72 protein-coding genes, 3 pseudogenes and 1 riboswitch are annotated in these 84,776 nt (G+C 70.8%); of the genes and pseudogenes, 46 read left to right on the top strand and 29 right to left on the bottom strand.

Annotated elements, in window-relative coordinates; genetic code table 11:
• Positions 1-292: 292 nt before the first annotated feature.
• The 4 genes from ACGFU7_RS32565 to ACGFU7_RS32550 form a co-directional block, all read right to left on the bottom strand.
• Positions 293-505 (bottom strand): hypothetical protein, encoded by a 213-nt coding sequence (locus ACGFU7_RS32565; RefSeq protein ID WP_393700616.1) that lies wholly within the window; start codon positions 503-505, stop codon positions 293-295.
• Entirely contained in the window at positions 505-1,146 is a 642-nt protein-coding gene (locus ACGFU7_RS32560; RefSeq protein WP_393700599.1) for a hypothetical protein, read from the bottom strand. Before ACGFU7_RS32560 ends, ACGFU7_RS32565 begins: the two co-directional genes overlap by 1 nt.
• Positions 1,147-1,269: 123 nt before the next feature.
• The gene (locus ACGFU7_RS32555; protein WP_393700597.1) at positions 1,270-2,973 is read right to left on the bottom strand and encodes an acyl-CoA dehydrogenase family protein; all 1,704 of its coding nucleotides are present in this window, start codon (positions 2,971-2,973) and stop codon (positions 1,270-1,272) included.
• Positions 2,974-3,042: 69 nt separating this feature from the next.
• On the bottom strand, positions 3,043-3,654 hold the full coding sequence (locus tag ACGFU7_RS32550; protein ID WP_393700596.1) for a TetR/AcrR family transcriptional regulator: 612 nt from the start codon (positions 3,652-3,654) through the stop codon (positions 3,043-3,045).
• 447 nt (positions 3,655-4,101) lie between these two features.
• Between ACGFU7_RS32550 and ACGFU7_RS32545 the strand changes: the two genes are divergently transcribed.
• Positions 4,102-4,647 carry a lamin tail domain-containing protein gene (locus ACGFU7_RS32545; protein WP_393700594.1) on the top strand — a complete coding sequence of 182 codons (546 nt, stop codon included), beginning with the start codon at positions 4,102-4,104 and terminating at the stop codon, positions 4,645-4,647.
• A 93-nt stretch (positions 4,648-4,740) separates the two neighbouring features.
• Here the strand turns inward: ACGFU7_RS32545 and ACGFU7_RS32540 are convergent, their stop codons facing one another.
• The 3 genes from ACGFU7_RS32540 to ACGFU7_RS32530 all read right to left on the bottom strand — a co-directional run bounded on the left by ACGFU7_RS32540 (position 4,741) and on the right by ACGFU7_RS32530 (position 10,515).
• Positions 4,741-6,927 (bottom strand): hypothetical protein, encoded by a 2,187-nt coding sequence (locus ACGFU7_RS32540; protein WP_393700593.1) that lies wholly within the window; start codon positions 6,925-6,927, stop codon positions 4,741-4,743.
• A complete protein-coding gene (locus ACGFU7_RS32535; protein ID WP_393700614.1) occupies positions 6,917-8,956 on the bottom strand; it encodes a SpoIIE family protein phosphatase in 2,040 nt (679 codons plus the stop codon). The genes ACGFU7_RS32540 and ACGFU7_RS32535 overlap by 11 nt, the downstream gene beginning before the upstream one ends.
• Positions 8,957-9,159: 203 nt before the next feature.
• On the bottom strand, positions 9,160-10,515 hold the full coding sequence (locus ACGFU7_RS32530; protein WP_393700591.1) for a DUF6777 domain-containing protein: 1,356 nt from the start codon (positions 10,513-10,515) through the stop codon (positions 9,160-9,162).
• A 145-nt stretch (positions 10,516-10,660) separates the two neighbouring features.
• On the opposite strand from ACGFU7_RS32530, the gene ACGFU7_RS32525 reads away from it, so the two are divergent.
• Entirely contained in the window at positions 10,661-11,938 is a 1,278-nt protein-coding gene (locus ACGFU7_RS32525; protein ID WP_393700590.1) for a streptophobe family protein, read from the top strand.
• 9 nt (positions 11,939-11,947) lie between these two features.
• Here ACGFU7_RS32525 and ACGFU7_RS32520 read toward each other — a convergent pair whose 3' ends face one another.
• Genes ACGFU7_RS32520 through ACGFU7_RS32510 form a run of 3 tightly spaced genes read right to left on the bottom strand, consistent with a single transcriptional unit; the run spans position 11,948 to position 16,167 of the window.
• Positions 11,948-12,985 (bottom strand): serine/threonine-protein kinase, encoded by a 1,038-nt coding sequence (locus tag ACGFU7_RS32520; protein WP_393700588.1) that lies wholly within the window; start codon positions 12,983-12,985, stop codon positions 11,948-11,950.
• Positions 12,985-13,797, bottom strand: a complete 813-nt coding sequence (locus ACGFU7_RS32515) for a hypothetical protein (protein ID WP_393700586.1) — start codon at positions 13,795-13,797, stop codon at positions 12,985-12,987. Before ACGFU7_RS32515 ends, ACGFU7_RS32520 begins: the two co-directional genes overlap by 1 nt.
• Positions 13,798-13,812: 15 nt before the next feature.
• Positions 13,813-16,167 (bottom strand): FHA domain-containing protein, encoded by a 2,355-nt coding sequence (locus tag ACGFU7_RS32510; RefSeq protein ID WP_393700585.1) that lies wholly within the window; start codon positions 16,165-16,167, stop codon positions 13,813-13,815.
• A 224-nt stretch (positions 16,168-16,391) separates the two neighbouring features.
• On the opposite strand from ACGFU7_RS32510, the gene ACGFU7_RS32505 reads away from it, so the two are divergent.
• A complete protein-coding gene (locus ACGFU7_RS32505; protein ID WP_393700583.1) occupies positions 16,392-18,071 on the top strand; it encodes a PHP domain-containing protein in 1,680 nt (559 codons plus the stop codon).
• Between the two features lie 44 nt (positions 18,072-18,115).
• On the opposite strand, the gene pgm is transcribed toward ACGFU7_RS32505, so the two are convergent.
• Entirely contained in the window at positions 18,116-19,756 is a 1,641-nt protein-coding gene (gene pgm, locus ACGFU7_RS32500) for a phosphoglucomutase (alpha-D-glucose-1,6-bisphosphate-dependent) (RefSeq protein WP_393700581.1), read from the bottom strand.
• Positions 19,757-19,996: 240 nt separating this feature from the next.
• Here pgm and ACGFU7_RS32495 point away from each other — a divergent pair, with 240 nt between their 5' ends.
• The 7 genes from ACGFU7_RS32495 (at position 19,997) to ACGFU7_RS32465 (ending at position 26,259) form a co-directional block, all read left to right on the top strand.
• A complete protein-coding gene (locus ACGFU7_RS32495) occupies positions 19,997-20,479 on the top strand; it encodes a GNAT family N-acetyltransferase (RefSeq protein WP_393700579.1) in 483 nt (160 codons plus the stop codon).
• Positions 20,479-20,619, top strand: a complete 141-nt coding sequence (locus ACGFU7_RS32490; protein ID WP_393700578.1) for a hypothetical protein — start codon at positions 20,479-20,481, stop codon at positions 20,617-20,619. The genes ACGFU7_RS32495 and ACGFU7_RS32490 overlap by 1 nt, the downstream gene beginning before the upstream one ends.
• 212 nt (positions 20,620-20,831) lie before the next feature.
• Positions 20,832-22,244, top strand: coding sequence for an extracellular solute-binding protein (locus ACGFU7_RS32485; RefSeq protein ID WP_393700576.1), 1,413 nt, complete (start codon positions 20,832-20,834; stop codon positions 22,242-22,244).
• The gene (locus ACGFU7_RS32480) at positions 22,241-23,170 is read left to right on the top strand and encodes a carbohydrate ABC transporter permease (protein WP_393700574.1); all 930 of its coding nucleotides are present in this window, start codon (positions 22,241-22,243) and stop codon (positions 23,168-23,170) included. The genes ACGFU7_RS32485 and ACGFU7_RS32480 overlap by 4 nt, the downstream gene beginning before the upstream one ends.
• Positions 23,171-23,181: 11 nt before the next feature.
• Positions 23,182-24,132, top strand: a complete 951-nt coding sequence (locus ACGFU7_RS32475; protein ID WP_393700572.1) for a carbohydrate ABC transporter permease — start codon at positions 23,182-23,184, stop codon at positions 24,130-24,132.
• 116 nt (positions 24,133-24,248) lie between these two features.
• Positions 24,249-25,874: a glycoside hydrolase family 13 protein gene (locus ACGFU7_RS32470; protein ID WP_393700571.1), complete on the top strand. Its 1,626-nt coding sequence runs from the start codon at positions 24,249-24,251 to the stop codon at positions 25,872-25,874.
• 67 nt (positions 25,875-25,941) lie between these two features.
• The gene (locus ACGFU7_RS32465) at positions 25,942-26,259 is read left to right on the top strand and encodes a cupin (RefSeq protein ID WP_393700569.1); all 318 of its coding nucleotides are present in this window, start codon (positions 25,942-25,944) and stop codon (positions 26,257-26,259) included.
• On the opposite strand, the gene ACGFU7_RS32460 is transcribed toward ACGFU7_RS32465, so the two are convergent.
• Positions 26,249-27,514 carry an MFS transporter gene (locus ACGFU7_RS32460; RefSeq protein ID WP_393700568.1) on the bottom strand — a complete coding sequence of 422 codons (1,266 nt, stop codon included), beginning with the start codon at positions 27,512-27,514 and terminating at the stop codon, positions 26,249-26,251. The two genes, ACGFU7_RS32465 and ACGFU7_RS32460, sit on opposite strands and share 11 nt — an antisense overlap.
• An 80-nt stretch (positions 27,515-27,594) precedes the next feature.
• Between ACGFU7_RS32460 and ACGFU7_RS32455 the strand changes: the two genes are divergently transcribed.
• Complete coding sequence (locus ACGFU7_RS32455) at positions 27,595-28,470, top strand: LysR family transcriptional regulator (protein WP_393700566.1); 876 nt, start codon at positions 27,595-27,597, stop codon at positions 28,468-28,470.
• 9 nt (positions 28,471-28,479) lie between these two features.
• Here ACGFU7_RS32455 and ACGFU7_RS32450 read toward each other — a convergent pair whose 3' ends face one another.
• Entirely contained in the window at positions 28,480-29,775 is a 1,296-nt protein-coding gene (locus ACGFU7_RS32450; RefSeq protein ID WP_393700564.1) for an RNA polymerase sigma factor, read from the bottom strand.
• Positions 29,775-30,131, bottom strand: coding sequence for a YciI family protein (locus ACGFU7_RS32445; RefSeq protein WP_393700563.1), 357 nt, complete (start codon positions 30,129-30,131; stop codon positions 29,775-29,777). Before ACGFU7_RS32445 ends, ACGFU7_RS32450 begins: the two co-directional genes overlap by 1 nt.
• Before the next feature lie 154 nt (positions 30,132-30,285).
• Here ACGFU7_RS32445 and ACGFU7_RS32440 point away from each other — a divergent pair, with 154 nt between their 5' ends.
• Positions 30,286-30,912, top strand: coding sequence for a GNAT family N-acetyltransferase (locus tag ACGFU7_RS32440; RefSeq protein WP_393700562.1), 627 nt, complete (start codon positions 30,286-30,288; stop codon positions 30,910-30,912).
• 39 nt (positions 30,913-30,951) lie between these two features.
• Here the strand turns inward: ACGFU7_RS32440 and ACGFU7_RS32435 are convergent, their stop codons facing one another.
• Complete coding sequence (locus ACGFU7_RS32435; protein ID WP_393700561.1) at positions 30,952-31,452, bottom strand: GNAT family N-acetyltransferase; 501 nt, start codon at positions 31,450-31,452, stop codon at positions 30,952-30,954.
• Positions 31,453-31,669: 217 nt separating this feature from the next.
• Here ACGFU7_RS32435 and ACGFU7_RS32430 point away from each other — a divergent pair, with 217 nt between their 5' ends.
• The 11 genes from ACGFU7_RS32430 to ACGFU7_RS32380 all read left to right on the top strand — a co-directional run bounded on the left by ACGFU7_RS32430 (position 31,670) and on the right by ACGFU7_RS32380 (position 46,081).
• Positions 31,670-32,557 carry an ABC transporter substrate-binding protein gene (locus ACGFU7_RS32430; protein WP_393700560.1) on the top strand — a complete coding sequence of 296 codons (888 nt, stop codon included), beginning with the start codon at positions 31,670-31,672 and terminating at the stop codon, positions 32,555-32,557.
• A gap of 154 nt (positions 32,558-32,711) precedes the next feature.
• The gene (locus ACGFU7_RS32425) at positions 32,712-32,975 is read left to right on the top strand and encodes a type B 50S ribosomal protein L31 (RefSeq protein WP_393700558.1); all 264 of its coding nucleotides are present in this window, start codon (positions 32,712-32,714) and stop codon (positions 32,973-32,975) included.
• Between the two features lie 204 nt (positions 32,976-33,179).
• Positions 33,180-34,202 carry a LacI family DNA-binding transcriptional regulator gene (locus ACGFU7_RS32420; RefSeq protein ID WP_393700556.1) on the top strand — a complete coding sequence of 341 codons (1,023 nt, stop codon included), beginning with the start codon at positions 33,180-33,182 and terminating at the stop codon, positions 34,200-34,202.
• 68 nt (positions 34,203-34,270) lie between these two features.
• Positions 34,271-35,947 (top strand): ABC transporter substrate-binding protein, encoded by a 1,677-nt coding sequence (locus ACGFU7_RS32415; RefSeq protein WP_393700554.1) that lies wholly within the window; start codon positions 34,271-34,273, stop codon positions 35,945-35,947.
• A gap of 87 nt (positions 35,948-36,034) precedes the next feature.
• Positions 36,035-37,012 carry an ABC transporter permease gene (locus ACGFU7_RS32410; RefSeq protein WP_393700553.1) on the top strand — a complete coding sequence of 326 codons (978 nt, stop codon included), beginning with the start codon at positions 36,035-36,037 and terminating at the stop codon, positions 37,010-37,012.
• Positions 37,013-37,035: 23 nt separating this feature from the next.
• Positions 37,036-37,983, top strand: a complete 948-nt coding sequence (locus ACGFU7_RS32405; RefSeq protein WP_393700552.1) for an ABC transporter permease — start codon at positions 37,036-37,038, stop codon at positions 37,981-37,983.
• Positions 37,984-38,007: 24 nt separating this feature from the next.
• Positions 38,008-38,967, top strand: a complete 960-nt coding sequence (locus ACGFU7_RS32400) for an ABC transporter ATP-binding protein (protein ID WP_393700551.1) — start codon at positions 38,008-38,010, stop codon at positions 38,965-38,967.
• A complete protein-coding gene (locus ACGFU7_RS32395; RefSeq protein WP_393700549.1) occupies positions 38,964-39,992 on the top strand; it encodes an ABC transporter ATP-binding protein in 1,029 nt (342 codons plus the stop codon). The genes ACGFU7_RS32400 and ACGFU7_RS32395 overlap by 4 nt, the downstream gene beginning before the upstream one ends.
• A 2-nt stretch (positions 39,993-39,994) precedes the next feature.
• Positions 39,995-41,512, top strand: a complete 1,518-nt coding sequence (locus ACGFU7_RS32390) for a glycoside hydrolase family 32 protein (protein ID WP_393700548.1) — start codon at positions 39,995-39,997, stop codon at positions 41,510-41,512.
• A 34-nt stretch (positions 41,513-41,546) separates the two neighbouring features.
• Complete coding sequence (locus tag ACGFU7_RS32385; protein WP_393700546.1) at positions 41,547-45,134, top strand: GH32 C-terminal domain-containing protein; 3,588 nt, start codon at positions 41,547-41,549, stop codon at positions 45,132-45,134.
• Positions 45,135-45,148: 14 nt separating this feature from the next.
• Complete coding sequence (locus ACGFU7_RS32380; RefSeq protein WP_393700545.1) at positions 45,149-46,081, top strand: carbohydrate kinase; 933 nt, start codon at positions 45,149-45,151, stop codon at positions 46,079-46,081.
• A 174-nt stretch (positions 46,082-46,255) separates the two neighbouring features.
• Here the strand turns inward: ACGFU7_RS32380 and ACGFU7_RS32375 are convergent, their stop codons facing one another.
• The gene (locus tag ACGFU7_RS32375) at positions 46,256-47,548 is read right to left on the bottom strand and encodes a hypothetical protein (protein ID WP_393700544.1); all 1,293 of its coding nucleotides are present in this window, start codon (positions 47,546-47,548) and stop codon (positions 46,256-46,258) included.
• A 198-nt stretch (positions 47,549-47,746) separates the two neighbouring features.
• Between ACGFU7_RS32375 and ACGFU7_RS32370 the strand changes: the two genes are divergently transcribed.
• The 7 genes from ACGFU7_RS32370 (at position 47,747) to ACGFU7_RS32340 (ending at position 55,911) form a co-directional block, all read left to right on the top strand.
• Positions 47,747-49,024 (top strand): beta-ketoacyl-[acyl-carrier-protein] synthase family protein, encoded by a 1,278-nt coding sequence (locus ACGFU7_RS32370; protein WP_393700542.1) that lies wholly within the window; start codon positions 47,747-47,749, stop codon positions 49,022-49,024.
• Between the two features lie 22 nt (positions 49,025-49,046).
• Positions 49,047-50,909: an acyl-CoA dehydrogenase gene (locus tag ACGFU7_RS32365; protein ID WP_393700540.1), complete on the top strand. Its 1,863-nt coding sequence runs from the start codon at positions 49,047-49,049 to the stop codon at positions 50,907-50,909.
• A gap of 260 nt (positions 50,910-51,169) precedes the next feature.
• Positions 51,170-51,448 (top strand): acyl carrier protein, encoded by a 279-nt coding sequence (locus tag ACGFU7_RS32360; protein ID WP_393700538.1) that lies wholly within the window; start codon positions 51,170-51,172, stop codon positions 51,446-51,448.
• Positions 51,445-52,668: a beta-ketoacyl-[acyl-carrier-protein] synthase family protein gene (locus ACGFU7_RS32355; RefSeq protein WP_393700537.1), complete on the top strand. Its 1,224-nt coding sequence runs from the start codon at positions 51,445-51,447 to the stop codon at positions 52,666-52,668. The genes ACGFU7_RS32360 and ACGFU7_RS32355 overlap by 4 nt, the downstream gene beginning before the upstream one ends.
• A gap of 78 nt (positions 52,669-52,746) precedes the next feature.
• A riboswitch (cobalamin riboswitch) is annotated at positions 52,747-52,936 on the top strand.
• A gap of 34 nt (positions 52,937-52,970) precedes the next feature.
• Complete coding sequence (locus ACGFU7_RS32350) at positions 52,971-54,038, top strand: ABC transporter substrate-binding protein (protein WP_393700535.1); 1,068 nt, start codon at positions 52,971-52,973, stop codon at positions 54,036-54,038.
• Between the two features lie 53 nt (positions 54,039-54,091).
• Positions 54,092-55,126 (top strand): FecCD family ABC transporter permease, encoded by a 1,035-nt coding sequence (locus ACGFU7_RS32345; RefSeq protein WP_393700612.1) that lies wholly within the window; start codon positions 54,092-54,094, stop codon positions 55,124-55,126.
• Positions 55,123-55,911: an ABC transporter ATP-binding protein gene (locus ACGFU7_RS32340; protein WP_393700534.1), complete on the top strand. Its 789-nt coding sequence runs from the start codon at positions 55,123-55,125 to the stop codon at positions 55,909-55,911. The genes ACGFU7_RS32345 and ACGFU7_RS32340 overlap by 4 nt, the downstream gene beginning before the upstream one ends.
• A 69-nt stretch (positions 55,912-55,980) precedes the next feature.
• Here the strand turns inward: ACGFU7_RS32340 and ACGFU7_RS32335 are convergent.
• Positions 55,981-56,534: pseudogene (locus ACGFU7_RS32335) on the bottom strand (PRC-barrel domain-containing protein); the annotation flags it as partial.
• A 496-nt stretch (positions 56,535-57,030) separates the two neighbouring features.
• Between ACGFU7_RS32335 and ACGFU7_RS32330 the strand changes: the two are divergent.
• The 4 genes from ACGFU7_RS32330 (at position 57,031) to ACGFU7_RS32315 (ending at position 60,870) form a co-directional block, all read left to right on the top strand.
• Positions 57,031-57,813 carry a class I SAM-dependent methyltransferase gene (locus ACGFU7_RS32330; protein WP_393700532.1) on the top strand — a complete coding sequence of 261 codons (783 nt, stop codon included), beginning with the start codon at positions 57,031-57,033 and terminating at the stop codon, positions 57,811-57,813.
• A gap of 110 nt (positions 57,814-57,923) precedes the next feature.
• The gene (locus ACGFU7_RS32325; RefSeq protein ID WP_393700610.1) at positions 57,924-59,159 is read left to right on the top strand and encodes a cytochrome P450; all 1,236 of its coding nucleotides are present in this window, start codon (positions 57,924-57,926) and stop codon (positions 59,157-59,159) included.
• A gap of 163 nt (positions 59,160-59,322) precedes the next feature.
• Positions 59,323-59,907 (top strand): adenosylcobinamide amidohydrolase, encoded by a 585-nt coding sequence (locus tag ACGFU7_RS32320; protein ID WP_393700609.1) that lies wholly within the window; start codon positions 59,323-59,325, stop codon positions 59,905-59,907.
• A 54-nt stretch (positions 59,908-59,961) separates the two neighbouring features.
• On the top strand, positions 59,962-60,870 hold the full coding sequence (locus ACGFU7_RS32315; RefSeq protein WP_393700530.1) for an NAD(P)-dependent oxidoreductase: 909 nt from the start codon (positions 59,962-59,964) through the stop codon (positions 60,868-60,870).
• Positions 60,871-60,939: 69 nt separating this feature from the next.
• Here the strand turns inward: ACGFU7_RS32315 and ACGFU7_RS32310 are convergent, their stop codons facing one another.
• Together ACGFU7_RS32310 and ACGFU7_RS32305 are read right to left on the bottom strand one after the other, a co-directional pair.
• Entirely contained in the window at positions 60,940-62,214 is a 1,275-nt protein-coding gene (locus ACGFU7_RS32310) for a sulfite oxidase (RefSeq protein ID WP_393700529.1), read from the bottom strand.
• A gap of 67 nt (positions 62,215-62,281) precedes the next feature.
• Positions 62,282-63,262, bottom strand: a pseudogene (locus ACGFU7_RS32305) (homoserine O-acetyltransferase); the annotation flags it as partial.
• 74 nt (positions 63,263-63,336) lie between these two features.
• On the opposite strand from ACGFU7_RS32305, the gene ACGFU7_RS32300 reads away from it, so the two are divergent.
• Positions 63,337-63,507, top strand: a complete 171-nt coding sequence (locus ACGFU7_RS32300; RefSeq protein WP_393700527.1) for a hypothetical protein — start codon at positions 63,337-63,339, stop codon at positions 63,505-63,507.
• Positions 63,508-63,594: 87 nt separating this feature from the next.
• On the opposite strand, the gene ACGFU7_RS32295 is transcribed toward ACGFU7_RS32300, so the two are convergent.
• On the bottom strand, positions 63,595-64,503 hold the full coding sequence (locus tag ACGFU7_RS32295; RefSeq protein WP_393700526.1) for an RNA polymerase sigma factor SigF: 909 nt from the start codon (positions 64,501-64,503) through the stop codon (positions 63,595-63,597).
• 419 nt (positions 64,504-64,922) lie between these two features.
• Between ACGFU7_RS32295 and ACGFU7_RS32290 the strand changes: the two genes are divergently transcribed.
• The 7 genes from ACGFU7_RS32290 to ACGFU7_RS32260 all read left to right on the top strand — a co-directional run bounded on the left by ACGFU7_RS32290 (position 64,923) and on the right by ACGFU7_RS32260 (position 71,208).
• Positions 64,923-65,363, top strand: coding sequence for a hypothetical protein (locus ACGFU7_RS32290; RefSeq protein ID WP_393700525.1), 441 nt, complete (start codon positions 64,923-64,925; stop codon positions 65,361-65,363).
• Positions 65,364-65,504: 141 nt separating this feature from the next.
• A complete protein-coding gene (locus tag ACGFU7_RS32285; RefSeq protein WP_393700524.1) occupies positions 65,505-66,425 on the top strand; it encodes an NADP-dependent oxidoreductase in 921 nt (306 codons plus the stop codon).
• Positions 66,422-67,180, top strand: coding sequence for a GNAT family N-acetyltransferase (locus ACGFU7_RS32280; RefSeq protein ID WP_393700523.1), 759 nt, complete (start codon positions 66,422-66,424; stop codon positions 67,178-67,180). The genes ACGFU7_RS32285 and ACGFU7_RS32280 overlap by 4 nt, the downstream gene beginning before the upstream one ends.
• 176 nt (positions 67,181-67,356) lie before the next feature.
• The gene (locus ACGFU7_RS32275; protein ID WP_393700521.1) at positions 67,357-68,559 is read left to right on the top strand and encodes a PP2C family protein-serine/threonine phosphatase; all 1,203 of its coding nucleotides are present in this window, start codon (positions 67,357-67,359) and stop codon (positions 68,557-68,559) included.
• An 85-nt stretch (positions 68,560-68,644) separates the two neighbouring features.
• Positions 68,645-69,316 carry a TetR family transcriptional regulator gene (locus tag ACGFU7_RS32270; RefSeq protein WP_393700519.1) on the top strand — a complete coding sequence of 224 codons (672 nt, stop codon included), beginning with the start codon at positions 68,645-68,647 and terminating at the stop codon, positions 69,314-69,316.
• Positions 69,313-70,086, top strand: coding sequence for an SDR family NAD(P)-dependent oxidoreductase (locus tag ACGFU7_RS32265; RefSeq protein ID WP_393700517.1), 774 nt, complete (start codon positions 69,313-69,315; stop codon positions 70,084-70,086). Before ACGFU7_RS32270 ends, ACGFU7_RS32265 begins: the two co-directional genes overlap by 4 nt.
• A gap of 81 nt (positions 70,087-70,167) precedes the next feature.
• Positions 70,168-71,208, top strand: coding sequence for an NAD(P)-dependent alcohol dehydrogenase (locus ACGFU7_RS32260; protein ID WP_393700516.1), 1,041 nt, complete (start codon positions 70,168-70,170; stop codon positions 71,206-71,208).
• A 185-nt stretch (positions 71,209-71,393) separates the two neighbouring features.
• On the opposite strand, the gene ACGFU7_RS32255 is transcribed toward ACGFU7_RS32260, so the two are convergent.
• The 4 genes from ACGFU7_RS32255 to ACGFU7_RS32240 all read right to left on the bottom strand — a co-directional run bounded on the left by ACGFU7_RS32255 (position 71,394) and on the right by ACGFU7_RS32240 (position 74,488).
• Positions 71,394-72,425 carry a bile acid:sodium symporter family protein gene (locus ACGFU7_RS32255; RefSeq protein ID WP_393700515.1) on the bottom strand — a complete coding sequence of 344 codons (1,032 nt, stop codon included), beginning with the start codon at positions 72,423-72,425 and terminating at the stop codon, positions 71,394-71,396.
• A 91-nt stretch (positions 72,426-72,516) separates the two neighbouring features.
• Complete coding sequence (locus tag ACGFU7_RS32250; RefSeq protein WP_393700514.1) at positions 72,517-73,221, bottom strand: phosphatase PAP2 family protein; 705 nt, start codon at positions 73,219-73,221, stop codon at positions 72,517-72,519.
• Positions 73,218-73,820, bottom strand: a complete 603-nt coding sequence (locus ACGFU7_RS32245; protein WP_393700512.1) for a phosphatase PAP2 family protein — start codon at positions 73,818-73,820, stop codon at positions 73,218-73,220. Before ACGFU7_RS32245 ends, ACGFU7_RS32250 begins: the two co-directional genes overlap by 4 nt.
• The gene (locus ACGFU7_RS32240; protein ID WP_393700510.1) at positions 73,820-74,488 is read right to left on the bottom strand and encodes a DedA family protein; all 669 of its coding nucleotides are present in this window, start codon (positions 74,486-74,488) and stop codon (positions 73,820-73,822) included. Before ACGFU7_RS32240 ends, ACGFU7_RS32245 begins: the two co-directional genes overlap by 1 nt.
• A 255-nt stretch (positions 74,489-74,743) precedes the next feature.
• Here ACGFU7_RS32240 and ACGFU7_RS32235 point away from each other — a divergent pair, with 255 nt between their 5' ends.
• The 3 genes and pseudogenes from ACGFU7_RS32235 to ACGFU7_RS32225 form a co-directional block, all read left to right on the top strand.
• Positions 74,744-75,076: a BlaI/MecI/CopY family transcriptional regulator gene (locus ACGFU7_RS32235; RefSeq protein ID WP_393700607.1), complete on the top strand. Its 333-nt coding sequence runs from the start codon at positions 74,744-74,746 to the stop codon at positions 75,074-75,076.
• Entirely contained in the window at positions 75,073-76,014 is a 942-nt protein-coding gene (locus tag ACGFU7_RS32230) for a M56 family metallopeptidase (protein ID WP_393700509.1), read from the top strand. Before ACGFU7_RS32235 ends, ACGFU7_RS32230 begins: the two co-directional genes overlap by 4 nt.
• A gap of 121 nt (positions 76,015-76,135) precedes the next feature.
• Positions 76,136-76,588, top strand: a pseudogene (locus ACGFU7_RS32225) (ATP-binding cassette domain-containing protein); the annotation flags it as partial.
• 68 nt (positions 76,589-76,656) lie between these two features.
• Here ACGFU7_RS32225 and ACGFU7_RS32220 read toward each other — a convergent pair.
• Entirely contained in the window at positions 76,657-77,184 is a 528-nt protein-coding gene (locus tag ACGFU7_RS32220) for an NUDIX domain-containing protein (protein WP_393700507.1), read from the bottom strand.
• 315 nt (positions 77,185-77,499) lie between these two features.
• On the opposite strand from ACGFU7_RS32220, the gene ACGFU7_RS32215 reads away from it, so the two are divergent.
• A complete protein-coding gene (locus ACGFU7_RS32215) occupies positions 77,500-80,928 on the top strand; it encodes a phosphodiester glycosidase family protein (protein ID WP_393700606.1) in 3,429 nt (1,142 codons plus the stop codon).
• A gap of 115 nt (positions 80,929-81,043) precedes the next feature.
• Here the strand turns inward: ACGFU7_RS32215 and ACGFU7_RS32210 are convergent, their stop codons facing one another.
• From ACGFU7_RS32210 to ACGFU7_RS32195, 4 genes are all read right to left on the bottom strand, one after another.
• Complete coding sequence (locus ACGFU7_RS32210) at positions 81,044-81,454, bottom strand: PTS-dependent dihydroxyacetone kinase phosphotransferase subunit DhaM (protein ID WP_393700505.1); 411 nt, start codon at positions 81,452-81,454, stop codon at positions 81,044-81,046.
• Positions 81,451-82,065 (bottom strand): dihydroxyacetone kinase subunit DhaL, encoded by a 615-nt coding sequence (dhaL, locus tag ACGFU7_RS32205; RefSeq protein WP_393700503.1) that lies wholly within the window; start codon positions 82,063-82,065, stop codon positions 81,451-81,453. The genes ACGFU7_RS32210 and dhaL overlap by 4 nt, the downstream gene beginning before the upstream one ends.
• A gap of 21 nt (positions 82,066-82,086) precedes the next feature.
• Positions 82,087-83,079: a dihydroxyacetone kinase subunit DhaK gene (gene dhaK, locus ACGFU7_RS32200; RefSeq protein WP_393700501.1), complete on the bottom strand. Its 993-nt coding sequence runs from the start codon at positions 83,077-83,079 to the stop codon at positions 82,087-82,089.
• A 1,341-nt stretch (positions 83,080-84,420) separates the two neighbouring features.
• Positions 84,421-84,696: a helix-turn-helix domain-containing protein gene (locus ACGFU7_RS32195; protein WP_393700499.1), complete on the bottom strand. Its 276-nt coding sequence runs from the start codon at positions 84,694-84,696 to the stop codon at positions 84,421-84,423.
• Positions 84,697-84,776 lie beyond the last annotated feature (80 nt).

The following is an 84,776-nucleotide window of genomic DNA, read 5'->3' as shown; positions in this document are numbered from 1 at the left end:
ACCGCAGCCAACTCCTCACCCAGCACACCCGATCAACGACACGACCGATCAAGAAGACACGCCATCTCGGACCGCACATGACCAAGCCCTACTAGTGCCTCTCGTTCGGATCATGCCGGGCCCGCGGGCCCTGGCACTGTGCCTCGCCGTGTTGTCGTCGGTCGGCATGGCTCCTTCCCCAAGCTCTCGGCTGCGCTCGGGCAGGGGAGACCCCCTCTGCCTCCCTCCTCCGCCTTGCGATCCACAGCACCGGACCCCGCTCCCTGATCCGGCCTGATCCAAACGAAAGACCCTAGACGGACCGGGGCAGCCCGATCGGGTTCGGGAACGGCAGCAGCTCCGCCTCCAGCACCTGCCGGGTCGGCAGCTCCAGAGCGGCGAGCAGCGCGTCCACCATGCTGTCGGTGAGGGGGCGCAGCAGCCGGGCGGCCAGCCGGTCGGTGGTGCCCTCGATCAGGTCCCGTTCCTCACGACCGCGCGGCGTGACAGCCGACTCCGTGTCGATCAGCCCGCGGGAGCGCAGCCGTTCCTCGGCGGCCGCCCACTCCGCGTTTCGCTCCAGCCCCGGTCGAGCCGGATGCCCTCGCGCGGAGCACGGTCGGTGGCGGCGGCGAGAACGAGCGCCTCGGGGGCGTCGAGACCGTGGTCGGCCAGAGCGGCGGCGTGCGCGTCGCCCCGGAACTCCCGCAGTGCGGTGGTGAGTTGCCACAGGCGTTCCACCGGGTCGGCGCGGTCGCACAGCGGCCGGTTCGCGGCGAACAGCGGTCGTGCGAGCGCCGATGCGTCCTCCACCATCGCCGCGAGCGGCGGGGCGAGCTGTCCGGCAAGAGTGTCGATGCCGGGAATCAGCCTGCGCAGCGCCCGCGCGGCGAGCTGCGCGCGGAGGTCCGTGAGTCTTTCGGGGGTGACGATCTGCCATGCGGCGGGCAGCGCCCGGGCCACCATGCCCGGGGCGAAGACGGCCAGGACAGCGGTCGCGGCCTCGGGGCGGACCGGCCCCATGGGGGCCGTACGGGTGGCGAAGTAGCCCATCCAGAAGCCCTTGAGGCCGACGGACCGGCCGATGCCCCGGCACTCCTCGTCGAAGTAGATCACTGCGTGGAGGGGTTCGGTGCGCAACCACAGTGCGCGGGGTCTCGACTCCATGGGAGCCAACCTAACGCCCATGGCAGCGGATGCGCCGTACGACGACGGGCGGGCGGAGGCTCCCTTCGGCCTCTGCCCGCCCGTCGCTGCCGCACCGGGGGAGTTCAGCCGGCCCTGACTGCCTCAGCCGGCCCCGCCGAAGTGCCGTTCCACGATCGCCGCGGCATCGGTGCCACGCGGCAGGATGCCGTACTGGTGGCCACGGGCCTCGCCGAGCCGGGCGGCGACGAACGCCTCGGCCGTCGCCGCGGGAGCGTGACGCAGCATCAGCGAGGACTGCAGTGCCAGCGCCATGCCTTCGACCGTCGCCCGGGCGCGGGTCTGCGCGGCGAGCGGCTCGCGCAGATCGTCGGCCAGCTCCTGACGTACGCGACGCACATGAGCGTCCAGTACGGGACTGGCACCGGCCGTGGTCCCCAGCTCGGCCCAGAAGGCGTCCAGCGACTGCGGGGTCCTGGCGATGCCCCGCAGCACATCGAGCGCGATGACGTTGCCCGAGCCCTCCCACACCGCCATCACCGGCTGCTCGCGGTAACGCCGGGCCAGCGGCCAGTCCTCGGTGTAGCCGTTGCCGCCCAGGCACTCCAGCGCCTCGTAGGCGTGGTGCGGGCCGCGCTTGCAGATCCAGTACTTGGACACCGCGGTGGCCAGCCGGCGGAACATCTCCTCGGACTCGCCGCTGCCGCTCTCGTACGCGTGGGCCAGGCGCAGCGAGGTCCAGGTCGCGGCCTCCGTCTCCAGCGCCAGGTCGGCGAGGACCGCCGTCATGGCCGGCTGGTCGGCCAGCCGGGCACCGAAGGCGCTGCGGTGCCGGGCATGCCAGATCGCCTCCGACACCGACTGGCGCATGCCCGCGGTGGTACCGAGCACACAGTCGAGCCGGGTGTGGTTGACCATCTCGATGATGGTCGGGACACCGCGGCCGGGCTCGCCGACCCGTACTGCCCAGGTGCCGTCGAACTCCACCTCGGAGGAGGCGTTCGACTTGTTGCCGAGCTTGTTCTTCAGCCGCTGGATACGGACGGTGTTGCGGGTGCCGTCGGCCAGTACCCGCGGCACGAGGAAGCAGGTGAGTCCGGCCTCGGCCTGGGCCAGCACCAGGAAGGCGTCCGACTGCGGGGCGGAGAAGAACCACTTGTGGCCGGTCAGCAGATGGGCCCGGCCGTCGGGGTCGGAGCCCAGCGGGACGGCCCGCGTGGTGTTGGCGCGGACGTCGGAGCCGCCCTGCTTCTCCGTCATCCCCATGCCGAAGGTCAGCCCGGACTTGCGGTCCGGGGCGATCAGGCGGGGGTCGTACGAACGGCTGAGCAGGCCCGGCAGCCAGTCCCGTCCCACGTCCGGATCGCGCTGCAGGACCGGGACCACGGCATGCGACATGGACATCGGGCAGGCGTGGCCGGGCTCGATCTGGGCGAACAGCATGAACGAAGCCGCCCGTGCCACCGCGGCTCCGGGCTTCGGATCGGCCCAGCCCGCCGTGTGCGTGCCATGACTCACCGCCGCGCCGATGACCTCGTGGTACGCGGGGTGGAAGTCGATCTCGTCGACGCGGTTGCCGTAACGGTCATGGGTGCGCAGGACGGGCGGGCAGGTGTGGGCGAGCTCCGCACTGATCTGGAACCGCTCGGAACCGACCAGGGTGCCGATGTCGTGCAGCTCCGGCTCGTGCCAGGCAGCGCCGAACGTTCGGACGGCCTGTGCGAGCGGCAGATTGGTGCCGTACTCGTCGAGGCCGGTCCGGGGCGGCGCCTGGTTGGTGACCTCATGGGGGGGGTGCGGCACGGGGGCCTCGGGCCGAAGGCCGGTCCGGTGCGGGGTGACGGTCATCGCGGGTTCCTGTCCTGGGTCGATGGGCGGGGCGGCGGGGGAGCGGGTGCGGCGGTGTGCGGCTCGCGTTCAGGTGCCGTCGGCTCCGACGGCTCTGAGGCACAGCGTGGTGATGCCCTCCACGACCGGTCCCGGGCCGGTCCGCTCGCCGACCGGCGACAGCGGGCCGAGAAGTGCCTCACTGACCGCCCCGATCACGGCGGCGGCCGACAGCTGTGCGTTCTGCGCGGGCAGCTCACCTGCGGCGATACCGGCGACGATGGCCGACTCGGCGAGGGCGTGATAGCCGCGCCGGTAGATCAGCCGCTCCTGCTCGACGAGCGGATCGACCGGTTCGGCCAGCAGCGCCCACGCCGTACGGGGGGAGCGCAGCGCACGGTAGGCGAAGACCTCGACCAGGGCGCGCAGCTGCTCGGCGGCCCCGCTCCGCGCCCGTACGGCCTCCTGCACCGCGCCGAGCTCATGACCTGCGACATGGCGGAAGACCGCGGCGAGCAGCTCCTGCTTGGAGGCGAAGTGGTTGTAGACGCTGCCGTTGGCGACACCCGCCCGGTCGGCGAGTGCGGAGATGCTGGCCGCCGCGTATCCGCCCTCGGCCAGCAGCTGCCGTGCGGCGTCCAGCAGCCGTTCACGGTGAGCGAGCCGAGTCGCCTCCGTACGGGCGGTGGGTCGGTAGGCCATGATGTTCTGAACCCCGATTCATATCTTCCTCTGTCACTCAACCACTGTTGTTCCCGGGGTGCAATGGCCCGCCGAAGAACTGCCGTTCTCTTTTCCGCGGGTAAGGGAACGGATGTTCAAGGCCGTGCGGGCGGTGGCTGTTACGGATTTTCCGGACCGGTCGCGCAGAGTGTGTGCGGGTGCGCGCCGGGTGCTGGATGCCGCCACGGGCCGGGTCGGTGCAGTGCCCCGCGGGTGGGTGCAGCAGGCAGGGGTTGGCAGGTACTTGGAGGGCCGGGATGGGTGCCGGTTACAGACGCGTGTGACGGAAATGTCCGTACTTCGTAACATGTATCGGTGCGTCTTTCGCGACTCGGGCATTCGGGCCACAGTGTGCGTTCTCGGCAACAGGCCGGGACCGAACAACGCTCGGACCGCACGGCCCGGGCCCGCATCTGAGGGGTCTTCATGTCCCGTTCCGCACGGCGGTTCACCGCTACCGTTCTCGCTTCCGGCGCACTGGTGGCCGCCGCCGCACTGCCGGCCATCGCAGACGATCACGACCACGGAAACGGTCGCGACCGCGGTCACGGCCACACCCGGACCGACCCGCGTTCGTCCGTGGTCCTGGGCGCGATCCAGTACAACAGCCCCGGGCGCGACAACGGCTCCAACCGCAGCCTCAACGGTGAATGGGTCACCGTCACCAACACCGGCCGTCACTCGGTCAACCTCCGCGGCTGGACCCTGAGCGACGAGAGCCACCGCACCTACCGGTTCGACCTGCGGCTGGCCGGCCGCTCCTCGGTGCGTGTGCACACCGGAGTCGGCCGCGACACCACCCGCGACGTCTATCAGGACCTCCGCAGGTACGTCTGGGACGCCAGCGACACGGCGACTCTGCGGGACGCGCGTGGTCACAGGGCCGACTCGAAGTCCTGGGGCCGCGACCATGACGGCCGTAACGGCCGCGACGACCGTGGCGGCCGTAACCACCACGACGGTCGCGGCTGACCCGACCGGCGACCGCTCCCCGTCCCCGGATCGGCCGTCAACACCCTGATCGCGGCGCCCCGCGGCCGACCCGGCCGCGGGGCGCCGCACTTGTCAGTGATCGTCGGACCGCCGCGCAGGGAGCTCCGCATTGAGCGCGTCGACCGCCCCGCGGACGTCCCCGATCGTCGTGTAGTCGACGGCCACGAAATTCACCGGGCCGCCCCGCTGCTGCTCGCACCGGTGCGCACGGTCCAGCACCCAGTCACGGGCGTTGACCTTGCCCGCGTCGATCCTGCTCCCGCCCGCGACGGTGATGAAGTGGTTGAGCAGGAAGAGCCGCTTGCCGGTGCCGCCGCGGTGCGGGACACAGCTCATCTCCTGCGGGCTCCGGAAGGCGAACGGCGTCTCCATCCCGTAACGGTAGAAATTGCGGTACCACGGTGCGGGACCGTCGGCCTTCTCGGCGAAGACCACGAGTCGCCGGCCGCTGTCGAGCATCTCGCCCAGCGTCGGCCACGCCTTCGCGGGGTCGGGGTCCGGGGTGTGGACCAGATCCAGCAACCCCGCCTGCCGGAAGGCCCGCTCGGTGTCCTCGCCGCTGATGGCGTCCTGAATGATCAGTGTGACGACCTCGGTCGGATGCGCCCGCATCCATGCGCCGATCGCTTTCAGGGCCGGCACCAGCTCGATCGCGCCCGCCCGGCACACGGCATGGCACAGCCACAGGCCCTTGCGCGGCGGATTGATCCGATTGATCGCGGAGGTGATCAGCCGGCGCTGCTCGGGCGAGAACTCGGGAGAGTTCAGCCGTTGCGCGATCTCCTCAGGTGTTTCCCAGTGGTACGTGTCGATCTGCAGGGCTCTGGCTCCACTGTTGAGCTGCGCGGTGATGTCGGGGTCCTGAAGCGGTCCGATGAACCGGTCGGCGGTGGTCGACATGGCGTTGTGCGAGGTCACGTACGCCACTTCGTCGTACCCGCGGTCGCACAGCTCCGGGCTGCCCTGGCAGATCCGTGGCACGGTCTGATTGATGCCCAGCGGTACGAGCAGGACGCCGGCCAGCGCGGCGCAGCTCGCTCCGGCAGCCAGCCCGCGGACGCGAGGGGCCGTGATCGCGGCCCGCGGCCGGACCCCGACGGCCCAGCCCGTTCCTACCAGGAGTGCACCGATGACCAGTGGGACCACAGCGGTCGTCAGCGCGGTGAGCGCGATCCGGTCGAGCGCGGTGTCCTGCACGTCGTCGACCAGCCGGGTCAGGCTCGGCGGCCAGGAACCCGGCGGAGTGATCACCCTTCCGCCGGTGGCCAGGCGCGCCACCAGCACAGCCAATGCGGTGAGGACCGCGCCCGATGCCAGTGCCCAGCCCGTCAGCATCAGCCGGCGGCCGGAGCCCGCCGGGCCGGCGAACCACAGGACGGCCAGGGCCGCGACACCCAGCACGGTGGCGATGGCCTCCACCAGGGCGAGTCCCTCGTGCGTGAAGGTGCGGGCCCGGTGGATGGCGTCCAGCTGGTTCCCCGACGCGGCGAGCGCCTGGGTGATGTCCCAGGTGCCGCCGCCGGCCGTGGTACGCAACCCGGCCGCGGCGGCACGGGTCCGGTCCGAGACCGCCGCCGGGGCCACAGCCGCCAGTGCGGTGGCGACATCGCCCTCCGCCAGCGCGACCGAGACCTCGGGGCGCAGCGCCGCCCGGCTCTTCGCGGGCACAGCCTGCAGCAGCGCATCGGTGGCCTGCGCCGCCTGGCCGGGGGAGAGGGGCAGGGCGGGCAGCCCGCTCGGGACCTGCCCGGAGATCAGACTGCCGAGCGCCTGGTTCAGGTCGGCCGAGAACTGAGCGAAGTCCGGCTCGGGCTTCTGCTGGAGCGAGGCCACCAGGTCACCGAAGTAGATCTGGGAGAGATCGGTGAGGTTGTTCACCACCGGCGTGATGTCCACCGTCAGCCGCAGGGTGTTCTGGTCGCCGCGGAGATACCCGACCACGCTGTCGATCTGCCGGTGGGTCATTTCCCGGACGGTCTCCGGCTCCAGCACGACCTTGATGTTGGAGGTCACCACGGCCTCCGGGACCGGCAGCCGCGCGAGGAGATTCCTGGTGACACCCGATGCCCGGGGATCTACCAGCACCTGGTCGTAGAGCCGGTCGTAGACCTCTTCGTGGTCGAGGACCGACTGGTAGAACGACGGGGACACCACGGTGCTGCGCGCCGTCGCGGTCACGGCCATCACCAGCGTGCACACGGCCGCCACGAGAAAGGCGGCCGTGCGCAGCGGGTGCCGCACGCCGAGGTCAGGACTCATCTGCCACGGACGGGATCTCCTGCTCGGTCCACAGGGCCTTGCCGCCGCTGCTGTACCGGGTGCCCCAGTGGGTGGCGAGCTGGGAGACGATGAAGAGTCCGCGTCCGCCCTCGTCGACGGTGCGCGCATGGCGCAGATGGGGCGACACCCGACTGCTGTCGTGCACCTCGCAGGTGAGCGAGCGGTCCAGGATCAGCCGCAGTTGCAGCGGAGGGGTGCCGTAGCGGACGGCGTTGGTGATCAGCTCGCTCACGATGAGTTCGGTCGCGTCGATCGTCTCCTCGTCGAGATTCCAGCCGTCGAGCCGGTCCCGCACGAGCGTACGGGCGATGGAGGGGGTCGTCCGGTCGTGGGCCAGCTCCCAGGTCGCGACCCGGTCGGCCGGGACGACGCCGGTACGGGCGAGGAGAAGGGCGGCGCCCTCGGGACAAGCCTCGGCCGGAAGGCTGTAGACCACGTCGTCGCACAGGTCCTGCAGATTCCGGCCGGGCTGCGCGAGTGCTTCCACTACCCGGCTCGCGGACCTGTGGTCGGTCAGGAGGGTGCCGGTGAAGAACGCCAGAACGCTGCCTTCGTCGAGCTCGAAGCCGGCGGTGGCGAACGGCGAACTGTCGGTGGAGAAGAGCGAGGGCCCTTCGGGTACGTCCAGGGTGGTCGTGGTGCCGTCGGACGTGACGAGGACCGGCGCCGGGTGCCCCGCCCGTGCGATGGTGCAGGTACGGGAGAACGGGTCGTAGACCGCGTACAGGCAGGTCGCATTGAGCGATTCCCTGTGCAGCCGGTCGCAGGGCGGCAGCGATGCCCGCTCGACGGCCAGGCGCCCGGCGGTGTCGGTCAGCCGGGCCAGCACTTCGTCGGGCTCGAGGTCGAGACCGGCCAGCGCCTGGATGACGGTCCGCAACTGCCCCATGGTGATGGCTGTCTGGAGGCCGGGTCCGTCTACATTGCCGACGATCAGGGCGGTGCGCGCGCCGGGGAGGCTGATGGTGTCGAACCAGCTCCCGCTGTTGCGCCCGGGCAGCAGGAGGTGTGCCGTTTCCACGGCGATCCGGTCACCGTCGCGCTGGGGGAGGAGCCGGCGCTGGACCGTCGACGCGATCACATGGTCGCGCTCGTAGCGCCGCGCGTTGTCGACGCTCAGGGCGACATGAGCAGCGGCCGTCAGAGCGAGCGGAATATCGTTCTCCTCATAGGGCTCCGTCCCCCGGCACCGGTACACACTCACAAGACCGAGAACCGCGCCGTGCAGCTTCAACGGCACCACGATCAAGGAGTGGGCCCGGGTCGCCTCGATCACCCGGGCGCTGTCGGGGTCCGCGTCGAGCCACTGCGTCCGGGGACCGATCTGGACGAGACGGGGCCGGAGATCCGAAGCGGCCAGAGCATGGGGCGTACGGGCGGGCAGCCTGCGCATCTCTCCGACCAGGCCGTCCCGGTGACCGTCGGGACCGAGACCTCGCACCGCCGCGCGGCGCAGTGGGACATCGCGTTCCAGGGGGCCGGGCGGCGGATCCGAACCGCGCAGCACTTCATCCACCACCTCGACCACGGCGAAGTCGGCGAACACCGGAACGACGGCCTCGACGAGCCCCTCGCAGGTGGCTGCCACATCGAGCGACCTGCCCACGTGCGTGCGCACCGCGGCGAGACACGCCGCACGGGTGCGCGCCTTCTCCTCGTCATTGACATCGACGACAGCGGCCAGCAGCCCGAGGGTGCGACCTTCCGCGTCTTCCAGGCGGTAGACGGACACCTTCAGGCTGCGATTGGGGCCGGGGGCGTCCAGGAGCCGGCCGCGGATCACGCGGTCGCGTGAGGCCACGCCACTGTCCAGCACCCCGCGCAGCATCCGCTCCGCCTGGTCCGGTTGTTCGAGGTGGTACGCCTCGGTGAAGTAACGCCCCACGAGGCGTTCGGCGGGGATGCTGTCGGAAAGGGGGTTCGCCCGCACCACCCGCAACTGCGTGTCCAGAACATGCAGGCCCACCGCGGACTGGGCGAACAGGGTGTGGAGGACCGCCGCCCCCATACCGTCGACCGCAGCCGACGCGGGGTCCGGTGCACCGGCGTCCGACACGGATTCACCCCCATCAGGCTCCGCCCACCTCGCGAATCGGCGGGTAGGGACAAGCGTCGACGCACCCCGCGCGCGTCGCCACCGCTCAGTGGCATACGGGTTAACCCCGCCGTGATCACGGAAGAACGACGGCTCACGCCGCTCCGCGCCCCCTCCTAGGCGGCCGCCGGCCCGCCGATCGACGGGGTGTCACCGGAGGCCGGTGGGGCGGGCGTCGCCACGGATTCCGGCGCGGACTGCGGCGCCACGGACTCGGGGGCCGACCCCGTGTCCGACGCAGGCGGTGAGGCCGGCGCCCCGGTGGACGGGGGCACCTGAGCCGGCGGTTCGGTGGTCGTGGACGTGGAGGGCGGAGAGGAGGCCGAAGACGGCGAAGACGGCGCTGAAGGCAGTTCTGAGGACGGGGATTTCGACGAAGGCGAGGGCGAAGATGAGGTCGAGGTCGAGGTTGAGGTCGACGTCGAAGGGCAGGGCCCGCTGGAGGCGCCCGGGGGCTCCGAAGGGCAGGGCGAGAAGATCGTCTTCGAGGGCGGCGCGGTCTTCTTGTCATGGCCGCCGGTGTCACCCGCGTCGCGCCTGAACCAGTCGTCACTCTTCGGGTCGAACATGATGAATGCCTTCACCGCCTGCGGCGCGGGCTCCACCACCACGACATTCGAGGAGCGGTAGCCGGGCCACGCGGCGCCCACCAGCTTCACACTGCCCTTCACCGCGACCGGCGGAAGCAGCGGGTTTCCGCAGGCGCAGCGCACCCGCGGCACGCCGTGGTCGTCGACCAGGACGGCCGTGCCGGCCTGGAGCACCGCCTGAAAGCTGGTGGGTGCACCGTTGCGGTACCCGTGATTGGTGACCCTGGTGTCCAGCCGCAGCTGGACCGGGGTCAGCGAGCGCAGATATCCAGGAACGCCGGAGGGGGCGATCCCCAGGACCGAAGCGAACGCAGTGTTCTTGCCGCGATCGGCTGTGAGCGCGGTGATCTGCTTCTCCACATCGCAGCTGGAGACGTGACGAGTGCCTCCGTACAGGCCCGGCGTCGAGCCCCGCACCGCCTGCGTGACGTTCGCCGCTGTCCCGGAGGCGCTCGGCAGCGGAGTCGGTGTCGTCGTTCCGGAACTGTTCCGTGCCGTCGACGGGGTGTACGGATCGGGGCCGGTCGAGCCGGCCGCCTGCAGGAAGACCTCGCCGCCCGCCACCGACCTGCCGTCGGGGCGGGTGAGGACGATGGTCAGCACCACCGCGGCCACGATCACAGCGGTGATCGACGCCACCAGGGGCACCGACCGCCACCAGGGACGACCGGGGCCGCCGCCGGAGCCGGAAGGCTGCGCCGCATGGCGGGGTCCGCCGGGTCCGCCCGTGCTGCCGGAGCCGCCTCCGGCCGGCGGTCCGGTCGGAGGGCCGGAGGGACGGTGCGGCGGTGGCGGCGGTACAGGTCCCTGTTGCGTGGGGCCCGAGAGCGGGCCGGATGGGGGTCCTGTGGGGCGGCCGGACGGCGGGGGTCGGTCACTCACGGGTTCTTCTTCCGGGCGGTAGAGATCGGTCCCGATTCTTCCCTTACGTGCACATTGTGTGCTCGGTGGTCGTGAGGCCCGCAAGCGGACGCCGACCGGCTCTCCCAAGGGGCGCAGTGCCCGGTGCCATGCCTAGCGTGGCCCCGTGAGCGAACAGGGAGACGAGCACCGGAGCGGCACGGCACGCAGCGCCGCGCACGGCTGGGGCCACGCCCTCGTCACGGTGCTCGCCGGGCTGGTGGCCATGGCCGTCGCGGCCGCTCTCGGACTGTGGGCGGCAGGCGCGACCGGTCTGCCGGACGGTGCGTTCCCGCGCGTCGTCGCGGCCGTCGTCGTGTTGGCGGCGGGCGGCACGGTCGACCTCTCGGGGGACGCCGGGGACCTCGCGAGGACCCACGCGGACCTCTCGGTGCTGCCGCTCTCGGTGACCCTCGCCGGAGCGCTGATGATCGCTGCGGGCTTTCTGCGTCCGCTGCGTCACCGGGCCGTCGCGGGCACCCGAGAACTGGCGGGCTGGGCCGCCCGGGTGGCAGCGCTCTGGGCGCTCGTGCTCATCGGCCTCTCGCTGCTCGCCCGCCGGACGTTCGCCGTCGCGGTCGGGGGCCCGACCGGCACAGTCATCAGCGACGTGTTCGACGCATCCCCCGAGGTCGGATTCCGGGCCGATGTCCTCCTCACCCTCGTCCTCGGCCTGATCTGGCTGGCGGGCGTTCTCGTCCTCGCGCTCCTCGTATCACGGGCGGCGCCGCTCCCCGCCCGCCTGGTGCGCTTCCACGAGTCGGTGCGCCCGGCCGCGTACGCCATGGTGGCGCTGCTGCTCGCGTACGTCGTACTGGGACTGGTCGCCGGGCTCGTCGTCGCGGTGACCCGCGGCCACCCGGCCGAGACGTTCGCCGTGATCCTCCTGGGGCTGCCGAACCTCGTGTGGCTCGCCTTCACCCTGGGGCTCGGGGCGTCGTGGGAGGGAAAGGTGGACGGCCCTTTCGGGCTGCCCATGCCGCATGTGCTCGACTCCGTACTCCGTACCCCCGACATCTCCACCCTCGATGTCACCACGCTGGCCGATGCCGACGCGCGCTCCTGGTGGCTGGTGGTCGTCGCCGCGGTCCTGACCCTGTCCGCCGCGTTCCTCATGGCGATTCGCTCGCCCGCCCGGATGCCGCCCTGGCAGCACGCCGTGCACATGGCGGTGGCGCTCGTACTCACCGTGCTGACCATCTGTCTGACCGCCCCGGTCTCCGCGCACTACGGACTGTCGCTGCTGGGCATCGGGGATGTCGACGGCGGCCTCGGCGGGCAGGTCATTCTGCGCCCGCACGTAGGGAGCGCACTCGCGCTGGCCGCACTCTGGGGGCTGGTCACCGGGTTCCTCGGCGGCCTGCTCGGCTCCAGGGTCCTGCGGCGCGGCGAAGTGGCCGGCTGACCACGACGCCTACCGCGGGAGCCCGGGGAACACCGGCAGCGCCCATCGCGGCGGCCCGGGCGGTGGCTCGGACCCCGGAGACCGTGCCACGATCCGCTTGTCCACCTGGGTCGGCGGATGGTTCGCGCGCGCACCGCCCCGGGCGGCCGAGCGCAGGGCGGCCACGAACTGCAGGCATGAGTCGTACCGGTCGTCCGGGCTCTTGGCCAGGGCCTTCGCCAGTACGCCGTCCACGGCGGCCGGGAGATCGGGGCGCAGCCCGGTCAGGGGCGGCGGCGGGTCGAACTGGTGGGCCCACAGCAGAGCCATGTCGTCGTCGCGCCGGAACGGCGGTCCGCCGGCCAGGGTCTCGTGGACGACACACGCCAGGCTGTAGACATCGCACCGGCCGTCCACCGGACGGCCGGAGATCTGCTCGGGCGCCACATAGTCGAGCGTTCCGACGAACTGGCCCACCGAGGTGAATCCGGTCAGCGACAGCGACTTCTTCGTCAGGCCGAAGTCCGTCAGATACACATGCTCGGGGTGGTCGCTGTCCGTGCCCGCCGCTATCAGGATGTTGCCGGGTTTGACGTCCCGGTGCACCAGGTCGTGATCGTGGGCGGCATCGAGTGCGGACGCCACCTGCGCGGCGATCCGTACCGCCGTGCCGATCGGCAGCGGCCCCTCGCGGTCGATGAGGGCGCGCAGGTCCTGACCCGCGACATAGCGCATGGCGATGTAGAGGATGCCCTCGGTCTCACCGGCCTCGAAGACCGGCACGATGTGCGGATGGTCGATCGCGGCCGCCACCCGCGACTCATGGGTGAAGCGCTTACGGAAGGTGTCGTTGCGGGCGAGTTCGGGTGCCAGCAGCTTGAGAGCGACCGTGCGGTCCAGCCGCAGATCCTTGGCCCGGTAGACCACGGCCATGCCACCGCGGCCGATCTCGCTCTCCACCACGTAGCTCGCGATCTGCTTCCCGAGCAGGTCGGAAGGCCTTCCGACGGGCAACTCGGTGCCCCGCGAGGAGTGCGCGGAGGCCGGGGACCGGGGCTCGTGGGCCATCACCCGTCACCCGCCCGGGTGGGCGGATGCGCGGCGGGAGGGCCGGATTCGTCGACCGGGCGGACGATCTGCGTCAGCTCCTCGTCGTCCTCGTCCGGCGGCCGGTCCCGGGCCATCTGTTCCGGGTGGACGATCTGCGTCAGCTCCTCGTCGTCCTCGTCCGGCGGCCGGCCCCGGGCCATCTGTTCCGGGCGGACGATCTGTGTCAGTTGCTCGTCGTCCTCGTCCGGCGCTCGGGGGTCGGCCAACTGCTCGGGCGCGACGACCTGCGTCGGATCCGCTTCGGCCGCCCCCGCCCCCGCCCCCGCCGGCGCCCCGCTCGGCCGGCCCGGTCCGGCCGAGGCCGCGTAGGTGCTGAGCCGCGTCCCGTCGCAGTACACCCAGCGCTCGTGCTCGGCGTCGTACAGCCACACCGCTTCGCCGTCCACGACCATTCCCACCCGCAGTCCCTGCGTACGGCGGCGGAAGGTCTCCCCGTCGATACGCTCATCGGCCAGTTCCTTCGCGGCGTGCCGGTACTGGGCCAGCGACTCCTGGACCCGGGCCAGCAGAGGGCGCGGGTCCGCCGTACGGGCGAGCGGCTGCCCGGCAGGCGGCGGTCCGTGCGGTACGGAGACGAGCAGGCGGCCGTCGACCCAGGCCGACCAGCCGTTGGCGCACAGGATCTGCCCCCAGTCCCCGCGCCGGTCGATGAGCTGTACCGGAAGCAGCGGGTCGAGCGGTTCGGTGGGGCGGGACACGTCCGGCGCCTCCCAGGCGGGCAGCCCGTCCTGGGGGACGACATGGGTCGGGCGGAACTCCGGAGTCACCATGGGCGCCTGCCTTCGCTACTTCCGCATGATGGCGGGTTCGTGCCGGCGCAGCAGCCGCGCGACCACCAGTCCGAAGACGGCCGACAGCACCACCAGCATCCCCATGTTCAACAGCCACACCGCTGCGGAGTGCTCGAACAGCGGATCCGAGGTCACCTTTCCCGGCACGATCCTGGCGAGCCCGATGGTCCCGGCCAGTGCCCCGAGCGCCCACCGGGACGGGACCAGCCACGCCAGTTGCTCCAGCCCGGGCACCCCGTGCAGCTTCAGCAGCGCACCGCAGAAGACGACCTGGACGATGGCGAGGAGCACCAGCAGCGGCATGGTGACCTCCTCCTTGCGTACCAGCGCGGAGACGAGCAGACCGAGCATCATCGCCGTGAACGACAACAGGGCCACGGCGAGTGTGATCTCGACCAGCGGTGGCAGGAGAACGCCCTTGCCGCCCGGGGCATTCAGATCGACTCCCACCAGACCGACGAGGGTCAGGACCACGGCCTGCAGTACCGTAATGGTGCCCAGGACAACCACTTTGGACATCAGATATGCCGATCTGGACAGCCCGACAGCCCGCTCCCGCTGGTAGATTCCCCGCTCCTTGACCAGTTCCCGTACGGCATTGGCGGCGCCGGTCAGCACGCCGCCCACACAGAGGATCAGCAGCGCGTTGATCGCCGTGTCCTGGGTCAGCCGGCTGCCGGCCAGGGCTCGGGTCATCGCGCCCATCACGAACGGCAGAGCGATCATGATGGCCAGGAAAGTCCGGTCGGTGCTCAGCGCGGCGGCGTACCGGCGGACGAGCGTCCGCAGCTGAGCGCCCCCGCTCCGGGTCTTCGGCGGCGGCGCGACCGGGGAGACCGCGGCGTGCGGCAGCCGGGGCTGCGCGGTGGAGTTCGCGATGTACTGCCGGTGGAACGGGGATGCGCGGTACTCCGCCGACCATTCCCGGTCCCGGTCGTTCTCGAACGCCTCGAACGCCTCCGGCCACTGCTCGAACCCGAAGAAGGTGAGCGCGTCGTCCGGCGTCCCGTAGTAGGCGGTCTTCCCGCCGGGGGCGAGGACCAGCAGCCGGTCGCAGACATCGAGGCTGAGCACACTGTGCGTGACAACGATGACCGTACGCCCGTCGTCGGCCAGCCCCCGGAGCATATGCATGACCGAGCGGTCCATGCCGGGGTCGAGCCCCGAGGTCGGCTCGTCGAGGAAGAGCAGCGACGGCTTCGTCAGCAGCTCCAGCGCGACGCTGACGCGCTTGCGCTGGCCGCCGGAGAGGCTGTGAATCGGCTGCTCCGCCCGCTTTTCCAGAGCCAGCTCACGCATCACTTCCGCGACCCGGGCCCGGCGTTCGGACGGGGCGGTGTCGTGCGGGAAGCGGAGCTCGGCGGCGTACCCGAGGGCGCGGCGCACGGTCAGCTGGGAGTGCAGGATGTCGTCCTGCGGGACCAGCCCGATGCGATGGCGCAGCTCGGCGTAGTCGTGGTAAAGGTCGCGGCCGTCGTAGAGGACGCTGCCCTCGTCGGCCGGGCGGAGGCCGGTCAGTGCGTTGAGCAGAGTGGACTTACCGGAGCCGCTCGGACCCACCACGCCGAGCAGACACTTCTCGCCCACCGGGAAGGAGACATGGTCGAGCAGGGTCTTGCGGCCCCGGTCCACGGTGACCGCCAGGTCCTGCACATCGAGCGAGACCTCACCGGTGTCGACGAACTCCTGCAGCACGTCGCCGACCAGAGAGAACTCGGAGTGACCGATGCCGACGATGTCACCGGCGGCGACCGGGGCGCGGCCGACCAGCTGGCCGTTGAGATACGTGCCGTTGTGCGAGCCGAGGTCGACGATCTCGTACGTGCCGTCCGGATGTGCCCGCAGTTCGGCGTGCCGGTGCGAGACGGTCAGGTCGTCGACGACGAGGTCGTTGTCGGCGCTGCGGCCGATGCGTACGGTGTGGACGGGCCGCGGCCGCACGGTGGTCGGCTGCCGGAACGTGCCGGTGGCCGCGGGCATGGAGACGGCGGACGGGCGGTCGGCCGGATGCAGCGCGGGGGCCGGGGGTTCCTGGCCGACCAGAACGGCGCACGGCCCGTTCGCGGGATGACCGAACCGGATGACGCTGCCGGGGCCCACGCCCGACTCATGGATACGCCTGCCCCCGGTGTACGTGCCGTTCGTGCTGTCCTCGTCCTCCAGTGACCAGTGGTCGGCCACGGGCCGCAGCACCGCGTGGTGCCACGAAACCCGTGCGTCGTCGATGACGATGTCGCTCAAGGGATCGCGCCCGACGTGGTAATCCCGGCTCGGGCTCATCACTGTGGGTCCCTCGTCGGTTTCGAGAACGAGTTCGGGCGCAGTCGGCGCGACAGGCCGTTCTCCCATGCCCAAATTCTAGCGATGCGTGCCGTTATGCGCCCGATGTATCGCGCTGAACGGCTTCCGCCCAGCCGGTCCGCTGCCACGGCCCCCGGCGCGCCACAGGCGCTACCCCCACCCTTCATGACCGGTTCACCCGATAGTTCCGGAATCAAGAAATCCTTGTGGCGGCGGCCCTGCGATCCGGGCCTCGGACCGCTGCCGCCCCGCACGAAGGAGAACGTCGCGTCATGTCCCACCCCGTGCCCGAATGGGCCGACCCCCAGGTTCCCGCGGACTCACTCGACCCTCAGGGCCTCAGCCGCCGAGGGCTGATGCGACGAGCCGGTCTGTTCGGTGCGGCCTTCGCCGCCGCGTCGCTGCCGCTGCCCGCGCTGGCCGACAGCAGGGGAGCCCGGTCCGACGGTCGCGGACATGGTCACGGACAAGCCCCCGACCTGGTCTATCTGGTCGGCGATCACCACAACCACTCCGTCTACAGCCATGACGCCAAGTACACCTTCTCCCAACTTGCCTCGGCAGGACAGAAGTTCGGCCTCGACTGGATGGTCTTCACCGAGCACAGCAACATCGGCCATGCCGAGTTCGGTGCCGCTCAGGAGCACCGGGAGATCCTCAAGGCCCGCGCCGACAACAAGCGCATGCTGATCTTCCAGGGACTGGAGTGGTACATCCCCGGTGCCGAGCACTGCACCGTCTTCTCGCCGCCCGGACGGCATGAAGTGGACCTCCTCACCCGTTTCGAGGAAGCCTTCGACGGCAAGCTGCTCGGCTACACCGCCGGTGGCCCGACGCACCCCGACACCCCGCGGAACGAGGCGCACGCGGTCAAGGCCCTCAAGTGGCTGGCCGAACAGCGCCGCACCCGGTACGTCGACGACGTGCTCGTCCTCGCCAACCACCCCATGCGGCTCGGCATCGACTCCCCGCACGAGATGCGCGGCTGGCGCGACGCGGCCCCCGAGATCATGATCGGCATGGAGGGCGCCCCGGGCGCTCAGGCCGGGGCGATCCCGGGCTGGCACCCGGACACCAACATCCGCGGCGAGTACACGAATTCACCCTCCGCCGACTCCTGGCCCGGCTACCCGCGCGAGGCGTACGTCACCTACGGGGGCTTCGACTGGGCGACCGCGACCGTCGGTGGCCTGTGGGACGCGATGCTGGCGGAGGGCAAGCTCTTCACGATCACCTCCAACTCCGACGTCCACCGCGTCGCCCAGGACACCTGGGTCAACGGTGCCTGGCCGCCCGGCCGGAACTTCGACAACACCGGCCACATCCCCGACCCGTACAACACCACCGAGCCGCAGCCCGGCGGCGACTTCTGGCCGGGCCAGTTCAGCCGTACGCATGTCGGCGTCACCCGGTACGGCTACCGGAACGTGATGGAGGGGCTGCGGGCCGGCCGGGTCTGGGTCGACCACGGACATCTCATCGACGGCATCGACGTCAAGGTGCGCGGCGAGCACGGCAACAGCGCCACACTCGGCGGCCGGCTGCGCGCCAGGCGCGGCGAGAAGCTCACCCTCACCGTCACGGTGACGGCCGCCTCCCGCCGTAATCCGTACGGTGTGCTGCCGCGCCTGGAGCACGTGGACGTCATCCGTGGCGCGGTCCGCGGTCCGGCTGCCGACCGCGACGACTGGCACGCCCCGGACACCCGGCTCGCCCACACCGCCGACGTCTCGGGCCGCCGCGGCACGTACACCCTGCGCATCCCGGTCGGGCGCGCGGACGAGCCGTTCTACCTGCGGCTGCGCGGCAGCGACGGCAAGCGGCACGGGAAGGGATTCCTCGGCGCGTCGATCGACCCGCACGGCCCGCTCCCGCACGAGCCCGGCAAGGGCAACCCGTGGCTCGACACCTGGTTCTACACCAACCCGGTCTTCGTGGACATCGTGCGCTGAGCCCGCCGAAGGGCCGGGGCCGCCCGAGGCGGCCCCGGCCGAACTCAGGCGTCCAGCGCCGCGGAGACCACGGCCTTGGCCTCCTCCTGCACCCGGCCGAGATGGCCGGCGCCCAGGAACGACTCGGCGTAGATCTTGTACACATCCTCGGTGCCCGAGGGACGGGCGGCGAACCAGGCGTTCTCGGTGGTCACCTTGATGCCGCCGATCGGTGCGCCGTTGCCGGGCGCCTTCGTCAGCACGGCCGTGACGGGTTCACCGGCCAGGGTGTCGGCCGTGACCTGCTCGGGGGAGAGGCGCCCGAGCACCGCCTTCTGCTCGCGGTCGGCCGGAGCGTCGATCCGGGCGTACGCCGGTTCGCCGAACCGGGCGGTGAGCGCTGCATAGTGCTGCGACGGGGACGTGCCCGTCACCGCGAGGATCTCGGAGGCGAGCAACGCCAGAATGATGCCGTCCTTGTCGGTCGTCCACACCGATCCGTCCCGGCGCAGGAACGACGCCCCGGCGGATTCCTCGCCGCCGAACCCGAGCGATCCGTCGACCAGTCCGTCCACGAACCATTTGAAGCCGACGGGCACTTCGACCAGTTCACGGCCGAGACCGGCCGCGACCCGGTCGATCATTCCCGAAGAGACCAGCGTCTTGCCGATGCCTGCTGCGGAAGGCCACTGCTCGCGGTGGGCGTACAGGTAGTTGATGGCGACGGCGAGGTAGTGGTTCGGGTTCATCAGCCCGGCGTCGGGTGTGACGATGCCGTGCCGGTCGGCGTCGGCGTCGTTCCCGGTCGCGATCTGATAGCGGTCGCGCTGCCCGATCAGCGAGGCCATCGCGTACGGCGAGGAGCAGTCCATCCGGATCTTTCCGTCCCAGTCCAGCGTCATGAACCGCCAGGTGGGATCGGTCAGGGGATTGACCACGGTCAGATCGAGCCGGTGCTGTTCGGCGATGCGGCCCCAGTACGCGACCGACGCGCCGCCCAACGGGTCGGCACCGATGCGTACTTCGGCCGATCGGATCGCGTCCAAATCGAGCACGGACGGCAGGTCCGCCACATAGCTGCCGAGGAAGTCGTACGTCCCGGTGGTCGACGCCGCCCGTGCGCGGACGTAGGGCAGCCGTCGTACGTCCTTCATACCGGCCGCGATGATCTCGTTGGCCCGCTCCTGGATCCAGCCGGTGGCCTCGGAGCCGGCCGGACCGCCGTTCGGCGGGTTGTACTTGAACCCGCCGTCACCGGGCGGGTTGTGGGACGGGGTGACCACCACGCCGTCGGCGAGCTGCGAGGTCCGGCCCCGGTTGTGGGCGAGGATGGCGTGCGACACCGCCGGGGTCGGGGTGTAGCCGTCGGCCGGATCGATGAGCACGGTCACGTCATTGGCGGCGAACACCTCGATGGCGGTGATCCGGGCCGGTTCCGACAGCGCATGGGTGTCGGCGCCGAGGAAGAGCGGCCCGTTCGTGCCCTGCCGCGCCCGGTACTCGCTGATGGCCTGGCTGGTGGCGGCGATGTGGTCCTCGTTGAACGCGGTGGCCGTGGACGACCCGCGATGGCCGGAGGTACCGAACGCCACCCGCTGGTCCGGCTCGGCCGGATCCGGGTGCAGCGTGTAATACGCGGTCACCAGCCGGGCCACATCGGTGAGATCCTCCGGCCGGGCCGGCTGTCCAGCTCGTTCGTGCGGCATCTGCCCACTCCTCCGTATCGGTCGGTCGTTGCGGTCTTCCCCTCCGCCATTTTCGCGGGTGGCCCGCGCCGGTACGCGACTGCCCCGCCGGGGACACGCACCGGCACGGCGGGGAGGGATGAACGGCCCAAATCCTGTGGAGGCGTGGCCGGGCCCCGGCATATGTTCGTCCACGACGACGAGCAGCCCACCGCAGAGTGCGAGAAGTGGCGGGTTTCCGACCGAACGGGAAGAGACGAGATGGCACCGAACGAGTCCGCAGCGGCCGACCGCGTCCTGCTGCGCGAGGCCGCCGCCGAGGACGCGGAGCCGCTCACCCGGCTCTTCCTCGACTCCCGCGCCGCAGCCATGCCGTACCTGCCGAAGGTGCACAGCGACGAGGACACGCTGGCCTGGATGACCCATGTCGTCCTGCCCGGAACAACGGTGTGGATCGCCGGGACCGGGACCGGGGAGGTGCTGGGGTTCGCCTCCCTCGACGGAACCGAGCTGGAGCACCTGTATCTGCGGCCCGATGTACGGCGGCGGGGCATCGGCTCGCTGCTTCTGGCCAAGGCGCGCGAGATCGCCCCCGACGAGCTCACCCTGTACGTCTTCCAGCGCAACACCGGCGCCCGGGCCTTCTACGAGCGGTACGGCTTCACCGCGGTCGGGTTCGACGACGGCAGCCGCAACGAGGAGAAGGAACCGGACGTCAGGTACCGGTGGACCGCGAACGGCTGATGCCCTGCCCCGTCCGGGACGAAGCCCGCGTCGCGGTGCAGCACTCCTCCCGGGCCGTCGCGGGCCAGTACTTCGTCACCCTCGAGTCCGCGTTCGCCGAACCGGCTTCCGTACACCGGACTCTGATCCCGGCCGGCTGACAGCACATGACGAGCGGGGCCCGCAGCCGCAGGCCCCGCTCCTTGCTGTCGTGCCCCCTGCCATCCGTGCACGCCACATGCATCGTACTGTCAAACATTTACGAAAATTGCGCGGGATATTGCTCTCCCCTGCATGCAGTGGTTGAGTGTGCCGCGCCCCGGCAGAGTGCCGGCCGAGGGCCTTCCGCGCTCATGCCCGAAGGGGACCACCGATGAGAAGTGCTGGGTTCCGCCGTACACGCCGTGCCTCCGCCGTCACCCTCGTCACCGCGCTCGCCCTGACCGCCCTCGCCTCCTGCGGTACGAGCAGCAGCGGGGGCGGCAAGGGGGACGGATCCGAGGGGTCCTCGGACCCGTCGGCCCCGCTCGACCGGAAGGCGAAGGTGACGATCTCGATCGACTGCATGCCGCCGGCCGCCAAGGCCGCGGAACTGCGGGAGTGGAACGAGGACATCAAGACGTTCAACAAGACGTACCCGAACGTCACGATCAACGGGAAGTCCACCCCCGGTCAGTGCCTGGAGCCGCCGCGCTTCACGGCGATGCTCAAGGCGAAGTCGCAACCCGACGTGTTCTACGCCTACTTCACCGACCTGGAGCAGGTGCTCGACAACAACGGCGCCGAGGACATCTCCGCGTACGTCACCGACAGGACGGTCCCCGCGCTGAAGGACATCCAGCCCCAGGTGGTCGATGTGGCGCGCAAGGACGGCAAGCTCTACGCCCTGCCGACCAGCAACTACACCATGGGCCTGATGATCAACCGGAAGCTGTTCACACAGGCCGGCCTCGACCCGGACCAGCCACCGGCCACCTGGGACGCGGTCCGGGAGGCCAGTAAGAAGATCGCGGCACTCGGCAAGGGCATCGCGGGCTACGGCGAGTACAGCGCGGGCAACAACGGCGGCTGGCACTTCACCGCCGCCCAGTACGGCCTCGGCGGCGAAGTGGTCGACTCCACCGGAAAGAAGGCCGCCTTCAACGACGACACGGGCAAGCAGGTTCTCCAGCAGCTGCACGACATGCGGTGGGAGGACAACAGCATGGGCCAGACCCAGCTGCTGAAGTGGGGCGATCTGCAGAAGCAGATAGCCAGCGACAAGCTCGGCATGTTCCTCGCCGCACCCGACGACATCACGTACATGGTCCAGCAGCTCGGCGCCACGTACGAGAACTTCGGCATGGGCCCGATCCCCGGCGCGGAGGGAACCCTCTTCGGTGGCAACGACTACATGATCAAGAAGGGCAGTTCGCCCAACCGGATCAAAGCCGCCATCGCCTGGCTCAACTTCAAGAACCTCACCCAGGGCAAGGGCCAGTTCGACTGGGCGCGCACCAAGGCCGACCAGCTGCCCGTCGGACTGCCGCAGCCGAACTTCTTCCTGGGCACAACCAAGACGAAGGACGACGCACAGCGGGTCGCCAACGCCACGATGCCGGTCGAGAACTTCAAGGCATTCATGGACAACCCCGTCAAGGGCAAGGCCGAGCCGCCGAAGGCGCAGGAGATCTACAAGATTCTCGACAACGCCATGTCGGGGGTCCTCACCAACAGAAACGCCGACATCGACAAACTGCTCTCCACCGCCGAACAGCAGGTCAACCAGGTACTGGCGAACCAGTGACGGACGCGTGGGGCGGGGTGCGCACCGTCCGTGCGGACTCCGCCCGCCAGGAGTTCCGGCGAGCCCTGCGCCGCAACATCTCCGCGCACGGCTTTCTGATCGGAGCGGTGCTCTGCTTCTCGTTCTTCTCCTGGTATCCGATGGTCAGGGAGTTCATCCTGGCCTTCCAGAAGAACGAGGACGGCAGGACCACCTGGGCCGGCTGGTCCAACCTCAGCCATGTCTTCAACGACCCGGCCTTCTGGCAGGCCTGGCGCAACACCCTGCTCTTCACCGGGCTCGCGCTTCTGCTGGGCTTCGCGGTGCCGTTCGTCGTCGCCGTCGTCCTCAATGAATTCCGGCACGGACAGGGCTACTTGCGGCTCCTGGTCTACCTGCCGGTGATGCTGCCCCCGGTCGCCTCCGTACTCCTCTTCAAGTACTTCTACGACCCCGGCTACGGACTCTTCAACCGCATCCTGGAACTCGTCCACCTCCCGGCCCAGCAATGGCTCCAGTCCACCAGCACCGCCATGCTCTCGGTCGTCATCGCAGCCACCTGGATGAACATGGGCGGCGCCACCCTGATCTATCTCGCCGCCCTCCAGGGCATCCCCGGCGAGCTGTACGAAGCGGCCGAGCTCGACGGCGCCGGGCTGCTGCGCAAGGTCTGGCACGTCACCGTCCCGCAGACCCGGCTCATCCTCTCGCTGCTCCTGCTGATGCAGATCATCGCGACGATGCAGGTCTTCACCGAGCCCTTCCTGCTCACCAACGGCGCAGGTCCCGAGGGCTCCACCACCACCGTCGTCTACCTCATCTATCAGTACGCCTTCAACTTCAACAACTACGGCAGCGCGGCGGCACTCGGCCTCGTCCTGCTCGTCGTCCTCGCGGGCTTCTCCGCGGTGTACGTACGACTGAGCCGCAGCAGCGAAGACCAGTAGGGGGCCCGACCATGGCATCGAACACCCTTGTCTCCCGACGACGCGTCCCCGGACAGCGCAGGGCCGGGCGGCGCGCCGCCGACCAGGGACGCCAACGGACCCTGATCTCATCGGCCCAGCTCGCCAGGCCCCGGGGCAAGGCCGTCTACTGGATCGTCTTCGCCCTGGTGATCATCCTGTTCACCGTGGCCTTCCTGGGACCCCTCTACTGGATGGTCACCGGCGGGCTCAAGACCACCCAGGAAGCCGTACAGAGCCCGCCCACGGCCTTCCCCGCCTCCGTCCACACCGAGAACTACTCCCGGGCCTGGACCGTGATGGACCTGTCCAGACTCCTCTTCAACACCCTCTACTACGCCTTCGGAGCACTCGCCTTCCAACTGGTCCTCGACGTCACCGCCGCCTACTCGCTGTCCAGACTCCGACCGGTGTTCGGCAAGGCCATCCTCGGCATGATGCTGGCCACCCTGATGATCCCGGCCACCGTCCTCGTCGTACCCCAGTACCTCACGGTCCTCGATGTGCCCATCGTGCAGCGCAATCTGCTCAACTCGCCCTGGGTCATCTGGCTACCGTCTGTCACCAACGCCTTCAACATCTTTCTGCTGAAGCGGTTCTTCGACTCGATACCGGGCGAACTGCTGGACGCCGCCGCCATCGACGGAGCCACGCCGCTGCGCACCCTGCGCTCGGTGGTCCTGCCGATCTCCCGGCCGATACTCGGCGTCGTCTCCATCTTCGCGATCGTCGGTGTGTGGAAGGACTTCCTCTGGCCGATGCTCACCCTCCCCGACCCGGGCAAACAGACCCTCAACGTGGGCATCTACTCGCTGGCGAGCGGAGTACCCGAGAACGTACTCATTGCCGCGCTCACCATCGCCTCCGTTCCGACGCTCCTCATCTTCCTGCTCTTCCAGCGCAACATCATGAGCGGTCTCACCGCAGGCGGACTCAAGGGCTAGCACCTGCCGTCGAACCGCCGTCACCCCCCCAGCACTCCGCCGTCGGCTCTCTCCCATTCAGCGCCCCGCTGTCCGGGGCCGGCGGCGGAGTCCCACCTGCCCGAAAGGAACGCCACGTGGCAGCCAGCCTTCCGTCCGAGGCCACCGCGAACTGGTGGCGCGACGCCGCCATCTACCAGATCTATGTACGCAGCTTCGCCGATGGCGACGGTGACGGAACCGGCGATCTGGCGGGGGTACGGGCCAAGCTGCCCCACCTCGTCGAACTGGGCGTGGACGCGATCTGGTTCACCCCCTGGTATCTGTCGCCGCTCGCCGACGGCGGATACGACGTGGCCGACTACCGCACCATCGACCCCGCCTTCGGCAGTCTCGCCGAGGCCGAGAAGCTGATCGCTCAGGCCCGCGAACTGGGCATCCGTACGATCGTCGACATCGTCCCCAACCATGTCTCCGACCAGCACGCATGGTTCCGTGCGGCCCTCGCCGCCGGCCCCGGCAGCGCCGAGCGGGAACTCTTCCACTTCCGGACCGGACGCGGCACCGACGGCGAACTCCCGCCCAACGACTGGGTCTCCGAGTTCGGCGGCGTCCCGTGGACCCGGCTGGAGGACGGCGAGTGGTACCTGCACCTGTTCGCCACCCAGCAGCCCGACCTCAACTGGGAACACCCGGCCGTCCGTCAGGAGCACGAGGACGTCCTCCGCTTCTGGTTCGACCGGGGCGTGTCGGGTGTACGGATCGACTCGGCGGCCCTGCTCGCCAAGGACCCCGCACTGCCCGACTTCGTCAAGGGCCGCGACCCCCACCCGTTCACCGACCGCGACGAACTCCACGACATCTACCGCTCCTGGCGGGCCATCGCCGACGAGTACGGGGCGGTCTTCGTCGGCGAGGTCTGGCTCCCCGACAGCGAGCGCTTCGCCCGCTATCTGCGCCCCGACGAGCTGCACACCGCCTTCAACTTCAACTTCCTGGCCTGCCCCTGGGACGCCGGGCCGCTGCGCACCGCGATCGACGACACGCTCGCCGAGCACACCTCGGTCGGCGCCCCCGCCACCTGGGTCCTGTGCAACCACGACGTCACCCGGACCGTCACCAGGTACGGCCGCGAGGACACCGGATTCGACTTCGGGGCGAAGTCCTTCGGCACACCGACGGACCTGGCACTCGGCACTCGGCGGGCCCGCGCCGCGGCCCTGCTGTCACTGGCCCTGCCCGGTGCGGCCTACCTGTACCAGGGCGAGGAACTGGGACTTCCGGAGGCGGACATCCCGCGTGACCGGATCCAGGACCCCATGCACTTCCGCTCGGGCGGCACCGACCCGGGACGCGACGGATGCCGGGTGCCACTGCCGTGGTCGGAGCGGGCGCCGTACGCCGGCTTCGGCTCCACCACGGAGCCGTGGCTTCCGCAGCCGTCCGACTGGTCCTCGTACGCCGCCGACCGGCAGAGCACCGATCCGCAGTCGATGCTCAGCCTCTACCGCGAAGCCCTGCGGCTGCGCCGGACCGAGCCGGGCTTCCGGACGGCGGCGGGTTCCGGTGCGCAACAGCTGACCTGGCTGCCCTCGGCACCCGGGGTACTCGCCTTCACCCGGCCCGGCGGACTGATCTGCGTCGCCAATCCGGGCGCGGAACCCGTCGAGCTGCCCGGACACACGGACATCCTTCTCACCAGCGGCCCGCTGGACGCGGAGGGCAGGCTCCCGCAGGACACGGCGGCCTGGCTGCGGAACTGACCGCTGCGGCCGTGTGCGCAGGTGCGGCAGGATCGCGGGGCGACGAGGGCTGCGGCACAGTGGGCATATGGACGATCTGAATGCCCTCGCCGACGAGCATCTGGCCACGGCCCGTACCTCCCCGCACGGCCGCAGCGCCCACCGCCTGCTGCATGAGGAACCCCTGCGCCAGACCGTCATCGCCCTCACCTCCGGCTCCGCCCTCGACGAGCACAACGCACCCGCCGCGGCCTCCCTCCAGGTGCTCCGCGGCAGGGTGCGCCTCACGGCGCCCTCCGGCGATGTGGAGCTGAGCGCCGGAGGGCTCCACCCGATCCCGCAGGAGCGGCACGGGCTGCTGGCGCTGGAGGACGCCGTGGTGCTGCTGACTACCGTCAACGAGTGACGGTGACGGATCCGGGACGTGCGGCGGAGGCCATCCGGACGCGCTCCAGGACCCACAGCACAAGGCTTCCGGCGGCCAGCGAACCGCCCAGGAGGCAGATGCCGCTCCAGCCCGCCCGCACCCAGACCACCGAAGCGAGTGCGGCACCGGCCGCCCCGCCCATGAAGAAGAGCGTCATGAACCCGGAGTTGACCCGGTTGCGGGCCTCCGGGCGGAGTGCGTAGATCACGTTCTGACTGCTGTTGAGCCCTGCCTGCTGGGCGATGTTCAGCGAGATCACTCCGACCGCCAGCCACAGCAGGGAGGACTCGCCGGCCAGCAGGGGCAGCCAGGAGAGCGTGAGGAGCGCGGCCGCCGTTCCCGACACCGCCTGCACCCGGCCGCGGTCGCTCAACCGGGCCGCGAAGTTCATGCCCACCACACCGATGACGCCCACCAGACCGAAGAGTCCGATGGCGGCGGCGTTCCAGTGGAAGGGGGGCCGGGTCAGCAGAAACGTCAGCGCGGTCAGCTGCACGCTGTACGAGGCCATGGAGAACGCGCCGATGGCTGCCCGCCAGCGGAGCAGAGGCTCCTGCCGCAGCAGGGCCAGCGTCGAGCGCAGAAGTCCGGTGTACGGCATCGGGGCCGCGTCGCCGGGCCGGGGCAGCCGGGGGAGCCGGTTGTGCAGAAGTATCGCCATGACGGCCATGAGCAGCGCGTTCACCCAGTACGCGGTCCGCCAGCCGCCGAGTTCGGACAGTGCGCCGGAGGCCAGCCGCCCGAACAGCCCGCCGAGCAGGACGCCGGACATGACGACACCGACGATCCTGCCGCGTTCGGCCGGAGCCGCCAGGGTCGCCGCGAACGGCACCACTACCTGCGCCCCGACGGAGGTCAGTGCGGTGAGCAGGGTCCCGGCGATCAGCAGGGGGCCGGTGGGGGCCGCGGCCGTCACCAGGAGAAAGAAAGCGGTGAGCGCGAACAGGCTCACGGCGAGCCTTCGGCGCTCCAGGACGTCCCCGAGGGGAACGAGCAGGATCAGGCCCAGCGCGTACCCGGCCTGGGCGGCGGTCACGATCAGCCCCGCCGCGGTGACACCGATGTGCAGATTCACCTCGATGATGTCGAGCAGCGGCTGCGCGAAGTAGTTGCCGGCGGCCGAGAGCCCGGCAGCCAGGGCCATCAGCAGGACCAGGCCGCGCCCGAGCGCGGGCGAATCGGGGAGAGTGCGCGGGACGGCCCGGCCGAGGGTCTCGTGTGTGGAATGTGCCATGTCCCTCAGCGTCGGGGATCCACCATCCATGAGTCCAACACATGTTTTTCATTCCATCTATCGTGGTTCACGATAGATGGATGGAACTTCAGCAGATGCGGTACGTCGTCGCGGTGGCGGAACTGGGGAGCTTCACCCGCGCCGCGAAGAGGTGCCTGGTCGTCCAGTCCGCGTTGAGTCATCAGATCGCTCGGCTGGAGAAGGAGCTGGGGGCGCGCCTCTTCGACCGCACCAGCCGTCATGTGCGGCTCACCGCGGCGGGTGAGGCGTTCCTGCCGGAGGCCAGGCAGGCGCTGGACGCGGCGGAGCGGGCCCGTGCTGAAGTGGCCGCCACGGCGGGCGAGGTCCGTGGACGCCTCGCGGTCGGAGCCATCCCGACCGTTGCCGCGATCGACATCCCGGCCGCGCTGCGGGCGTTCCACCTGCGCTACCCGAAGGTGCACATCGTCCTGCGGGACGGGGCGAGCAAGGACCTGGTCCAGGAAGTACGGGACGGCACGCTCGACGTGGCGTTCCTGGGCGTGCTGCCGAGCTACCGGCCGAAGGGCGTGAGCGATCACGAACTCGCCACGGGCGAACTGGTCGCAGTCGTCGCCCCCACCCACTCCCTGGCCGGAAAGGCGGAAGTGGGTCTGGAACGGCTGGCGAAGGAGATGTTCGTCGACTACCCCGACGGCACCGCGGCCCGGGCGCAGTCGGAGGAGGCGTTCGCGGCGATGGGGCTCACCCGCGAGGTGGCGTTCGAGGTCAGCGGCACCGACTTCATCGTCCGCCTGGTCCGCAGCGGGCTCGGCATCGCCATGCTGCCGGCTGCCTTCGCGGCGGAACTGACCGGCGTACATGTGCTGCCCGTCCGCGATGCGCCCGCCCGCACGGAGCGGCTGGTCTGGAGCCGCTTCCGTCCCACCCCGGCCGCCGTGGCGTTCCTGACCGGACTCGGTGTGGAAGCCGGCTGACGGTCTCGTTCAGTCGTCGGGCAGCGCCCGGCGGCGGCTCCGCAGGAAGTCCTGCTCTGCCGTGTTCTGCGTGCGGTCGACGGCTGCGTCGTACGCCGACGCGGCTTGCGAGGTGCGGCCCAGCCTGCGGAGCAGATCGGCCCGTACGGCATGGAACACGTGGTAGCCGTCGAGCCCGAGTTGCTCGACGAGCGCGAGCGCCGCCTCCGGCCCCTCCACCTCTGCCACCGCGACGGCACGGTTGAGCGCCACCACCGGGCTCGGGCTCAGGGCCAGCAACTGGTCGTAGAGCCGCAGGATCTGCCCCCAGTCGGTGGCGGCAGCGGTCGCCGCGTCACTGTGCACGGCGTTGATCGCCGCCTGGATCTGGTACGGGCCCGGCCGGCCCCGCCGCAGGCATTGCCGTACGAGCGCCTGCCCCTCGGCGATCAGCGCTCCGTCCCACCGGTCGCGGTCCTGTTCGGCCAGGGGCACCAGTTCGCCGTCCGGGCCCGAGCGCGCGCCGCGGCGCGCGTCGGTGAGCAGCATGAGCGCGAGCAGCCCCAGCACCTCGGGTTCGTCGGGCATGAGCCCGGCCAGGAGGCGACCGAGGCGGGTGGCCTCCGCGCAGAGGTCCTCGCGCACCAGCCGGTCGCCCGAACTCGCCGTGTACCCCTCGTTGAAGATGAGATACACAACGGCGAGCACGGAGCGGACCCGCTCGGGAAGGTCGGCGTCGGCGGGCACCCGGTAGGGGATCCGGGCGTCGCGGATCTTGCCCTTGGCCCGTACAAGACGCTGTGCCATGGTCGGCTCCGGCACCAGGAACGCGTGCGCCAACTCCGCGGTGGTGAGCCCGCCCAGCAGCCGAAGGGTCAGGGCGACCTGCGCACCGGTGGAGAGCGCGGGGTGGCAGCAGGTGAAGATCAGGCGCAGCCGGTCGTCCTGCACGGGTCCCTCCTCGGCCGGTTCGTTCCTGGCGCGCACCAGCGCCGCCTGCGCATACCGGTCGGCGCGGGAGGCCTCGCGGCGCAGGCGGTCGATCGCCCGGTTGCGCGCGGTGGTGATGATCCAGCCGGCCGGGGCGGGCGGCAGCCCGGTCACCGGCCACCGGTCGAGCGCGGTGGTGAACGCCTCCTGGACCGCTTCCTCGGCGATATCGATGTCACCGAAGGCGCGGACGAGTACGGCCACGCAGCGGCCGTACTCCGCGCGGAAGAGACGCTCGATGTCCGCGGCGGGCACAGCCGGCGCGTCCGGCCCGCCTGCCGGGGTGGACGGGCCTGGTGTGCCGGCCGGGGTGGACGGGCCGGGTGCACCGGCCATCAGCCCTCCACGTCACCCTCGAACGGCCGGACCTCGATGGGCAGCGTGATCGCCCGAGCGGCCTTGCGGCCCCAGTCGAGGGCGGCGTCCAGATCGGGCGCCTTGATGATGCACAGCCCGCCGAGGTACTCCTTCCCCTCGATGTACGGGCCGTCGGTGAGCAGCGTGTCGCCGTCCTTCGCCCGCACGACGGTGGCCGTGGTCGGGGAGCTCAGTCCACCTGCGAACACCCAGGCCCCGGCCTGCTGCAACTCCTGGTGGAAGCCGTCCACGTTCCGCATGATCTGTTCCAGTGCCTCGGGGGAGGGCGGCTCGCCCCGGGACGGTGTGACCACGCTGAGCAGGTAGTGCTTCATGGTGTGCCTCCTTCGGGTGCGACGCCGGCGCCTTGCCGGTGTCTCACCCTCTATACGAACGGGTGCCGCCCGGATCGACACGGAACACGGTCGTGTTCGAAGAATTTCTCCCCGAGACTTGTGGGAGCGCTCCCAGGCTCGGCAGGATGAGGTGATGACCCAGCCTCCCGGCCCACGGGCCTACCACCCCGACGACCGTGCGGCCCTCGCGGACATCTGCGTCCGGACGGCCGACAACGGCGGCGACTCCCGGCATCTGTACCCTGACCAGGAGCTGATGCCGTCGATCTTCGCCGCGCCGTACGCGTACCTAGAACCCGATCTGGCCTTCGTGATCGACGACGGTACGGGCCGGGCGGTCGGCTACATCCTGGGGACCGCGAACACGGAGCGATTCGTCGAAGCGTTCCGGGGGAAGTGGCTGCCATTGGTCGAGGAGCGCTTCCCGGCGCTCGACGGCCCGCCGCGTACCCCCAGTGAGGAGATGATCGCCCTCCTGCACGACCCCGAGCGGATGATCCTTCCCGAACTGGCCGCCCACCCAGCCCACTTGCACATCGATCTGCTGCCCGCATGGCAGCGGAAGGGGTACGGCAGAGCGCTGATGCGTACGTTCCTGGCCGCCCTGCGGGCCAAAGGAGTCGAGACCGTGCATCTGTCCATGCTCAGGGCCAACACTCCGGCCAGGGCCTTCTACGACCGGCTCGGCTTCGGCGAGATCCAGGCCCCGGACCCCGGGCCCGTCACCTACCTGGGTCGCACCACCGAAGCGGACCTGTAGCGATCCGTCGGCATCGGCGGGGCGACTCCCGGCGCCCACTCACACGGTGCGCTCCATGCACACCAACTCGTCCCGCGCGTCCCACGGTTCAGTGATCTCGAAGCCGAGCCGCTCGTACAGGGCGATGGCGCCCGTGCGCCACTTCCATACGGAGAGCCGGACCGTGCCGACACCGCTCTGCTCGGCGTGCGCCAGTGCGGCGCTCATCAGATGGGAGGCGATGCCGCGTCCCCGGAACTCCGGATCGGTCCACAACCGCTTGATCTCCGACCGGCCCTCGACAGCGGCGGTGACCACGACACAGCCCACAGGGGTGTCACCGCTCAGCGCCAGCAGCACGGCATCGCCGTGGAATGCCGTCCGGGGGTCCGAGATCTCCGCCCGGTACCGGGCGGGCAGGTCGGCCGCGTCGGCGACGGCCTCGCCCTTCTCGGCCTGGGTCCGCAGATGGTAGGCCGCCAGCAGCCGGGCCGGCCAGTCCTCGGCGGCACCGCTCCGGCCGGGCCGGCGAACGACGACAATCCCGGATCGAACAGTCATGGCATCAGCATCACATGCACGCCCCTACGAGCCGGTGGGGAGGTCCTCGACCGGAGCGGAATCCGTGCCGGGGGTGTCGGCCCCGGCCATGCGCGGGCGTCTTCGCGTCATCCGTAACGGACAGGCCACCGAGGGGGTGTCACGGGGGTCGGCTGGGCAGGTACTGGTGTACGACCCGGAAAAGGGGCGAAGCGGACGGTGCCGAGGGGCGTGTGACGTGAGGGAGCAGACCGTGTGGCAGTTCTCCGACGATCGTGGACAGTTGTCGACCGCCGGGCGGCGCCCTGCGCGGGTGCTCGCCTATGTCCAGGCCGGAGCGACCCTGTGGGACCACGGGATACGCCCGAGCGCGATATTCGGCTCAGACCATGACGACCGAGCCGTGCCGGACGCAGCGAAGACCGGATCGCTGTCGCTGACCGAGGTCGGCTATCTCGGCGCGGGCAGCACCCTGGACGTGGACACCCTGCTGAGCGGTGAGCCGGACCTCGTCGTGGCCGTCAGCTACGGCGGCGGTCATGTCTACGGGCTCGCCCCGGAGACCGCCAAGCATCTTGAGGAGCACGTCCCGGTCGTCGTCATCGACGTGGGCCAGGCGCGCACCCTCGCGGAGATCGGTGACCGGTTCGCGCAGCTGGCACGCTCACTCGGCGCCGGGGAACCCACGACGGCGACACAGGACCTGGACGCCGCCCGGGACCGGCTGCGCGCCCTCGCCGCCGGACCGGCACGACCCCGGGTGGTCGCCCTTTCCCCGGCCGGCCAGGACCAGGCGCACCTCGCCCGCCCCCGCATGTGGCCCGAGCTGCGCGTGCTGGCCGAGCTCGGCGTCGACCTCGTGGAACCGGCCGAGGGGCCCGGCGCGAACTGGTCCACGGTCGGCTGGGCGGACGCCTCGGCGCTGCGCCCCGCCATCGTGCTCGCCGACATCCGGGCCAATGCCACGCCCCTCGACGAACTCCGGACGAACGAGGAGTGGTCGGCGATCGAGCGCGCCGCCCGGGTGGTGCCCTGGAATCCGGAGCCGGTCTGCAGTCCGCAGGCCCATGCGCGGTTCCTGACACTTGTGGCCGATGCGCTGGAGGCCGCCGCCCACCGGCTTTGACGTACGTGGCCACAAGGTGCGGCCGCCCCCGCCCGCCGCACGGGACGCGTACGCCGATGCCCCGTACGGACGCTTCCGATCGCGCAGGCCGCCCCGGTTCGCGAGGCTGGCCAGGAGCGTCCCGAGCCGACACCGCACGTCCCCAGGAGCAGGCATGCAGCAGGACAAGCACCCGGCCTACCGTCCCGTCGTCTTCCGCGACCGTTCGGCGGGCTACGCCTTTTTGACCCGGTCCACCGCATCGAGCGAGCAGACGATCGACTGGGACGACGGCAACAGCTACCCCGTCATCGACGTGGAGATCTCCGCGGAGAGCCACCCGTTCTACACCGGGAAGGCCCGCGTGGTGGACTCCGAGGGACAGGTCGCCAAGTTCGAGCGCCGGTACGGGGAGGAGGGGCACAAGGACGCCTCCTGACCGGCGTACCGACCCGAGCTGACCCGCGTACGCACCGGAGTCCTCCGGCCTGCCTCCCAGGGGCCGGGGGACTCCGTCCGTCACATCTCTTGACACCGCTGGCCAACCCCTCGTAACTTGCCTGCAACATCGTACTAACGCGCGTTACTAAAGCGCGTAACCAGAGCACGGCCCGCTGTCGGCGGGACGCAGGGGGTATTCGAAGTGGCCACGAACAAGGCGCGACGCGTGACGATGAGCGATGTCGCCCGTCATGCCGGTGTCTCGCGCACCACCGTCTCCTTCGTCCTCAACGAGCGCGCCGACGCCGGCATCCCCGAGGAGACCCGGGTCCGCATCCGGGCCTCGATCGAGGAGCTCGGCTACCGGCCCAACGCCGGAGCGAGGGCGCTCGCCGCCAAGCGGAGCGAGTGGTACGGGCTGATCACCGAGATCGTCACCGCGCCGTTCGCCGTCGATGTGATCAAGGGGGCGCAGGACCGGGCCTGGGCCGAAGGCAAGTTTCTGCTCATCACGGCGGGGGACCGGGATCCCGCCATGGAGGCCGCTGCCTTCGACAAGCTTCTCGAACAGCGTGCCGAAGGGCTGCTGTACGCCACGACCTGGCACCGTGCGGTGACACTGCCGCCCGCCGCCCGCGAAGTGCCGGTCGTCCTGGTGAACTGCTTCGACGCGGACGGCGCCCTGCCGTCCGTCGTGCCCGACGAGGTGGCGGGCGGCCACACGGCGACCCGGCGGCTGCTCGACGCGGGTCACCGCCGTATCGGGTTCATCAATCTCGACACGGGCATCCCGGCCGCCGTCGGACGACGCCAGGGGTATGAACAGGCCCTGGGTGAAGCTGACTTGGACATCGACGACAGCCTCGTCGTACCGGGACATGCCACCGCCGACGGCGGGTACGCCGCGGCCTGTGAACTGCTCGACCGCACGGACGGCCGCCACCCCACGGCGCTGTTCTGCGGGAACGACCGGACGGCGATGGGCGCCTATGACGCCATCAAGGAACGCGGACTGCGGATCCCGGACGACATTGCCGTCATCGGATTCGACAACCAGGAACTCATCGCCGCCTACCTGCGGCCCGGCCTCACCACGGTCGCCCTGCCCTTCGAGGCCATGGGAGCCAAGGGCGTCGACATGCTCGGCGCTCTCACAGCGGGACAGCCGCTCACCACCACACAGGTGATGGTCGACTGCCCGCTGATCGAACGCTCGTCGGTCTGACTGCGAATCAGTCCGGCGGGAATCCTCACCCGTCTTCGGTCAATTGAAGAGAGAGAAGAAAACACATTATGGCACCGTCGATACGTGCCCGGCGCCTCCGGCCCGCAGCGCTCGCCGCCCCCGTCGCGGCCCTGCTGCTCACGGGCTGCAGCGGCACCGGTACGAACGCCGCGGGGGACACCTCCGGCCATCAGTTCCTGACAATTCCCCGCGAGGACTTCGCCACCTTCACCCGGAACTTCAACCCGTTCGCCCCCGGCCAGGTGGTGGCCCCCATGACCACCCAGGCGATCTACGAGGCGATGCTCGTCTACAACCCGGCCGACGGCAAGGCCACCCCATGGCTGGCCACCTCCTGGGAGACGTCTGCGGACGGCAGGACCGTCACGTTCACCCTGCGCGACGGCGTCAAGTGGTCCGACGGCAAGCCGCTGACCGCCGAGGACGTCGCGTACACCTTCGGTCTGCAGAAGAAGCTGCTCGGCGGCTACGAGTATCTGCGGACGGCGAAGGCCGAGGGCACCGACAAGGTCGTCTTCTCCCTCACCAAGCCGTACTCGCCCGGTCTGTTCGAGCTGGGCAAGCAGATCATCGTGCCCAAGCACATCTGGGAGAAGGTCAAGGACCCGGCGAAGGACACCAACCCGTACCCGGTCGGCACCGGCCCGTACACCAAGGTCGCCAACTTCCAGAGCCAGTCGTACGAGCTCCGCAGGAACCCCGAGTACTGGCAGCCGAAGAAGCAGCGGATCGACGGCATCCGGGTGCTCGGCTTCTCCGGTAACGACAGCGCCAACCTGGCCTTCGTCAACGGCGAGGCGGACTGGACCCAGTCGTTCATACCCGAAGTGCAGAAGAGCTTCGTGGCCAAGGGCCCGAAGCACAACAAGTACTGGTACCCGAAGACCGGTTCGATGGTCGACTGGACGATGAACACCACCAAGGCGCCGTTCGACGACCCGAAGGTGCGCAAGGCGCTCAGCCAGGCCGTCGACCGAGAGAGCGTCACCAAGGTCGGCATGAACGGCTACACACAGCCCGCCGACTGCACGGGCCTGTCCGGCGGATACGACAAGTGGCGCGACAAGACCCTCGCCGACTCCTGCACCTGGACGAAGCACGACGCCGCAGCGGCGGCGAAGGCGCTCGACGAAGCCGGCTACAAGAAGGGCCCCGACGGCAAGCGGAAGCTCAAGAACGGAAAGCCGTTCACCTTCAGCATCTCGGTCGGCTCCGCATCCTCCGACTGGCTGTCCGTCGCCAACATCATCAAGCAGAACCTCGACGGGATCGGTGTCACCGCGAAGGTGAAGTCGCCGGACTGGGCCGCCGTCGTCAGCGGTTACGAGACCGGGGACTACGACACCGGCATCGTCTGGAGCGACAACGGCGCCACGCCGTTCCAGTTCTACCGGACCACCATGGGCACCGAATCGGTCAAGCCCGTCGGCACCAAGGCGGTCAGCAACTACCACCGCTTCGGCGACAAGAAGGCCGACACGCTTCTCGACCGGTTCGCCGCCGCCCCCGACGAAGCCGGGCAGCGCCGCGCGGTCGACGGACTGCAGAAGCTGTTCGCCGAGGACGCACCCGTCGTGCCGCTCTTCCCGGGACCGGAGTGGGGCGCGTACACCGACACTCGGTTCACCGGCTGGCCCACCGAGGACAACCCGTACGCCACGCTCACCAACCGCGGCGACACCACCGTCCTCGTCCTGATGAGCCTGAAGCCCGTCAGGAACTGACAGCACTGACACCCCGTCACTCAGGTGGCCCGCCCGCACCGACACCACAGGCGGGCCACCGGCCCTCATAGATTCGGAGGGGGACCAGTGCGTTACATCCTGCGCAATCTGGGCTTCTATCTGCTGGCCTTCTGGGCCTCCATCACCCTGAACTTCATGCTGCCCCGCTTCATGCCCGGCGACCCCGTCTCCCGGATGTTCGCCCGCTCCCAGAGCCAGATGCAGCCGGAACAGATCGACCAGCTCCGCCGGCTCTTCGGCCTCGACCACCGGCCGATGTGGCAGCAGTACCTCGACTACATCAAGGACGTCTGCACCGGGAACATGGGCATCTCCATCTCCCGCTTCCCGACCCCCGTCTCCGAGGTCATCGCCTCCCAGATCGGCTGGACGCTGCTGCTCGGCGGCACCGCCCTCGTCATCGCCGTCGTCATCGGCAACCTGCTGGGCATCGTCGCCGCGTGGCGGCGCGGCGGCGTACTCGACTCGGTGTTCCCGCCGCTGCTCGTCTTTGCCGGCTCGTTCCCGTACTTCTGGCTCGCCATGGGCGCGCTCTACCTGTTCGGCATGACACTCGGCTGGTTCCCCATGCGGCACGCCTTCGACGTCGGCCTCAGCCCCGACCTGTCCTGGGCATTCGTCTCCAACGCCGCCTCACACCTCTTCCTGCCCGCGCTGACCATCGTCCTGGTGTCGATCGGCGGCTGGATGCTCGGCATGCGCAACACCATGATCGCGACGGTCGCCGAGGACTACATCACGATGGCCGAGGCCAAGGGCCTCAGCCCGAGCCGGATCATGTTCCGGTACGCGGCACGCAACGCGATGCTCCCTTCCGTCACCAACTTCGGCATGGCGCTCGGATTCGTGGTCGGTGGCGCGCTGCTCACCGAGGTCGTCTTCGCCTACCCGGGCGTCGGCTTCCAACTGCTCGCCGCCGTCCAGGGCCTCGACTACCCGCTGATGCAGGGGATCTTCCTCACCATCACCGCCGCCGTACTGGTCGCCAACTTCCTCGTCGACCTTGTTTATGTCCGTCTCGACCCGCGTGTGCGCGTCCGCTGAGCGGCCGGAGAAGGAGAAGACCCATGAGCGTCCTCGACTCCCACACGGAGCCCGCCGCACCACGGACCGAGCCGCCGGCCGCCGTAACCCCGAAGCCCCGGCGATCCCGGGCCGGACTGCTGCGGTCCCTGCTCGCCAACCGTAAGGCACTGTTCGGCGCTGTCGTGCTGGTGGTGTTCGTCCTGCTGGCCCTGCTCGCACCCGTGATCGCCCCCGGCGACCCGTCGAAGATCAACAGTCTGGGCGCCGGTTTCCCGTCGGCGTCCCATCTGCTCGGTACGACCGCCAAGGGGCAGGACGTCCTCGCACTGACCCTGTGGGGCGCACGCAGCTCGCTGCTCGTTGGATTCTCCGTCGGGATCGCCGCGACCGCCCTCGCCGTGCTCGTCGGCATGGCCTGTGCCTACTTCGGCCGGATCGTCGACGATGTGCTCTCCCTCGTCACCAACATCTTCCTGCTGGTGCCCGGAGTGCCGCTGCTCGTCATCCTCGCGGCGTTCATGCCGCCGGGTACGGCGACCGTCATCCTGGTCCTCGTCGTCACCGGCTGGGCGGGCTCCGCCCGGGTGCTGCGCGCCCAGGCCAAGTCGATCCGCGGCAAGGATTTCGTCGCCGCGTCCGTCGTCACCGGTGAACGCGCGATACGGATCATGTTCCGGGAGATCCTCCCCAACATGGCCTCCGTCGTCATGACGACGCTGCTGGGCTGCGTCATCTTCGGCATCGGCGCCCAGGCGGGCCTCGAATTCCTCGGCCTCGGCGACGCCTCCGTCGTCAGCTGGGGCACCAACCTCTACTGGGCCGGAAACGACGGCGCGCTGATGACCGGCGCCTGGTGGGTGTTCGTACCCTCCGGCCTCTGTATCGCCCTCGTCGCCTTCGCCCTTGCGATGGTCAACTACGCGGTCGACGAGATCACCAACCCGCGACTGCGCGCACGCCGCACCAAGAACCGCAACCGGAAGGGCTGAACGATGACTGTGCCCTCTCAGACCGTGCCCTCTCAGAATGGCGTTCTCGATGTACGGAACCTGCGCGTCGAGTACGGCGGGGACGGCCGCAGCGTCGTCGGCGCCGACAACGTCTCCTTCACCATCGGCGCCGGTGAGATCTTCGGCCTCGCCGGTGAGTCCGGCTGCGGCAAGTCGACCGTCGCCAACGCCCTGATGCGCCTCCTCAAGCCGCCCGCACAGATCACCGCGGGATCGGTCACATTCAAGGGCCGCGACGTGCTCGCCATGGACCCGGGCGAACTGCGCGCCTTCCGCTGGCGCGAGATCGCCATGGTGTTCCAGTCCGCGATGAACTCGCTCAACCCGGTCCTCACCATCGGCGAGCAGATCGGCGACATCTTCACCACCCACGAGCGGATGAAGAAGCGCCAGGCCCGGGGCCGCTCCGGTGAACTCCTCGAACTCGTCGGCATCGACCCGGCCAGGCTCAAGTCGTACCCGCACCAGCTCTCCGGCGGCATGCGCCAGCGCGTCGTCATTGCGATGGCCGTCGCCCTGAAACCGGCGCTGCTCATCATGGACGAGCCGACCACCGCACTCGACGTGGTGGTCCAGCAGGAGATCATGGCGCAGATCGGCGACCTCCAGCGAGAACTGGGCTTCTCCGTACTCCTCATCACCCACGACATTTCCCTGATGGTCGAACTCTCCCACCGGATGGGTGTGATGTACGGCGGCCGGCTCGTCGAACTCGCACCGGCCAAGGAGCTCTTCGCCGACCCGCTGCACCCGTACACCCGGGCCCTCATGAACGCCTTCCCGCCGCTCACCGGACCGCGCGTCCACCTCACCGGCCTTGCCGATCTGCCGCGTACGCAGACGAGCTGCGGCTTCCACGCGCACTGCCCCGGCGACCGGTCGGACTGCTCCATGAACATTACCGATCTGCGCGAGGTGGCCGCCGGCCGATTCGTCGCCCGAACCAGTGGAGGCGCGCGATGACGGCCCCGGCCACCGCGACCCGCACCCCGTTGATGAGCGTGCGCGGGCTCACCAAGGACTTCCGGATGGGCGGGCTGTTCTCCCGCGACCACCACCGGGCCCTGAACGCCGTCGACCTCGACATCCCGCACGGGAAGATCGTCGCCCTCGTCGGCGAGTCCGGCAGCGGCAAATCCACCCTCGCCCGCTGTCTCGCCCGGCTCGAACAGCCGAGCTCAGGGCAGGTCCTGCTGGACGGCCTGGATGTGCTGAAGACCCAGAGGCGCGGTGCCTCCCGCGCCTACCGGGGCGCCGTCCAGATGGTGTTCCAGGACCCCTTCGGCTCCCTCAACCCCGTCCACCGCGTCGAGCACTTCCTACGCCGGGCCCTGCTGGTGCACGGCCGGCCCGCCGGCGAGAGCGAGCTGCGTGCACTCATCACCACGGTCGGGCTGACCGAGGACATGCTCCAGTCCTACCCGCACGAACTCTCCGGCGGCCAGCGCCAGCGCGTCGCCATCGCCCGCGCGCTCGCCGTCGACCCCCGCCTCGTCCTCGCCGACGAACCCACCTCGATGCTCGACGTCTCCGTACGCATCGGCATTCTCAACCTGATGCGGCGGCTGCGCGACGAGCACGGCATCTCCATGCTGTACATCACCCACGACCTGGCATCGGCCCGCTATGTCGCCGACACCACACAGGTGCTGTTCGCCGGAGAACTCGTCGAGGGCGGCGACTCGCTCGCCCTGATGGACCGCCCCGCCCACCCGTACACCCGACTCCTGCTCTCCGCCGTCCCCGACCCGGAGCGCAACCAGGGCTACGACCCCGTCGAGCGGGCCGCGCTGCGCGCTGCCGTGCTGACACCCGAGTCGTGCCCGTACGAGGACGAAGGCGAGTGCAGCCGCACCGAGCCCGTCCGCCATGCCGTCGGCGAGGACGACGGGCAGCCCCACTGGGTGCGCTGCCACCTCTACGCCCCCGCCACCCCCACCGCGCGCCGCGTCCTGACCGCGGCCACCCCGGAAGCCGAGAACGCCTGATCATGACCCACGACCTCACCCTGCCCCGCGCCCGCCACCAGGACGCGCCGAAGGGCCTGGCCGAACGGGCCGTCCTCGACCCGCACCGGCCCCGCTTCCACTTCACCGCCCCCGGCGGCTGGCTCAACGACCCCAACGGGCTTGCCCATTGGGACGGCGTCTACCACCTCTTCTACCAGTACAATCCCCTCGCCGCCGCCCACCACCGCATCCACTGGGGCCATGCCACCAGCCGCGACCTGATCAACTGGACCGACGAACCCGTCGCCCTCGTCCCCGGCACCGATGGCCCCGACCGGGACGGCTGCTGGTCCGGTGTCCTCGTCGACGACGGCGGCACACCCACCCTCGTCTACTCCGGCCGGCACGGCGAGAGCGAACTCCCTTGCGTGGCCACCGGATCGCCCGATCTGCGCAGCTGGCGCAAGGACCCCGCGAACCCCGTGATCGCCGCCCCGCCGCAGGGCGACATCACGGCCTTCCGCGATCACTGCGTATGGCGCGAGAACGGGAAGTGGCGCCAGCTCGTCGGCTCCGGCATCCGGGACGTCGGCGGCACCGCGTTCCTGTACGAGTCCGAGGACCTGCGCGACTGGCGGTATGTCGGCCCGCTGCTCAGCGGCGACGCGAGCACCGGGACGGCGGCCGATCTCGACTGGACCGGCACCATGTGGGAGTGCGTCGACCTGTTCCGGATCGACGGCGCCGACATCCTCGCCTTCTCCGCCTGGGACGAAGGCGCCACGCACTACCCGCTCTACTGGACCGGACAGTACGAGGGCGACACCTTCACCCCCGCGGAACTCCACCGACTCGACTACGGGCAGCGCTACTTCTACGCCCCGCAGTCCACCCGCGACGCACTGGGCCGACGCGTCATGTTCGGCTGGCTCCAGGAGGGCCGCGACGAGGACGCCATGGCCGAGGCCGGCTGGTGCGGTGTGATGTCGCTGCCGCGCGTGGTCACCCTGGGCGCCGACGGGCGGCTCGCCCAGGCACCCGTCCCGGAACTCACACGCCTGCGCCGCGACGCCGTGCACACCGGCGCGTTCACCGTGACTGACGGGACGTACGTACAGCTGGACGACGTGACCGGCGACCAGCTCGACATCGAGACGACGCTGCGCCTCGCCCCTGGAGCCGCGGCCCGGCTCGTGGTGCGCGAGACCCCTGACGGTTCGGAGCGGACCGTGATCGAGGTGTCGCGCGCCACGGACGGCACGACGGGCACCCTGCGGCTGCACCGGGGGGCGAGCAGCCTCGACCCGTCCGTCGACGGCGAACCCCGTTACGGGGAACTGTCGTTGAACGGAGACGGCGCCGTGGACCTGCGGGTGCTGGTCGACCACTCCGCGCTGGAGATCTTCGCCAACGGGCGTGCGCTGGCTGCCCGGATCTACCCGACCCGTCCCGACGCCCTGGGTGTCAGCATCGCCGCCGTCGGAGCGGTCGCCGTGGAGCGGCTCGACGCCTGGCAGATGGCCGCCGTCTTCGACGGCCCCCGCCCGCTCTGGCCCTGAACGGCCCACTTCCCCCCATCCTGAGGAGACGATCATGTCCATTTCCCGGCGTGCACTCCTGTCCTCGGCCGGTCTGACGCTGCTGGCCCCCCTCTCGGGGGCCGGCCGGGCGTCGGCCGCGCCCCCGGTGCCCGAAGCGACCGGACCCCGAACGGCGTCGCTGTCCGGCGACCTCGCGGCGATTCCCGATCCGCTCGGCCTCACCGGCACATGGTCCCGCACCACCGACGGCGGGCAGCGGGTCGTGACGGGTACCGAACGCAATGCCGTCGCCCTGTCCGAGCAGCGCATCGCGGCCGTCGCCGGATACGCGGCGCGCATCACCATCGACCCCGGATCCCCGTACGCCGTCGGCTCATTGGTCGTACGCGCCACCGCCGACGGATCGGCCGGGTATGCGGCGAGCCTCGACCCGAACCTGCACCGGATACGGCTGTACGACCTGGCTGCCGGCCGTGACCTCGTACCACCGGCCTCCGTCGCACTGTCTCCCGGCACCACGTATCTCCTCGAAATGACCGTTGACGGGCCGGAGTTGACCGTCCTGCTGGACGGCAAGCAGGTGCTCGCCGCGCGGGACACCGGGTACGAACACGGTGCCGCCGGGCTGCACGCGTACAACGGCACAGTCGTCTTCGGGCCGCCCGGACTGCGCTCCGTCACCACCGACGCCACCGGCTGGACCACCGACGGAGGCACCTGGACCGCCACCCCCCTCGGCTGGCACGCGCAGGCCCCCGCCGACACCAACTGCCGTGCCATGGCGTCCACCCGGGTGTACGACGCCTCTTACCAGGCCGACGTCCGGATCGCCGATCCGTACGCGGTCGCCGCCCTGCTGCTCCGCACCGACGCCCAGGGAACGTCCGGCTACGGCATCCAGATCGATCCGAACCAGAACCGGCTGCGGCTCTACCGAATCGACGGTGACACCACCCTCGGCACCTACAGCACCACCATCGATGTGGACAAGGTGTACCGGATCCGCATCGAGGCGGACGGTCCACACCTCAAGGTCCGCTGGCAGACCGACTTCATCACCCCCGACGGCTACGCCCCCGTCATCACGGCCGAGGACTCCACGCACGCGGCGGGGCAGCTCGGCGTCCTGGCCCACAACGGGTCCGTCCTCTTCGAAGAGATCACCACCACCGGCCTGGTGACGGATCTTCAGAGCTGGACGACGGTGAACGGAGGCTGGACCCCCGATCTGCGCGGGCTGCGGGCCGAGGGCGACGGCGCGCTGCGGATCGCCCCGTTCCCCGGCGGCGACGTACTGATCGGTGCCGACATCGGTCTGGCCGGCGCGACCACCGCGGGTCTCGTGGTCCGGGCCGACGCGGCCGGAGCGGGCGGCTACGAGGTACGGCTCGACGCGACCGGCGTACGGCTCCTCGACCGTACGGACACCACCGAACTCGGCCGCGCCGCACCGCCCGTCCGGCCGTTCGCCGCGGGAGGCACCTACCGGACCGAGGTCCGCGCCCTGGGTACGGCCGTGACCGTGACCGTGGACGGCGTCGAGGCACTTACCGCCACCGTGTCCCGCACCGGCGGAACCGCTGTCGGACTCACCGCGACCGGAGGCACGGCCCTCTTCCAGGAAGTCAGGGCCCGCACCCCGCAGACGTACTACACGGACACCTACCGGCCCGCATACCGCTACACCCAGCTCGCCTCGCACACCAGCGATCCCAACGGTCTTGTCCGGTACGAGGGCGAATACCACCTCTTCCACCAGGACTCGGGCCAGTGGGCGCACGCCGTCTCCACTGATCTCCTGCACTGGCGCGCGCTCCCCGTCGCGCTGCCGGTCTCGGACTTCGGCCACACCTGGTCGGGGTCGTGCGTGGCCGACACCGGCGACGCCAGCGGACTCTTCGGGGGAGGAGCGGGGCTGATCGCCTTCTACACCAGTTACCACCCCGACAAGCCCGGTGGAAACCAGTCCGTGCGTGTCGCCCACAGCAAGGACAGGGGCCGCTCCTGGAAGTGGTACGGCGCCGAACCCGTCGTACAGAATCCCGGCGGCCCGGACGGCGGCTGGGACTTCCGCGACCCGAAGGTCGTCCGCGACGACGAGCGCGACCAGTGGGTGATGGTGGTCTCCGGCGGCGACCATGTCCGCTTCTTCACCTCCACCGACCTGCTGCACTGGGTGTACCGCTCCTCCTTCGGATACGGGGACTGGGTCACCGGCGGAGTCTGGGAGTGCCCAGACCTCTTCCCGCTGCCGGTCGACGGCGACCCGGGCCACATGCGTTGGGTGCTCGCGCTCTCCACCGGCGCGGTCCGCAAGACCGACGGTTCGGCAGCCGAGTACTTCCTCGGCGACTGGGACGGCAGCACCTTCACCACCACCGACACGGCGGGCACCCCGCTGCGCGCCGAGGCGGGCCGCGACTACTACGCCGCCATGACCTTCTACGGACTGCCGGACGGCCGACGCGTCCAGCTCGGCTGGCTCAGCAACTGGGACTATGCGTTCAGCGCCCCCACCGGCGAATGGAACGGCCAGCTCGGCATCCCGCGCGAACTGACACTGTCCGACAAGGGACTTGTCCAGCGCCCCGCCGTCGAGGTCGAGACCCTGCGCACGAGCAGCACCACCATCAAGGACGTCACGGTGCGTCCGGACTCCGCGAACCCGCTCGCGGAGCTGCGCGGCCGTTCGTACGAGATCGAGGCCGAGATCTCCCTGCCGGGCACGGGCGCCGCGACCGAATTCGGCTTCCGGCTCCGCACCGGGGGAGACCGACGGACGCTGGTCGGCTACGACGCCGGCGCGGGGAAACTCTTCGTGGACCGTACCGACGCAGGTGTCTCCGACTTCACGGAACACTTCGCGGGACGGACCTCCACGTCTCTGCCCCTCGACACGGTCGACGGTGAACGCCGGCTGCGGATACGGCTGTTCATGGACACCTCCTCGGTCGAGGTCTTCGGCGGCGACGGCCGGGTCACGATCAGCAGCCTCCTCCTCCCCGAACCGGACGACCAGGGCATGGCGTTCTACGCCACCGGAGGCGAGGCCCGTATCGTCACGCTGACCGTCCACCGGCTCCGTGACGTCTTCCGGGTCACCGGCACCGACCCGAAAACGCCCACGCCCCCGTCAGGCGGCGCGTTCCGCAGCGGCGGGCTCGGCGATCTCACCGTGGTGCCGGCCGGGCACTGGACGACCACCGGCGCCGGCCGCACCGGAGCCTTCGACCGGGACTCGACCGCCGTCTCCAGCACCGAGTACGGCGATCTGGAACTGACGACGCTGGTCCGGTTCGGTGGCCCGGACGGCACCAGCGGCGCCGGATCCGTGCTGCTCCGCGCCACGCCCGACACGGCCGACGGATACGCCGTCAACCTCGACCCGAACCTGCGGACGGCCCGGCTCTTCCGCAGGGACGGCGGACAGACGACCGTACTCGCCGAGGTGCCCCTGCTGCTACGCACCGGGGTCACTCTTGCGCTGCGGATCCGGGCCCGGGGCGGGCGGATCGAGGCGTTCATCGACGGCCGGCCGGTCATCGATGTGACGGACACCCGCTATGCACGCGGCAGGATCGGTCTCAATGTGTTCGGAGGCCGCACCGCCTACCAGGACACCTTCGTCACCGCACTCTAGGAGACCCCACCCTCATGCTCGACAGACTCGACCTGCTGGTCATCGGCGAATGCGTCGCCGACATCGTCCGGCTGCCGGGTGCGGCCGACCAGGTCCACCCGGGAGGCAGCCCGGCCAACGTCGCATACGGCGTGGCCAGGCTCGGGCACGGCGTCACTCTGCTCACCCAGCTCGGCCCGGACGGCAACGGACGGCTGATCAGGGACCATCTGGCCGGCGCCGGGGTCGAGGTCCGCACGGACGGTGCCGCGGCGCCCACCCCGTCCGCCGCAGTGACCCTGGACGACGGCGGCCAGGCCGCGTACACCTTCGAGATCATCTGGACGCTCGCCCCGGTCTCCCTGGACCGGCCGCCCCACCATGTCCACACCGGATCCATCGCGACGGTGATGGAACCCGGAGCGGCCACCGTCCTCGCCGCCGTCGAGTCGCTGCGGACGTCCGCGACCGTCAGCTACGACCCCAATGTGCGGCCCGAGCTGATGGGGGACCACGACGTGGCTGTCCGCAAGGCCGAGCGCTGCGTCGCGCTCAGCGATGTGGTCAAGGCCAGCGACGAGGACCTGCAGTGGCTGTATCCGGGCCAGGAGCCGGAGCAGGTCGCCGAGCGGTGGCTCGCCACGGGCCCGGCCGTCGTCCTCGTCACCCGGGGAGGCGACGGTGCGCTGGCCGTCTTCCCCGGTGGGCAGGTGACGGTGCACGCGCTGCCCACCGACGTCGTCGACACCGTGGGAGCGGGCGACGCCTTCATGTCGGGCACCTTGCACGCCCTCGCCTCGCACGGGCTGCTGGGTGCGGACGGCCGTGAACGGCTGCGCTCGCTGGACCGGGACACCGTGACCGATGTCCTGCGTCACGCGGCGGCCTGTGCCGCTGTGACCGTCGCACGGGCCGGTGCCAACCCGCCGGACGAGGCGGAGTTGAAGGCGGCACTCGCCCGGGGCTGAACACGACGGTGCCACCACCCCCTTGCGAGGCGGTGGCACCGTCATGCCGTCGGCGTGGGGCCGGCCGACCGGGACGGCCCGGGGGAGCGCCGAGTCCACGGTGCTGCCGGTCCTCGGCCGTCACCTGTGCCGCCGGCCGTGAAGGTTCGGTGGGAACCGCTCATTACCCGTTCATTACCCGGGCGCCGCCAGATGCGGCGTGCTGTCGTCGTCGAGGAACTCGATGACGGCGAGGGCGAACAGCGCGCACAGCGCGATCCACACGGTGACCAGGCCCGTCGGCCGGTCCCACGCCACCAGGACCGCGGCGGCCACCACGACCACCGTCCAGTTCAGCCGGCGCCTGGCGCGGTGCACCCACCTGCCGACCGGGCCGCCGGTGACACCTGCCGCGTCCCGTACGGCACCGATGCCGCCGCTCCACATGGCCTTGACACGGGTGGCGGCGCGGCCGTCACCGGTGAGCCATGCCGCGAGGGCCACCACAATGCCGAGCGTGACCACCAGGCGGACCAGGGCGCGCACGTAACCGACCAGGGCATCGAACACCGAACCGGCCGCCGGCTGTGACACCTCGGACGGGAGACTGTCGAGATAGAAAGCGCGGCCCACCCACACGGCCAGACCGAGTACTGCGGCGCCCGCCGCGACCGCGAGCGCCGTCGTGACCAGTGCGCGACGGCGGCGCACCGCGAGAAGCACCCCGCCCGCGGCCAGCACCAGAGTGACCAACGGCAGCCAGAAACCGATGATCTGGAGGGCCCGGAACCACTTCTTGGCCTTGCCGACCGAGTCGGAGGTCAGCACCGTGAAGTCGGTGTGGATTTCCGGGATCTTCGTGGCGATCGTCAGCCCCCGGTCGACGAGGCGTTGCTTCACCCGGTCGATGACCGGTGCCAGGTCGATGGTGACGGTGTCATCGGTGAGCTTCACCGCCCCGCCGCCGCTCCCGGTCAGCGCCTTCATCGTCGCGGACTGGGCGGTCCGGTTGAGGTCGGTCCAGATCGTCTCGAAGGCGTCGCTCGTGACGAACTTCTCCACGGTCCCGTGCACGAAGTCCGAAACCCCCGTGGTCAGGGGGCCGCTCAGTCTCGAGAGCGCCTTGTCGACAACCGGCCGGTCCGCAGGGGAGACATCGGCCAGCAGCGCCTTCACATCGAGGTGCTTCATGACCGCGCCGGTGACGCGATCGGTCACCGCGGACTGCACATCGGGGTCGGATGCGAGCGGCGCCATCATCGCCACATAGTTGTCCGTGTCGCCGATCTCGTTCTTCGCCCAGGTGGACACGATGCTCAGCGGCGTGAGGACGGCCGCGACGAGGATGAGCAGCACGGCGAAGAACGAACGGGCCCGCAGCCGGTGCCGTGCCGGGGCACGGGCCTCCAGCACCGCCACCCTGGCGCGTAGCGCCTCCAGTTCCGCGCGCGCCCCCGGGGACTCCGGCTGGTTACCGTCCGCTTCCATGTCCCCAGGGGATGCCCTGCCGGTGCGCACAGCGCGGCGGACTGCTGCGGACGGGTGAACGCGGTCACCGGGCGCGTGGCGCGGCTCGGTCCACTCGGCGCATCGGTGACCCGTTCGGCTCAGTGAGCGCATCCTCGCCGCGGCTACTGCCGTTCGACAACCGGTGGACGTGATCGATTACGGAGGAGGGGGCGGAACATGGGGCGGGCCGACATGGGTGTCGCGGTTACGGGAGTGGGGCTGGTGACCCCTGCGGGCGCGGACGAACACACCTTCTGGGCGGGACTCTGCGCCGGTGTGTCCGCGGCCCGGAGCTGTGAAGAACTGGCCGGGCTGCCGGTCGACTTCGCCTGTCCGGTCGACGGGATCGACCTGGACGAGGCCGTCGGCGGACGCTCGGTGTGGCGGATGGCACGGTTCGTGAAGATGGCGCTGGTCGCCGCCCGTCAGGCGGTGGCGGACGCCGGGCTGTCACCGGAGCGGTGGGACGGCGACCGGGTGGGCGTGGTGCTGGGCGTCGGTGTGGGCGGGGTGTCCGTGCTCGTCGACAATCTGCGCAGGCTGGACGACGGCGGACCGGAGGCGGTGTCGCCGCTGCTGGTCCCGATGATGATGCCCAATGCCGCCGCCGGGGAGGTGGCCATCGCTCTGCGGGCCCACGGCCCCAGCCTGGCACCGGCCACGGCCTGCGCGTCCGGGGCGACCGCGATCGCCGTGGCCCGCGACCTGCTGACGAGCGGCCGGTGCGATGTGGTGGTGGCCGGCGGTGCGGAGTCCGTACTGACTCCGCTGGTGGTGAGCGCCTTCGCGGGAATGGGAGCGCTCTCGCTGCGTACCGGCGATCCGGCGGGGGCATCGCGGCCGTTCGCCGCGGACCGGGACGGGTTCGTGATCGGTGAGGGTGCCGCCGTGCTCGTGCTGGAGCGGGCACTCGATGTGCACGCCCGCGGGGGACGGCCGCGCGCCCTGCTGACCGGTGCGGGTTCCGGCACCGATGCCCACCACCCCACGGCCCCGGACCCGGAAGGAGCCGGTGCGCGCAGGGCCGTGGAGGCGGCGCTGCACGAGGCGGGCTGGGCGGCCCACGAGGTCGACCACATCAATGCGCACGGCACATCGACCCCGCTGAACGACGCGATGGAGAGCGCGCTCATCTCGGGGCTCTTCCCCCACCGGCCGTCGGTGACCGCCCCGAAGGGCGTGCTCGGGCACACCCTCGCCGCGGCCGGGGCGATCGAAGCGGTGGCCACCGTACTGACCCTGGAGCACGGCCTCGTCCCGCCGATCGCGAACCTGGACCCGCTGCCGGACGGGTTCGACGTCGACTGCGTGGTCAGGGAGCCCCGCATGCAGCACGTCGAGCGGGCGCTCAGCCACTCCTTCGGCTTCGGCGGACACAACGTCGCGCTGGCCTTCCAGCGCGTCGACGCGGACGGCCCGACGCGGACGGCCCCCGGTGTCCTCGCCGTCGGCTGATCGTTCTTGTCTCATGACCGCAATGACCGACAGCCCCTCCACCGAACGGTCCACGGAACTCCTCACCGGTGTGCTCCTCGGCGACAACTTCCGCCGGGAGCACGGCTTCTGGCAGCGGCTGATCAGCACAGAACCCTTCCGCCGTCCGGACCGCTGCACTCCCGACGAGCGCCTGCGGCTCACGTACGAGCGGCTGCGCATCCTCAACGACTGCCTCGACAGCGGCGCCCGGCTCGCCGCGGACCCACGCGCCCTCGCGGCCCTGCACGAATGGCTCGGCCCGGTCGACCCGGCCCTCACCACCGTGGCGGGCATCCACTACAACCTCTTTCTCGGCAGCCTCCTCGACCACGACGGCGACGGCCGACGCGATCTGTCGGACTTCCTCCGGCTGCGGAGTACCGGCACCTTTCTCTGTACGGAGGTGGCGCACGGCAACGACGCGGCGGCCGTCGAGACCACGGCCGACTATGACCGCGAACGCGACGGGTTTGTGCTCCGCACACCGCACGCCGGCGCCCAGAAATTCATGCCCAACACCAGTCCGGCAGGCGGCCCCAAGACCGGTCTTGTGGCTGCGCGTCTGCTCGTCGACGGCGCCGATCAAGGGGTCTTCCTCTTCCTCGTACCGCTCACCGATGCAGTACGGGCCCTGCCCGGTGTACGGGTCCGCAGACTTCCCGCACGCATGGGGAGCCCGGTGGACCACTGCCTGACCTCCTTCGACCAGGTCTTCGTCGGGCGCGACGCGCTGCTCGGCGGGGACCACGGACGGATCGGCGACGACGGCGAGTTCAGCAGCGCCGTCGGCAACCGCAGGCGTCGCCTCCTCGCGTCGATCGGGCGCGTCACCTCCGGCAAGATCTCGATGAGCGCCTGCGCGGTCGGCTCCGCGCGCGCAACGCTCGCCGTCGCCGTCCGCTACGGCGGCCACCGGTACATTTCCGGGCCCCGCGGATCGCGCCGGGTACCGGTGATCGACCACCGCAGCCACCACGGCCCGCTCGCCCGGGCCATGGCCACCGTCTTCGCGATGAGCCTCCTGCACCGCAGGGCCCTGGACCGCTGGGAGCGACGGGAGGACGGCTCGGGTACGGGCACGGAGGAGGCGGAGCGGCTGGTCGCCGTCGCCAAGGGATGGATCACCTGGCAGGCCAGGGCAGTGATCGTCGAATGCCGTGAACGGTGCGGTGCCCAGGCACTCCTGGAGAACAACGGCATGAGCCAACTCCTCACCGGAGTGGAAGGCGCCATCACTGCCGAGGGCGACAACCTGGCCATCCACGCCAAGGCGGCTGCGGAAATGCTCTTCTCCACCGAACCGGCCGCGTACGACGCTCCTTTCGGCCGCGAATCCGGCGATCTCACCGACCCCCGGTTCGTCGGCAGGCTCCTGGCGGCGCTGGAGGAGATCTGGTTCGGCCGGGCCAGGGAACGGATGGCCAGCGCACCGCACGGTGACCCGCTGGAGCGGTGGAACGCCGCATCCGGTCCCGCCCTTCTCGGCGTCGAGGCCCATGCCCACCGGCAGGCGGCCGAGGCGTACACGGACGCGGTGGCCGGTCTTCCGGACGGGCCCGCCCGTGAGCGACTGGCCGAGCTGCAGCGGCTGTTCGCACTCGACCGGATCGCCCGGAACAGCGGTGATCTGCTGGCCGCAGGGCATCTGACAGCCGATCAGGTCAACGGACTGCCGGAAGTCCTGGAACAGCTGATCACCGCCGTCGCCGCTCATCTGCCCGCCCTCGCCGACTCCTTCGCGCTGCCCCAGGAACTGCTCGCCGACTGGCCCATCGCGGGGGCCGATTACGTCGATGCGTACGACGATGCGGCGGCCGCCTGGCAGTCGGACGGGGACCGGGCGACGGCCCCGGGGGAGCGGTGAGGGCCGTGACAGGGACGGGAACAGTCGTTTGGGCGCAGCGGGTACGGGAGGTGGCCGGGGCCCTCGGTGTCCGCGTTGTGCTGCTGGTCTTCTGGGGTACGGCAGCCGTCCTGGCCAGGTGGTGCACGCGACCGCGGCAGGGCGGTGGCGAATCGGTTCGGCACAAGGCGTAACTGGAGACACGTCACCCAGTTGATTCGGCGTCGGGACGGTGCCCCCGCCGTCCCCGGCAGCCGTACCGAATGATGGAGAGGAAGCTCATGAGTGCGATTCATCCCAAGATCACCGAGGTTCTGACGCACACCTTCAAAGTGCCCGTCGCCGAGATCCGCCCGGATTCCACGATGGGCAGCCTGGATATGGACTCCCTCGCCGTCGCCGAGTTCGCCGTCCTCATCAGGGAGACGCTGGGCGGCGACGGGGACTTCGACAAGCTCCCCAAGGACGCCACCCTGGCCGACATCACGCGGTACATCGACGTGACAGCCGGCAGCGGGGTGCTGATGGGCGGCGAGGCACCGACGAGCAACGCCCGATGAACAAGCCCGCGATTGCCGTAACAGGCCTGGGAATGATCACCCCGGTCGGCAACGACACCGAATCCACCTGGAAAGGTGTGTGCGCCGGAGTCTCGCCGGTGCGTACCGTCGCGGCACTCGAAGGGTGCGAGATCGACTTCGCCTGCACGGTCGACGGGATCGATCTGGACGCCGCGATCGGCGGCCGTACGTCCTTCCGGATGGGGAAATACGTCAAGTTCGCCGTTCTCGCCGCCCGGGAGGCGGTCGCCGACGCCGGACTGGACCCGGCGCAGTGGGACGGCAGCAGGGTCGCGGTGGTCGTCGGCACCAGCAGCGGAGGTTCCGCCGCACTGACCGAGCAGGCCGTCGTGCTCGACCGGCACGGACCGGAAGCCACCTCGCCGGCGGGCATCCTGCTCACCATTCCGAACATGCCCGCGGCCGAGATCGCCATCCAGTTGCGGGCCACCGGTCCCAGCCTGGCACCGTGCACCGCCTGCTCGTCCGGCGCCACCGCCCTGTCCGTCGCCCGCGATCTGCTGGTCACCGGGCAGTGCGACATCGCGATCGCCGGAGCCACCGAATCGATCGTCTACCCGGTCGCCATGACCGGGTTCGCCCGGTCCGGAGCCGCGGCCCGGGCGGACGGCGACCCGGCCAGGCGGTGCCGGCCCTTCGCGGCCGACCGTGCCGGGCTGGTCATGGGCGAGGGCGCCGCCGTCATGATCCTGGAACGGGCGGACGACGCCGACGCCCGGGGCGCCGCGCCGCGGGCACTGCTCGCGGGCACCGGCGCCACCACCGACGCCCACCACCCCACCAGCCCGCACCCGTCCGGCGCGGTCGCCCAGACGGCGGTCGAGGCCGCGCTGCGCGACGCGGGCTGGGCGGCCGAGGACGTCGAGCACGTCAACGCACACGGCACGGCGACACCGGTCAACGACGCCACCGAGGCCGCCCTCATCAGCCGGGTCTACCCGCACCGGCCGCCCGTCACCGCCCCGAAGGGCGTACTCGGGCACTGCATGGGGGCGGCCGGAGCGATCGAGGCCGGACTGACCGTCCTGACGCTCCAACGCGGCGTCGTACCGCCGATCGCCAACCTGGACGCCCCGGCGCCCGAGTTCGACATCAACTGCGTCACCGAGCGACCGCTGCGGCAGCCCATCCGGCGCGCCGTCAGCCACTCCTTCGGCTTCGGCGGACACAACGCCGTGATCGCTCTTCAGCGTCCGTAGGCATCAGGCGGGTGGTGCGACGGGAGCACAGCCCGGCGTACCACCGGCCACACCGCCCATGAGCTGCGCAGAGGCTCGTGATAACTTGCCGGGGCCAGTCAAACTCCACGTAGGGGTCAGGGAATCCGGTGAGAATCCGGAACTGACGCGCAGCGGTGAGGGGGACGGGCGGGGCCACGGCCACTGGGACCACCCTCGGGTGTCCTGGGAAGGCGTCCCGTCCGTAGGAACCCGAGTCCGAAGACCTGCTGGCACCTGCGACCCGGTACTGGGCGCAGGGCTCCGTACAACGGGCTCCGCGCATGAGTCCCAAGACGCAGAGGGACTCCGTGCCGTCCATAGCCAGCCCTGTCCGCGCCATGGCCCTGCTCTCGGCGGGACTGATCCTGCTGACCGCCTGCGGGGGCGGAACCGGCAAATCCGCCGCGAAGTCCGACTCCGCCGACGGATACCCGGTGACGCTGAAGAACTGCGGACGCACCGTCACCGTCGAAGCCGCACCGCACCACGCCGTCTCGGTCGACCAGGGATCGACGGAGATCCTGCTCTCCCTCGGCCTCGCCGACCGGCTGGCCGCCACCGCGACCTGGACCGACCCGGTGATGAAGGGCCTGGAGAAGGCCAACGCCGAGGTTCCCAGAATCGCGGACAACCGGCCGTCGTCGGAGAAGGTCCTCGACCAGGAACCCGACTTCATCAGCGCGTCGTTCGAGTCGACCCTGGCCAAGGGCGGCGTCGCACCCCGCGAACAGTTCGAGGAACTCGGCGTCCCCACCTATGTCTCGCCCGCCGACTGCACCGGCAAGGACAACAGCGGCGGCGGCGACGGAGCCCGTACCGCGCCACTGACCATGGACAGCGTCTACGACGAAGTGCGCGACCTGGCCAGGGTGTTCGGCGTGCAGAAGCGCGGCGACACGCTCGTGGCGCAGCTGCGGGCCCGGGTGAAGAAGGCGACCGAGGGTGTCGACGCCTCCGACGCCACCCTCCTCTACTGGTTCTCCGACTCCAAGGCCCCGTACCTGGCCGGCTGCTGCGGAGCACCCGGCATCATCACCGGAGAACTCGGAGCGAAGAACGTCTTCGACGACACCCGTGAGGAATGGCCCCAGATCAGCTGGGAGACCGTCGCCGACCGCAACCCCGACGTCCTGGTCATCGGCGACCTGACCCGTAAGGCACAGACCGCCGAGAGCGCCGCGAAGAAGATCGAATTCCTGGAGTCCAACCCCGTCACGAAGAACATGGACGCCGTCAGGCACAAGCGGTACGTCCTGCTGAGCGGCCAGGCCATGAACCCGTCCATCCGGACGGTCGAGGGTGTGGAACGCGTCGCCGCCGGGCTGCGCGCGTTCGGGCTCGCGGGGTGACGGACACCGAACGGGCCACGGCGGTGGATGTGCCGCGGGCTTCGGAATCGACCGTGCGCGGCGGAACGGGTGTACGGAAGCTGCCCGGTGGGGCCCTATGGGTCTTCGGCGTCGCGCTGCTCGTGCTGTCCGTCGCGGTCGCCGTCACCATCGGCCCCGCCCGCATCTCCGTCGCCGACGTCTGGTCCACGGTGGCCTCCCACCTCGGCTGGGGCCACTCACGCCTCACCCCGATCCGGGACGGCATCATCTGGAACCTGCGCATGCCGCGCACCCTGCTCGCCGCGGTGTGCGGCGCCGGGCTCGCGGTATGCGGAACCGTCATGCAGTCCCTGCTCCGCAACCCGCTCGCCGACCCGTTCGTCCTCGGCGTCTCCTCCGGTGCGTCGACCGGCGCCGTTGTGGTCGTCGTCCTCGGCGTCGGCGGGGGAGCGGTGTCGATCTCGACCGGCGCGTTCATCGGCGCGCTCTGCTCGTTCGCCCTTGTCCTGCTGCTGAGCCACACCCTGGGCGGCACGACCGACCGGGTCGTCCTTTCCGGTGTCGCGGCCATGCAGCTGTTCTCCGCGCTCACCTCCTTCGTCGTGATGACCTCCGCCGACGCCGAGCAGACCCGCGGGGTGCTGTTCTGGCTGCTCGGCTCGCTCAGCGGGGTCGGCTGGACCGATGTGTGGATCTGCTCCGCCGTTCTCCTCGTGACGCTGCTGATCTGCCTCGGCCACGCCCGTACGCTCGACGCCTTCGCTTTCGGCCAGGACGCCGCGGCCACCCTCGGCGTCCATGTCGCGCGCACCCGGATCGTGCTGCTCTGCACGACCGCGCTGCTGACCGCCGCGCTCGTCAGCTCCGCCGGGGCCATCGGCTTCGTCGGTCTGGTCCTGCCGCACGCCGCCCGTGCGCTCGCCGGCTCCGGGCACCGGCGGCTGCTGCCGGTCACCGCCCTGGCCGGGGCGGTGTTCCTGGTCTGGGTCGACACCCTCGCCAGGACGGTCCTCGACCCGCAGGAGGTGCCGGTGGGTGTCGTCACCGCACTCATCGGCGTGCCCGCGTTCGTCCTGGTCCTGTACCGCACCCGGAGGATCACATGACGGGTGGAGCCACCGAGGGGCTGCGTGCCGAGCGGGTCAGCCGGGAGGCCGGCGGCCGACTCATCCTCGACGGGGTCCATCTCGCCCCGCCGCCCGGCGCCACCGTCGGGCTGATCGGGCCGAACGGCTCAGGCAAGTCGACCCTCTTGCGGGTGCTTGCAGGAGTCCTCGCCCCGGAGACGGGTGTGGTCACCCTCGACGGCCGACGGCTCGACGAGATCGGCCGCCGGACCGTGGCCCAGCGGGTCGCCGTGGTCGACCAGCATGCCGTCACCCAGGTCGAGTTGAGCGTCCTGGACGTGGTGCGCCTCGGGCGCATCCCGCACCGCAGGGCCTGGTCGGCGCCAGGCCGGGCGGACGACGACGCGGTGCGCGAGGCCCTGGAGCGGACCGGTCTCGCCGATCGCGGCGACCAGTCCTGGCACACCCTCTCCGGAGGCGAGCGCCAACGCGTCCAGATCGCGCGCGCACTGGCCCAGCAGCCGCGTGAGCTGCTGCTCGACGAGCCGACGAACCATCTCGACATCCAGCACCAGCTGGAACTGCTGTCGCTGATCACCTCGCTGCCACTCACCGGTGTGATCGCTCTGCACGACCTCAATCTGGCCGCGATGTTCTGCGATCGGATCGTGGTCATGAGGGAGGGGCGGGTGGTGGCCGCCGGGTCCCCGACGGAAGTGATCACCGAGGCACTGATCGCCGACGTCTACCGGGTCAGGGCGCGAGTCACTCCGGACGGACCGGACGGGAGGCCCTCGGTGCGCTTCCTGCCGGAGCGGCCGTAGCGGAAGCTGCGGCCGCCGATGGGACCAGTGGGGCAGATGCGGCCGTAGTGGCAGCTGCCGTGAGCCCCTCCCAGCTCCGGTGCCGGTCATGCCGGTCGTGCGCGATGTGGTGCGGGAAGTGCCCGTACCGGAGCCGGAGGTGCCGGCCATGGCCGGCTGGTCGGTCCCGGTGGTGCGTCCGGTGCCCGCCGCGCCCATGGCCCCGGTTCCAGCGGCCCCGGCCGCGCCCATGGCCGTGGTGCCGGTCCCGGACGCCGTTGTGGTTACGTGCCCGCCTGGCCGCCGAGCCTGGCGGTGGTGTTCCCGGCGAGGCCGTAGTGGCGGTAGAGCTCCTCCTCCTCCGCCACGGACAGATGCGCGTCCGCGTCCACCCGGGGGGCTTCCTTGACGCGGTCCTTCGGATGCGAGATGTGCAGGTCGGAGCCCACTCGACGGGCTCCGGCAAGAGGCACGAAACTTTCCTTCATACCGAACAGGCCGGTCTTCACCGTGATCCAGTCCGGGCGGCCGGTGTTGTCGTCGACATACACCCGCCCCACACTGCCGATCTTCTCGCCCGCGGTGTCGTACACCGTCAGGCCGTCGAGCTCTCCGGAATCCGTGAAGCCGTCAGCGGCTCCCATGACCGATTCCTCCTCGCCCGGGCGCGTCCTGTGGCTGGGTCCATCAGGGAAGGCGCGTCCGATTTCCATCGCGCCTCACCCGGATGGACGCTGCAACCTCCCCGCCCGTGGAGGCCGGCCGCCACATGCTCGGCGCTTCGTCGGTGGCAGCCCGTCACGGCGGTGCGCACACCATCTTCGCGTTAGGTCAATCGGGTGAAATGTGGAGGGTGCGTGCACGGAATTCGGACACGAGAACCGGGACTGAGCGGCCGAAAGGTGCGACGCCGAAGAACCGGCAATTTGCCTCTTCAGTGACATTGGGGCGTATCGGGCGGGACGGTCCGTCCGGGCGGGTCACTCCGGGAGCGCGCCGTACTGCCCGTGGACCGGTTCGGCCCGCGCGCCGCATGGTGAACAGAGCTGCTTCCGTACAGTGACCGCAGGTACGGCTGGGGTCCCCGGCCATGCCGCCGCGCCATGAAACCGAGGGGAGCCGTCCGGCGTTGTATCCGGCATGAACACGTTGCGCGGCACGTTCGACGAGGACGCGGAGCTCTACGACCGGATGCGCCCGCGCTATCCGGCGGACCTGGTCACGGATCTTGTGGTCCTGACCGGTCTCACCTCTTGGAGCAGGGTGCTCGAAGAGGGGCCGGGCACCGGTCAGTTGACGGTGCCGCTCGCGGAGCTGGGGTGTGAGGTGACGGCCGTCGAACTGGGCCCCTCGCTGGCGGCCGTGGCACGACGCAATCTGCGCGGCTTCCCCCGCGCACATGTCGAGGTGTCCCCGTTCGAGGAGTGGACGCCTCCATCGGAGCCCTTCGATCTGGTGGTGTGCGCGACCGCCATCCACTGGATCGATCCCGCACTGCGTTTCACGAGAGCGGCCGACGCGCTACGGACCGGCGGGGCGCTGGCGATCGTCACCACCCACCATGTGGCGGGCGGCAGCGGAAAATTCTTCGAGCAGGCACAACGGTGTTACGAGCGCTGGGATCCCGCCACCCGCCCCGGCATCGAGCTGTCGGACGAGGCGTCGACGGAAACGGTCTTCGGTGAAATGGAACACCCCCCTTGGGGCGGCCCGGTCCGGGTACGCCGCCACGGACGGGAGATCACCTACCCGGCCGAGCAGTATCCGGACCTGCTGATGACCTATTCGGGCCACCGCGATCTGGCCCCCGACGCGCGGCACGGTCTGCTCGCCTGCATCCGGACCCTGATCGACGAACAGCACGGAGGGAGCATCACCAAGCGGTATCTGCATGAACTCCTGACCGTGCGGAAGGCCGCGTGAAAACCGGCAACAGGTGTTCCTGTCAGCGCCGTTGACCATAGGATCGGCACCGGCCACCGGCCCCGGCCGACGACCGTCAGGAGAGCCCGTTGACCAGCACCCCGCACCGTATGGACCCGGCAGGCGGCTGCCCGCACGCGGACAACGCCAGGCTGCTCGCCCAGGGGGCCGTGGCATCCGTCGTGCTCCCCGGCGATGTGGCCGGGATGGTGGTGCTCGGACACGACGCGCTCAAGGAGTTCCTCGCCCACCCCGATGTGGCCAAAGGCGCACACCACTTCACCGAGCTGGCCGAGGGACGTATCCCCGACGGCTGGCCGCTGAGGACATTCGCCACCGTGCAGGGCATGACCACCGCCGACGGCGACGACCACCGACGGCTGCGCTCACTGGTCAGCAAGGCGTTCACCGCACGGCGGGTGGAAGAGCTGCGGCCGCGGATCGAGACCGTCACCGCCGAGCTGCTCGACGGCGTCGACCGGGCCGCCGCCGAGGGTGACGGCACGGTGGATCTGCGCGCCCGGTTCGCCCTGCCGCTGCCGATGGGCGTCATCTGTGAACTTCTCGGTGTGGACGCCGAGCACCAGGACCGGCTGCACCGTCTCTCGAGCCAGGTGGTCGCGACCGATACCGGCCCCGAGGAGGCGATGGCCGCCAACCGGGAGCTGGTGGCCCTGCTCGGAGCGGTCGCCGCGGCCCGCGCGGAGCAACCGGGCGACGATCTGACCAGCGCCCTGATCGCCGCCCGCGACGAGGGCGGCGGCCGGCTCGGTCAGCACGAGCTCATCGGCACCCTGCTCCTGATGATCATCGCGGGGCACGAGACCACGCTGAACCTCATCACCAACGCCGTACGGGCGCTGTGCACCCACCCCGACCAGCTCGGCCTGGTCAGGTCCGGCCGGGCACGCTGGGCGGACGTGGTGGAGGAGACACTGCGCTGGGACAGCCCGGTCAGCTACTTCCCGTTCCGCTACCCGACCCGCGACCTCACCCTCGACGGCACCGTCATACCGCAGGGCACACCCGTGCTCGCCGGATACTCGGCCGCCGGTCGGGACAAGGCCGCACACGGCCCCGACGCCGACCGGTTCGACGTGACCGGACCGGCCAGGGACACCACGGCCCGGCATCTCTCGCTCGGCCACGGACCGCACTACTGCCTGGGCGCGCCGCTCGCCCGGATGGAGGCCACGATCGCCCTGGAGCAGCTGTTCACCCGCTTCCCCGAGTTGGACCTCGCCGTTCCCGGGGCCGCGCTGCCCCACCGTGCGGGCTTCGTCGGCAACAGCACGGGGACGCTTCCGGTACGGCTCCGGCCCGGCGCCGCGCCCGTCGCGGGCTGAAGATCCCCGGCGCATATGATCGACGGGCCACGTGCCGACTGTCGTCCTGCCGTCTCCTGTCGTGCACCGGGGGTGCCTCATCCATTCCGTACGCATCCGGCTGCCCGAACAGCGCGGTGAACTGCTGACCCGGCGCGAGGACGGTCTGGACCTTCACCATCTGGTGTGGCGGCTGGGGCCGGGGTGGCGGGTGTGCAGCAGCGCCGTGCTCGGCGGAGGCATCGGCCCGCGCGCCTGGATCCTCAACGCCCAGGTGCCCGGCGGTTATCCGCGCCTGGACCCCGACCGCCACCTCGCCGAGATCGCCGCCGCGGAACACCTCACCGGACCCGGCGCCGGACTGATGACCGCCGCCGATGTCACCGCGTACACAGTCGCGGCCGACGAGGGTGTGACGGCGACCGCCACCTGCGGACTCGGTGTACGCGGCTGGGCCGCGGCCCCGGCCGAAGGCACCGAGGGGCCGCCGCGGCCGGGCACGGTCAATATCGTCGTCACCCTGCCGGTGGCACTCTCCGACGCCGCACTTGTCAACGCGGTCGCCACGGCAACCGAGGCCAAGGTCCAGGCACTCCTGGACGCGGGGCTCGACTGCTCGGGCACCCCCACCGACGCCGTCTGCATCGCCGCCCCCTCCCCGGGGCCCGCCCCCGGTGAACCCTTCGCGGGACCGCGCTCCCGCTGGGGTGCGCGACTCGCCAGGGCCGTGCACGCTGCCGTCCTGGAAGGTGCGCTGCGGCAATCCTGAGAACCCACCGCGCCGCGAGCCGACCGGGGCGCGGCCGATGAAGGGAGTCCTCTCATGACCTCAAGCGCTGCCGACGCCGCCCCGCAGCGGCCGACCGTCGCCGTCCTCGGCACCGGAATCATGGGATCCGGCATGGCCCGGAGTCTGCTCCGGGCCGGCCTCGACGTCCGTGCCTGGAACCGCACGCAGGCCAAGGCGGCCCCGCTCGCCGCCGACGGCGCCACGGTCACGGATACGGAGGAGGAAGCCGTACGCGGCGCCGATGTCATCGTCACCATGCTCAACGACGGTCCCGCCGTCGCCGCCGCGCTCACCGCCGCGCAGCCGGGGCTGCACACCGGCCAGGTGCTCCTCCAGAGCTCGACCGTCGGACTCGACGCCACCACCGATCTCGCCCGGCAGGCGATGGACGCGGGTCTGGTCTACCTCGACGCACCGGTCTCCGGTACCAAACAGCCCGCGGAGCAGGGCACGTTGACGGTCTTCGTCTCCGGCCCCTCCACCGCCCGGGCGTCGGTGAACCCCGTGCTGGACGCGATCGGACAGCGCACGGTCTGGGTCGCGGAGACCCCCGGGGCGGCCTCGCGGTTGAAGCTTGTGGTCAACACCTGGGTCATCACCATGGTCAACAACATCGCCGAATGCCTGAACCTTGCCGAAGGACTGGGAGTCGACCCGCAGACATTCCTCGACGTCATGAAGGGCGGCCCGCTGGACTCCGCCTATTTGCAGGGCAAGTCCGCCGCGGTTCTCTCCGGTGACCTCACCCCGAGCTTCGCCCTGTCCACCGCGCTGAAGGACACCCGCCTCATCCTGGACGCGGCGCAGAAGTCGGGGGTGCGGCTGGACCTGGTCGCCGCGTCGGCCGACCGTTTCGCGCGTGCCGAGGCGGCAGGGCACGGCGGTGAGGACATGATCGCCACCTACTACGCGGGCCGCGCCCCGGAGAAGGACGGCGACTGACTCCCGCCGACCGGCCGGCCCAGGGTGCCGGAGCGAACCGCTCCGGCACCGCCGTGCCCCGTAGAGCCGTCAGACGACCTGCACCTCGTGCCGCACCACGGCATCGAACAGGTAGCCCTGCGTGTTGTGGACGGCAACCTCCGGCTGGGTACGGCCCGTTCGGTCCGTCGCCCGCGCCAGCAGGACGGCCGGACCGCGGTCCCTCGGCAGCCAGTCGGCCGACCAGCGGACCCAGCTTCCGCTCCTCGGCTCGTCGCACAGCCGCGCACGCCGCCACCGGACGCCCCCATCGGTACTGACGTCGACCGTGCGCACGGGCGCCCCGCCCGACCACGACCGCCCCGTCAGCACATGGCGCCTACGGGCGGGGAACGACGCGCCGGGCGCCACCTCGAAGGCGCTCTTCAGCGTCTGCCGGGTCAGCGGAGCGCTGCCCTCCGGCGGATAGGCGGGGCCGAACAGCCGGTAGAGACCGGTGTTCCACGGGGAGAGCAGGGGCTCAGCGCTCACCTCGATGTCGCCGACCCACTTGATGTTCGCGACGCCGACCCAGGACGGCACGATCAGCCGCACCGGACGGCCGTGATCGGGCGGCAGCGGCTCACCGTTCATCTCGAACGCGAGCAGCACGTCGTCCAGCGCCTTCGCCACCGGCAGCGGCCGGCGCACCCGGCCCAGATTGATCCCGTCGCTGATCACCTCGTCGTCGAGGCCGCGCGGCAGCACATCCACGGCGTCCCCGCCGATGCCCGCGCGCCGCAGCACATCGGCGAGCCGCACCCCGCGCCAGCGGGCCGTACCGATCGCGCCCAGGGTCCAGGCGGTGCCGCTGACCTGCTGGTTCTGCTGTGTCGCGTAGAAGCTGCGGGCGTTTCCCGCGCACTCGACGAACGCGGTACGGGTGACCGAAGGCAGCGTGCGCAGTTCGTCGTACGTGAACTCCACGGCCGGGCCCTTCAGCCCGCTGCCCCAGACGGTCAGCTGCCAGTCCGCTGCGTCGATCCGCGGGGTGACGGTGTGATTGCGTACGAAGAAACGGTCGGCCGGAGTCAGCAGCCCGGTGGCGCGCAGCGCCGCGAAGTTCGTCTCGGCGTTGGTGCCGCGCACGGTGAACAGCTCGGGCGGCAGTGGCTTCACGATCCCGGGGGCGGGCGAGGCAGCGGCGGGCGCCGCATGTGCGGGAGCGGCGAACCCGGCCAGCGGCCCGGCCGCCGAGGCGGCCGCCACCAGTTTCAGCAGATCACGGCGTTCGATTCCGGCGGACCGTGCGGCACCGCGCGACCACTGGCGCAGCCTCATCCCGTCGTACGCGGCCTCGGACGGTGGAACGGATCTCATGGGCATCTCCAGGGGACGAGGAGGAGGGGACAGCGGTGGTGAATCAGCGGCCCGGGACAGCCGGCCGACCGGACAGCAACTCCCTTACCAGAGCCCCGACCTGACCCGTCTCGATCAGGAACCCGTCGTGCCCATGGGGCGAATCCACGATCCTGAGCCGGCCCGCACCCGGCAGCAGTGACGCCAACTCCGCCTGCTGCGACGGGGGATAGAGCCGGTCGGAGTCGACGCCCGCGATCAGCGCGGGCATCCGCGCACGGCGCAACGCCTGCGCGATGCCACCGCGCCCGCGCCCGACATCGTGCCCGCTCATGGCCTCGGTCAGCGTCACATAGCTGCCCGCGTCGAAGCGGTGCACCAGCTTGGCCGCATGATGGTCGAGATACGACTCCACCTGGTACCGCCCGCCGTGCCACGGATGCTCACCCGCCTGCGCCTCGCTGCCGAACCGGGATCCGAGCTCGGGCTCGCTGCGGTATGTCACATGGGTGATCCGGCGGGCCAGACCGAGGCCCTGGTGCGGGCCACTGCCCGGTGGAGCCTCGTGGTGGTGGCCGCCCCGCCACCCGGGGTCGGAGCGGATCGCGGAGATCTGCACGGCCCCCCAGGCGATCTGCTCCGCCGACGCCGACGCGGACGCCGCGAGCACCAGCAGCGATCCGGTGCGCTCCGGCCGGCTCACCGCCCATTCGAGCGCCCGCATGCCGCCCATCGATCCGCCGATCACCGCAGCCCACCGTCCGATGGACAGCGCATCGGCCAGCGCCGCCTCGGCCGCCACCTGGTCACGGACCGTCAGATACGGGAAGTCGCCGCCCCAGAACGGACCTTGAGGACGGCGCGACGACGGACCGGTGCTGCCCTGGCAGCCGCCGAGCACATTCGGCGCGACGACGAACCAGCGGTCGGTGTCCAGCGCCTTCCCGGGGCCGACCAGAGCATCCCACCAGCCGGCCGTGGGATGCCCCGGCTCCACTGGCCCGGCCACATGGCTGTCGCCGGTCAGGGCGTGCAGCACCAGCACCGCGTTGGAGCCGTCGGGAGCCCGCTGTCCCTGTACTGGGGCCGTACGGCCGCGCGTACTGCCCGGCCGACGCCCAGGGAATCCAGGGCGCGGATGCCGTTCGCGTGCAGGGAGATACCCGCGCCCACGGCGTCGCGGACGCCGAGGGCCGTACCCTCACCCTGCTCGCGTGTGTGGAGGGACTGGTCTTCGACCGGTTGGTGGGCGGCGGGGACGTGCCCAGGGAGGAGATCAGCGGCCTGGTCGCGGTGGCGCTGCGGAACTCCGACGGGTGATCGTGACCGGGAGCTGCCCACCGCTCCGTGGCCTCGGGAGAGCGGGCCCGGTACCCGCCTGCGTCGACGGACCGTGTCGAGGAGGTCTCACTCCTCGACGAGCATCCCGCTGCGGAGCTTCCGCAGAATCCTGCTGATCAGCCGCGACACATGCATCTGCGAGATGCCGAGCTCCGTGCCGATCTGGGACTGGGTCATCTCGCGGCCGAAACGCATGTCGATGATGCGACGTTCACGATCGTCGAGACCGCCCAGCAGCGGTGCGAGCGTATGCAGATTCTCGACCGTCTCCATGGCGGGATCGGGTTCGCCCAGGACATCGGCGAAGGTGCGCCCCGGCGCATTGCGCCGGCCCGCGTCCGCCGTATCGGCCGGCATGTCCAGCGAACCTGCCGTGTACCCGTTGGCCGCCACGATGCCCTCGGTGACCTCGTCCTCGCTGAGCCCCAGCTGTTCGGCGAGCTCCGGGACGGTGGGGTCACGGTCGAGCTGCGTGGCCAGGGACTCCTTGGTCCTGGCGATGTCGACCCGCAACTCCTGCAGCCGGCGCGGGACATGCACCGCCCAGCTGGTGTCGCGGAAGAACCGTTTGATCTCGCCGGTGATGTACGGGACCGCGAAGGAGGTGAACTCGACCTCACGGGAGAGATCGAACCGGTCGATGGCCTTGATCAGCCCGATGGTGCCGACCTGGACGATGTCCTCCATGTCGCCGCCGCCCCGGTTCCGGAACCGTCCTGCGGCGAACCGGACGAGGGAGAGGTTCATCTCTATGAGGGTGCTTCGCGCGTACTGATGTGCGGGGGTTCCCTCCTCCATGGCCTGGAGCCGGTCGAAGAACAGCCGCGACAGTTCACGCGCATCCGGCGGGGTGATCTTCCCCGCGTCCTCGATCCACGGCAGGTCGCCGGTGTCCCCGGCAGCCTCCCCCGCAGGCGTCGACCGTGCACTCTCCGCTCGCTCCGTACCGGCGGTCCGCGCAGTGTGCGCCGTCATCTCGTCACGCTCCCCTGGTCGTAGGTGAGGTGTATGCGTCTGCCCCCGAAGGAGGCTCCCATGCGGAAAAGTGGAAGTCGATCAGGTCACACGGCATCAATGGCCGGGAATCACCGTGATCCCTCGTCATATCTGTGCCGGCGCGGCGCACCGGACATCAGAACCGCCCCACCGGTACGGGGGAGCCCGGTGGGGCGGTCGCCTCCAGACTGCCACAGCAGACGGCGCATCGGGGCCGACCGGCACATATCCAGCGGTAGTTGAGTCGAAATCGACGGTGCCCCGACTGCGGACCGATGCCCGTATGCCTCAGGCGCGCGGGTAGCCGACGACGGTGTGCGTGACGGCGGGGGAGTCCTCGGTGGTGTAGTAGTGGCTGCTGAGTTCCGAGAACCGGGCCGTGTCTCCCGTCCCAGGAGATGCGGCACATCGCTGACGACCAGTGTCACCTGGCCCGGCATCACCAGCACGCACTCCGCCGAGTCCGCACCGCGCGAGCTGGCTTGGCTCTGGGCGCGCGGATGCAGACGGGTGCGGTAGATCTCGATGCGGCCCTGCTCGTGGCCGGAATGCAGCAGATCGACCGAGGTCTCGTCCGGCGCCCCGTTCCCGCGCTCGTGCTCCGGCTGCAGATCCGTGTCACCGACGCACTCCTCGGCAGTGAGCGCCCCGCCGGGCACGGCACGATCGACCGGATCCGGGTCGATCTGGCGGAACTCGGCGAGCTGGGCGACGCCCATGTGCTGCTCGACGTCAACCCGGACACAGCCGCCGAACGCGGCACCGCGGGCGACGGCCGGAGACTTCTCGAACTCCTCGTGAACAAGGTCGTGGACCCGGTCACGGGCGGCGTCCGCTGAATCATTGCGGCCCGGTGAACACTCCACCGGCCCGGGAATACGTGCACGGAACAGGACCTTCCTGCTGCTGTAGCGACCGGTGACCGGCCCGGCCGTCGGTGCCGTGAACCGTCGCTGCCACGAACAGGAGAGAGGGAGCTCATGCCCAAGGCGTACGTCTTCACCCGCAACGGCGGACCGGAGGTGGAGGCCCTCGTCGACCAGGACGTGCCGGTGCCCGGGCCCGGCGAGCTGCTCGTCGCCGTTCGGGCGGCCGGGGTCAACCCGGTCGACTGGAAGCTGCGTACGGGGTACACCAGGCCCGGCAGTGAACCGCAGCCGTTTCCCACCGTCTTCGGCAGCGAGGCCGCCGGAGTGGTCGAGGGCGTGGGCCCGGATGTCGAAGGATTCGCAGTTGGGGACGAGGTCTTCGGCAATCCGGTGACCGGCGGGTACGCCGAGTACACGCTGCTGCCCGCCGCCGTGACCGCGCACAAACCGGCCGAGCTGTCGTTCACCGACGCGGCCGTCCTGCCGGTCGCGGCGGCCACCGCCTACGACGGTGTCCGCCAGCTCGGTCTCGCCCCCGGTTCGACCCTGCTGATCACCGGGGCGGGCGGCGGTGTCGGAACGGTCGCGGTACAGCTCGCACGCCACGCCGGTGTCCATGTCATCGGTACCGCGAGCGCGGCCAAGAAGGACTTCATCGAGTCGCTCGGCGCGGTGCACGTCGAATCCGGCGCCGGTCTGGCCGACCGGGTCCGGGCAGCGGCACCCGACGGCATCGACGCGGTCTTCGACCTGGTCGGCGGCGCCACCCTGAGGGCGGTGGCCCCGCTGCTCGCGGACCCGGCCACGCTGATCAGCGCCGGGGGCAAGCCGCTGGCGGTGGAGCTCGGCGGGGCGGCCGTCGCACGGGCCCGCACCGCGGCGGTCCTCGACGAAGTGGCGAACCTCGTCGTCACCGGAGCCCTGCGGACGCATGTGACCCGGACCTTCCCGCTGGCCGAAGCGGGAGAAGCGCTGCACGCCGTGGAAAGCGGACATGCGCGCGGGAAGATCGTGATCGAGGCGATCGCATGAGCGCGCCGCTTGCCACTGCCGGTGACACGCATCCACTGGACAACCCGGTCCGCGCCGCACTGACCGGCCCGCACGCCCACTTCGCCGAGCACCGCGGCCGCATCCTGCGCTACCCGGTGGACGTGGCCCCCTGGGTCGCGGTCCCCGACGCGCCGGAGGCCGAGGACTGGGCCGACGCCGCAACGCTCGCCGGACCCGGTGGCGCCGTCACCATCACCGGCTTCCGTGAGCCGCCGCCGGACGACTGGGAGATCACCTTCAACGCCGAGGGCGTCCAGCTCGTCGACGCCGGCGTCGCGGCGGCCCCGTTTCCGCAGGCCGTACGGCTCGGTCCCGCCGATGTGCCCGAGATGCTCGACCTGGTCGCCCGCACCCGTCCGGGGCCGTTTCTGCCCCGTACGGTCGAACTCGGCACCTACCTCGGCGTCCGGCGCGAAGGAGCGCTCGTCGCGATGGCGGGCGAACGCCTCCACCCACCCGGCTGGAGCGAGATCAGCGGCGTCTGCACGGACGAGTCCGCGCGCGGACAGGGGTTCGGCAGCGGCCTCGTCCTCGCCGTCGCCCACGAGATCAGGCAGCGCGGTGAAACGCCGTTCCTGCACGCTTCCGCCTCCAACACCAATGCCATCCGGCTCTACGAATCGATGGGATTCGTGCTCCGCCGCCGGACGCCCTTCCTCTCGGCGCTCGTACCGGAACACCCGCCGACGCGCCTGCCGGGGCCCGGCGGAGTCCGTACGGCAGCTATGCGCTGACCCGGGACACAGGACCTTCGGCCCGGGACTTCCGGGCCGAAGGTCACTGCCATTTCCTGTTCCGGGACCTTCGGCGCACTCCAAGAGGCCGTAAGCCTCGTGCGCTGCCCCCTTGAACCGGATGGACTGGGAGTGACCGCCGGCGCGGGGCCGGCAGATCCCGGGAGGAATGGGCCGTGACCATCGGGCTCCAGCGCCGAGTAGAGACGCTCCCGGGTACGGACGCGGGGGAGGCAGCCGTTTTCGCCCCCCGGGTCGGGAACGGGGCACTGTTCGGCGGGCTGGCCCTGTTGACCGCCCTGGTCGGCATCCTCGACATCCGGACCGGCGACGAGCTGCGCCTCGTACCGCTCCTCGTGGTCGTACCCGCACTCGTCTCGGTCTTCGGAACGATCCGGCAGACCGTGGGCGTGGCCACTTGCATCATGACCGTCGTCGTCTGCTCACGGCTGGTGACCGGGGGAACGTTCTGGGACATCACCAGCAGCGTCGCCTTCACCGTGCTGGCCTGCTTCCTGGGGGTCGGCTCCTGCGCACTGCGGATCCGCCACGCCGCCGAGATAGCCAGGCTGCGCTCCGCCGCCGTCGCGCTCCAGCGGCAGATCCTGCGCCCGCTGCCCATCCTGACCGAGCAGATCTTCGCCCACGGCATCTATACGCCGATCGAGGAGGACCGCCTGGTCGGCGGTGACATCTACGAGGTCGTCCAGTCGCCCTACGGAACCCGGGTGATCATCGGGGATGTCCAGGGCAAGGGGCTCGCCGCGATCGGGGCGGGCTTCGCCGTGCTCGGAGCGTTCCGGGAAGCGGCCATTCGCGAGCCCACCCTGACCGGTGTGGTCGATGCGCTGGAGGACGCGGTCGCCCGGCACAACGCGTTCTCCGCCCAGACAGGGGAGATCGAACGCTTCGTCACCGCCCTGGTGCTCGGCTTCGACGGGGAGGACCGGGTGCAGGCCGTCAACTGCGGACATCTGCCACCCCGGCTGCTGCACGACGGCGTGGCCTGCCCGGTTGCGCTGCGCCGCACATCCGTGCCGCTGGGCATGGCGGAACTCAGTGCGGAGGCACGGGCCGCGGAGTGGCTGGACTTCCCGTCCGGCGCCACGCTCCTGGTCTTCACCGACGGGGTCACCGAGGCGCGCGACGCATCGGGCGCCTTCTATCCGCTGGACGCCCGGCTGGGCCGCTGGGCGGAGCGCGGGCCGCGCGAGGTACTGGACACGCTCCATGCCGACCTGGAGTCCTTCTCCGGAGGCGTGCGGCGCGACGACATCGCCGCGCTCGCCCTGCACCGGGCACCGGCAGGCAGCCGCCACCGGCCCGTGGCGACCGGCCACGGTGCTCGCCGGGCCGCAGAGACCTTCAGCGACCGGTAGAGCGGCCGGGGGCAGTCGAATGCTGATCCCGTGTCCCGACGAGACTTCTGTCGCATCGGGACATTTTTAGGTGTACGGTGCACTTATGAATCCGGAACGGAAGACCCAGGAGCGACGGAGCCGCAAGGCCCGCAGGACCCGGGACACACTGGCGCAGGCCGCGTTCGAGCTCGTACTCGACCGGGGTCTGAAGAATGTGACGGTCGAGGAGATCGCGGAACGCGCGGACGTCGACCGGCGCACCTTCAGCCGGTACTTCACCGGCAAGGAAGCCGCGGTCCTGGACTCGCTCCGGGGCGACGGCGACCGGATCAACGACGCCCTGCGCGTACGTCCCGCCGACGAGCCCCCGCTCACCGCCTACCGCCGTGCCGTCCTCGCCTGGCTCGACGACCCCGGCGCGCAGGCGTGGCACCGCCGAGACCGGATCTTCGACCTGCTGGTACTCGCCGAGCAGGAGCCGACCCTCTACGCCGCGTTCCACCACATCCGGGTGGACGCCCAGGAGGACTCGGTCGCCATCGTGGCGGACCGGCTCGGAGTCGACCCGCGGCTGGACATCCGTCCCGCCGTCACGGTCGCCGCGGGCGCCGGCGCACTCCTCGCGGCCCAGGCCGCCTGGGTGCGCGGCGGACACCCTGACGACCTGCCCCAACTTGTCGGGCAGGCCTTCGACGCCCTCTCCGGAGAACTGCTCGGGCAGCTTCCCGCCGGGCCGGCGCCGCACAGCACCACGGAAGGAAACGCAACCTCATGAGCACCCCCCTCACCCCCGCCGACCAGGAGTTCGCCGGCAAGACCGCCCTCATCACCGGCGGCGCCTCCGGCATCGGACTGGCCCTGGCCCACCGGCTGGCCGCAGGCGGCGCTTCCGTCGTCGTCTCCGACTACGACGAGGCGGGCGCCCGCAAGGCGGTCGCCGAACTGGAGAGCACCGGCGCCAAGGCCGCCGCGGTCGCCATGGACGTGACCGACCCGGCGTCCGTCGAAGCGGGCGTGCGATTCGCTGTCGACACGTTCGGCGCCCTGCACCTCGCCGTCAACAATGCGGGCATCGGCGGTCCGAGCAACCCCACCGGTGAGTACGCGATCGAGGACTGGAACCGGGTCGTCGCCACCAACCTCAGCGGTGTCTTCTACTCGATGCGCTACGAGCTTCCCGCGATCGTCGCGGCGGGCGGCGGCGCCGTCGTCAACATGTCGTCGATCCTCGGCACCAACGGCTTCGCCGGATCGCCCGCCTACGTGGCCGCCAAGCACGGTGTCGTCGGCCTCACCAAGACGGCCGCCCTCGAATACGCGGCACAGAACGTCCGGGTCAACGCCGTCGGCCCCGGCTTCATCGACACGCCGCTGCTGCGCAACACGGACGGCCCGGCTCGCGACCACCTCATCTCGCTGCACCCGGCCGGACGCCTCGGCAAGGCGGAGGAGGTCGCCGAACTCGCCGCCTTCCTGCTCTCCGACCGCGCCTCCTTCATCCACGGCAGCTACCACCTGGTGGACGGCGGCTACTCCGCCCCCTGATCGGCCGACGGGGGAACGGGGGGCGAGCAACGGGGAACGGGGGCGAGCAACAGAACACAAAGAAAGTATGAGGAGAACCCCATGAAGGCCGTTCAGTACCGCGCCGTCGGCTCGGCACCCGAGGTCGTCACCGTGCCCGATCCGGAGCCCGGCCCCGGCCAGGTGCTGCTGAAGGTCACCGCCGCAGGTGTCTGTCACTCCGACATCGCCGTGATGAGCCGGCCCGCGGAGCGGATCCCCTTCCCGCTGCCGCTCACCCTGGGCCATGAGGGCGTCGGCACCGTCGCAGCGCTCGGCGACGGAGTGAGCGGCCTCTCGACCGGCGAGTCCGTCGCGGTCTACGGCCCCTGGGGCTGCGGTTCGTGCATCAAGTGCGCCGAGGGCAAGGAGAACTACTGCCTGCGCGCCAAGGAGCTCGGCATCACTGCGCCCGGACTCGGGTCGCCCGGCGCCATGGCCGAGTACATGATCGTCGACGCCCCCCGCCACCTGGTGCCGCTCGGCGGCCTCGACCCGGTCCAGGCCGTGCCGCTCACCGACGCGGGCCTTACCCCGTACCACGCGATCAAGCGGTCCCTGCCCAAGCTGGTGCCCGGAGCCACCGCCGTCGTCATAGGCAGCGGCGGCCTCGGCCACGTCGCGATCCAGCTGCTGCGCGCCATGACGGCCGTCCGGGTCATCGCCCTGGATGTCTCAGAGGACAAGCTCGCCCTGGCCCGTGCCGTCGGCGCCCACGAGACCGTGCTCTCCGACGAGCACGCCGCGGCGAAGGTCCGTGAACTGACGGGCGGTATCGGCGCACAGGTCATCCTCGACTTCGTCGGAGCACCTCCCACTGTCGCCACGGCCGGGGCCGCAGCCGCCATCGACTCCGATGTCACGATCGTCGGCCTCGGCGGCGGTGCGCTGCCGGTCGGCTTCGGTTCCCTGCCGAACAGCACGACGGTGACCTCCCCGTACTGGGGATCGCGCTCCGAGCTCGCCGAGGTGCTCGACCTCGCCCGCGCCGGATCGGTCGAGGTCCACGTCGAGACCTACACACTGGACGAGGCACCGCTGGCGTACGAGCGACTGCACCACGGCAAGATCAACGGCCGCGCGGTGATCCTCCCCAACGGCTGACCGGCCCAGCCCTGACCCTCAGGACCGTGCGGGCCGTCGCGCAGTGCGACGGCCCGCCGCAACAGCGCCCGTCAGGGCCAGGTGCCGGCGGCTGCTGCGCGACGGCGAGGAGGGCGGCGCGCCGCCCTCCTCGCCGTCGACCTCGACCGCGGCCGCGCCGTCATCCGCCTGCCCGGCCACGGGAGCTAGGAGGGGGCGGCCCTGCGGCGCAGCACCGCGTCCGCCAGCCCCGCCCCGCACTTCTGTAACAGGCTGTACGCGAGAACGGGCAGGAGCACCTGAGGGCTGCTCGGCAGATTCGTCGCCGCCAGTACCGCACCTGCGCTGCTGTTGTTCATTCCGCAGGTGAGCGTGATCGCGACCGTGTCCGCGCGGTTCGCCCGTACCGTGCGGGCCAGACACCAGCCGATGACGAAGGACGCCGCGCACAGCACCCCGGCCACGACGACGGCCGCGACCAGCAGTGCGGGCCGCGGGTGGAGCAGGAAGCCGCCGAGCGCCCCACAGGCGTTGCTGTACGTGAGCAGTACCGCGTCGACGAGTCCGAGCAGCCCCAGCCATGGGAGATGCCGTTCGAGCACATGGCGGGGTGTCACCTGTTGGACGGCCAGACCGGCGACGCACGGCACGATCACGCTGATCACGGCGAACGCCCCGCCGTCCGTCGCCGCCATCCGGGACAGATCGTGGGCATAGTGGCCGCGTGTCAGAGTCGAGGCCGCCGAGAGCATCAGCGGAATCGTCAGCGGACTCAGCAGGGTGGAGGCGAGCACGATCCCCACGACCAGGGAGTGATTGCCGCCCGCCCGGCCGCCCCATACCGTGGCGCCGGCCGCGACCGGCATGGCCCCCACGAGCGCGAGCCCGGTGATCAGTCCGCTGCACCCGTCGGCATCGGGCAGTCGGCCCAGTGCCATGGCCAGGCAGGGCAGCAGGGCCAGCGGAATGAGCGTATTGGCGGCCGTTCCCACCAGCAGCGGCAGTGGTCGGCGGGCGAGCCGAGGCAGCCCCCCGGCAGGCACCCGTAACGCCGCGGTGAAGAGCAGATAGCCGAGCAGGAGCGACGGCAGGGTGAGCTGGGTACGGGTGCCGCCGGGGACGGGCACCGCGGCGAGGTGAAGCTGCCGCAAGGCCAGTCCGGCCTGCGGCAGCAGCGTGGCCGCCGCGTACGCGGCCACCATCACCCAGGTCAGTCGTCGCTGGAGGAGCGAGAGCATACGCGGCACGATGGGTGGACGGATGGCGCGTGCGGGAGACATGAGGGGCATCGCACGGGTCCTCGATGAGGGTGGGGCCTGAACGGACCGGTCACTGCGGGAGTGGCAGTGCCTTGCGTATCAGCGCGGTCCCTAGCCCCACCCAGACCGTGGCGAACAGCCATCCGGCGAGTACATCCGTCGCCCAGTGCACCCCGAGCAGAATCCGGCTCAGACCGACGGCCGCGGCCCAGCAGACCACCAGGACAGCGACGACGGTACGGACAGGACGCGGCCCGGTCTCACCGCGCGTCCGGAGACCGATGGCCGTGAGCAGCAGGCCGGCCATCAGCGCGGACGTCGTCGCGTGCCCGGAAGGGAAGGCGAAGCCCGAGGCGTGTGTGGCCCAGTCGCCCAGCGGCGGGCGGGGCCGGGCGATCAGCTCCATGAGGCCGTAGCGGACGCCCTGCGCGAGCAGCAGGAAGGCCAGGGCGCCTACCGCGTACCCCAGCCGTCGGCGGGTGTCAGGGCCCGCGATCAGCCCGGCGATCACCGCTGTCGCGTACGGGAACACTCCGGTCCCGGTGGTGGTGACGGCACGGGCGGCCGCCACCAGGCCCGGCGGCCGATGCCGCAGCGACCAGTCGCGGGCGGCCCGGTCCAGGGCGGGCGGGGAGCCGTGCCGGGTGGCCAGGACGAGAGCCGCCAGCCCGATCAGTGCGAGCAGCCCGACGAGAGCGGCTCCCAGCGGCGCACGGAGCGGTAACGCGACGGGTACGGACCGGGCGCGCGCGGCCGTCGAAGCGTCCCCGGTCACCGTGTCGCCACCAGGGGGCGCAGCGGGCCTTCGCGCAGCCGGACCACCGCCGGGGCACACCGTCGCGCCGCGATCGTCAACGGCCACGCGACGAGCGCGCCGGTACCCAGCCCGATCAGCACATCGTGCGGGTAGTGCGCACCGATCCACACCCGGGACGCCGCCATCAGCAGAGCGGCAGGCACCGCGATCGCCCCGAGCCGGCGGCCGGTCAGCCAGATGGCCATCGCCGCGGCCGCCGCGATGGCGGCGTGGTTGCTGGGGAAGGACCAGTCACCGAGTGCGGGACATGCCTCCACCGTCACGACATGCAGGGTCTGGCACGGCCGTTGCTCATGGAAGGCCGACTTCACCAGATCGTTGACGATGTACGCGGCCACCACGACGAGCGGGGCGCAGAGCGCCATGGCGGTACGGGCGGGGCCTGCGGAGCGAGAGCGCCACCAGGACGCGAGCATCAGCAGGGCGAACAGGGCCAGCCCGTAGTCCGACCAGACACGGACGGCGGAGTCCAGCGCGGCGGGGGAGCGCTGGGCCAGCTCGGTGATCCAGGTGTACAGGCCACCGTCGATCGAGGTGGCGGTGGAGGCGAGAAGCATCAGCTGTTGTCTCCTTCGGCCGTGCGCCGGTTGCGGGAGCGGAGCAGCTCGGCGGCGAGCGGGATGAGGGAGACCACGACCACGACAGCGACGATCGGCAGCAGATAACGGTCGACGTTGGGCACCGAGGACCCCAGCGCGTACCCCGCGAGGACCAGCCCCACGGTCCAGACCGCCCCGCCGATGACCTGCCACAGCGTGAACAGCCCGGCAGGAACGTTGAGCGCCCCGGCCAGAGGGTTGAGCACCGTGCGCACGACGGGTACGAAACGGGCCAGCACGATCGCCCGCGCATGCCCGTATCTGCCGAGCAGCTCCTCGGCGCGGGCGGCACCCTCGTGCAGCCGCTTGGCGCGGCTGCGGGCGAGCAGGGCCCGGCCACCACGGCGGCCGATCCAGTAGCCGGTCTGCGCCCCGAGCAGAGCGCCGGCCACCGCGGCGATCAGCACCTGCGGCAATGACAGCTCGACCGGACCGTCGGTGCCCGACACGCAGAGAAGGCCCGCCGTGAACAGCAGGGAATCGCCGGGCAGAAAGAAGCCGACGAGCAGTCCTGTTTCGGCGAAGAGCACGGCAGCGATGCCGAGTGCACCGAACGCTCCGAGCAGTGAACCCGCGTCGAGCAGGTTCACCGCTTGTGGCGCGGCCGCCAGTGAGAATACGGACACGGTGGAGGGTCTCCCATAATGGTGAGCGGGCGGCCCCACGGGACGCCCGGACTGACTACAGTGATGTAGACGGTCTACATCACTGTAGACGCCCGAAAGGGGAGGAGAGTTCCCATGTCCCAGGTGAAGGGGATATCGAGTGGAGAACCCGGCCCCCGCTCGTACGGCGAACCGGCCCCCGGGCCGGCAGCGGAAGCCGGGCCGGAGCGCCCGTCACCGCACCACACCGCATCGGAGCGGCGCCCGTCCGGCGAGCTGGAGTCCACGATCCTGGCGGCCCTGTGGGCAGCGGAAACCCCGCTCACCCCGGGCCAGGTGCAGGGTGCGATCGGGGCGGCCCTCGCCCGCACCACCGTCACGACGATCCTGTCGCGCCTGTACGAAAAGGGTACGGTCATCCGCACCCGTGCCGGCCGCGGATTCACGTACACCCCCACCGAGGACGCGCCCGGGCTGACCGCCCGCCGGATGCACAGCGAGCTGCAGAAGGAGGACGACCGCAGCACGGTGCTGGCGCGATTCGTGTCACAGCTCACCGATGAGGACGAGCAGCTGCTCCGGGACCTGCTCGACGGAGACGCCCGATGATCTATGCCGTGTGGGTTCCGCTGCTGATGCCCTTCGTCGCGGTACCGGCGGCCCGTCGCCTGGCGGACGCCCTGTCGCCGGTGCGCGCCGTACGGCTGCTCGCCTCGACGGGCATCGGCCTCGCCCTGTGCAGCCTGCTCGCCCTGGCCCTGCTGGTGGTGCCCGGCGCGACCCGTTTCGCCGCGGTCTCCGCCTTCGGTGAACTTGTCAGGCCGCTCTCCGACGCCGTTCCCGCCGCCGCCGTGCCCCTCGCGGCTGCCGCACTGGCGCTGCTCGCGGGCTGTGCCGCCGCCGTGGCCCGCACCGCCCGCCGCCACTGGGCGGAGCTGCACCGGGCCGCGCAGCCGTCCCCGTACGCCGATGGCGAGCTGGCCGTCCTGCGCGACAGCCGCCCCGACGCGTATGCGCTGCCCGGACGTCCGGGCACTCCCGGCCGGATCGTCGTCACCACGGGGATGCTGCGCGCCCTGGACCCCGCCGAACGCGACGCCCTGCTGGCACACGAACGCGCCCATCTCGCGGGCCGGCACCACCTCTTCATCGCCGCTGCCGAAGTGGCGGCACTCTGCCACCCCGCGCTGCGTTCCCTGCGCGCCCCCATGGGCTACGCCCTGGAGCGCTGCGCCGACGAGGCAGCCGCCTCCGCCGTCGGTGACCGAATGCTCGCCGCCCGGGCCATCGGCCGAGCCGCCCTCGCCGCACGCGCCGCCGAAGGCGCCCCGCAGCCTCGCCCACGAGTGGCGCTCGCCGCAGCGGCCGGGCCCGTACCGCGCCGCGTCGCCGCACTCCTCGGCCGGAGCGCCCCGCGGCCCCGCGTCGGCCGGGCGGCCGCCGCGGCGCTGCTGGCCTGCCTGGTCGTCTCCGGCGCCGCCGCGCTCGACGCGACGAGCGATCTGCACAGCAGCATCGAGGCAGCACAGGGCGAGAGCGGGCGCTGATTCCGGGCATGGACGCCGCCGCGCGGCGCTGAGCCTCGCCGGGTGACCCCGAGGGCCACCCCCGCGTGCGGCAGTCCCTTCCGCCCGTCCGGCAGCCCCGCCCCACAGCGCACCGTCATGCGCCGCCGAGGTCGCCCCCGACGAGGGCACGGTGCGCCGGCGGGCCAGGATCGGCTGCCTCCCGCAAGAACTCCCCGCCCGGCCGACGCGCCGCACACTGCTGGCGACCTTCGCCGCGGGGCGGCCCGGCCACCCCGACGAGTACGCCGAGAGCCTCCTCGCCCTGGGCCTGTTCTGTCCCGAGGACCTGACGGTGCCGGTCGCCGCCCTCTCCGTCGGGCAGCAGCGACGGCTCGCACCGGCCCGCCTGGTCACCCGCCCGGCCGATCTGCTGGTGCTGGACGAGCCGACGAACCACATCGCGCTCAGCCTGGTGGAGGAGGTGGAGGCGGCGCTCGCGAGGTACCGGGGAGCCGTCGTGGTCGTCTCGCACGACCGCAGCTTCCGCAGCCGCTTCACCGGCGACCGTCTGGAACTGCACGGCGGCCGCCCGGCCGGGAGCGGTCCCGTGTGAGCCGGGGGGCCGGTCGAACACCATCCGCACAGCCCGGAGATCAACCGCACAGACCGCGAAAAGCCCGCTCAGGACCGGTCCTGAGCGGGTGTCACCCGCCCGTCCTCCACGTGTTCCCGCAGCCTGTCCAGGAAGACCCGCTGGCCCGTGACGAGCCGCTCCGCGGCCTCCCGGGGCGTGCACCAGGCGAAGCGGTCGATCTCCGGGAACTCCCGCAGCACACCGGACCCCCTCGGCCACTCCATGGTGAATGTCCCGGGAACGGCCGCCGCGGCGTCGAGATCCGCCTCCATCGCCCACACCGTCACGGTCTTGCCGCCGGACTGACGGGCCTCACCGAGCGCCACCCACTCACCGTCGGGCACCGGACGGCCGAACTCCTCCGCGAACTCACGGCGGGCAGCGGCCGCGGGCTCCTCGTCAGGGCCGTACTCGCCCTTGGGGATCGACCACGCCGCGCTGTCGCGGCCCGCCCAGAACGGGCCGCCCATATGCCCGATGAGCACCTCGAAATCGGCGCCGTCGTCCGCGGCCCCGTCCAGTCGGCGGAACAGGAGAAGACCCGCACTGCGCATGGCGCGCTTCTGGGATGGCATGCCGTCAAGTCTGCGTGCCGGTACCGTACGCCGCCACGGACGACACCCCCTTCCCGGTGGTCATTGCCGTCATCGAGTCGACGCATCCTGTTTCCCCCGAGGTTCCCGATGCCCCCTGGTGCGTGGCTGTGCGCGCGGCCATGCTGTCCGCCGACAGCGCTTTCTGCCCGCGGGCCGGGCCGCGCAACCATCGGGATTCCAGGAGGATTTGTGGTCCTTGGCATAGTCGGCAAGACGACCGGACCGCGGGGGAGGGCAGCGCGACGGTACGGGACGGTCGCGCGACCGCTCGTGCTGCTCGCGACGGTGTCCGCGATGACGGCCGGGGCGATCTCTCCCGCCCTCGCCGATTCGACCCCCGACCCCCGTCCCCGTACCTCCGCCGAAGTCCTCAGACCGGTCGCCCCACCACCCGCGAGCAACCCGGCGGGGCGATCCGGATCCGTCGCGGACGGCGACGGCATCGAGACTGCACGTACGTCGCGCCCGATCGCCCCGGGCGTCCGTATCGACTCGTACGACCGGCTCGAATCCGACAAGTGGCTGCGGGTCGACTCCCTCTCCGTCGACCTCACCGGCACCGGCGTACGCGCCGACTACCTCTCCTCCGGCAAGGTCTCCGACCGGCGCACGGTCTCCGAACTCGCCGCCGGACACGACGCGGGCCGCGGCCGCCGCACCGTCGCCGCGATCAACGCCGACTTCTTCGACATCAACCAGACCGGTGCGCCGGAGGGGATCGGCGTGAAGGACGGGGCCACCGTCCAGTCGCCCGCCCCGGGAATCAACCGGGCTGTCGGCATCGGCCCCGACAGCGCCGGCCGCATCCTGAACCTGTACTTCGAGGGGACGCTCACCCTGCCCGCCGGGCAGCAGCCGCTCGCGGCGTACAACGCCGCCAATGTGCCGGCCGGGGGAGTGGGCGCGTACACCTCCGCGTGGGGAACCGCCGACCGTGCCCTGACCGTGGACAACGCGACCCCGGTCGCCGAAGCGGTCGTACGGGACGGCAAGGTCGTCTCCGTCTCGGACACCCCCGGATCGGGGACCGTCCCCGACGACACCACCGTCCTGGTCGGCCGTGAGGCCGGAGCCGCCGCACTCGACGCCCTGAAGCCCGGCGACCCGGTGTCCCTGACCTACCGGGCACGCACCGACAGCGGAGCCGTGCCGCGCACCGCGGTCGGCGGCCGCGAACTCCTCGTCGTCGACGGAGCCGCGCAGAACCACGACGGCGAGGGCAACAACACCGCAGCGCCCCGCACCGCCGTCGGGTTCTCCAAGGACGGCCGGGCCATGCAGATCCTCACCGTCGACGGGCGGCAGGCAGACAGCGGCGGCGTCACCCTCACCGAACTCGGTCTGATGATGCGGCGCGCCGGCTCGTACAGCGCACTCAACCTGGACGGCGGCGGATCGTCGACCCTCGTCGCGCGCGAGCCCGGCAGCGACGCGCTCCGGGTGGAGAACAGCCCGTCCGACGGCAGCGAACGCACCGTCCCCAACGGCCTCGCCCTCACCGCCCCCGACGGCAGCGGACGGCTGGGGGGCTTCTGGGTCCAGCCCCGTACGCCCGCCGGTTCCGCACCGGGCGTGGACCCCGTCAAGGGCGGCCACCCCGACCGTGTCTTCCCCGGACTCACCCGACAGCTCACCGCGAGCGGATACGACGAGACGTACGGCCCCGCCGACGGCAACGCGCACTGGCGTACGGTGCGAGGCGCCGTCGGTACGGTCGACGGCCACGGGCTCTTCACCGCACGCCGCAGCGGCACCACCGACATACGCGCCGAACACGGATCAGCGCACGGCAGCACATCCCTGACCGTCCTCGACAAGCTCGCCCGGATCGAGGCGACCGCCCAGCGGGTGGGCCTCGCCGATGCCGAGGCCACCGGCAGGTTCGGCATCGTCGGACTCGACGCCCACGGCACCAGCGCCCCCGTCGAACCGCGCGACATCGCCCTCGACTACGACCACGCACTCTTCGACATCCGCGACGACGGCCAGGGCTCCTTCACCGTCACCTCACGCACCGGCGCCGGCGCCGGACAGATCAAGGCAACCGTGGCCGGCACCACCGCCGTCCTCGCCGTCAGCGTCGGCCTCACCGAGCAGGCCGTCTCCTCCTTCGGCGACGCAGGGTCCTGGAAATTCAGCCAGGCCCGGGCGAGCGGTTCGCTCGCTGCCACGCCCGACGGCCACACCGGCACCGGACTGAAGCTCACCTACGACTTCACCCAGTCCACCGCCACCCGCGCCGCCTACGCAGCCCCGCCCCAGCCTGTCACCGTGCCCGGCCAGCCCCAGTCGTTCAAGCTGTGGATCAAGGGCGACGGCAACGGCGCCTGGCCGACCCTGCACCTCAAGGACGCCGCAGGCTCCGACCAGCTGTTGCGCGGACCGTACGTCACCTGGACCGGCTGGCGGCAGGTCACTTTCGCCGTACCGCCGGGTGCTGCCGCGCCGCTCTCCGTGTCGCGCTTCTACCTCGCGGAGACCGCGGCCGCCAGGCAGTACACGGGCGAGGTCGTCATCGACGAGCTCACCGCCCAGGTGCCGCCCACCGTCGACCTTCCCGAACAGGCCGCTCCCGCCGACCCGTTGATCGACCCGGCGGCCGTGACCGAGCGCAGGGACTGGCAGTTCGCGGTGATGTCCGACGCCCAGTTCGTCGCCCGTGACCCGGACAGTGCGATCGTCACCCAGGCACGGCGCACCCTGCGCGAGATCAAGGCGGCCGGCCCGGACTTCCTCGTGATCAACGGTGACCTCGTCGACGAGGGGTCGCCCGCCGACCTGGCCTTCGCCCACCGGATCCTCACCGAGGAAATCGGCGACTCGCTGCCCTGGTACTACGTACCGGGCAACCACGAGGTGATGGGCGGCAGGATCGACAATTTCGTCACCGAATTCGGCCCAGCCCAGCGGACGTTCGACCACAAGGGCACCCGCTTCGTCACGCTCGACACATCCAGCCTGAGTCTGCGCGGCGGAGGCTTCGCCCAGATCAAGCAGCTCCGCGCCCAGCTGGACGCAGCGGCGAAGGACCGGACCGTGGACTCGGTCATGCTGATCGAGCACGTGCCGCCGCGCGACCCGACCGTACAGAAGGGCAGCCAGCTCGGGGACCGCAAGGAGGCGGCCCTCGTCGAACAGTGGCTCGCCGACTTCCGCCGTACGACGGGCAAGGGCGCGGCCTTCATCGGCAGCCATGTCGGGGTCTTCCATGCCTCGCACGTCGACGGAGTGCCCTATCTGATCAACGGCAATTCCGGCAAGGCACCGGCCGGACCGGCGGATGAGGGCGGCTTCACCGGCTGGTCGCTGGTCGGCGCCGACCACATCACCTCCGGTGAACAGGCCGCAGCACGGCAGCGGCCGTGGCAGGGCGGCCCCGACTGGGTCTCCGTACAGACCCGTGCGCATGTCGACGCGCTGGAAATCGACGCACCCCCGGTGCTCGGCACCGGAAGCCGTACGAAGGTCACGGCGACTGTCACCCAGGGCGCCCGCAGTGTCCCGGTCGGCTTCCCGCTGGCCGCGGACTGGACCGGATCTCCGAACGTCCACATCGGCGACCGGGACGACGCCCGTCATCGCCACACGGCGGTCTTCGACCCGTCCACCGGCACCCTCACCGCGCTCCGACCGGGCACGATCACGCTCGCCGTCACGGTCAACGGCACGACACAGAAGGTGCAGATCAGGATCGGGGCAGCCGGGGCCGCGTCGGCGGCCTGACGGACCACTGGCCTGTCCGGCTGTCACGGCCGGACAGGCCCCGGGCCGCCCCGCACCACCCATGGACCCATGGACGCCCGTGCGGGGCGGCCTCATGACCGCGGAGCCTGTCCGCCTACACCTTGCGGTACTCGTGCGCCTCCGACGCCGCAGTCTCCACCGCCGCGATATCGCCGCCCGCCGACGCGGTGACCACGGCAGCCACCGCACCCTCCAGGAACGGCGCGTCCACCAGCCGCGAGCCGTCCGGCAGTTCGTCCCCCTCGGCCAGCATCGTCTTGACCGTGAGCACCGCGCTGCCCAGATCGACCAGCAACGCCACCCCCGCACCGCCGTCCACCGACCTGGCCGCCTCGGCGATCAGCTGCGCACTCGTCCCGAGACCACCCGCCGCGGTGCCACCGGCGGCGGCCACCGGAGCCGTCGCACCGCCGGCCGCGAGACCCCTGGCCAGCTCGGCGACGGACTCGGCCACCGGGCCGCTGTGCGAGACCAGCACGATCCCGACCTGTTGCCCGCCGCTCACGCGTCACCGCCACTCGCACCATCGGTCTCGGCCAGTGCGGCGATCAGCAGGGCGGAGGACGTCGCCCCCGGATCCTGATGGCCGATGCTGCGCTCACCCAGATAACTCGCCCTGCCCTTGCGGGCCTGCAGCGGCACCGTCGCCAGCGCCCCCGCCTCCGCCGCCTCCCGGGCCGCCCCGAACGACGTGCCGAGCGCCTCGGCGGCCGGCAGCAGCGCATCGAGCATCGTCTTGTCCCCGGCCTGCGCCCCGCCCATCTGGGCCACGGCAGCGACGCCCACCCCGAGAGCCTCCGCCAACTGCTGCCGCGCCACCCGGGGCGCGTCGCCCAGAGCCTTACCGGTACGCCGCAACAGCGTCCCGTACAACGGGCCCGAAGCCCCGCCGACCGTCGCGATCAACTGCCGCCCGGCGAGCATCAGCACAGCCCCCGGAGTCTGCGGCGGCTCCTTGGCCAGGGCAGCCCTCACCGCGGTGAATCCGCGCTGCAGATTGCTGCCGTGATCGGCGTCCCCGATTGCCGAGTCGAGCTCGGTGAGGTGGTTCGCCTCGCGGTCCACGGAAGCCGCGGCCGCGGTCATCCAGCGGTGGAAGAAGTCGGCGTCGAGCACATGATCTCCTTGTCGGGCGGGTCAACGGCCCCAGCGCAGCGCAGGCGTCTCCACCGGCGCGTCCCAGAGGCGCAGCAGCTCCTCGTCCACCTGGCAGAGCGTCACCGAGCAGCCCGCCATGTCGAGCGAGGTCACATAGTTCCCCACGAGCGTACGAGCCGCCACTACACCCCGCTCGGACAGCACCCGCTGCACCTCGGCATTGAACCCGTACAGCTCCAGCAGCGGCGTCGCACCCATCCCGTTGACCAGCACGATCACGGGTCCGCGCGGCCGCAGGTCATCCAGGACCGCGTCCACCGCGAAGTCCGCGATCTCCCGCGACGTCATCATCGGACGCCGCTCCCGCCCCGGCTCGCCATGAATCCCGATCCCCAGCTCCAGCTCGCCCGGCGGCAGATCGAAGGTGGGAGACCCCTTGGCGGGCGTGGTGACGGAGCTGAGCGCCACACCGAAACTCCGCGATGCCTCGTTCACCCGCCGGGCAATGGCCTCCACTCGCTCCAGCGGCGCACCTTCATCGGCCGCCGCCCCGGCGATCTTCTCGACGAACAGGGTCGCGCCCGTGCCCCGCCGCCCCGCCGTGAACAGACTGTCGCTCACCGCCACGTCGTCATTGACGAGCACCTGGGTGACCTGCACGCCCTCGTCCTCCGCGAGCTCGGCGGCCATCTCGAAATTCAGCACGTCACCGGTGTAGTTCTTGACGACGAACAACACTCCGGCCCCACTGTCGACCGCGACGGCGGCCCGCACCATCTGATCCGGTACGGGAGAGGTGAACACCTCTCCTGGGCAGGCCCCGGACAGCATCCCGGGGCCGACGAACCCCGCATGCAACGGCTCGTGCCCTGACCCGCCCCCGGAGACGAGCGCCACCTTCCCGGCCACGGGCGCGTCACGCCGCACGACGACGCGATTCTCGACATCCACGGTCAGCTCCGGGTGAGCGGCAGCCAAACCGCGCAGCGCGTCCGCGACAACGGTTTCGGGGACGTTGATGAGCATCCTCATGGGTATCTCCTAGGCAGGTAGCAGGTGGGTTGTTGTCCTGCGTTTTCGCTGTTCAGAGTGAGTATGGGTAGATCGTGATCTTGGCTGTCCGTGGCGGTCGTGAGCGGGTTCTGGCGGTACTGATGCTGACTTAATGCTGACTTTGGTGACGGGCCGTCAGGTTAGCTGGATGGTCGGGCGGGTCTCGGCTGACCTGCTCCTGTCGGCAGTATCGGCCTTGCGGCAGCGAAGGGCACGTGCGACAACGTCATGGGCGCGCCCAGGTCCGAATCAGGATGCGTTCGGTTGTGGCCGGACGTCGGTGTCCATGCGTACACCGGGCCTTGTCAGCACGTGGTGTATGGGGACATTCCAGCCCCTTGCTTGCGGCGGGAGGGATTGCGAAGCGGCGTTCGCTGTGCGGACCGGCCGTGGTGCCATCCCGGCAGATTCTTCGTCTGCTGGTGGTACGCGTTCCGCACTGCTGGTGACCAGCGAAAAAGCGTTCCTCGGTGGTCTTCGAGCCCGGCCTGGTCCGGGTATGGCCCGGATCCTGGGCGAAATGAGATTCGGTGTCGGTTGCGAGCCAGCCCGGGTGGACGCCGCGCAGCGCGATCATCGAAGCGCCAAGGCGTTCGGCGAGAGGTGGCCGGGGCGGATTCGGCGGTGAATACGGCTGTCGCCGTGGGGGACGCCTGTGCCGCCCTGATCGACGGGAGCTGAAGCGGTTGATGGGTGCATCGAGGTTGCGTGCCCGAGTCAGGGGTCGGCGTGAGTAGTCTCAACGGCAACCGGGTCCGAACCGGTGGACTTCGTCATGAAGTTGTCTACCACGTCGCGCTGACCTGGAGTGATGCAGCTTCAGTCGCCTCTGACCAGCGCAGATGAATCTTTCAGGGTCTTTCAGGGGCGTGCCGTCTTATGTAGTCGATTCTCCCCAGACGCTCCCCAGCAGCGCTGATCCTCCCCAGATTCTCCCCAGGGAGGGCCGCTGTGACGGGCGGCGGGAGACGAACTTGGCGCTGTCGCAGGCACGCTGAGTGACTGTAGCGGGCGCCCAGCCGGCATCCCAGGGGTGATCTCGGCTCCAAGATCTCCGCCCTGTGCGTACCCGTCCCTTCGAAGGCGCTGCGTCCGGCCACTGATAGCGAGACGGCTGCCCGCCCTGGGCCGTGACGGTCCCACCTGGCACAGGTCGTAACGACCGTCCAAAGGCGTCCAGCCCGTCCATGAGCGGTGCTTAATGTCAAGGTCAGGGCGTCTTTGTCCGAGGGAGTGCGCACAGTTGGTGAGAGCTGTGTGAGAGCGCGAGAGAAAAGGAAGCCCCGCCGGGATGCCGGCGAGGCTTCTGTGCCAGGTGGACTACGCCGGCGCCGAGGGTGCCGGGCGGGCGCCGTTGTACTCCGGCTCTCCGCTTTCGAGCACGCGGAGCAGGGACGCGGTTACGACACGTGTGGTACGGCCGATGCGCAGCACGCGGCACGGGAACTCCCCCCGACGAACCAGGTCGTAGCCCTTCGCCCGCGAGAACCCCAGCACCTTGGAAGCCTCCTCCACGCTCCCCGTTCCGTCCCAGGTGGCGCGGACGCGTATGGGGCTGTACTGGGCACCCTGCGGCTCGTCGTTCTGTCTGTGCATTCGAGTTCTCCAGGTGATTGCAAGGCGGTGCTGATCGGCCGGGCGTGTGCTCTAAGGCCATGGCGGATCGGTGCACTGGA

Origin of the sequence: Streptomyces sp. NPDC048473, from assembly GCF_043200155.1 — a bacterium.
Lineage (GTDB): Bacteria > Actinomycetota > Actinomycetes > Streptomycetales > Streptomycetaceae > Streptomyces.
Note: the sequence above shows the minus strand (reverse complement) of the source record. Positions and strands in the feature narration are given on the sequence as shown.

Excerpts from the sequence above, each read along its gene's own strand:
- ACGFU7_RS32560 (WP_393700599.1), bottom strand. The coding sequence starts at position 1,146 with ATGGAGTCGAGACCCCGCGCACTGTGGTTGCGCACCGAACCCCTCCAC.
- ACGFU7_RS32555 (WP_393700597.1), bottom strand. The coding sequence starts at position 2,973 with ATGACCGTCACCCCGCACCGGACCGGCCTTCGGCCCGAGGCCCCCGTG.
- ACGFU7_RS32550 (WP_393700596.1), bottom strand. The coding sequence starts at position 3,654 with ATGGCCTACCGACCCACCGCCCGTACGGAGGCGACTCGGCTCGCTCAC.
- ACGFU7_RS32545 (WP_393700594.1), top strand. The coding sequence starts at position 4,102 with ATGTCCCGTTCCGCACGGCGGTTCACCGCTACCGTTCTCGCTTCCGGC.
- ACGFU7_RS32540 (WP_393700593.1), bottom strand. The coding sequence starts at position 6,927 with ATGAGTCCTGACCTCGGCGTGCGGCACCCGCTGCGCACGGCCGCCTTT.
- ACGFU7_RS32535 (WP_393700614.1), bottom strand. The coding sequence starts at position 8,956 with ATGGGGGCGGCGGTCCTCCACACCCTGTTCGCCCAGTCCGCGGTGGGC.
- ACGFU7_RS32520 (WP_393700588.1), bottom strand. The coding sequence starts at position 12,985 with ATGGCCCACGAGCCCCGGTCCCCGGCCTCCGCGCACTCCTCGCGGGGC.
- ACGFU7_RS32515 (WP_393700586.1), bottom strand. The coding sequence starts at position 13,797 with ATGGTGACTCCGGAGTTCCGCCCGACCCATGTCGTCCCCCAGGACGGG.
- ACGFU7_RS32510 (WP_393700585.1), bottom strand. The coding sequence starts at position 16,167 with ATGGGAGAACGGCCTGTCGCGCCGACTGCGCCCGAACTCGTTCTCGAA.
- ACGFU7_RS32505 (WP_393700583.1), top strand. The coding sequence starts at position 16,392 with ATGTCCCACCCCGTGCCCGAATGGGCCGACCCCCAGGTTCCCGCGGAC.
- pgm (WP_393700581.1), bottom strand. The coding sequence starts at position 19,756 with ATGCCGCACGAACGAGCTGGACAGCCGGCCCGGCCGGAGGATCTCACC.
- ACGFU7_RS32495 (WP_393700579.1), top strand. The coding sequence starts at position 19,997 with ATGGCACCGAACGAGTCCGCAGCGGCCGACCGCGTCCTGCTGCGCGAG.
- ACGFU7_RS32490 (WP_393700578.1), top strand. The coding sequence starts at position 20,479 with ATGCCCTGCCCCGTCCGGGACGAAGCCCGCGTCGCGGTGCAGCACTCC.
- ACGFU7_RS32485 (WP_393700576.1), top strand. The coding sequence starts at position 20,832 with ATGAGAAGTGCTGGGTTCCGCCGTACACGCCGTGCCTCCGCCGTCACC.
- ACGFU7_RS32475 (WP_393700572.1), top strand. The coding sequence starts at position 23,182 with ATGGCATCGAACACCCTTGTCTCCCGACGACGCGTCCCCGGACAGCGC.
- ACGFU7_RS32465 (WP_393700569.1), top strand. The coding sequence starts at position 25,942 with ATGGACGATCTGAATGCCCTCGCCGACGAGCATCTGGCCACGGCCCGT.
- ACGFU7_RS32460 (WP_393700568.1), bottom strand. The coding sequence starts at position 27,514 with ATGGCACATTCCACACACGAGACCCTCGGCCGGGCCGTCCCGCGCACT.
- ACGFU7_RS32455 (WP_393700566.1), top strand. The coding sequence starts at position 27,595 with ATGGAACTTCAGCAGATGCGGTACGTCGTCGCGGTGGCGGAACTGGGG.
- ACGFU7_RS32450 (WP_393700564.1), bottom strand. The coding sequence starts at position 29,775 with ATGGCCGGTGCACCCGGCCCGTCCACCCCGGCCGGCACACCAGGCCCG.
- ACGFU7_RS32445 (WP_393700563.1), bottom strand. The coding sequence starts at position 30,131 with ATGAAGCACTACCTGCTCAGCGTGGTCACACCGTCCCGGGGCGAGCCG.
- ACGFU7_RS32440 (WP_393700562.1), top strand. The coding sequence starts at position 30,286 with ATGACCCAGCCTCCCGGCCCACGGGCCTACCACCCCGACGACCGTGCG.
- ACGFU7_RS32435 (WP_393700561.1), bottom strand. The coding sequence starts at position 31,452 with ATGACTGTTCGATCCGGGATTGTCGTCGTTCGCCGGCCCGGCCGGAGC.
- ACGFU7_RS32425 (WP_393700558.1), top strand. The coding sequence starts at position 32,712 with ATGCAGCAGGACAAGCACCCGGCCTACCGTCCCGTCGTCTTCCGCGAC.
- ACGFU7_RS32415 (WP_393700554.1), top strand. The coding sequence starts at position 34,271 with ATGGCACCGTCGATACGTGCCCGGCGCCTCCGGCCCGCAGCGCTCGCC.
- ACGFU7_RS32405 (WP_393700552.1), top strand. The coding sequence starts at position 37,036 with ATGAGCGTCCTCGACTCCCACACGGAGCCCGCCGCACCACGGACCGAG.
- ACGFU7_RS32395 (WP_393700549.1), top strand. The coding sequence starts at position 38,964 with ATGACGGCCCCGGCCACCGCGACCCGCACCCCGTTGATGAGCGTGCGC.
- ACGFU7_RS32390 (WP_393700548.1), top strand. The coding sequence starts at position 39,995 with ATGACCCACGACCTCACCCTGCCCCGCGCCCGCCACCAGGACGCGCCG.
- ACGFU7_RS32385 (WP_393700546.1), top strand. The coding sequence starts at position 41,547 with ATGTCCATTTCCCGGCGTGCACTCCTGTCCTCGGCCGGTCTGACGCTG.
- ACGFU7_RS32380 (WP_393700545.1), top strand. The coding sequence starts at position 45,149 with ATGCTCGACAGACTCGACCTGCTGGTCATCGGCGAATGCGTCGCCGAC.
- ACGFU7_RS32375 (WP_393700544.1), bottom strand. The coding sequence starts at position 47,548 with ATGGAAGCGGACGGTAACCAGCCGGAGTCCCCGGGGGCGCGCGCGGAA.
- ACGFU7_RS32370 (WP_393700542.1), top strand. The coding sequence starts at position 47,747 with ATGGGGCGGGCCGACATGGGTGTCGCGGTTACGGGAGTGGGGCTGGTG.
- ACGFU7_RS32365 (WP_393700540.1), top strand. The coding sequence starts at position 49,047 with ATGACCGACAGCCCCTCCACCGAACGGTCCACGGAACTCCTCACCGGT.
- ACGFU7_RS32360 (WP_393700538.1), top strand. The coding sequence starts at position 51,170 with ATGAGTGCGATTCATCCCAAGATCACCGAGGTTCTGACGCACACCTTC.
- ACGFU7_RS32355 (WP_393700537.1), top strand. The coding sequence starts at position 51,445 with ATGAACAAGCCCGCGATTGCCGTAACAGGCCTGGGAATGATCACCCCG.
- ACGFU7_RS32350 (WP_393700535.1), top strand. The coding sequence starts at position 52,971 with ATGAGTCCCAAGACGCAGAGGGACTCCGTGCCGTCCATAGCCAGCCCT.
- ACGFU7_RS32340 (WP_393700534.1), top strand. The coding sequence starts at position 55,123 with ATGACGGGTGGAGCCACCGAGGGGCTGCGTGCCGAGCGGGTCAGCCGG.
- ACGFU7_RS32330 (WP_393700532.1), top strand. The coding sequence starts at position 57,031 with ATGAACACGTTGCGCGGCACGTTCGACGAGGACGCGGAGCTCTACGAC.
- ACGFU7_RS32325 (WP_393700610.1), top strand. The coding sequence starts at position 57,924 with ATGGACCCGGCAGGCGGCTGCCCGCACGCGGACAACGCCAGGCTGCTC.
- ACGFU7_RS32315 (WP_393700530.1), top strand. The coding sequence starts at position 59,962 with ATGACCTCAAGCGCTGCCGACGCCGCCCCGCAGCGGCCGACCGTCGCC.
- ACGFU7_RS32310 (WP_393700529.1), bottom strand. The coding sequence starts at position 62,214 with ATGCCCATGAGATCCGTTCCACCGTCCGAGGCCGCGTACGACGGGATG.
- ACGFU7_RS32295 (WP_393700526.1), bottom strand. The coding sequence starts at position 64,503 with ATGACGGCGCACACTGCGCGGACCGCCGGTACGGAGCGAGCGGAGAGT.
- ACGFU7_RS32290 (WP_393700525.1), top strand. The coding sequence starts at position 64,923 with ATGCGGCACATCGCTGACGACCAGTGTCACCTGGCCCGGCATCACCAG.
- ACGFU7_RS32285 (WP_393700524.1), top strand. The coding sequence starts at position 65,505 with ATGCCCAAGGCGTACGTCTTCACCCGCAACGGCGGACCGGAGGTGGAG.
- ACGFU7_RS32280 (WP_393700523.1), top strand. The coding sequence starts at position 66,422 with ATGAGCGCGCCGCTTGCCACTGCCGGTGACACGCATCCACTGGACAAC.
- ACGFU7_RS32270 (WP_393700519.1), top strand. The coding sequence starts at position 68,645 with ATGAATCCGGAACGGAAGACCCAGGAGCGACGGAGCCGCAAGGCCCGC.
- ACGFU7_RS32265 (WP_393700517.1), top strand. The coding sequence starts at position 69,313 with ATGAGCACCCCCCTCACCCCCGCCGACCAGGAGTTCGCCGGCAAGACC.
- ACGFU7_RS32260 (WP_393700516.1), top strand. The coding sequence starts at position 70,168 with ATGAAGGCCGTTCAGTACCGCGCCGTCGGCTCGGCACCCGAGGTCGTC.
- ACGFU7_RS32255 (WP_393700515.1), bottom strand. The coding sequence starts at position 72,425 with ATGCTCTCGCTCCTCCAGCGACGACTGACCTGGGTGATGGTGGCCGCG.
- ACGFU7_RS32245 (WP_393700512.1), bottom strand. The coding sequence starts at position 73,820 with ATGCTTCTCGCCTCCACCGCCACCTCGATCGACGGTGGCCTGTACACC.
- ACGFU7_RS32230 (WP_393700509.1), top strand. The coding sequence starts at position 75,073 with ATGATCTATGCCGTGTGGGTTCCGCTGCTGATGCCCTTCGTCGCGGTA.
- ACGFU7_RS32220 (WP_393700507.1), bottom strand. The coding sequence starts at position 77,184 with ATGCCATCCCAGAAGCGCGCCATGCGCAGTGCGGGTCTTCTCCTGTTC.
- ACGFU7_RS32215 (WP_393700606.1), top strand. The coding sequence starts at position 77,500 with ATGACGGCCGGGGCGATCTCTCCCGCCCTCGCCGATTCGACCCCCGAC.
- dhaK (WP_393700501.1), bottom strand. The coding sequence starts at position 83,079 with ATGAGGATGCTCATCAACGTCCCCGAAACCGTTGTCGCGGACGCGCTG.
- ACGFU7_RS32195 (WP_393700499.1), bottom strand. The coding sequence starts at position 84,696 with ATGCACAGACAGAACGACGAGCCGCAGGGTGCCCAGTACAGCCCCATA.